98 protein-coding genes (2 of these 98 cut by a window edge) are annotated in these 115,343 nt (G+C 36.6%); 40 read left to right on the forward strand and 58 right to left on the reverse strand.

Going from position 1 to position 115,343, the window contains the following annotated elements:
- The 7 genes from ABR854_RS01100 to ABR854_RS01130 form a co-directional block, all read left to right on the forward strand.
- Positions 1-1,310 carry the end of a TonB-dependent receptor gene (locus ABR854_RS01100; RefSeq protein ID WP_350263498.1) on the forward strand. 2,029 nt of this gene lie to the left of the window's left edge, so 1,310 of the gene's 3,339 nt are visible here — the last part of the coding sequence; its start codon lies off the left edge, out of view; its stop codon occupies positions 1,308-1,310.
- Between the two features lie 21 nt (positions 1,311-1,331).
- A complete protein-coding gene (locus ABR854_RS01105) occupies positions 1,332-3,194 on the forward strand; it encodes a RagB/SusD family nutrient uptake outer membrane protein (protein WP_350263499.1) in 1,863 nt (620 codons plus the stop codon).
- Positions 3,195-3,290: 96 nt separating this feature from the next.
- A complete protein-coding gene (locus ABR854_RS01110; protein WP_350263500.1) occupies positions 3,291-4,667 on the forward strand; it encodes a 3-keto-disaccharide hydrolase in 1,377 nt (458 codons plus the stop codon).
- A gap of 32 nt (positions 4,668-4,699) precedes the next feature.
- Positions 4,700-6,409: a hypothetical protein gene (locus ABR854_RS01115; protein WP_350263501.1), complete on the forward strand. Its 1,710-nt coding sequence runs from the start codon at positions 4,700-4,702 to the stop codon at positions 6,407-6,409.
- A 13-nt stretch (positions 6,410-6,422) separates the two neighbouring features.
- The gene (locus tag ABR854_RS01120) at positions 6,423-8,426 is read left to right on the forward strand and encodes an NPCBM/NEW2 domain-containing protein (protein WP_350263502.1); all 2,004 of its coding nucleotides are present in this window, start codon (positions 6,423-6,425) and stop codon (positions 8,424-8,426) included.
- Between the two features lie 19 nt (positions 8,427-8,445).
- Positions 8,446-10,011: a DUF8769 domain-containing protein gene (locus tag ABR854_RS01125; RefSeq protein ID WP_350263503.1), complete on the forward strand. Its 1,566-nt coding sequence runs from the start codon at positions 8,446-8,448 to the stop codon at positions 10,009-10,011.
- A 21-nt stretch (positions 10,012-10,032) separates the two neighbouring features.
- Complete coding sequence (locus ABR854_RS01130) at positions 10,033-11,544, forward strand: sulfatase family protein (protein ID WP_350263504.1); 1,512 nt, start codon at positions 10,033-10,035, stop codon at positions 11,542-11,544.
- On the opposite strand, the gene ABR854_RS01135 is transcribed toward ABR854_RS01130, so the two are convergent.
- Positions 11,490-11,768 carry a hypothetical protein gene (locus ABR854_RS01135; RefSeq protein WP_350263505.1) on the reverse strand — a complete coding sequence of 93 codons (279 nt, stop codon included), beginning with the start codon at positions 11,766-11,768 and terminating at the stop codon, positions 11,490-11,492. The two genes, ABR854_RS01130 and ABR854_RS01135, sit on opposite strands and share 55 nt — an antisense overlap.
- Before the next feature lie 420 nt (positions 11,769-12,188).
- Here ABR854_RS01135 and ABR854_RS01140 point away from each other — a divergent pair, with 420 nt between their 5' ends.
- Positions 12,189-12,839 carry a Dna2/Cas4 domain-containing protein gene (locus tag ABR854_RS01140; protein WP_350263506.1) on the forward strand — a complete coding sequence of 217 codons (651 nt, stop codon included), beginning with the start codon at positions 12,189-12,191 and terminating at the stop codon, positions 12,837-12,839.
- 56 nt (positions 12,840-12,895) lie between these two features.
- On the opposite strand, the gene ABR854_RS01145 is transcribed toward ABR854_RS01140, so the two are convergent.
- The 4 genes from ABR854_RS01145 to ABR854_RS01160 all read right to left on the reverse strand — a co-directional run bounded on the left by ABR854_RS01145 (position 12,896) and on the right by ABR854_RS01160 (position 16,963).
- Entirely contained in the window at positions 12,896-14,413 is a 1,518-nt protein-coding gene (locus ABR854_RS01145) for a lytic transglycosylase domain-containing protein (protein ID WP_350263507.1), read from the reverse strand.
- Between the two features lie 160 nt (positions 14,414-14,573).
- Positions 14,574-15,992 (reverse strand): Asp-tRNA(Asn)/Glu-tRNA(Gln) amidotransferase subunit GatA, encoded by a 1,419-nt coding sequence (gene gatA / locus ABR854_RS01150; protein ID WP_350263508.1) that lies wholly within the window; start codon positions 15,990-15,992, stop codon positions 14,574-14,576.
- A 134-nt stretch (positions 15,993-16,126) separates the two neighbouring features.
- The gene (locus tag ABR854_RS01155) at positions 16,127-16,303 is read right to left on the reverse strand and encodes a Sec-independent protein translocase subunit TatA/TatB (RefSeq protein ID WP_064197905.1); all 177 of its coding nucleotides are present in this window, start codon (positions 16,301-16,303) and stop codon (positions 16,127-16,129) included.
- 231 nt (positions 16,304-16,534) lie between these two features.
- Positions 16,535-16,963: a YkvA family protein gene (locus ABR854_RS01160; protein ID WP_350263509.1), complete on the reverse strand. Its 429-nt coding sequence runs from the start codon at positions 16,961-16,963 to the stop codon at positions 16,535-16,537.
- A 375-nt stretch (positions 16,964-17,338) separates the two neighbouring features.
- Here ABR854_RS01160 and ABR854_RS01165 point away from each other — a divergent pair, with 375 nt between their 5' ends.
- Both ABR854_RS01165 and ABR854_RS01170 read left to right on the forward strand, forming a co-directional pair.
- Positions 17,339-18,277, forward strand: a complete 939-nt coding sequence (locus ABR854_RS01165) for a malate dehydrogenase (protein ID WP_350263510.1) — start codon at positions 17,339-17,341, stop codon at positions 18,275-18,277.
- A gap of 161 nt (positions 18,278-18,438) precedes the next feature.
- Positions 18,439-20,145, forward strand: coding sequence for a PHP domain-containing protein (locus ABR854_RS01170; protein ID WP_350263714.1), 1,707 nt, complete (start codon positions 18,439-18,441; stop codon positions 20,143-20,145).
- 92 nt (positions 20,146-20,237) lie between these two features.
- Here ABR854_RS01170 and ABR854_RS01175 read toward each other — a convergent pair whose 3' ends face one another.
- The 4 genes from ABR854_RS01175 to ABR854_RS01190 form a co-directional block, all read right to left on the reverse strand.
- Entirely contained in the window at positions 20,238-20,843 is a 606-nt protein-coding gene (locus tag ABR854_RS01175; protein WP_350263511.1) for a TerD family protein, read from the reverse strand.
- 10 nt (positions 20,844-20,853) lie between these two features.
- Positions 20,854-21,411: a TerD family protein gene (locus ABR854_RS01180; RefSeq protein ID WP_350263512.1), complete on the reverse strand. Its 558-nt coding sequence runs from the start codon at positions 21,409-21,411 to the stop codon at positions 20,854-20,856.
- 6 nt (positions 21,412-21,417) lie between these two features.
- Positions 21,418-22,215 (reverse strand): PspA/IM30 family protein, encoded by a 798-nt coding sequence (locus tag ABR854_RS01185; RefSeq protein WP_350263513.1) that lies wholly within the window; start codon positions 22,213-22,215, stop codon positions 21,418-21,420.
- Between the two features lie 202 nt (positions 22,216-22,417).
- Positions 22,418-22,945: a peroxiredoxin family protein gene (locus ABR854_RS01190; RefSeq protein ID WP_350263514.1), complete on the reverse strand. Its 528-nt coding sequence runs from the start codon at positions 22,943-22,945 to the stop codon at positions 22,418-22,420.
- A 140-nt stretch (positions 22,946-23,085) separates the two neighbouring features.
- Here ABR854_RS01190 and ABR854_RS01195 point away from each other — a divergent pair, with 140 nt between their 5' ends.
- On the forward strand, positions 23,086-23,304 hold the full coding sequence (locus tag ABR854_RS01195) for a DUF8507 family protein (RefSeq protein WP_350263515.1): 219 nt from the start codon (positions 23,086-23,088) through the stop codon (positions 23,302-23,304).
- Positions 23,304-23,711 carry a putative toxin-antitoxin system toxin component, PIN family gene (locus ABR854_RS01200; protein ID WP_350263516.1) on the forward strand — a complete coding sequence of 136 codons (408 nt, stop codon included), beginning with the start codon at positions 23,304-23,306 and terminating at the stop codon, positions 23,709-23,711. Before ABR854_RS01195 ends, ABR854_RS01200 begins: the two co-directional genes overlap by 1 nt.
- A 6-nt stretch (positions 23,712-23,717) precedes the next feature.
- On the opposite strand, the gene ABR854_RS01205 is transcribed toward ABR854_RS01200, so the two are convergent.
- From ABR854_RS01205 to ABR854_RS01215, 3 genes are read right to left on the reverse strand one after another with little or no spacing between them, the layout of a single operon-like run.
- Positions 23,718-25,109 (reverse strand): TlpA family protein disulfide reductase, encoded by a 1,392-nt coding sequence (locus ABR854_RS01205; protein ID WP_350263517.1) that lies wholly within the window; start codon positions 25,107-25,109, stop codon positions 23,718-23,720.
- Between the two features lie 11 nt (positions 25,110-25,120).
- A complete protein-coding gene (locus tag ABR854_RS01210) occupies positions 25,121-26,218 on the reverse strand; it encodes a hypothetical protein (RefSeq protein ID WP_350263518.1) in 1,098 nt (365 codons plus the stop codon).
- Positions 26,215-26,844 carry an ABC transporter ATP-binding protein gene (locus tag ABR854_RS01215; protein ID WP_350263519.1) on the reverse strand — a complete coding sequence of 210 codons (630 nt, stop codon included), beginning with the start codon at positions 26,842-26,844 and terminating at the stop codon, positions 26,215-26,217. The genes ABR854_RS01210 and ABR854_RS01215 overlap by 4 nt, the downstream gene beginning before the upstream one ends.
- Positions 26,845-27,383: 539 nt before the next feature.
- Here ABR854_RS01215 and ABR854_RS01220 point away from each other — a divergent pair.
- Both ABR854_RS01220 and ABR854_RS01225 read left to right on the forward strand, forming a co-directional pair.
- Positions 27,384-27,779 (forward strand): hypothetical protein, encoded by a 396-nt coding sequence (locus ABR854_RS01220; protein ID WP_350263520.1) that lies wholly within the window; start codon positions 27,384-27,386, stop codon positions 27,777-27,779.
- Between the two features lie 50 nt (positions 27,780-27,829).
- A complete protein-coding gene (locus ABR854_RS01225) occupies positions 27,830-28,237 on the forward strand; it encodes a hypothetical protein (protein WP_350263521.1) in 408 nt (135 codons plus the stop codon).
- 142 nt (positions 28,238-28,379) lie between these two features.
- On the opposite strand, the gene ABR854_RS01230 is transcribed toward ABR854_RS01225, so the two are convergent.
- The 3 genes from ABR854_RS01230 to ABR854_RS01240 form a co-directional block, all read right to left on the reverse strand.
- Positions 28,380-29,174, reverse strand: coding sequence for a thymidylate synthase (locus ABR854_RS01230; protein WP_350263522.1), 795 nt, complete (start codon positions 29,172-29,174; stop codon positions 28,380-28,382).
- Positions 29,175-29,634: 460 nt separating this feature from the next.
- Positions 29,635-32,430 carry a response regulator gene (locus ABR854_RS01235; RefSeq protein ID WP_350263523.1) on the reverse strand — a complete coding sequence of 932 codons (2,796 nt, stop codon included), beginning with the start codon at positions 32,428-32,430 and terminating at the stop codon, positions 29,635-29,637.
- A gap of 112 nt (positions 32,431-32,542) precedes the next feature.
- Positions 32,543-32,887: a LytTR family DNA-binding domain-containing protein gene (locus ABR854_RS01240; protein ID WP_350263524.1), complete on the reverse strand. Its 345-nt coding sequence runs from the start codon at positions 32,885-32,887 to the stop codon at positions 32,543-32,545.
- Between the two features lie 349 nt (positions 32,888-33,236).
- Here ABR854_RS01240 and ABR854_RS01245 point away from each other — a divergent pair, with 349 nt between their 5' ends.
- On the forward strand, positions 33,237-34,610 hold the full coding sequence (locus ABR854_RS01245) for a DUF2254 family protein (RefSeq protein WP_350263525.1): 1,374 nt from the start codon (positions 33,237-33,239) through the stop codon (positions 34,608-34,610).
- Between the two features lie 50 nt (positions 34,611-34,660).
- Here ABR854_RS01245 and ABR854_RS01250 read toward each other — a convergent pair whose 3' ends face one another.
- The 6 genes from ABR854_RS01250 to ABR854_RS01275 form a co-directional block, all read right to left on the reverse strand.
- Positions 34,661-36,187, reverse strand: coding sequence for a tail fiber domain-containing protein (locus ABR854_RS01250; protein ID WP_350263526.1), 1,527 nt, complete (start codon positions 36,185-36,187; stop codon positions 34,661-34,663).
- 284 nt (positions 36,188-36,471) lie between these two features.
- Positions 36,472-37,824 carry an FAD-binding oxidoreductase gene (locus ABR854_RS01255; protein ID WP_350263527.1) on the reverse strand — a complete coding sequence of 451 codons (1,353 nt, stop codon included), beginning with the start codon at positions 37,822-37,824 and terminating at the stop codon, positions 36,472-36,474.
- A gap of 11 nt (positions 37,825-37,835) precedes the next feature.
- The gene (locus tag ABR854_RS01260; protein WP_350263528.1) at positions 37,836-38,636 is read right to left on the reverse strand and encodes a DAPG hydrolase family protein; all 801 of its coding nucleotides are present in this window, start codon (positions 38,634-38,636) and stop codon (positions 37,836-37,838) included.
- An 85-nt stretch (positions 38,637-38,721) separates the two neighbouring features.
- A complete protein-coding gene (locus tag ABR854_RS01265; RefSeq protein ID WP_350263529.1) occupies positions 38,722-39,336 on the reverse strand; it encodes a TetR/AcrR family transcriptional regulator in 615 nt (204 codons plus the stop codon).
- A gap of 89 nt (positions 39,337-39,425) precedes the next feature.
- Positions 39,426-39,974 carry a hypothetical protein gene (locus ABR854_RS01270; protein WP_350263530.1) on the reverse strand — a complete coding sequence of 183 codons (549 nt, stop codon included), beginning with the start codon at positions 39,972-39,974 and terminating at the stop codon, positions 39,426-39,428.
- Positions 39,975-40,140: 166 nt separating this feature from the next.
- Complete coding sequence (locus tag ABR854_RS01275; protein ID WP_350263531.1) at positions 40,141-40,629, reverse strand: YMGG-like glycine zipper-containing protein; 489 nt, start codon at positions 40,627-40,629, stop codon at positions 40,141-40,143.
- A 362-nt stretch (positions 40,630-40,991) separates the two neighbouring features.
- Between ABR854_RS01275 and ABR854_RS01280 the strand changes: the two genes are divergently transcribed.
- Positions 40,992-42,887 (forward strand): YgiQ family radical SAM protein, encoded by a 1,896-nt coding sequence (locus ABR854_RS01280; protein ID WP_350263532.1) that lies wholly within the window; start codon positions 40,992-40,994, stop codon positions 42,885-42,887.
- Positions 42,888-42,940: 53 nt separating this feature from the next.
- Here ABR854_RS01280 and ABR854_RS01285 read toward each other — a convergent pair whose 3' ends face one another.
- From ABR854_RS01285 to ABR854_RS01300, 4 genes are all read right to left on the reverse strand, one after another.
- The gene (locus ABR854_RS01285) at positions 42,941-43,816 is read right to left on the reverse strand and encodes a glycoside hydrolase family 16 protein (RefSeq protein WP_350263533.1); all 876 of its coding nucleotides are present in this window, start codon (positions 43,814-43,816) and stop codon (positions 42,941-42,943) included.
- Positions 43,817-44,042: 226 nt separating this feature from the next.
- Positions 44,043-45,509: a tail fiber domain-containing protein gene (locus tag ABR854_RS01290; RefSeq protein WP_350263534.1), complete on the reverse strand. Its 1,467-nt coding sequence runs from the start codon at positions 45,507-45,509 to the stop codon at positions 44,043-44,045.
- Positions 45,510-45,578: 69 nt separating this feature from the next.
- Positions 45,579-47,015 carry a tail fiber domain-containing protein gene (locus tag ABR854_RS01295; protein WP_350263535.1) on the reverse strand — a complete coding sequence of 479 codons (1,437 nt, stop codon included), beginning with the start codon at positions 47,013-47,015 and terminating at the stop codon, positions 45,579-45,581.
- 33 nt (positions 47,016-47,048) lie between these two features.
- Positions 47,049-47,183, reverse strand: coding sequence for a hypothetical protein (locus ABR854_RS01300; RefSeq protein ID WP_350263536.1), 135 nt, complete (start codon positions 47,181-47,183; stop codon positions 47,049-47,051).
- A 132-nt stretch (positions 47,184-47,315) separates the two neighbouring features.
- Here ABR854_RS01300 and ABR854_RS01305 point away from each other — a divergent pair, with 132 nt between their 5' ends.
- Entirely contained in the window at positions 47,316-48,827 is a 1,512-nt protein-coding gene (locus ABR854_RS01305; protein WP_350263537.1) for a hypothetical protein, read from the forward strand.
- 4 nt (positions 48,828-48,831) lie between these two features.
- Here ABR854_RS01305 and ABR854_RS01310 read toward each other — a convergent pair whose 3' ends face one another.
- The 3 genes from ABR854_RS01310 to ABR854_RS01320 all read right to left on the reverse strand — a co-directional run bounded on the left by ABR854_RS01310 (position 48,832) and on the right by ABR854_RS01320 (position 51,677).
- On the reverse strand, positions 48,832-48,927 hold the full coding sequence (locus tag ABR854_RS01310) for an AraC family transcriptional regulator (RefSeq protein ID WP_350263538.1): 96 nt from the start codon (positions 48,925-48,927) through the stop codon (positions 48,832-48,834).
- Positions 48,928-49,095: 168 nt separating this feature from the next.
- The gene (locus ABR854_RS01315) at positions 49,096-50,115 is read right to left on the reverse strand and encodes a glycoside hydrolase family 43 protein (RefSeq protein WP_350263539.1); all 1,020 of its coding nucleotides are present in this window, start codon (positions 50,113-50,115) and stop codon (positions 49,096-49,098) included.
- A gap of 95 nt (positions 50,116-50,210) precedes the next feature.
- Positions 50,211-51,677 carry an MFS transporter gene (locus ABR854_RS01320; protein ID WP_350263540.1) on the reverse strand — a complete coding sequence of 489 codons (1,467 nt, stop codon included), beginning with the start codon at positions 51,675-51,677 and terminating at the stop codon, positions 50,211-50,213.
- 332 nt (positions 51,678-52,009) lie between these two features.
- On the opposite strand from ABR854_RS01320, the gene ABR854_RS01325 reads away from it, so the two are divergent.
- Positions 52,010-52,696 carry an NUDIX hydrolase gene (locus ABR854_RS01325; RefSeq protein WP_229235527.1) on the forward strand — a complete coding sequence of 229 codons (687 nt, stop codon included), beginning with the start codon at positions 52,010-52,012 and terminating at the stop codon, positions 52,694-52,696.
- Positions 52,697-52,929: 233 nt separating this feature from the next.
- Here the strand turns inward: ABR854_RS01325 and ABR854_RS01330 are convergent, their stop codons facing one another.
- Together ABR854_RS01330 and ABR854_RS01335 are read right to left on the reverse strand one after the other, a co-directional pair.
- A complete protein-coding gene (locus tag ABR854_RS01330) occupies positions 52,930-54,741 on the reverse strand; it encodes a RagB/SusD family nutrient uptake outer membrane protein (protein WP_350263541.1) in 1,812 nt (603 codons plus the stop codon).
- A gap of 15 nt (positions 54,742-54,756) precedes the next feature.
- On the reverse strand, positions 54,757-57,894 hold the full coding sequence (locus ABR854_RS01335) for a SusC/RagA family TonB-linked outer membrane protein (protein ID WP_350263542.1): 3,138 nt from the start codon (positions 57,892-57,894) through the stop codon (positions 54,757-54,759).
- 311 nt (positions 57,895-58,205) lie between these two features.
- Between ABR854_RS01335 and ABR854_RS01340 the strand changes: the two genes are divergently transcribed.
- Complete coding sequence (locus ABR854_RS01340) at positions 58,206-59,363, forward strand: substrate-binding domain-containing protein (RefSeq protein WP_350263543.1); 1,158 nt, start codon at positions 58,206-58,208, stop codon at positions 59,361-59,363.
- Here ABR854_RS01340 and ABR854_RS01345 read toward each other — a convergent pair.
- Positions 59,360-60,712: a CotH kinase family protein gene (locus ABR854_RS01345; RefSeq protein WP_350263544.1), complete on the reverse strand. Its 1,353-nt coding sequence runs from the start codon at positions 60,710-60,712 to the stop codon at positions 59,360-59,362. The genes ABR854_RS01340 and ABR854_RS01345 overlap by 4 nt on opposite strands.
- 240 nt (positions 60,713-60,952) lie before the next feature.
- The gene (locus ABR854_RS01350) at positions 60,953-62,002 is read right to left on the reverse strand and encodes a cellulase family glycosylhydrolase (protein ID WP_350263545.1); all 1,050 of its coding nucleotides are present in this window, start codon (positions 62,000-62,002) and stop codon (positions 60,953-60,955) included.
- 438 nt (positions 62,003-62,440) lie between these two features.
- Between ABR854_RS01350 and ABR854_RS01355 the strand changes: the two genes are divergently transcribed.
- The 5 genes from ABR854_RS01355 (at position 62,441) to ABR854_RS01375 (ending at position 69,008) form a co-directional block, all read left to right on the forward strand.
- On the forward strand, positions 62,441-63,604 hold the full coding sequence (locus ABR854_RS01355) for a DUF819 family protein (protein WP_350263546.1): 1,164 nt from the start codon (positions 62,441-62,443) through the stop codon (positions 63,602-63,604).
- A gap of 122 nt (positions 63,605-63,726) precedes the next feature.
- On the forward strand, positions 63,727-64,683 hold the full coding sequence (locus ABR854_RS01360) for an isopenicillin N synthase family dioxygenase (protein WP_350263547.1): 957 nt from the start codon (positions 63,727-63,729) through the stop codon (positions 64,681-64,683).
- A gap of 93 nt (positions 64,684-64,776) precedes the next feature.
- The gene (chrA, locus tag ABR854_RS01365; protein ID WP_350263548.1) at positions 64,777-65,958 is read left to right on the forward strand and encodes a chromate efflux transporter; all 1,182 of its coding nucleotides are present in this window, start codon (positions 64,777-64,779) and stop codon (positions 65,956-65,958) included.
- 169 nt (positions 65,959-66,127) lie between these two features.
- The gene (locus ABR854_RS01370) at positions 66,128-67,999 is read left to right on the forward strand and encodes a putative porin (RefSeq protein ID WP_350263549.1); all 1,872 of its coding nucleotides are present in this window, start codon (positions 66,128-66,130) and stop codon (positions 67,997-67,999) included.
- A 67-nt stretch (positions 68,000-68,066) separates the two neighbouring features.
- Positions 68,067-69,008 carry a formylglycine-generating enzyme family protein gene (locus ABR854_RS01375; protein ID WP_350263550.1) on the forward strand — a complete coding sequence of 314 codons (942 nt, stop codon included), beginning with the start codon at positions 68,067-68,069 and terminating at the stop codon, positions 69,006-69,008.
- 1 nt (position 69,009) lies between these two features.
- On the opposite strand, the gene ABR854_RS01380 is transcribed toward ABR854_RS01375, so the two are convergent.
- Positions 69,010-69,378, reverse strand: coding sequence for a VOC family protein (locus ABR854_RS01380; RefSeq protein WP_350263551.1), 369 nt, complete (start codon positions 69,376-69,378; stop codon positions 69,010-69,012).
- A 155-nt stretch (positions 69,379-69,533) separates the two neighbouring features.
- Here ABR854_RS01380 and nuoL point away from each other — a divergent pair, with 155 nt between their 5' ends.
- The 4 genes from nuoL (at position 69,534) to ABR854_RS01400 (ending at position 76,935) form a co-directional block, all read left to right on the forward strand.
- Positions 69,534-71,606: an NADH-quinone oxidoreductase subunit L gene (gene nuoL, locus ABR854_RS01385; RefSeq protein ID WP_350263552.1), complete on the forward strand. Its 2,073-nt coding sequence runs from the start codon at positions 69,534-69,536 to the stop codon at positions 71,604-71,606.
- A gap of 111 nt (positions 71,607-71,717) precedes the next feature.
- Positions 71,718-73,295: a complex I subunit 4 family protein gene (locus ABR854_RS01390; RefSeq protein WP_350263553.1), complete on the forward strand. Its 1,578-nt coding sequence runs from the start codon at positions 71,718-71,720 to the stop codon at positions 73,293-73,295.
- A gap of 114 nt (positions 73,296-73,409) precedes the next feature.
- A complete protein-coding gene (locus tag ABR854_RS01395; RefSeq protein ID WP_350263554.1) occupies positions 73,410-74,888 on the forward strand; it encodes an NADH-quinone oxidoreductase subunit N in 1,479 nt (492 codons plus the stop codon).
- 154 nt (positions 74,889-75,042) lie between these two features.
- Positions 75,043-76,935 carry an amidophosphoribosyltransferase gene (locus ABR854_RS01400; protein ID WP_064197848.1) on the forward strand — a complete coding sequence of 631 codons (1,893 nt, stop codon included), beginning with the start codon at positions 75,043-75,045 and terminating at the stop codon, positions 76,933-76,935.
- Between the two features lie 93 nt (positions 76,936-77,028).
- Here ABR854_RS01400 and ABR854_RS01405 read toward each other — a convergent pair whose 3' ends face one another.
- Entirely contained in the window at positions 77,029-77,169 is a 141-nt protein-coding gene (locus tag ABR854_RS01405; RefSeq protein ID WP_156511048.1) for a hypothetical protein, read from the reverse strand.
- A gap of 213 nt (positions 77,170-77,382) precedes the next feature.
- Between ABR854_RS01405 and ABR854_RS01410 the strand changes: the two genes are divergently transcribed.
- From ABR854_RS01410 to ABR854_RS01420, 3 genes are all read left to right on the forward strand, one after another.
- On the forward strand, positions 77,383-78,150 hold the full coding sequence (locus tag ABR854_RS01410) for a hypothetical protein (protein ID WP_350263555.1): 768 nt from the start codon (positions 77,383-77,385) through the stop codon (positions 78,148-78,150).
- Between the two features lie 132 nt (positions 78,151-78,282).
- Positions 78,283-79,317, forward strand: a complete 1,035-nt coding sequence (hemH, locus tag ABR854_RS01415; RefSeq protein WP_350263556.1) for a ferrochelatase — start codon at positions 78,283-78,285, stop codon at positions 79,315-79,317.
- Positions 79,318-79,319: 2 nt separating this feature from the next.
- A complete protein-coding gene (locus tag ABR854_RS01420; protein WP_350263557.1) occupies positions 79,320-80,345 on the forward strand; it encodes an LLM class flavin-dependent oxidoreductase in 1,026 nt (341 codons plus the stop codon).
- Between the two features lie 75 nt (positions 80,346-80,420).
- Here the strand turns inward: ABR854_RS01420 and ABR854_RS01425 are convergent, their stop codons facing one another.
- From ABR854_RS01425 to ABR854_RS01450, 6 genes are all read right to left on the reverse strand, one after another.
- Positions 80,421-81,224, reverse strand: coding sequence for a hypothetical protein (locus ABR854_RS01425; RefSeq protein WP_350263558.1), 804 nt, complete (start codon positions 81,222-81,224; stop codon positions 80,421-80,423).
- 20 nt (positions 81,225-81,244) lie between these two features.
- Complete coding sequence (locus ABR854_RS01430; protein ID WP_350263559.1) at positions 81,245-81,934, reverse strand: SRPBCC family protein; 690 nt, start codon at positions 81,932-81,934, stop codon at positions 81,245-81,247.
- Between the two features lie 106 nt (positions 81,935-82,040).
- Positions 82,041-84,587 (reverse strand): immunoglobulin domain-containing protein, encoded by a 2,547-nt coding sequence (locus tag ABR854_RS01435; RefSeq protein ID WP_350263560.1) that lies wholly within the window; start codon positions 84,585-84,587, stop codon positions 82,041-82,043.
- A gap of 29 nt (positions 84,588-84,616) precedes the next feature.
- Positions 84,617-84,949 (reverse strand): LytR/AlgR family response regulator transcription factor, encoded by a 333-nt coding sequence (locus ABR854_RS01440; protein WP_350263561.1) that lies wholly within the window; start codon positions 84,947-84,949, stop codon positions 84,617-84,619.
- Between the two features lie 134 nt (positions 84,950-85,083).
- Entirely contained in the window at positions 85,084-87,855 is a 2,772-nt protein-coding gene (locus tag ABR854_RS01445) for an FG-GAP-like repeat-containing protein (RefSeq protein WP_350263562.1), read from the reverse strand.
- A 22-nt stretch (positions 87,856-87,877) separates the two neighbouring features.
- Positions 87,878-88,153 carry a hypothetical protein gene (locus ABR854_RS01450; RefSeq protein WP_350263563.1) on the reverse strand — a complete coding sequence of 92 codons (276 nt, stop codon included), beginning with the start codon at positions 88,151-88,153 and terminating at the stop codon, positions 87,878-87,880.
- Between the two features lie 199 nt (positions 88,154-88,352).
- On the opposite strand from ABR854_RS01450, the gene ABR854_RS01455 reads away from it, so the two are divergent.
- Both ABR854_RS01455 and ABR854_RS01460 read left to right on the forward strand, forming a co-directional pair.
- Positions 88,353-88,634: a type II toxin-antitoxin system RelE/ParE family toxin gene (locus ABR854_RS01455; protein ID WP_350263564.1), complete on the forward strand. Its 282-nt coding sequence runs from the start codon at positions 88,353-88,355 to the stop codon at positions 88,632-88,634.
- A gap of 11 nt (positions 88,635-88,645) precedes the next feature.
- The gene (locus ABR854_RS01460) at positions 88,646-88,939 is read left to right on the forward strand and encodes a HigA family addiction module antitoxin (protein ID WP_350263565.1); all 294 of its coding nucleotides are present in this window, start codon (positions 88,646-88,648) and stop codon (positions 88,937-88,939) included.
- 1 nt (position 88,940) lies between these two features.
- On the opposite strand, the gene ABR854_RS01465 is transcribed toward ABR854_RS01460, so the two are convergent.
- The 6 genes from ABR854_RS01465 to ABR854_RS01490 form a co-directional block, all read right to left on the reverse strand.
- On the reverse strand, positions 88,941-89,672 hold the full coding sequence (locus ABR854_RS01465) for a LytR/AlgR family response regulator transcription factor (protein WP_350263566.1): 732 nt from the start codon (positions 89,670-89,672) through the stop codon (positions 88,941-88,943).
- A gap of 181 nt (positions 89,673-89,853) precedes the next feature.
- Positions 89,854-91,692, reverse strand: a complete 1,839-nt coding sequence (locus ABR854_RS01470) for a tetratricopeptide repeat-containing sensor histidine kinase (protein ID WP_350263567.1) — start codon at positions 91,690-91,692, stop codon at positions 89,854-89,856.
- A gap of 161 nt (positions 91,693-91,853) precedes the next feature.
- Positions 91,854-93,026, reverse strand: coding sequence for an aminotransferase class V-fold PLP-dependent enzyme (locus tag ABR854_RS01475; protein WP_350263568.1), 1,173 nt, complete (start codon positions 93,024-93,026; stop codon positions 91,854-91,856).
- A gap of 86 nt (positions 93,027-93,112) precedes the next feature.
- Complete coding sequence (locus ABR854_RS01480) at positions 93,113-94,477, reverse strand: NAD(P)/FAD-dependent oxidoreductase (protein WP_350263569.1); 1,365 nt, start codon at positions 94,475-94,477, stop codon at positions 93,113-93,115.
- A 63-nt stretch (positions 94,478-94,540) separates the two neighbouring features.
- On the reverse strand, positions 94,541-95,542 hold the full coding sequence (locus ABR854_RS01485) for a 4-hydroxyproline epimerase (protein WP_350263570.1): 1,002 nt from the start codon (positions 95,540-95,542) through the stop codon (positions 94,541-94,543).
- Positions 95,543-95,594: 52 nt separating this feature from the next.
- Positions 95,595-96,500 (reverse strand): dihydrodipicolinate synthase family protein, encoded by a 906-nt coding sequence (locus tag ABR854_RS01490; protein ID WP_350263571.1) that lies wholly within the window; start codon positions 96,498-96,500, stop codon positions 95,595-95,597.
- A gap of 229 nt (positions 96,501-96,729) precedes the next feature.
- On the opposite strand from ABR854_RS01490, the gene ABR854_RS01495 reads away from it, so the two are divergent.
- Positions 96,730-97,584, forward strand: coding sequence for an AraC family transcriptional regulator (locus ABR854_RS01495; protein ID WP_350263572.1), 855 nt, complete (start codon positions 96,730-96,732; stop codon positions 97,582-97,584).
- On the opposite strand, the gene ABR854_RS01500 is transcribed toward ABR854_RS01495, so the two are convergent.
- Together ABR854_RS01500 and ABR854_RS01505 are read right to left on the reverse strand one after the other, a co-directional pair.
- Entirely contained in the window at positions 97,585-98,349 is a 765-nt protein-coding gene (locus tag ABR854_RS01500) for an MBL fold metallo-hydrolase (RefSeq protein ID WP_350263573.1), read from the reverse strand.
- A 102-nt stretch (positions 98,350-98,451) separates the two neighbouring features.
- On the reverse strand, positions 98,452-98,820 hold the full coding sequence (locus tag ABR854_RS01505) for a response regulator (RefSeq protein ID WP_188764829.1): 369 nt from the start codon (positions 98,818-98,820) through the stop codon (positions 98,452-98,454).
- A gap of 225 nt (positions 98,821-99,045) precedes the next feature.
- Here ABR854_RS01505 and ABR854_RS01510 point away from each other — a divergent pair, with 225 nt between their 5' ends.
- A complete protein-coding gene (locus ABR854_RS01510; RefSeq protein WP_350263574.1) occupies positions 99,046-99,813 on the forward strand; it encodes a UDP-2,3-diacylglucosamine diphosphatase in 768 nt (255 codons plus the stop codon).
- A gap of 6 nt (positions 99,814-99,819) precedes the next feature.
- Here the strand turns inward: ABR854_RS01510 and ABR854_RS01515 are convergent, their stop codons facing one another.
- Both ABR854_RS01515 and rfbC read right to left on the reverse strand, forming a co-directional pair.
- Positions 99,820-100,611: a tyrosine-protein phosphatase gene (locus ABR854_RS01515; RefSeq protein ID WP_350263575.1), complete on the reverse strand. Its 792-nt coding sequence runs from the start codon at positions 100,609-100,611 to the stop codon at positions 99,820-99,822.
- A 191-nt stretch (positions 100,612-100,802) separates the two neighbouring features.
- Positions 100,803-101,342 carry a dTDP-4-dehydrorhamnose 3,5-epimerase gene (rfbC, locus tag ABR854_RS01520; RefSeq protein WP_350263576.1) on the reverse strand — a complete coding sequence of 180 codons (540 nt, stop codon included), beginning with the start codon at positions 101,340-101,342 and terminating at the stop codon, positions 100,803-100,805.
- 172 nt (positions 101,343-101,514) lie between these two features.
- Between rfbC and pyrF the strand changes: the two genes are divergently transcribed.
- Positions 101,515-102,339: an orotidine-5'-phosphate decarboxylase gene (pyrF, locus tag ABR854_RS01525; protein WP_350263577.1), complete on the forward strand. Its 825-nt coding sequence runs from the start codon at positions 101,515-101,517 to the stop codon at positions 102,337-102,339.
- Between the two features lie 58 nt (positions 102,340-102,397).
- Complete coding sequence (locus ABR854_RS01530; RefSeq protein ID WP_350263578.1) at positions 102,398-103,669, forward strand: DUF2851 family protein; 1,272 nt, start codon at positions 102,398-102,400, stop codon at positions 103,667-103,669.
- 137 nt (positions 103,670-103,806) lie between these two features.
- Here the strand turns inward: ABR854_RS01530 and ABR854_RS01535 are convergent, their stop codons facing one another.
- The 4 genes from ABR854_RS01535 to ABR854_RS01550 are packed head-to-tail and all read right to left on the reverse strand — an operon-like array spanning position 103,807 to position 106,215.
- Positions 103,807-104,013, reverse strand: a complete 207-nt coding sequence (locus ABR854_RS01535; protein WP_064197826.1) for a hypothetical protein — start codon at positions 104,011-104,013, stop codon at positions 103,807-103,809.
- A gap of 40 nt (positions 104,014-104,053) precedes the next feature.
- Positions 104,054-104,464: an HNH endonuclease gene (locus ABR854_RS01540; RefSeq protein ID WP_350263579.1), complete on the reverse strand. Its 411-nt coding sequence runs from the start codon at positions 104,462-104,464 to the stop codon at positions 104,054-104,056.
- A complete protein-coding gene (locus ABR854_RS01545) occupies positions 104,461-104,709 on the reverse strand; it encodes a hypothetical protein (RefSeq protein ID WP_350263580.1) in 249 nt (82 codons plus the stop codon). The genes ABR854_RS01540 and ABR854_RS01545 overlap by 4 nt, the downstream gene beginning before the upstream one ends.
- Before the next feature lie 33 nt (positions 104,710-104,742).
- A complete protein-coding gene (locus ABR854_RS01550; protein ID WP_350263581.1) occupies positions 104,743-106,215 on the reverse strand; it encodes a CCA tRNA nucleotidyltransferase in 1,473 nt (490 codons plus the stop codon).
- A gap of 303 nt (positions 106,216-106,518) precedes the next feature.
- Between ABR854_RS01550 and ABR854_RS01555 the strand changes: the two genes are divergently transcribed.
- The 3 genes from ABR854_RS01555 (at position 106,519) to ABR854_RS01565 (ending at position 110,731) form a co-directional block, all read left to right on the forward strand.
- Entirely contained in the window at positions 106,519-107,799 is a 1,281-nt protein-coding gene (locus ABR854_RS01555) for an NAD(P)/FAD-dependent oxidoreductase (protein WP_350263582.1), read from the forward strand.
- A 77-nt stretch (positions 107,800-107,876) separates the two neighbouring features.
- Positions 107,877-109,607 (forward strand): VRR-NUC domain-containing protein, encoded by a 1,731-nt coding sequence (locus ABR854_RS01560; RefSeq protein WP_350263583.1) that lies wholly within the window; start codon positions 107,877-107,879, stop codon positions 109,605-109,607.
- Between the two features lie 23 nt (positions 109,608-109,630).
- Entirely contained in the window at positions 109,631-110,731 is a 1,101-nt protein-coding gene (locus ABR854_RS01565) for a Gfo/Idh/MocA family protein (protein WP_350263584.1), read from the forward strand.
- A 38-nt stretch (positions 110,732-110,769) separates the two neighbouring features.
- Here ABR854_RS01565 and ABR854_RS01570 read toward each other — a convergent pair whose 3' ends face one another.
- The 4 genes from ABR854_RS01570 to ABR854_RS01585 form a co-directional block, all read right to left on the reverse strand.
- The gene (locus ABR854_RS01570) at positions 110,770-112,938 is read right to left on the reverse strand and encodes an FUSC family protein (RefSeq protein ID WP_350263585.1); all 2,169 of its coding nucleotides are present in this window, start codon (positions 112,936-112,938) and stop codon (positions 110,770-110,772) included.
- Positions 112,939-113,041: 103 nt separating this feature from the next.
- Complete coding sequence (gene trhA, locus ABR854_RS01575; protein WP_350263586.1) at positions 113,042-113,671, reverse strand: PAQR family membrane homeostasis protein TrhA; 630 nt, start codon at positions 113,669-113,671, stop codon at positions 113,042-113,044.
- A gap of 123 nt (positions 113,672-113,794) precedes the next feature.
- The gene (locus tag ABR854_RS01580) at positions 113,795-114,967 is read right to left on the reverse strand and encodes a hypothetical protein (protein ID WP_350263587.1); all 1,173 of its coding nucleotides are present in this window, start codon (positions 114,965-114,967) and stop codon (positions 113,795-113,797) included.
- Positions 114,964-115,343, reverse strand: the 3' portion of a protein-coding gene (locus ABR854_RS01585) for a DUF2157 domain-containing protein (RefSeq protein WP_350263588.1). The gene runs 589 nt beyond the window's last position; only the last 380 of its 969 coding nucleotides appear in the window; its start codon lies off the right edge, out of view; its stop codon occupies positions 114,964-114,966. Before ABR854_RS01585 ends, ABR854_RS01580 begins: the two co-directional genes overlap by 4 nt.

Consider the following 115,343-nt stretch of genomic DNA (forward strand, 5'->3'; position numbering starts at 1 on the left):
CAATTGCTTCTTATATGGGGCGAGTAAATTATTCGTTCAATGATAAATATTTACTAACCCTCACAGGTCGTTCGGATGGTGCATCGCAACTGGCGGCTGGCAATAAATGGGCATTTTTTCCATCAGTTGCTTTTGCTTGGCGATTACTTGACGAAAAATTTCTGCAAAATGTCAAAGTTCTATCTAATTTAAAATTAAGAGTAAGCTACGGAGAAGTAGGAAATTCAACTGTAAATCCATACAGCACACAAGCTGGTTTACTGAATACTGGTTATGATTTTGATGGAACTGCCGCTTATGGTTTTGCTCCATCAAACTTAGCCAATAAAGATTTGAGATGGGAACGCAGTAAAGAACTTAACTTTGGTTTAGATTTTGGTTTTTTGGGAAACAGAATCGCTGGAACTGTTGAAGTGTATGACCGAAAAACGGTTGATTTAATTCTCAATCAAAAAATTCCAACTGCTTCGGGTTTTTCGCAGGTAATTTCAAATGTGGGTAAAATTCAGAATAAAGGCGTCGAAGTATTATTAAACACCGTCAATGTGGCAAGACCAAATTTTTCATGGAATACCTCGCTTACATTCACGAAAAACAATAATAAACTACTTGAATTATACGGTAACGGACAGTTGGCCGATAAAGGAAACAAACTTTTTGTGGGTTATCCAATCAGAGCGAATTTCGATTTTGAATTCGATGGAATTTGGCAAACGGCTGATAAAGATTTAGCTACAAAATATAAGCAAGTGCCTGGTTCGGTAAGAGTGGTTGACCAAAATAATGATGGGCAAATTTCCTCAACCGAAGGAATCGACGATAGAAAGGTCCTGGGAACACAGCTACCTAACTTCTTGATGGGGCTTACGAATCGTTTCAAATATAAAAACATTGATTTATCGTTTTTTGCATACTATCGCAACGGCACGCAATATTCAAATAATACATTGGCTGGAACATTTGGCGAACTTACTGGAACAAGATATAACCGACTTGCCGAATTAGATTACTGGAGAAGCGACAATCCTTCAAACACTTATTTTGGAGTAGTGGCGGCAAATCCGTATCGTAGTGCTATCAATTATCAAGATGCCAGTTTCTTGAGAATTTCTGACATCACTTTGGGTTATACGCTCCCAAAAGGGAAAATGGATGCTTGGAAATTATCGAATGCCAGAATTTATACACAAGTGTTGAATCCTTTCATATTTACAAAATACGTAGGATTTGACCCAGAATTCAATTCAGCAATTTACCAAGACGACGTACCGTCAATGACCGTAAGTGTTGGTCTTAATGTAAGTTTCTAATACCCTAAAATTGACAAAAAAATGAAATCAATAATATTCAAACGATATAATTTTTGGCTGGTTACAAGTTTATTTCTTGTCTTAACTGGCTGTAAAGATAAGTTTTTGGACGAAATCCCAAAATCGACCCTAACAACTGACGTATATTATCAAACGGAAGCAGGTTTTGAAGATTTGGTTCGTTCGTGTTATCCTTTATTGAGAAATATTCATCAAAACAGAGTTTTGGTACTTAATGGAACCGATGTATTTTCAGCTCAGGGTGGTTGGAATCCTTCGGCGGTCAATGGCAAAGAAAATCCACCAAGTTTATATGATGTATATGACGCCCGATTTAATGCAACTTTACCCGAAATACAAAGTTTGTGGCAATTATTGTACGCCGAAATTGCACGAACAAATACCGTAGTTTCTCGTGCAGGTGATATAACAACAATGACAGCGGCACTAAAAGATACAAGGGTTTCAGAAGCAAAATTTTTGAGAGCATTATGCTTATTTTATGCGGTTCAACAATGGGGCGATATTCCGATGCCATTGGCTGAAGTAACTACACCCAAAAAAGATTTTCCTCGTGTGCCTGCGGCCGATGTTTACAAACAAATCATTGCCGATTTGCTTGATTGTGAGGCAAAATTACCTGCTGTTGCCTCAAATTATGGTCGTATTACCAAAGGTGCTGCTCAGTTTTTGTTGTCTCGTGTATATTTGACAAGAGGCTGGAATTATAACAATTCGCTTGGTGGAACAAACGCTGATTTTGATTCGGCTCTAATTTATGCCGACAAAATAATTGATACATATCCGTTGGCCGCAAATTACAGTGATTTATTTCCGAAGCGTTCAAATAATCCTTTGACGCAATATACAGGTGCTCAAAACGATAAAAATGCCGAAATCATTTTTGCCGTACAGTATAATTCTGATGTTTTAACTAATAAAACTGACCCTGCTTTCACACAAGATGTAGCAGGAGGAAATGATTTACACTCAAAATTTGGCCCAAGTGGTGAAGGTTTTGTGGGAAGCAAAGGCAGAACGAGTGATTATAATCGTTGTCTCGGTATTCATCAAATCAATACTGCGACCTATCGCTTTTTCGACCCCGATAACGATACTCGCTATGCTCATAATTTTGTACATGTGGGCTATGCACTTGCGGCTGTGAAAGATTATAAACCGCTACCATTAAGCAATGCCAATTTGAAAGTAAATTTTGCAGTTGGTGATACTGTTTTGGTTTGTCGACCTTGGAATAAACCAGCTACAACATTGGCTGAAAGAGGAATTGACTTAGGGGGAAAGAAAAACTACGCTGTCGTGAATACTGACGAGTATGGTGGTGGTTATCCGATTGATAATTCTGGATTTAATATTCAAGCTCCTTTGATGTGGAAGTTTTGGCAGCCAGGTATTCCTTATGGCGATGCTTTCGGAACTTTCAATGAGTGTGTTTTTCGTTCGGCCGAAGCCTACCTGATTGCAGCCGAAGCGATTGTCAAAGGTGCTAAAGGTGGAAAACTGGGCGGTGCTGAAGTTTACTACAACCGAATTCTTGACCGTGCTTTAGGTACAAAAAAAGGAATAGACCCAAAACGTGCGGCAGCTCCCGAAAACCAAAAATCTCTCGAAACAACTTCGTACCGAGCTACTGCATCGAATATTTCAGTTGATATGATTTTGGATGAAAGAACCCGAGAGTTTATGGGTGAGTATAGCCGTTGGTTCGATTTGAAAAGAACTGGAAAATTGGTTGAGCGAGTGAAAAAATACAACCCTTGGGTAAAAGGACAATCAATTGCCGATAAGCATTATTTACGACCAATTCCACAAAGTGAAATTGATTTATCATTCCCTGCAATGAAGCAAAATGAAGGTTATTAATTAGAGTAAGATTTGTTAATAAACATAAGGCTGAAAAGAGAGGAAGAATTTTTTTCTTCTCTTTTTTTTACTAAAACCATTATTTTAACCCTAACTATGAAAAAAAATATAATATCAATCCTAACCACTATTTTACTTCTTTGCTGTTTTTCATTTACTCAAGCCCAATGGAAAGACCTTTTCAATGGTACAGATTTTAAAGGCTGGACAAAAAAGAATGGCAATGCCGAATACAAGGTTGTCAACAAAACCATTGTTGGTCTTTCGCAACTCAATACACCCAATTCATTTTTATGTACAGATGAAACATACGGTGATTTTGTGTTAGAATTGGAAGTGAAAGTTGATATTGGCTTAAACTCAGGTATTCAAATCAGAAGCATTAGTGACCCAACTATTCAAGCGGGTAAAGTTCATGGTTATCAGGTTGAAATTGACCCTGGCGACCGAGCTTGGAGTGGTGGAATCTTCGACGAAGGACGCAACGGCTGGTTATACCCTTTATCTGTAAATCAGAAAGGCAGAAAAGCATTCCGAAACGGGCAATGGAATAAATATCATATCGAAGCCATTGGAAATAGTATCAAAACTTGGATAAATGGAGTTCCCTGTGCTAATCTTTTAGACACTCAAACCGCTCGTGGGTTCATTGCATTACAAGTACACCAAATCAAACGAGAAGAACAAGTAGGCTTTTCTGTTCAATGGAAAAATATCAGAATCGCTAGTGAAAATCTACAAGATGTTGTCTGGAAAGGCGGGGAAGAAGCTCCAGAAGTAAGCTATTTGGTGAATAAATTGTCTGAAAATGAAATCAGAAAAGGCTGGCGTTTACTTTGGGATGGAAAAACTACCGAAGGCTGGCGTTTGGCAAATTATGATAAATTTCCAACAGTCGGCTGGGCAATTCAAGATGGGGTTTTGAAGGTTTTAGGTACAAAAAAAGATACTTTAGTAAAAAGTGGCGACATTATCACCGACAAAGAGTTTTCAAATTTTGAACTCGAAATGGATTTTAAACTCACCACAGGAGCAAATAGTGGGATAAAATATTTTGTCGTAGAAGACCGTAAGAAAAAAGCAGGCACAGGATTAGGCCCCGAGTTTCAGATTTTAGATGATAAAGTACATCCTGATGCAAAAGCGGGTGTGAATGGTAACCGAACAACTGGTTCACTCTATGATTTAATCACGGCCGAAAATTTATCAGAAGGCAATTTGGATAAACGTATGAATCAGCCTGGGAAATGGAATAAATTACGCATTGTCTCAAAAGATGGACATATTGAGCATTGGTTAAATAACCTTAAAATGGTTGAATATGACCGTCATTCGCAGATTTTCCGTAATTTAATTGCCAAAAGCAAATACAGTACCTACCAAAACTTTGCTCAAGCCATTTCGGGACATATTCTTTTACAAGACCACGGCGATGAGGTGCATTTCAGAAGTATAAAAATCAGAGAGTTTTAAAAGCCATTCAACCCTAACCAATTACAACCACTATGAATAGAAGAAATTTTGTGACAATGGGAGCAAGCTCTCTTTGTGCAATTCCAATGCTTGGATTTAGTGTTTTTGAAAAAAGAAATAGTGCCGAAAAACCAGCTTGGGTAGTTGAATGGATAAAAATACACGACCAACAATTGCCCAATTTTAAGAAACTAAAAGTTACTGACCCAAAGCATAGGTATGTAGGCGGCTACACTGACGATGTTGAAATTTCGAACCCACATACAACCAGCGGCTTTATTGCAAAGGCTTGTATGCTCATCTCATGCCCAGAATCTTCGTTTTATCAATCAAGTGAAGTTTTAAAAGATGTTGAAGCCGCTGCAAAAGCTATGCTCAAATTTCAGCATAGCGATGGTACTATTGATTTATTAGCAACTAATTTTCACTCAACTCCCGATACTGCTTTCGTACTGGAAAATATTGTTCCTGCCTACAAATTTCTGAAACAATCAAACACAAAAGGCTCGGAAAGTACGCTTGAATTATTGCAGAAATTTTTGAAAAATGCAGGAGAAGGGCTCATCGTTGGTGGAATTCATACACCCAATCACCGCTGGGTTGTGTCAGCTGCGTTAACAAAATTAAATGAGCTTTTTCCTGACAAACGGTACCTCAATCGTATTGATCAGTGGCTCGCCGAACATATTGACCTCGACCCAGACGGACAATACACCGAAAAAAGTACCAATAGCTATTCACCTATTGTTAATCGCTCGTTGATAATCATGGCAAAAGGCTTAAATAAACCAGAATTACTGGAGCCTGTGTTAAAGAACCTCGAAATGACTTTGTTTTATGTTCACCCGAACGGCGAGGTTGTAACGGAAGCATCGAACCGACAAGACAAAGGCACGATTGGCAATATGTCGAAATATTATTACTGTTATCGTTTCATGGCATTGCAGAAAAACAATGGAGAAATGGCTGCAATGGCTCGGCAAATTGAGAAAACCAGCTCCAAAGAGCAATTGGCGGGCTACCTTGATTATTTTTTAGAAGACCCAACGCTTTGGAAAGATTTGCCCGCCGATAAACCCTTGCCGACCAGTTATGCAAAGGCGTTTCCCTATTCGGGCGTAGTGCGTATCCGACGTAGTAATTGGGACAGCACCCTTTTATCAAATAATACGAGTTGGCTTACTTTTCATAAAGGAAATGCAGTTTTGCAAGCAATGCGAGTAGCAAGTTCTTTTTTTGGAAAGGGACAATTTCAGTCAGAAAAAATTGAGCAGCGAGGCAATACTTGGGTTTTGACAAAATCGCTCGAAGGGCCTTATTATCAACCACTTGAAAAAGATAAAATCTCTCCAGATGGTGATTTAGACAAAATGCCAAGAACTTTAAGAAAACAAAGTGAAGTACAGAAGCTCGAAACCATTGTAAAAATCAAAGAAGCTAATAATGGTCTTGAGGTCGAAATCAACATGAGCGGCACAGAAGGTGTTCCTGTTACGCTTGAATTAATATTTAGGGCAGGAGGAGAGTTTTCGGGTGTTTCAAAACTTCCAGCAAAAGAAAATGCGTATCTTTTTTCGGGTGAAAAAGGCACTTACACTGTCAATGGCGATACGATTAATTTTAGTTCAGGGACAATCGAACATAAAAACGTACAATTAAGAGGAGCATTACCAGCAATGGATGCTCCAACGGTCTATCTGACAGGCTTTACGCCATTCAAACACACAATAAAACTCTCTTGATTTTTTGCTCAAAATGAACAAAATATATCCATTATTTCTACTATATTTTTGCTTAAACATCAGCAGTTTTGCACAAAAAAACAAGCAAATTTGGCTGGATGATTTAGGGATAAAATCATTTTCAGAAGGTATCCCTGCGGTTTTACCAAAAACTAATGCAGGCGGAGACTCGATTCGGATGAACGGAAAATATTTCAAACACGGTGTTGGCGTAAGTTCAACGAGTGTTTTATCATTTTTCTTAGATGGTCACGCCACTGAATTTTCGGCCATTGTTGGAGTCGACGACAAAGGCGTAAAAGATTTACCACTCAAATTTTATGTCATTGGCGATAGAAAGATATTATTTGAAAGTGGAGAAATGAAACTCGGCGACGAACCAATACCCGTAAAAGTTAATTTGGAGGGCATTAAACGCTTAGGGCTTTTGGTAATAATCGAAGAAAAAGGGTTTAATCGGTCATATTCTAATTGGGCAAATGCTCAGTTTGTAATGAAAGATGATTTTATTCCTCAAACTATGCCAAATTCCGATGAAAAATACATTTTAACACCTAAACCCGATAAAAAACCTAAGATTAATTCACCAAAACTTTTCGGAGCAAGACCCAACAATCCTTTTCTTTATACAATTGCCGCTACTGGTCAACGACCGATGAGTTTTTCAGCAAAAAATCTACCTAAAGGCCTATCAGTTGACACCAAAACTGGCATTGTTGCTGGAAAAGTCGTTCAAAAAGGTACTTACTTAGCAACGCTGAAAGCAAAAAATGAACTTGGAGAAACCACGAAAATCTTAAAAATTATCATTGGCGATACCATTGCTCTCACGCCACCAATCGGCTGGAATGGTTGGAATTCTTGGGCAAGAAATATTGACCAAGAAAAAGTAATCGCCTCGGCCGATGCAATGGTAAAAATGGGCTTGAACCAACATGGGTGGACATATATTAATATTGACGATGCTTGGCAGGGACAACGTGGTGGACAATTTAATGCCATTCAGCCTAACGAAAAGTTTCCAAAATTTACTGAAATGATTGATTATGTGCATAGTTTGGGCTTAAAAATAGGAGTCTATTCTACGCCAATGATTACGAGCTATGCAGGCTATATTGGTGGTTCGTCAGATTTTGAAAATGGAAAAATTACCGATTCTATCAAAAATAATAAACGTGCATTTCGCTATGTGGGCAAATATACATTTGAAGAAAACGATGCTAAACAAATGGCAGCTTGGGGCATTGATTATCTGAAATATGATTGGCGGATTGAAGTTCCTTCGGCTGAGCGAATGTCGATAGCCTTGAAAAATGCTGGACGAGACATTGTGTATAGTATTTCTAATTCTGCTCCTTTTAATAATGCCAAAGATTGGGCAAAATTAACCAATACATTTCGCACAGGCCCTGATATTCGAGATTCTTGGTTGAGTCTTTATGTATCTGCTTTTACACTTGACAAATGGAGTCCTTATGGCGGGCATGGGCATTGGCTTGACCCCGATATGATGATTTTAGGAAATGTTACCACAGGTACAAGTTTGCATCCAACTCGACTTACACCCGACGAACAATATAGCCACGTAAGCTTATTTAGCTTATTATCAGCACCTTTACTCATTGGATGCCCGATTGAGCAATTAGATGATTTTACCCTCAATTTATTGACAAACGATGAAATAATCGAAATTAATCAAGACCCACTCGGAAAATCAGCAAGGCTTTTATCGGAAGAAGATGGTGTTCAGATTTGGGCAAAACCATTAGAAGATGGCTCGTATGCCGTTGGATTATTTAATGTAGCTGATTTTGGAAAAACTCCTGAAACCTACTTTCGCTGGGGTGATGAAAAATCGAAAACTTTTACCTTCGATTTCAGTAAAATTAACTTGAAAGGAAAATATCAATTGAGAGATGTTTGGCAACAAAAAGATCTTGGTTCTTTTAACAATTCATTTAAAACAGACATTCGTCATCATGGTGTTTTGATGCTGCGGATGTACCCAAAAAAATAATTTTAAAATTTTGATAGTCATGACAAAAAAGGCAAAATTTTACTTAATAATTTGTGTTTATTTTGGCTTTTTAGGGGCTTTAAAAGCGAAATGTTCTTTTCTAAAAGATAGTATATACTACCAAACATACACCTATAAAACTTTATCCCCTTACCAAAAGCACCTTTTTGAAGAGTTTTTGGCTGATGAAATTCCTGCAGGTGTTAAAGTTGAATCCGTATTGACCGATAATACAAGTTTACGAAGTAAAACCCGTTTGGCCGAGGCACTTTTGTTTAGAAATGCCGCTGGAGATAAAGAAAATGCGGTAATTATCTTGGAATGGATTCTGAAAAACCAGTACCAAGATGCAAATACCAAGATTTATGGTATTTGGAAAACGAACATTGCCAATGATAAATTTGACCAAAATTGGCGAGAATTTATTGGCTGTGATTTGATTATCATTCGTAATAAATTCAAACATCTATTGCCCAAAAAAATTATAGCAGACATCGAAACGGGTATTATTCATGCTGCAAAGGGGGCTTTTAAAAGAAATGTTGCTCCTGATTACACTAATATTTCCATAATGAGTGCTTTTCTGATGGAATACGTCGGAACAGAATTTGGATTAGATGAAGTAAGAAATGCAGGCTTAAAAAAAGCCAAAGATATTTACAAACTTTATCAAACCAATAAAACATTCAGCGAATATAATTCACCAACTTATTACGGTGTGACCATCATCGGTCTTGCCTTATGGAGAGAATTGGCTTTTTCAAAAGAAATTCAAGAAATGGGTAAAGCCCTTGAAAAAGAATTTTGGCATGAAACTGCTACGTTCTATAATCCTCACCTAAAAAACATGCCAGGGCCATATTTTCGGGCTTATGGCATGGACATGACGAAGTATTTTGCCATCACAGGTACTTGGATTGCCCTTGCTCTCGATGATGAAAGGCTTGCTCCTTTGCCACCTCAAAAAGGTCCAAAGTATGGCGAAATGAGTAATCTTGCTCCAATTTTTAATTTAGGATTATCCATTCCTCAATCAGATTTGATTAAACTGAAAGCGTTTACTAAACCTCAATTTATTACTCGCAGCGTTCCGAATAATTATAAAGGTGATAGCATCAAAAAAGTGACCGCCATGATAGAAAAAGATTGGATGATGGGTGGTTTATGGGGGAATTTACGAGTTTGGGAGCAAATAAAAACAGGTACGATTCATTGGAAAACCGCAGATGGAGAAATTGCATGGTTGATGATTTTAGGTGATGGTAAAACCAACGTAAAAGTAAACCAAACCCAAATGAGTATCTATTCTTCTACCTCAAAACCAACAAGTTTTGAAATCTATATTTATGCAAAAAGTGCTGATATTAAGATGTTTGAAGATAATATTTGGGTTTTACCACAGATGAATCTGGCGATTGAAACTCAGTTAAAAAGAGTCCAAATTGAAAAAAATACTTCGGAAGAATTTCACAATGATTATGCCGTTTCAGACCAAATATCTCACTTATTTAAGGTGGTGTACGAAATTCCAAATAATTGGGATATTCAGAAAACGCTCATCGAAATTACTCCTAAAAAATATTGACCGTAAACTATCATAAATAAAATGAACAAAAAATATATCCTGTGTGTAATACTTGCTTTGCTTTTAGGTACAAAAGCTTTTGCACAAAAACCAAATATTGTCTATATCCTTGCCGATGATTTAGGCATTGGAGATGTATCAAGTTATAATCCGGCAGGAAAGATTCAAACACCTAATATTGACCAGTTAGCTAAAACAGGCGTGCGTTTTACTGATGCTCACACAACATCATCGGTTTGTACACCTACAAGATATAGTATAATGACAGGGCGTTATAATTGGCGAACGCCTCTTAAAAAAGGAGTTTTACATGGGTATGATACCCCTTTAATTGAGGCAAATAGAGAAACAATTGCTTCATTTTTACAAAAACAAGGATACACTACTGGCATAGTTGGCAAATGGCATTTAGGCTGGAATTGGGGAAATATTGAAGCTGGCGAAAAGAAAGTGGATTTTACATCAAAAGTGCAGAACGGACCTAATGCAAAGGGTTTTGGTTATTCATTTTGTATTCCTGCCTCTCTTGACATGCCACCTTATGCTTACGTTGAGAATGGATTCTGCACTACGATACCAAAAGATACCTGTATTGGTCGTACAGGTATTCAACTTTTCAGAGCGGGTATTTCTGCTCCCGATTTTTTACCAGAAGAAGTACTGGGAAAATTTACAGAAAAAGCCATCACATTTATCGAAAATAGCTCGAAAAAATCCCAACCATTTTTTCTTTATTTGCCCTTGGCTGCTCCTCATACACCTGTTTTGCCAATTGGCAAATTTGTTGGCAAAAGTAATGTTTCGCCGTATGGAGACTTTGTACTGATGGTCGATGATGTACTAAAACAAGTGGTCGAAACCCTCAAAAAAAATGGTGTCTATGAAAATACATTGATAGTATTTGCCTCAGACAATGGTTTTGCAAATTCTGCCGATTTGAAAGCTCAACTTACTAAAGGCCATAATCCTTCGATGACATATCGTGGCCTGAAAACTGATATTTTTGAAGGTGGACATAGAGTTCCATTTATTGTCTCTTGGGGAGGTAGATTTAACAAAGGTAAGGTTAGCCCACAGCTGGTAAGTACAACAGATTTTTTTAGAACAATTGCTGAACTCACCGCTACTCAATTAGATGATAACGTAGCCGAAGATAGTTATAGTTTTTTAAGTGAAATTACAGGCAGAAATACGACTTATGCTAAACGAGAGGCGGTGGTTCATCATTCGTCAAACGGTTTTTTTGCGATAAGAAAAGATAATTGGAAGTTAATTATGTGTTCACATTCAGGCGGAAATGGCCAGCCAAAAGAAACAAGCGAGGAAGCAAAAACATTACCAGCCATACAATTATACAATTTGCTAACTGATAGTGCAGAAACCCAAAATGTGTATGATAAACACCCAGAAATTGTAAAAGAACTCACGATTTTACTCACAAAATATATAAAAGATGGCAGAAGTACAAAAGGAGAAATTCAAACAAATGAGGGACCAAAGCATTGGCCACAATTAACCTGGTTGACCGAATGACGACTAACTATATTCGGAATTTTCTTGTCGAGTAGGAGCGGGCGGAGGGTATTAGCACGGGCATTCATTTGCTTGAGAGCCGAAGCGTCCCAAAGTTGTGGCTCGTTGGGAAGAGCGGTACTAATTTTTGCTTGAATATTAGAGTAAGATGCCACCGATTTTATAAAAATTCGATAGGTAATCTTATCGGCATCTAACCTAACTCGATAGCTAATTTGCCCCATAACAGAATGGCTAATTACATCATTAGCATCAAAAACCTTGTAGATGTTTTCCCTTTAATGTCAATACACATATATGATTTTTTTATGTTTTTTAGGCAACTATTCTGTAAGTATATGTTGGGTAAAAGTGTTTTTAAAAACATTTTATCCTTGATTTCTGGACAAAAACATATTTCTTACCTACCCTAAATACAAATCCTTATCATTCTGTATCATACATATACATAAACTTATTTAGCGGATATAATTGCTTTTCTGCAAAATGAACGAGGTTAAAGAAGTGGCCTTTTTTAATAATGCCAAGAAAGAGTGGAGGCTTACTATCAGTAATAGTATTTTTATTCAGAAAAGTTAAACATTCTTTATTTAATTTACACTCATAAATTTTTTAATATACTTTTGCGAACTAAGTAAGGAATTATGCCAAATTATCTTTTTTCAAAGACAGCTTATATCAAAGGAGTGCAATGCCTGAAACAATTGTATCTCTATAAATATCACTATAAACTCCAAGACCCACTAAGCCCCGAAACTTTGGCAAAGTTTAAAAGTGGACATGATTTTGAGGATGCCTATCGGGCTGCCAATTTTCCGTTTGCGGTTGATATTGAGAAAATCGCTAAAAATAGAAATGACTATGCAAGCCTGACTCAAAAGGCACTACAAAAACAAGTGGCTGATATTTTTGAGGCAACTTTTGTGCATCAAGAAGTTTTAGTAATGAACGATGTGTTGACTCGAAGCAGTGGAAAATGGGAGATTCAAGAAATTAAGAATAGTATCGAACTAAAATCAGCTCATATTCAAGATATAGCTTTGCAATATTTTGTAACAAAGGGAGTTTTAGGACAAGAACTTGATGCAAAATTGATTTTAAATAGTGGTGAAAATGGCTATAAAATAATTGATGTAACACCCGAAGTAAAAGCATTACAAGGTAATATTAGGGCCAATATTGAACGATTTAAAAATATTTTGGAACAAAATTCTGTTCCAAAAATTGCAATTGGTGAACACTGTGAAGATCCCTATAAATGTAGCTTTTGGGGATATTGTCATAAAACTACCTAAAACCAAAAAGCGGTACCAAGATTACTCCAGATACCGCTTTTTACATTTTTATTCAACTAAACGATTTTTAATTTTTGTCCTTTCTTTACTGAATTAGAGCGTAAACCGTTTATTTTCTTTATTTTTTCTACCGAAATGCCTCCATATCTTTGTGAAATGCTCCAAAGTGTATCTCCTCTCTGAACGACGTGGTATTTAGGTTTTGTTTTTTCAATCGTTTTCTTAGATTTTCTTTCTTCCTTAATGGTGCGTTCAACTTCAACTACCTCTTCAACATCATCTAAAATAACTAATTTTTGCCCAACCATGATTTTTGATGATTTCAAGTGATTCCACACTTTCAAATCATACATATCAACATCGTATTTTTCTGCAATTCGATTCAAAACATCACCTCTTTTAACTGTGTATGTTTTCTTTTTTACCTTACGAATTTTCTTGATTTCATCCTCAACCTTTTCTGGTTTTTCAGTTTCTTCAACTATATTCTCATCATTCGATGCTCTTGCAGAGCCACCTCCAATAATAACCACCCCATTCTCAATCACATCTTTATTAGAGGCTAACATAACTGGCATACCGTTTTGACGTTGAGCCGAGTCTAAAATCATCTGGCGATTTGCTTCAAAATAAGCATAACTTTCGGTTGGAATTTTCAACTCAAAACCTCTTGAATGTGCGGGTAATACTCCTTTCAGAATTGAAGGATTATGTTTTTGAATATCATCAATGCTAATACCACTTACGTTTGAGAAAGTTTCAAGGTCTAAGTAACCATCAATAACTACTTTTTCTACCGTTACAGGCTCCATGATTTCTTCAGGAAAGATACCGTATTCACCAGCGTGGTGCATCATATACATTATGGCTGTAAATTGAGGTACATACGCACGGGTATCTTTGTGTAAATAAGGGTGCAACTGCCAATAGTTAGTGATATTTCCTGCACGACGAATCGCACGGCGTAAGTTTCCTGGGCCAGTATTGTAAGAAGCTAATACTAACTCCCAATCACCAAAAATATTATATAACTGGCGGAAATACTTACAAGCAGCCTCGGTCGATTTTTCGATGTCCATGCGTTCATCAACATATTCATCCACACGAAGACCAAAATCTTTACCCGTAGGTTTCATAAACTGCCAAAGACCAACGGCCTTGGCGTGCGAAATTGCTTTTGGATTCAAGCCTGACTCAAGCATCGAAAGATACTTTAACTCGTCAGGCATATTATATTTTGCTAAATATTTCTCAAAAATCGGAAAGTAAAAATTCTTTTTTTCGAGCATTTTTTTAGTAAAGCTCGGTTTTTTATAGATGAAATAATCTACAAAACTATGCACGATTGAGTTATATTGTAAGGGAATCGAACGTTGGAGATTTTGAAATCCTTCTCTTACTCGATTGACGTCAGCCGTTGGAATAAAGGCTTCGACAGTAGGGAGTTCTTCAACGAGCGAGTCTTCGGCCGAGACAGTGATTGCCTCTTCAGGAATAACAGACTGTGCATTTGTTATGAATGATGCACAACCCAAAAAACTCGATAGGACAAGAATTTTTTTAGATATTTTCATTATTATAATGTATTAGCGAAGGTACTTTACGCTTGATTTATGGTGTTAGGAAAGCAAACCATTGTCAAAAATAATTCATAACTACTTTTTTGTCAAGTAAATTAGATTTTATTTTTGTATTTTCAAATATTTCTGAAAGTATAGTTTATTTGAAAATATTTTACTGCTCCAATGATTTTGCAAATGCGAGCATTTCTGCTTCATCAAAATTCTTGCCAAGAATTTGAATGCCTATGGGTAAACCTTCTGAATTTTCACCATTGGGAATCGAAATACACGGATTTCCTATCACATTTGCTTGAACTGTAAAGATGTCCATCAAAAACATTTGTAATTGATCGTCTGATTTCTCTCCAATCTTGATGGCTGGTGTTGGTGTTGTTGGTGAAATCAGAAAATCATATCTTGATAAGATCTCATCAGTCGATTCTTTTATTAAACGACGAACCCTCTGTGCTTTCGTATAATAAGCATCATAATAATCTGCACTAAGCACGAAAGTACCCAGAATAATACGACGACGTACTTCAGATCCGAACCCTTCAGCACGAGATTTTTTGTAGAGTTGATCTAAGTTTTTCACACCTGAGGCACGATGTCCGTAACGAACACCATCAAATCTCGAAAGGTTTGAACTTGCTTCGGCAGTTGTCAGGATATAATAAGTTGGTAATAAATATTTCATTAAAGGGTAGTCAACCGCCTCAACGATGTGTCCTTGAGCTTTTAACTGCTCAATTTTTTCGGCTGTATTCCTTCTTACATCTTCATCTAAACCTTCACTTTCGAGGGCTTCACGTATGTAGGCAAGGCGATACTGCTTTTTCGGAGAAAGATTTTCTGTGTAAGCTGGAACTATCAAATGAGAAACTGTGCTATCGTGTTCGTCAGCACCTGCAATAATTTCGAGTAGGAGGGCGGCATCTTCAACCGTTTTGGTAATTGGCCCGATACAATCAAAAGATGAGGCGTATGCAATCAGGCCCCAACGAGAAACTCTTGAATATGTTGGTTTTAAGCCAACTACACCACAAAATGCCGCAGGCTGACGCACCGAACCGCCAGTGTCAGAACCCAGCGAAGCCAAACACATATCGGCTTGTACAGCTACTGCTGATGCTCCCGACGAACCACCAGGAACACGAGTTGGGTCGGCAAAATTTAGGGTTGGTCCAAAAGCAGAGTTTTCATTGGATGAACCCATTGCAAACTCATCGCAGTTTTGGCGACCAATAATGATGGCATCTTCGGCCAAGATTCGCTCAACGGCAGTAGCCGTAAATTGCGATTGAAAGCCATTTAAGATTTTACTCGATGCTTGCAAACCATGATTTTCGTAAGCCAAAACATCTTTCAAGCCAATGACCATACCCGCCAATCGTCCAGCTGTTCCGTTTTTGATTTTCTGGTCAACTGTTTCTGCTTGTCTTAGAGCTTCGTCGGCATATACTTCCAGAAAAACATTGAGGTTTTTATGCGTTTCGATTTGTTCTAAATAATGTTTTACCAACGAAACACAGTTGGTTTCACCGCTGGAAATGGCTTGTTGTACTGCTTTAAATGAATTATATTTGGTCATTTCTGAATCATAATAATGTAAAAACAAAAAAACAACAGCACTCAATTTAAAACCGAGTGGCTGTTGTTAAGGTGTTGCCAAATTATCGTTGCCTGAGCGATGCCGAAGGCAAAGGTAATTTAGCAAAAAAATCCTTATTTTTCTTCTGAAGTTGCTTTTTCGATGTTTTCTTTCACTTCACGTGAAGCATCTTTAAATTCACGGATACCTTTTCCTAATCCACGAGCAAGCTCAGGAAGTTTCTTTGCACCGAAAAAGAAAAGAATAACAACCAAAATCAAAATCATTTCTGTACTACCGAGACCGAACATAATATTATTTATTTAAAGTGTTTTTTTAGTCTATAAACCACTGACGACTGTCCGCAGTATTTTTTTATTCTATTACAAATGTAAAAGTAAATTAGAAATTAAAAAATTAATTTTGTCTTAAACTTTTCAAATGTTTAGTCAGATGTTTTACATTAAAATAGTGTGTTTTAGTACTAAAAGCTTTATTATCAACTAAATTTTCGTTTATGTCGATTGAAAAGTTTGGGTTGTCTATTTCTTATTTTGCCATTGGTCAAACTTTACAAGTTCATCGTCAATGCTTTTGAAGATAAATACCAATAATGCTACGTCATCGCTCAAACCAATAAATGGCAAAAAGTCAGGTATAATATCAATCGGTGAGATAAAATAGACAAAAGCCGCAATGATTTTTACTAAATTCCCGAGTTCGATTTGACGATATTCACCTAAGGCATAAGCCTTGATGAGTGTTCCCATGATGGTAATTTTTTCTCTTATAACATCAAAAATCCCTCCTACGCCCATTTCTTTAGTTTTCGTAAGGGCAGCTTGCAATAATTGTAATAGACTTTTTGCATTTTTTGCAATTCGGGGAGCTTTCCCCAATGCACTTTTATAAATGGCAGATTCGATTATTTTTGACAGCAAACTTTGTGTTGAACTCGTTTTGGCACTCATTTTCGTAGGTTAATGTGCTTTGTGAAAATATTTTGGGTCATTATTTTCTCGAAGGTTTTAAGCAAAAAATGAGTAGATTATTGCTTCGAGATTCTTAAACTTAACATAGAAACGTAAAAACTTATAAAAATTATCCACGAAATATAAAAAATGCAAAAAAAACATTCAAATACATTGTTTTGTATTAGTTTTGTCCAATAAATTTGTTGTCAATTTATAATAAAACCATTTTGCTGATTTTTATACTAAAACTGCCTTCTGGTCTGTTATAAGTTTATCTAAATATTTCTTCAACTTTCATGTCTAATCTATAACCCCAAGACATGAATTAATTTATAAAAAGTTCCTCTCCTGGGGTAGGGGGCTTAAAAAACTATGAAAGTAACAGTAGTAGGTGCAGGTGCGGTTGGTGCAACCACTGCCGACAACATTGCTCGTAAGCAAATCGTAGATGAAGTTGTATTGCTCGATATTAAGCAAGGTGTTGCTGAAGGAAAAGCAATGGACTTGATGCAAACGGCTTCATTAGAAGGCTTTGATACAACTATCATCGGTTCGACAAATGATTATACAAAAACTGCAAAATCTGATGTAGTTGTTATTACGTCAGGTTTACCACGTAAGCCCGGTATGACTCGTGAAGAGTTAATTGGTATTAATGCAGGTATCGTAAGAGATGTAGTTACAAAAATCTTAACTCACTCACCAAAAGCTATTTTGTTGATTGTTTCTAACCCAATGGATACTATGACTTACTTGGCATATCAAGTAGCTCAAGAAATGGGTGTAAACAAAAAACGTATCATCGGTATGGGTGGTTCTTTAGACTCATCTCGTTTCCGTTATTTCTTGTCGCAAGCAACTGGTTTTGCTCAAAGCGACATTCACGGACAAGTAATCGGTGGACACGGCGATACTACAATGATTCCGTTGACTCGTTTGGCTACTGTAAACAGTATTCCTGTAAGCCGTTTCTTATCAAAAGAAGTTCTTGAGAAAGTTGCTGCTGATACAATGGTTGGTGGTGCTACGCTCACAGGTTTGTTGGGTACATCGGCTTGGTATGCTCCAGGTATCGCATCTTGTGCGGTTGTAGAAGCTATCGTTCGTGACGAGAAAAAAGTAATTCCTTCAAGCGTTTATTTGAATGGCGAATACGGCCAAAAAGATATTTGTATGGGAGTACCAGTAGTGATTGGTCGTAACGGTTGGGAGAAAATCATCAACATTCGTTTGAACCAAGAAGAGCAAGCCGCTTTTGCAAAATCGGCTGATGCTGTTAGAAATATGAATAATGTACTTGCTACATTGTAATATTCGATTTATTATTTTATGAAAACTCGTGGAGGCTTAGCTTCCACGAGTTTTTTATTTACAGTGATATTTCGTCAAAAAGAACGATGGATTTTTGTAAACTTGAATTTTATTTGACCCAAATTTGCTGTAATTTGCACAAAAATTAAGAAAAAACTATGATGTCTAACTCCGATATTGTTGATACTATCGAACTCACCGCAAAACTACTCGAACTCCACAATGAAGACGAGTTTAGAATAAAGACATATACCAATGCCGCCTATAATCTGGATAAATATGTAGGCGAATTATCACAACTTGATTTTTCGCAACTGACACAGATTCAAGGAGTAGGCAAAATGATGGCGGGTAAAATCCTGGAGATGGTTAGTACAGGTCAGCTCAAAGATTTACAGGAATTATTGGCCAAAACTCCTGAAGGTGTTATCGAAATGTTTAAGATTAAAGGGCTGGGAGCGAAGAAAATCAAAGTTTTGTGGAATGAATTGGGCATTGATAACCTCAACGAATTGCAGATTGCATGTGAAAACGGAAGTATATCGAAAGTAAAAGGTTTTGGAGGAAAAACACAAGAATCTATTCTTGAATCGTTGAAGTTTATTCAAAGCCAAGCAGGAAAATTACGAATGGATAAGGCCGCAATTTTGGCTGAAATTATATTGGAAGAACTCAAGAAAAGCTTCACGAAAGTTGAAGTTTCGGGGCAAATTCGCCGAAAATCAGAAACAGTTGACACTCTAACTTTCTTAGCTGCTTACACTGATCCGCTACCAGATTTTACAGCCGAAGGTTTTATAAAAGATGAGAAAACTTCTTCTCCATTTGTATGGCGTGGGAAGTTTTTGGAGAATAAAATTAGCATCGAGATTCGTTATATCGCTGAAAATGAATTACTTAATAAACAATTTGTTTATACCGCCAACGAAAATCATTTGAAGTACCGCAATGAAAATGGAGTTTCTCTGCTGAGTATTGGTTTGTCAACTTCTTTGGGCGAAGTCCAAACGCAAGAAGCTGCCGAAACTGCCATTTATGAAAAATTCGGAGTGCCTTATATCATTCCAGAAATGCGTGAGGGCGTAAACGAATTTGAGTGGATAAAGAAAAACAAGAACGAAGATTTAGTGACGTGGGATAGCCTAAAAGGGATTCTGCATAATCACTCAACGTATTCTGATGGCCAACATTCGCTCGAACAAATGGCCACATATTGCAAGGAATTAGGTTTTGAATATTTGGGTATTGCTGACCACTCACAATCGGCTACGTATGCCAGTGGCTTGTTGATTACGAAAGTGCAGCAACAACATGCCGAGATTGAACAATTAAACAAAAAGTTATCGGTTGACCGCCCATTCAAGATTTTAAAAGGCATTGAGTCTGATATTTTGGGCGATGGTTCACTTGACTATCCAGATGAGGTTTTGGCAAGTTTTGATTATATCGTAGCATCGGTTCACTCAAATCTTACCATGAATCAAGCACGTGCAACCGAGCGTTTGGTGCGTGCCATCGAAAACCCTTATACGACAATCTTGGGACATCCAACTGGACGTTTATTACTTTCTCGCCAAGGTTACCCAATTGATTATAAGGAAGTTATTGATTGTTGTGCTGCTAATGGAGTAGTAATAGAAATCAATGCCAGTCCATACCGACTTGACCTCGATTGGCGTTGGATTGAATATGCCCTCGACCGAAACGTGATGCTAAGTATCAACCCCGATGCACACGAAATGCAAGGCTACCACGATATGCACTATGGTGTAGCGGCAGCTCGCAAAGGTGGCTTAACCAAAAATATGACCTTCAATGCTCTTAGTTTAGTAGAAATGGAGGAATATTTAGGGAGAAGGAAAAAATAGTTTTTGGTGCGAATCGTATGACGATCGCATCCTGTTCGCCCGAAAATGGGTAGAGACGTAGCACTGCTACGTCTCTACTACAATACGAAACCTTACACATAACTGTGCTTTATCAATCTGATGGTTTCGGCAATATCTTTAGCCGAAACAGGCTCTCCCAAAGCCGTAAATTCCCAGCGTGAGCCTAAACGTTTGAGTTTCGCCATCAGCATCGAAACATAGCCTCGATAAGAATCATCCGTCGATAAATTGAAGGAAGCAAAAACTTGTTGTGGGTTGTGATGCTTGCCTTCAATGATTCTGATTTTTGCGTATGGAATTGTAGCAAAATCTTGCTGTTTGTATGAATTCAGATAAAAATAGATACTATCTACATCATTTGAAATTCGTTCGAGATTAATACTAATCACTTCGTTATCTATATTATCGGCTGAAGTATCGCCAATTCGGTCATCACCACTGTGCCTAATTGTACCATCTTTTGATTTTAGATTTCCGTAATAAACCGTTTCGATTTCAGTCATAAATTTATCGAATAGCGTCACGCTTCCATCTAAATCAACGGCTTCTTGAGTATTCAGTAAACCAAAGAAACTTTTTTGTTTGATACTTCCCCAGTCGAGGCCAACGGTTATTTCTTTTAGCTCGATTCCGTTTTTTTCGAGCGATATTCTTGCGTTTTTTGTCAGATTTATCATTGTGTGAATATTAAGCGTATATATCAACCAAACCTTGTAGTTCAGCAATCGAGCCTTGTGAGTTGGCCGTAAAATGCCATTCGTTACCCGACCTTCTGATTTGTGCAAAGACTACGGCGTTATCAAAAGCATGTGAAATATCTAAATCATATTTGGTGATTTCCTTTTTAGAATCAACATCAACGATGCGAATGTAAGCGTCTTTGAGTAAACCAAAATTATGTCCACGGTTGACGGCATCATGAATCGAAACACAAATAGCCAGCTCCTGAGCGTTTGGTGAAATAGTTTCGAGGTTTGCCAAAATGATTTCATCGTCATCTTCGGCTGCACCAGTGCGATTATCGCCCGTGTGCTGAATGGCTCCATCGGGAGATTTTAGATTATTATAAAACACAAAATAATCATCGGCAATCAGTTTTTGATTGCCACCCAAAATGAAAACCGAAGCGTCGAGGTCGATATTCATGTTTGTTTTTTCCCAACCTAACCCAATCATTACTTTGTTGAGTTTGGTCATTTCTTTGCTGAGGTTAATTGAACCTCCCTTTTTTAAGTTAATAGACATAGCTTTTTACTGTTTGAAAAATTCGTTTAATAATTTATTTAAGTCTGGTTTTTGCTCAATTTGCGGTGTTTTCGACTGCATTTCTTTAAATTTTATTTCGATAGTCTCTAAATCAAGTGGTTTTTCGGTCATTGATTTTTGCTCCAGATGTGCCTTTAATTGCTCAAAATCTGACTGAACATTCAGTTCTGTTTCGATTTCTCTGAATTCCTGATTCAGATTGTTTTTGGCCGAACTCATGGCCGAAATGCTCTCAGCTTCGGCTGCCATTTGATTGATTTTATCTTCGTATTTTTCGAGATTCGCCAATGCACTTGCATTAAGTCCACCGAGCGATTCCGCAATTTGTTTTTGTGTTTTGGCGGTTTCGGCTCGTGCGGCATAAATCTTTTGTTTGGTGGTTGTTTCTTCGAGTTTTAGCTTAAACTCATCCAATTGAGCATTGAGTTGCTCTACCATTTTTTGTGAGTTTTCGGCCAAAAGTCGGTATTCAATTTCCTTTTTTTCGGCAAGTGTTTTTTGAGTTAAAGCCTTTTTTGCCAAATCTTCATTGCCGTTTTGCATTGCTAAAGCTGCTCGTTGATACCACGAAATTGCTTCGAGCTTAAATTGTTCGTGGTCTTTTTGCAGCTTTTTCTGATTGGCCATCGCTACTGCTACTGCCTTCGATAATTTAACGATTGAGGCTTCTAACTCAGTTATTGCCAATTGCATCATCTGCACAGGGTCTTCGATAGTATCGAGTGCCGAGTGGGCCTGTGCTTTGCTAATATTTAAGATTCTTTTGAGGATAGATGTCCACATAATTTGCTGCGTTTTGTTGCATCAAATGTATGGGAGTTTTGAATGACCGACCAAGAGAGAAATTGATGATTGGACAAAAATAAGGATAACCCAAGTAAACGATAGTGAGGAACTTTTTTTAGATTTTATGAAGAATAGACTTGTAGAAACATCGGCGGAAAATATTGGTAGATAAAACAAAGTAGAGTTTCATACAAAAACTCTACTTCTTCAATAATTGCAACATTTCATATTCAATATCATCGGCTGATTGCGGAGAACCACCGAGTTTTATGTGCCTGATGATACCATTTTGGTCGATAATGAGGTTTGTTGGGAAACCCAAAGCCCCATAAGTCCCTTGTGTGACTTCTCCTGCATCGGCCATGTGAAAGAAATTAAGAGGCATTTTCTTTAAATATTCTTGTAATTGCTCTTTAGAATCGAGAGCCAACGAGAGTAGTACAATTTGGTCGGCTTTTCGCTGTTTTTCGAGTCTATTTTTAAGGTTTTGTAAACCAGGGTATTCGATTCTACAACCTGAGCAGTTAATAAACCAGCAATTCATCAAAACTACTTTTCCTTTGAGGTCAGATAAGAAAAACTCTTTCCCATTAATATCTTTATACTTAAAATCAGGTGCAGGTTTACCAATCCATTTTACTTTATATGCTTCGTAAGGGTTTTCTTCTTGGGCGATGGTTTGGAATGATAGTAGGTTAAATAGTATAATGATGATTTGTTTCTGCATCTTTTAATTAATTTTTTGCTGAAAAATTAAGCGAATATATGTAAATGAAAATATCAATAAGAGATAAAATGCCTTTATTCCTTTATTTTATACAGAAAATAATAAATTTACATATATTTGAGTCATAAAACCAGAATATTATGAGTGTTGCTGCCCAAAGTTTAAATGATGTTCAGTTGAATTTGTTGAAGTTGTTTAGTAGAAAGATGTCAGAAACTGAACAGGCTGAAATCAATGAAATACTTTTGAAGTATTACGATAATTTGCTTCAAAAAGAAGTGCAACGTGCCATTAATCAGAAAGGATACACAAATGAAGATTTTGAAAATGTGTTGAATAATAGTCAACGTACAAAATAATGCGGGTAGTTATTGATACAAATTGCTTGATTGCTTCTATTCCTGCTAATGGTGACTATTTTTGGCTTTACTTGGCGTTCAGAAATAAGGAATTTACTTGGGTTGTAAGTACCGAAATTTTACAAGAGTACGAAGAAAAACTAAGCGAATTTTATAGCCCAGAAACTGCTGATGTAGTCCTAAAAGTTTTACTTACCTCGCCAAATACTGAATTAGCCGTTCCATATTTTCGTTTAGGGTTAATTATTAATGACCCAGACGATAATAAATTTTCTGACCTTGCTATTTCTACCAATGCCCATTATTTAGTTTCAAATGATAAACATTTTGATATTTTCAAGAAAATAGAATTCCCACCATTAAATGTGGTAAAGTTGAATGAATTTAAGCAGATTCTTAATAGGTAATACCATTTATTTTCTCTGTAAAACCTCCTCAATTTGTCTGATTAATTCTTGTCCTTCGTCGTTGCTGGGGTCACTGACTTGTGAGACTGCGAAATTTCCTTTTTTATCAATCAAATAGTAGGCGGGAATGCCCGTAACGCCGTAGTTTTTAGTAATCGTACTGTTTTCATCGGCTCTGAGATTAATTCCTTTCACATCATACATTTTTATCGCTTCACGCCATTCTGCATCATTATCAAGTGAAATCTGAATAAAGACTACTTCATCTTGAAACTTTGCTTTCACGGTTTCCATAAATTTCATGTCATAAATACACGGCCCGCACCAACTTGCCCAAAAATCAAGATAGACAGTCTTTCCAAGAAAATCTTTGAGCGAAACTTCTTTACCATCAATATCTTTGAGCTTGAACGGTTTGGCGGGTGAGCCTTTAGCAAGCGTTTTAGAGAAACTTACTTTTTTAGATAGGTAATTTTTATAGTCTCGACTCGTGGCAGTTGCCAGAAAATCATCGACCATTGACTGTATTTTTGGTGTAATATTTTCGGCCTCAATCATATTTTTGAGCTTGAAGGCAGTTACTCGTTCGATGAGTTGAAACGAAAAATAAGCACGAGAATAGGAAGATTTTATGAGGTTAATTTCTTCGAGTTCAGTCAAATCTTTACGTTTTCTGACGGCCGATTTTGCTACAAACAAGTCCATGAGATTCTGAAACATATTGCCATATTCGAGCGAATGTGCTTGCACAGAGTCGGGTAGTTCTTCGATTTTTAATGAACTTTTTACTTTTTCTTCTGTCCAAGAGCCGTACTTACTTCCCGACAAAAAATTGACTTTGTAGTTTTGTATTGTACCAATAATATCGGCCTTACGAGATTGGATGAAGTTGTCAGAAAGAAAAGGTGTTTTCTCCAAAAACTCTATTTGTGCTTGTTGTTCATTGTCCAGAAAATCAAAATATTGTTCTTGTGGAGCTTTGCTGAGGGCATCAGCTTCTTTTTCAAAATCTCGTTTTTCTTCAAACTTTTCTCGTTGTTTTACATAATAATTTAATTTATCTGACCCCATTCCTGTAAATTTCAGTGACGGCCAAAAGTTTTTTGGTGTAAATTTCATCGAAATATCATCTTCTGGCTCGATAATCCAATAATGAAAACCTTGGTCGGCATAATAAAAATCAATGTAGGCAACGTGGTTGAGGCTCGTGCTAAAACTAAATTGATTTTTGTCATTAAGCTTGATTTCATATTCTTCTTCGTCGCCCACCCAATCTCTATAAAGTGTAATGAGTACTTTTCTTTCGGTCGGATTTTGTACTTCGCCTGAGAGTTTGAATACACCTTGAGCTGAACAAAAATTTGATAAAAGAGCAAGCAGAAGTAAGAAGCGAATCATAGCTATTTAATTTATGAAGACTGGCTTTCGTAATAGTTTTTGTGGAAAACGAAAATAGCCAGCGAAAAATTGACTAATGCCATCAAAATTACTGGAATTTTAAACATAATCAATAGCAAGAAAAGAATTCCTGCAAAAAACAACCGCTGTAAGTAGGCATCGTTTGATAAATTATTGATATACTGTGTATGGTGATTAAGAAATATCATCGAAAGAATAAAAATAGTGAGTTGCAGAGCAAAGAAATAACTTACACCTTCGGGTAGGTTACGGAGTAAAACTATCAATTCAGGAATGAGCAGCAAAGAGTAGGTGAGTAAGTAACCTAAAATTCGCCGATGTAAGTTTATAGGAAGATTACGGCTAAAGGATAAAAATTGATTTTCATAATAGAAAAACTGCTGACAAAAAACGGTGTGACCAGCCGCTGCAAAAAGTCCGCCGAGAGCCAAAAGGCGTTCGTCATAAGCATCGGTAGGATAGAGGCTGCAAACACCAATAAGCATAAAGCAAGAAAAAAGTTTACTCAATAATAATAATACGGGCTGTTTGGCAAATAAATATCTGATAAAAAAAAGATAAGGTGGCGTCTTGAATCGACTGAGCAGGTTTTGAATAGGTTTTGGCGAACTTCGCACAACATTTGGGTGCTTGATGCGATATTCATAAACGATGATTCCTACTATAACTAACAGGATATTGAAACCAATAATAGCCGATGTTTCTAAAAATTTACTTTGTTCGATACCAATTTTTATCATCCAAAGTGAATAGAGTACGGTGAGTTGAAGCAAAGAAAGTTGCATTAAACCCAGTGCTAAATGGCGTTTTAGTGGCGAAAATAGACGAATATGATATAGAAACTCATTATTTTTCGATTCAAACATTCGAAGTGAGAATAATATTACTTTTAGAGCGTGCAATGCCCAAGCAATAAATATAAAACCTAAAAGTGAAGGTAGAGTTAATGCACTTTTAATGATGGTTTTATGCTCTTCAGCCCGCATGAAGCCAAAAGAAAACATCATTACGGCAAATATGAATACTGCATTTTGACGATAATATTCTTTCGTAATAGTCAGACTGAGTATGCGAGAGATTGTTTTCATAATTGCGTAATGGTTTGATTTTGAACCAAATACATATTTTTAATGGCCAATTTCTCGAATCGGAAGTCTTGATGTGAAGAAAGTAGAAAACTCACACCTTGTTTTTCGGCATATGCTTTTACAAGCTCATAGACAATTTGCACCGAGCGGTCGTCAATCGTAATGAGTGGTTCGTCGAGCATGATTAAGCTGGGTTTCCCGAGAAATGCACTCAATAATGATACTTTTTTGAGCATTCCACTTGAATAAGTGCCGATAGCCGATTTCCAATAGACATCTACACCCAGAGTTTCAGCTAAATTTTTTAATTGTGAGGTTTCGGCTTTTTTAGCTTCGGCAATGAAACTTAATAAATCATAAGCCGATAAATAATCAGGATAGAGTGGGTCGGCTTCACTCATGTTTACTTGCATTCGGTAGGGAACTGTGTCTTTTCTGATGTCGAGATTATTCCAAGAAATATTACCATCAAAAGGAATAATTCCTGCTACTGAACGAAAGAAAGTTGATTTGCCCGAACCATTGATTCCCTTGAACCAATGAATTCCTTCGGGAATTTCTAAATTATCAACCGCTACGATTGTGTGGTTATTATAGCTTTTTGAAAAGTTTTTGACTTTTAGCATTTGAACGATTTACGATTTTTTCAACGACGATTTACGATTTTTTTTGCATTTCTACCAAAGCATTTACATAAACGGTATGGTAGCACCATTTTCCAAATTGTGATGTCGGGAAACAATTTGGAAAATTGTGCTACATTATTAAAATATTTTAAAAATATAGTTCTACATAATCTTTGAAAAAGAATATTTGGCAAAAATGCTTAAAATCGGTCAAAAAATCGGTTTTTGTACTATTATAAGGAAGTATTGCAAACTGACTCAAAAAAGTGATATTTTGACTGTTATTTAGTCTATTAATTTAATAGGATTATTCAAATTTTCTCTTGAAGTATTCCGAAAAACGTTGTAATATTCTAATATTCTGCTATAATTTTAAAACAACTTTCTGAAATTAACGATTTCTTAATTGACTTGTATTCAGTTACTTACATACATTTGCATCACAAAGGTTTTCGACGGAGATAAATAATTGATATGACTTTTTTTAGTTTTAACTTTTTACAAATAGTACTCCAAAGAAAACAAAAACAAAGAAAATTATGAAAAAATCAGCATTAGTATTGGCCCTTGCCGCAGCGATTGTCTCGGCAACAGCCACAGAAGGAATGGCACAAGCGAAAGCTGCTTCAGGAAAAACAACATCAACAGCTACGGTTACAAATCTGAGCGTTCAAGACATGGGAAGTCTTCGCTTTAAGTTAGCTTTTGAAAACCCTTTGCGACAAAAGACGAAAATATATTTACTTGATAAAGAAAGCAATGTGTTATTCGATGAGTACACATTCGGTAATACTCAATACGTTAGAGCTTTTAACCTTTCTAACTTAGTTGATGGCGAATATACTTTCGTAGTAGAGACAGGTAAAGAAAAATTGAAAAAAGATTTTGCTATCACTACTAAAACTCTCAGAGGCGTTTCTTTGGCGAGTAATTAATTTGACTTACACTTTTAAAATAACAAATCAACATTTAAACAATTAAGAAAATGAACAAGAACACTAAAAATATCATCAAAGCATTAGCAGTAGTTTTCACATTAGCAACTGCTACAACAGAAGGAATGGCTCAAACGAAAGCAGCGGGTAAAGTTGCATCGACTGAAAAAAGCACTTTGAGCGTTCAAGACTTAGGAAACTTACGTTTCAAATTGGCTTTTGAAAATCCTTCAAAACAAAAAACTAAAATCTCTTTGGTTGATAAAGAAAGTAATGTATTTTTCTACGATTATCCATCAAATGATGTTCAATATGTAAAAGCTTTTGATTTGTCTAACTTAGTTGATGGCGAATATACATTCGTTGTAGAATTAGGTACTGAGAAATTGAAGAAAGATTTTGTAATCACTACTCAATCTTTACGTGGAATTGCTTTGGCAGGTGACGACCGTAAATAATATGGAGTGTTGTCAGCAAAACCCAGACAAACTTCGTCAACACTAAAAACCTTTGTAAACAGAATAGCCGTTGCATTTGCAATGGCTATTCTGTTTTTTAGTTATAATAATACTGAATGACGACTTATTGAACTTGAACAACTTAGACTGCAACTGGAGCTTTTATGCCTGGATATGGGTCATATTCTGAAAGTGTAAAATCTTCAAATTTGAAATCAAAAATGCTTTTTATATCTGGATTCAATGTCATTTTAGGTAATTTTCTTGGTTCACGAGAAAGTTGTTTTTCTACTTGCTCCAAATGGTTTGAATAAATATGCGTATCTCCACCCGTCCAGATAAATTCGTGGGCTTCGAGTCCGCATTCTTGAGCAACCATCATCGTGAAAAGTGCATAAGAAGCAATATTAAACGGAACTCCCAAAAATACATCGGCACTGCGTTGGTATAATTGGCACGAAAGCTTATTATCAGCCACATAGAACTGAAAAAAAGCATGGCAAGGCATCAATGCCATTTGCGATAATTCGCCAACATTCCAAGCCGAAACAATGATTCGGCGAGAATCAGGTGATTTTTTTAATTGATTAAGTACATCTTTCAATTGATCAATCACTTGTCCGTTTGGAGCTTCCCAACTACGCCATTGTTTGCCATAAACTGGACCTAAATCTCCGTTTTCGTCAGCCCATTCGTCCCAAATCGAAACACCATTTTCTTTTAAATAAGCGGTATTCGTTTCGCCTTTAATAAACCAAAGTAGCTCATGAATGATAGATTTTGTATGTACTTTTTTGGTAGTCACGAGGGGAAAACCTTCTTGTAGATTGAAACGCATTTGATAACCAAAAACACTTATTGTGCCTGTGCCAGTGCGGTCGGTTTTTTTTGTGCCGTTTTCGAGAATATGCTTTAGTAAATCGTGATATTGCTTCATTTGGGATAAAATCTTGGAGTTTTTTTGGCAAATATAATAGATAAAGATGCTTTTTCCATGTAAAAAAGAAAACCCTTCAAATCTTTGAGGGATGAAGGCTGGTTTTAGGTTTCTTTACAAAAAAATCTGCCAAAGACTACCTTTGTATGTAAACATCAAAAGACTTGATCCTACATTTTTAATTTAACTTTTGGATATTTTTTCAGCCATTTTTTCAGTAAAACGTCCTCGTTTGGGTAATTCGTTCGACATTGAGTTTTCAGGACTCGTCAAATTGCTTCAGGAAAGTGAATAATTTACTGAAGCTTAGGCCAGATATAACCAAGAGTAGATTTGGCGGGCAGCTGTCACATCGCAATAATTGCATCGCTATAGAAATAAAAGGGATTTCTATACATGCGATAAAGCATGAGGATTAAGTAAATTGTAAAACAAAACCATCGGTGAAAATTAAAATACCCTACTTTTGAGCTTTTTCTTTGTACTCAGAAGGTAATACACCATAAGTTTCTTGAAAAACTTTTCCGAAATAACTGAGGCTATCGAAACCAACATTGAAGGCAATCTCAGATACATTTCCTGCATTTTGACTGAGCAACTGGGCTGCTTTTTCTAAGCGGTAGCTTCTGATAAACTCTACAATTGTTTGATTACACAGTGCCTTAATTTTGCGTCGAAGTTGAGTAGTACTAAGAGATAGTTTATCGGCCAATTGTTCGATACTAAACTGAGAGTCAGATAAATGAGTATCAAGAACTTCTAATACTTTTTTAATAAAATGTTCATCAACGACATTGACTTTCACATTAGGATCTAAGGGTTTTTGATTATTGTTTTTCTGATAATATTTTTTTAACTTTTCACGAATCACGAGTAGATTTTTCACTCGTGCCTGCATTTCTTGGCTATTGAATGGCTTTATCAGATAATCATCAGCACCAAGTTCAAGACCTTCAATTCGACTCTCAATATTAGCCTTCGCCGTGAGCATTACAATCGGAATATGGCTTGTTTTTTCATCAGCTTTCAGAACCTTACAAAACTCAAAACCATCCATTTCGGGCATCATCAAATCGCTGATAATAATATCTGGTACTTGTGCCATTGCTTTCTCGATACCATCTTTTCCGTTGACGGCCTCAATGATTTTGTATTCTTTCTCAAAAACACTATGTAAATACTTTCTTATGTCTTCGTTGTCATCAACAATTAAAAGAATGTTCTCATTGTCGAGTAAGATTTCTTGTTCGGTGCTTACTTTTTCTGAGGATTTTGATTCAAAATCTGGCTTTCTTGCCGTTGTTTCGCTTGTTTCAATAATAAAACCTTTCCAAGTATTCATACCAATCGGCAAACTAACTGTAAAAGTTGTTCCAACATTTTTCTGACTATGCACTGATATTTTGCCTTTAAGAACCCCCACCATTTCTTTTACTAAAGCCAACCCAATACCAGTTCCTTCATATTTCCGATTTTGTGTATCGTCAACTTGAAAGAAACGATCAAATATTTTATTTAATTTCTCGGATTCGATACCAATGCCTGTATCGCTAACTTCAATCGACATTGTCTTCTGTAACTCATTAAATCTTGTCGAAATCCTTACTAAACCATTTTTAGGTGTGAATTTGAAAGCATTCGAAAGAAGATTTGTTACTATTTTTTCAATTTTATCTCTGTCGATGAAGCCGTAAACTTCAGTTTTACCAATATTTCTTTCAAAATTTATTTCTCGACTTTCAGCCAAAGAAGCAAACGAACTTGTGAGTGTGCGTAAATATTGCGTGATATTTTGCTGACTTATTTCGGGCTTCATTTGTCCTGCTTCGAGTTTGCTAATATCAAGCAATTGATTTATGAGGGTCAGAAGCCTATCTGTATTTCGTTGAATCAGCGGAATCAGTTTGTCGGTTGGGTATCTATCGGCCAATTGTTGGAATGGTCCTGTTATAAGTGTAAGTGGTGTACGGAGTTCGTGCGAAATATTAGTAAAGAAAGTAGTTTTGAGGTTGTCAAGTTCTTTTAACTTACTATTTTGTTCGATGTTGAATTTTAATTGCTGCTCTGTCAGAATTTTGATTAACTCAGTATTTCTAAAAATTCGACCTAAGAAAAAGATAAAAAAGAAAAATTCAGCAAAAAAGAAATAATATGAAAGCGTGTAAATAGGTTGCATTTCTATCCAGCCGAGTAATCTGACATTGAGTAAAAACGTACTAAGTAGGCCAAAAATAAAGAGAATATTATAATATTTGGCAAATGTAACCTTCTTTATAATAAAATAGACATTCAGTAAGATATAATATGCCGCCGAGTAAACAAGGGTATATACTCCAGCCTTTAGCCAATACCATTGATAATCGACAAATATGATTACATTAAAAAATACATTGATAACCAAAAATAAACTGATGAGATAGATATGAACTTTAGAAAGTTTATGCACCAGAAATGCCACCAAAATAAAAATCCCAGTTCCCAAAGTTCCAGAGTTATAGCATAGATAATCTATTTTTTGAGCTAATTCGGGGGTATCTGTGAAAAGAGGCCCCGCAATATTGAGATATCCCCAATAATTGAAAGTACGTATAATGGTGTATAAAGAGAATAGCCTAAATGATAAATCGTTAACAACAAAAAAGCTCAGGACTAATACCAAAAAAAGTCTGAAAAACATCAAACCATTCAAAAAGCCTTGCCCCGAAAAGTCATCCATTCTAAACTTTGTGTATGAGTCTTTGGTGTGTAGCCTTAATTCAGCATAGTGTCCACGTTTGCTTGTGAGCTTGATATAGATTGTTTTTGTTTGATAAGGTTTTAGGTCAAAAACAAATTTTGGGTCTTGGTCAATAAATTTTTTATCTCTTTCTGCGGTAATTATTTTTTGTTGTTTGTGTAAGAAATTCTTCATTTCGGAATTATCCGCAATATAAAAATCAAGCTGTTCAACTAATGGATTTGACCAAATTAAAGTGTAGTTTTCTTGGGAAGAATCAGTGTTTTTTAAACTGAAACGAACCCAAAAAACATCATTTGAGTACGGAAACAAGAAATGGTCTTTGGTTGATTTATAAAATGGCTTTTGAGTGATTTCGACCAAAGGTATGGATGCTGTTGAATCCTTAAATATCTCGACTGAAGTTGTAATATTTAGAGGAAATTTGTCGGCGTTTTGGAGTGAAATTGCTTGTGCACTTATTTCAAAACTAAACAAGCAAAAAACAATTACTTTAAGGGCTAATTGTGTAGTTCTCATGGTTGGGGTTGTATCTCTGTACAGGCAAATATAGTGCACGAGATAACTATTCTCCAACCAAATCTTTATTAAAAAAAATAGTGTGATTCAGTAATAAATAAATTTTTTTATTTTATAGGCTTAAATTGCTTTTTTTTTGAATTACTTCAATTTTATCTAAACAATTTTTAATTCTTCTTCTCGAAGCAGTAAATTTTTCACCATTCGAGAGTTTTAGCGTAAGTTTATTTTTTTCAAGGCTATAAGTTGAAATATATTCAATATTAAGAATATGACTACGACTGATTCGGATGAAATTATCGTAGTCAATGGAAGAGTGGATTAAGTGAAGCGTCTGTGATGCTACCGTTTTTATTTTATTAGTTGTATGAATCAGCGTATAATTACTTTCACTTTGCAAATACATTATCTCATTGATTTCAATTTGATGACGACGTGTTAAGTAAAGAGTTTTCATGGCACAAAGCTGGTTGTAATTACGGCAAAATTAATGATTGAAAAATTTTTCTTGTTAGCTAAAAAATATCATTTTTGAGCTAATTTCTTACGAAATGCTTGAAAAAAACGTTTCTTAACCCTTTTTTGCCGATCATGTAGTGAATCTACAAAATTGTTTTGGGTTACTTTTTCGGTTAAATGCTGAACACAAAATTAACTGGCAAAAACAATTGGCGTATGCGTAAAAATACCTGTTTTTGGATTGTAAATGATTTTTATTAGCGGAAACCTCCAGTAGAATTTCATTAAATGAAGTATCCGAATCACAAGCTTTTATTTACTTTTACAATCAAAACTAACTTAATCAATTGAAGCGTAAACTATTTTTACTCCACGAACACATCAAACAAGATTGGCGATATTTAACAATACTTGCCTATCTTATTGTAGCTATTTTGACAACCATTCTTCATTTTTTCAGAAAAGGGCAAGAAGGGGTGTTACTTGATGGCTATCTTTCTACATTAGCCAGTATAGTGGCAACTTTGGTTGTAACAACTTTCTCGTTTGTATTTGTGGCTTTGCAGTTGGCTTCGGTGCAGTTTTCTCCCCGAATTATTCGTTCGTTTTTTGAATACGACCATTTCAGCCGTTTTTTTCTGTGGTCGTTTTTGGCTTGTGTGGGTTATTTGATGGGCTTGCAATATTTTGGACTTTCAGATGCATCACTTATTTACCCAAAATTTGGAATCGTTGGTTCGTTTTACCTCATTCTTTTGGTTTTTCCGCTATTTATTCACCACGTAGTTGATAATATAAACGCATCAAGTATTACGCAAAATATTGCTAAACGGACTATCAAAGAAATAAACGAATTATATGATGTAGCTGATTTTCAGTCGAGTAAGTCCAATAAACTCTTGATTATTAATAAAGAAAGTGGTTATCTTGATTCAATCAGATACAAAAAATTATATCAGATAATTCCCGAAAATAACCAATCTAAAATTTCGGTAAAACCCCACGTAGGAAGTTTTGTGTTGGAAGGAATGCCACTGGTCGAAATTGAATGTTCGGAATCCGAACGAGAATTTTATCAACAAAACCTATCGAGAATTGCTAATCAGTTTATTATCAGTAAGTTTCGTAGCTATGAGCAAGATATTCCCTTTGGTATTCGTCAGTTAGTAGATATTGCCATCAAAGCCATTTTACCCGCAGTCAATGACCCAACTACGGCTCTTAACTGCATTGATTATCTGGGAAACATTATCAAGAAAGCAGCCTTGAGTAACACAATTTCAAAAGAAGCTGCTTTACTCCAACAAAAAAATATTCATATTCGAGAGTTTAGTTTTGAGCAATTAGTCGATTTGGCTTTCGACCAAATCTATCATTGGGGAAAAGAAGATTATATAATTGTTCGGCACTTGATAAAAACCACAAGTTTCATTATTCCGTTTGTGAATGATGCCGAAAAACTTTATGTTTTATTGGCCGAAGTAGAAGACATGGAATTATCGTTTTTGAAAGAGAACTACGAAGAATTGGCTAAAAAAGAAGAAAATATATGCCCGTTTAAGAGAGCAGAGCATCGAAATAGCCTGCGAGATTATTTGGCCGACTTTTATGAAACAGCTATTGTTCAAATTGATAAAATTGGGATTTTCGAAGGAAAACTAAAAAGCTTAAAGAAATCTTACGAACGAAATCGTACTTTTGTATTGAAGCACAGAGAGTAGGATGAATCATATAAATAGCTTTGCTGACCCAAGCAAAGCTATTTAATTTCTTATTTTTTGTTTGACAGTAAGCGATTATTTTGATTTTCTAAATTTGATAATCGAGTTTCAAAATCATTTATTTTTTCTTCTTGTTTTTCTAAATCAGTTATTCTTCTTTCGGCCTCATTCAATCGTTTCAACAATGCTTGCGTAGCTGAAATATTGAGCGTAGAAAGGGCCTCGTAATCAACCGAACGAAAATCAGAAACTTCACGACCATATACGAAAACACTTTGATTGACGATTGGCGATTGGGGATTTACGATTTTAAAACCTTCTTCATTTACTTCTTTTACCTCTACTACGTCTTGATTTTTATCAAAAATTAACTTTACTTTTTCGCCTACTTTGAGGTTATGATTAGGTAGTGAAATAAAATTATTTTCGATTTTGGATAATTGATAAATATCTGGAATACAGTTAGTTATCTTGCTTACAGCTTGTGGATAGATGCTTTCTACTTGTTGTGCAATTACTTTTTTATACCGTCCATTTCCCTTGTCGATTTTATCTTTGAATTGATAATCAGTAATTTGGATTTTTGAAAGTGTTTCGAGGTCTTTTTCGTTATCGGAAATACCTTTGATGACTTTAATACGGGCATCAGAAAAAGCATTAAACTCCGTAGCAGCGATTCGATGCGAAGCATAAATCGAATAATTGTAGGTGTTTCCAGTGGTATTTGTACCCGTTAACGGACTGGCATTTCTGAAATAAGCAAAGTTTCCAAGCGAGCCATTTACACTTCCGTTCACCACCAATTTAGCTTGTGTCGGAGTCGTCGTACCAATTCCTATATTTCCATCATTGCCGATAGTCAATCTATTCAAATAGTTCGTATAGAAATCTAACCCATTTTTATTTCCGCCTTCGGTACGTTTAGAGGCAATCCCTTCACTACTCGAATTTCCAAATTTTAAGCCATTAGCTAATGTTCCATCATTCTCATTGTTATGGTCTATGTTCATGCCTTTTATGACTGAAAGTTGTTCTTGAGGCTCCTCTGTGCCGATGCCTACTTTACCTGTACCTCTTACACTAATAGCAGTTAAAGGGTTAGTATTTCCCTCACTTGTCGTCAAAATTCGCAAGCCCGTTGGCAAACTTGTAGCAGTGGGCGTTCCATCAACAAAAAAATGGATACCTGCCACGTCATAAAAATCATCTTGATTATAAGCTAAACCTCGAATTTGAATTAAGTCATCAGAATCCTGCACGGTAGCGGGTGTTGTTTTTGTTCCTCTTGCTTTTGCGAAATTGAGCCAAGGCGAAAAGCCAGAATCTTCAAATATCACCAAGTCAATATCCGAACTATCCGAATCATCTGAAATCGACAAAATATTGCCGTATTTTAGATATGAATTGGTTGGAAGCGGAAAGTCTGCGTTTGAATTGATGAATAAACGACCATTTAATTGAATTCTTCCTTTTACGGTTTCTTTGTTAGGCTCTATTGTTATGCTTTGAGCCAATCCAATTTGGCTAAAAAAGCTCATGAAAAGCATAAATTTTAAGTTTTTTGTATAGTTTTTCATGTTTTTATAAGAATAAATTGATTATCTAATTTGTTGCCATTCACTACCATCGCTTACAATTTCAATAGATCTTGCCGATAGCCATTGATTGTATTTGTCAAGATTATTACTGCTCTCAACATTGACTTTGCTTGCCCAAAACCCTAAGTAAAAATTGTTTTAGTTATTTAAAACAACGTTTGGCCTGCACCTTCACCAATTTTAAAGAATAAAAGAAATATAATTTTGGATAACTTGGTGATCATTAGAGGTTTATAAGTAAGTAGGTCTATGTACTCATTCTATCATTTACTTATTAAAACAGGCTTACTATGCCATTCATAAAACAATCCATCAGGGTCTCTTTTGGCTCTTATTTTCTGTACTTTTAGTAGGTTTTCATCGCTCATAAATGCTGCCGAACGGCGGTGTAAACCTTCATCAGCCAACTGAATACCAACTGATAAATGTTCCATTTTTCTCATCGTTTCCGAAGCCCAATTATCATACTTTTCGGTATCTTGGGCATCTTTCCAACAGCTGTATAAAGCCAAATAAATGTTATCTTCTTTGCTATAAGCCATGTCGGTGTTGAGATTACCTGGATGCCAATTGAGCCACAAAAAATGTGATGGAGCAGGAGGGAGGGTTTCCGAAATTTGCTTAATATGGGGCAATAAATCATCAATCGATGCGTGTGTCCACATATTATCTACGCCCCAATGGTGGTCTTCGGGGTAGTGCGACATCGTGCCTTTGTAGAGTAATTCAATACCAGGGTTGAAAGCAGGCGTAGCAATAATAGCCTTTTTCTTTATTGGACTATTGTGCATGAAAGCCTTTGCTTCTTCAAATTCGTCTTCAGTATCGGCAAAAATTGGAGCAAAAGCTTCAATGCCTGCCCCTAAAATATTGAGCATTTTTTTACTCATAATCATCTGAAATTCAATGGCTTTCGGAATCGATGAACCAGCATCATACGCCCAACGATAGACATCTTCAAGGTGTTTGATGCTAAAATCGTGAGCCATAATGGCTCTGTATTTGGGCAAAGGGTAGATTTTTAAATAAAATTTTACAACAATTCCGAAAAAACCTGGCCCCGAACCTCGAGCAGCCCAAAACAAATCAGCATTTTGGGTAGTATTTGCATGAACCAACTCACCATCGGCGGTGATGATGTCCATAGCCAAAATACTTTGACAAGCAATGCCCAATTTACGGCCATTCCAACCATAGCCACCTTGAAGCAAGTATCCACCAATACAAACGCCTTTGCAATGCCCCGCTGGAAAAAATAAATGCTCTTTGTAGAGTGCTTTCATCAAAACACTGCCGCCTACACCTGGCCCTGCTTCGGCAGTCATGGCTTCTTTATTTACGGAGTATTGATTGAAGTTTTTCATCAGCATTAAAATCGCATCTTCTCTAATGAAATTGGCACTAAAGCTATGTCCACCCGAGCTAATGGTAATTCTTTTTCCTACTGATTTTGCGTAACGAACTGTACTGATTACATCATGAATATCGTTCGGAGTTACTACCATCGAAGGGCGTTGTTTTGGGTCGATTTTGTTGAAAAGTGTTCCCATCACAATTTCATCGAAGCCTTTTTGGCCTCTCAATAACATATTTCCAGAAATTTTCAGATTTTCCATTTGTTATAGCTTTAGTTGTTTTGCTTAAATTCTGTGTATAAATCGGGGAGAATTGCGGCCAAATGATTCATTTCTTCAGAGCAATGCGTCATTAAATCTTTGGCTTGTTGTTCAGGAAGTTTAACAAGTTTTTGTAAAGCTTTTGAAGCAATTTTGGTGAAAATATTCTCCGAACGGATGGCTATATGCTTTCCTCCCATCCAAAATCTTGAACGCATTTCGGCTCCCTCTTCGGTTTTTCTGATTTGATGAACAAGCCAACCGAAATCAAGCGGAAAATTACTGTATCCAAGTCTTGCACAGATATATACTGCTTTCTTTTTATCAACGATGTGAGATTCGGAAAAGCCCAATTCGAGTGGAGATTGGAATTGAATAGCTGCTTTTTCGAGTTTTTTACCAATGTATTCTTCAATGTTTGAAGTACGATTGATGTAGGCCACATCGTCTCGTCCATCCGCCCAAACGGCCGATTGGTGGGCTTTCGGATGCCAAAGTTTATAACGACTATCTTCGCAACTATGCCAGCCAAACCACCAATCCCACATTTCAGGACTGACATTGGGCATTGGTGTTAACACCGCTACATGAAGCGACCCATCTGAGTTAACCACATAGCCATTTTCTAAGTCATGGTAGCCAGCATTATGCAGATGCCGTACATTTTCAAACCAAAGTCCTTGTTTTTCAGACTTTTTGCTGGCCTTCTTGACCAATTCAGGAATTGGTCGGATAGTTTCATTATAAAATTTGGCATGTGGCAGAGCCAAATCTTTGGTCTGATACCCGATATATTTCTTTTGATTTTTCATGCAAACAAATATGTTCGACAAAATTGTTTAATATAAATTAAAAAAATATGACCAATATGGCCATAAAATACTTTTACTCAGGTTATTACTTCATTAGACACTTGAGCATTAGATTTTTGATTTTTTGTCTGCGTTGTCGCATCAATTCCATCATTTGCTCATCAGTTCTGTTCTCTTTAGTTTTTATGTAGATATATCCCAAATAAGGAGTAGCACAGAGCGAATAAATATTCATCATCAGGTCTTCTCCAGTAAATTCTGATTCAATATTATTGCCTTTTTGCCTTTCAGCGTTTAAAAGTACGTCTAAACGATGTGGAAAATCATCATCCGAGTTTGCTGCAAGCATATTTACTACATCAGGCGATTCGTTGATGATATTCACAACAAAACTCGGTAGAGTTGGCTTTGCCTCGAACAAATCACAGAGTGTATCAATCATTAACGAAACTAACTGAACCAAATCCAGATTCTGCTCCATCAACCGAGCTAAATGAGGAAATACAACTCCCAAAGTATTATTCATTACTTCTTGAAATAACTCTTCTTTGGTGCTGTAATAATAGTGTAACATCGTACGACTAATCCCTGCTTCTTGTGCTATTTCGGTTGTGCGAGTACCTTTAAAACCATTTCTGTGAAACACTTTTTCAGCAGCAGCAAGTATCTTTTCTTTGGTGTCGTGGTCAATTTTAGGCATAAAATATTTTTGTTCGACAAAATTGTTTAAAATAAATTGTTTGTGCAAACATTTCTTAAAAAAATATTTTCTGCTTGGAAATAAATGGTTTATCTAAAAATATCACGACGCCTTTTTTTTCGTCTGAAATACTTTTTGAATCCTAAATAAAGAAAGAAAATGGCGGCAACGCCAAAAAGCAATGAAAGCGAATTGAGCGAAACCAAAGCAAGCAAAATGGCAATACCCAAAATGATAAAACCAATATAAATTGTAGAGTTAAGAGGAACTGGTTTTCTACGTTTTTTTACAGTTTTTTTATCATTTGTATGCTGATTTGGGAGTATTTTTTTAAAAAAAGTTTCTTGTTTTTTACTGATATTTTTTCGGTTTTTTCTTCTTCCATCATCTTGGATTTGTTGTTTTTGAATAGTTGCCTCATGGGTTTCTAACCCAAAAACTTTGATTGGTTCGGAATAAGAATCATGTGTAGAAGCAATCAGGGCGGAGGGGGCGGGTTGAGTAATTCTAACAGGAATTTCTATGGACTTTTTCTGGAAAGTATAATTGATGTTTGGAGACTTCTGAAAACTTGCAAATTCTTTTCGGCATGATACAAGGAGTGTAAAAGCAAGAAATAAAAACGTTAGTTTTTTCATTAATTTTATTAGAGAAAATCTATTTTTAGACTTACAAAACGTTGTTTTTACTAATTTGTTGCTAATTATTGCTCAAACAGAAAAATTTCATTGAGTCTTATTCAAAAAAATAGGGGAAGATAATTTTACTTATCTTCCCCTTCGGATTTATTTATCTAATTGAATGTTATTTAAAATAAATAACGTTTTCTTTTTGCTTCTGTTTTTTATCAATTACAGCACCAACACCAGCTCCTGCACCAGCACCAAGTACACCACCAACAATTGCTCCTTGACCTTTCTTTTTAGATACAACCGCACCCGTTACTGCACCAACACCTGCACCGATGATTGCACCTTTAGCTACATTACTCATTTTCTTTTTCTTGTTAGTACTTGCATAACTCACAGGTGTTGAAGGAGTTGTGCTTCTTGAACTTGAAGTATAGGCATTTGCAGAGGTACTATTTACTGTATTTGCTCTCGTTGGGTTTTCCTTAGATGCCATTTTCAATGAATCAATTTGTCTTTGTTGTTGGCTTATCAAATGTACTTGTTTCATTGAGTCAATGGCTGCTTGTTTTGCTTTTGCAATTTCAGCATCCGAATTAGTCGCTTTTGAATTACAACCATATATTCCTGTAAGTGTCATTAAAATCAAAATTACTTTTTTCATGGTTTTCTATATTTTAGTGTTAGATAATTGATTGAATCAATTTATGTTTATGTCTAAAACTTTTGTGCCATCATGGGAGAAGCTAAATTTTGTAATCTATTGGGGAAAATATTTCCCAATACGGGGATGTTTTATATGAGGCTCTGATTAAATAAGTTGTTGTTTTTCTTTTATATTTCAAAATATTCTCATTTAGCGTAAACCTCAAACCAAATCCAAGTAATTTTAGTTAACCTAAGTAGAATTTGCGTAATTTTGTAAAAAGTTGATACGATTGTATAGTCAATCAGACAACTAAATAGCTTTTGGGGAGCATTTGGCAATAACTGCCGACGGTGAACCAAAAATTACAGACTATTTATATGATAGAAAGACCAATAACCGACTGGTTGCCACTTACCAAAAAAGAGGTTGAGAAAAGAGGCTGGACCGATGTAGATGTAGTATTGATTTCGGGCGATGCCTACGTTGACCACCCTGCATTTGGAACGGCCGTAATTGGGCGAATCATTGAGAGCGAAGGCTTCAGAATTGCAATTGTGGCACAACCAAACTGGCAGGACGATTTGCGTGATTTTAAGAAATTTGGTAAGCCCAAATACTTCTTTGGCGTAACGGCAGGTTGTATGGATTCGATGGTGAATCATTACACAGCCAACAAGCGTTTACGCTCTAATGACTCTTACACCCCAGGTGGTGAAGCGGGTTTTAGACCCGATTATGCAACCACTGTTTATTCCAAAATTTTAAAGCAGCTTTATCCTGATGTACCAGTGCTAATTGGTGGAATAGAGGCATCGCTTCGCCGTGTTACCCACTACGATTATTGGAAAGATGAATTGATGCCAACAATTTTGGCCGATTCGGAAGCAGATATGCTGGTTTATGGCATGGGTGAGCAACCATTGCGTGAATTATTAAGCCGTTTGAAAAATGGTGAAACATTTGAGCAAGTAAGAGACATCAATCAGATTGCGTATTTGCACGAATCGCATGATGATATTCCTGAGCATAAAGGGTGGAGTTCGGTAGAAATTGCGAGCCATGAAGTGTGTTTAGTTGATAAAATCAAATATGCTTCTAATTTTAAAGTTGTAGAAGTAGAATCAAATAAATGGCAAGCGAATAGAATTTTGCAGAAAGTAGGAGAGAAGACATTGGTGATAAATCCACCTTTCAAGACAATGGAAGAAAAGGAAATCGACCAGTCTTTTGATTTGCCTTATACTCGTTTGCCACATCCGAAATACAAAAATCGTGGGCCGATTCCTGCCTATGATATGATTAAGTTTTCGATAAATATGCATCGTGGATGTTTCGGAGGTTGTAGTTTCTGCACGATTTCAGCTCATCAAGGCAAGTTTATTGCCTCTCGCTCAGAAACTTCGATTATGAAAGAGGTGGAAGAGTTGGTAAAACATCCCGAATTTAAAGGTTATATATCAGATTTGGGCGGGCCGTCGGCTAATATGTACAAGATGAAAGGCAAAGATGAGTCTATTTGTAATCGTTGCCAAGCTCCGAGTTGTATTCACCCAGTTATTTGTTCGAATCTTGATACCTCGCACAAGCCAATTACTGAAATTTACCGAAAAGTAGATGCTCATCCCGAAATCAAAAAAGCGTTCGTTGGGTCGGGTGTACGATACGATTTATTAGTCGATGATTTTAATAAAAATAACAAAGATGGCAATCACGACGAATACATGGAGCAGTTGGTTACTCGCCATGTATCGGGGCGTTTGAAAGTTGCACCAGAGCATACCTCAGATGATACTTTGCGTGTGATGCGTAAGCCTTCGTTTAAGTATTTCAGAAAATTCAAGGAAAAATACGACAAGATTCAAGATAAGCATAATCTGAAGCAGCCGTTAATTCCATATTTTATTTCTTCACACCCAGGTTGTGAGGAGGCTGATATGGCCAATTTGGCCGCCGAAACCAAAGATTTAGGTTTTCAGTTGGAGCAAGTACAAGATTTTACACCAACACCAATGACGGTGGCCGAGGTGATATATTACACGGGTGTACACCCTTACACGCTTCAACCTATCAAAACTGCCAAAACTCGTGAAGAAAAACTGGCTCAAAATCGCTTCTTTTTTTGGTATAAACCCGAATTTAGAGGTTGGATTAAAAGCCGATTACACAAACTTAATCGCCCTGATTTGGCAGATAGATTACTGGCAAGTCCGAAGAAAAAAGAGCAGCAAGCCGTGGCAGTTGGAGATAAGAAGAAAAAAAAGAAGAAATGGTAATATCTTTTTTTAACGATGGCAAGGTTCAAAACCTTGCCATCGTCAGTTTTATCTTACTGTTTCTGATAAACCCTCACATAATCAACTTCATACTTAATTTGCTTGGTTGCTGGCTTTGGTTCGCCACCATTTTGTCCACCAATTGCCAAATTTAGTAAAAGAAAATGTGGCTGTAAAAATGGATTTTTTCCGTCGGGATTAATGGTTTCGGAAAGCGAAGTAGTGTTGAGCAATTCATCGTCTAAATACAGATTGATGCTTTCGGGGGTCCAATCCATTCTCCAAATGTGAAATTGTTTTACCCAATCTTTATTTTTGTCGGTAAAATGTTTCAAGTCCGTTTTTGAATCGTCCCATTTGGCTACATATTGTTTATTTGTTCCGTGAGCTACATTGGCCAAGATTGTTGGTTCGGATTTTACTCGATAAAATTCCATCAAATCAATTTCGCCATTCGATGGCCATTCTCCCGAATTGCCTAACGTCCAGATTGCTGGCCATGAACCAAGTGTAGTGTCGATTCTGGCTCTGATAATAAAAGTACCAAATTGCCATTCTTGCAGGCTTTTAGTCTGAATACTGGCCGATGTAAAATTAATTTCTTTTCTGTTTTTTCGCCAACTTGTGTTTCCTTCCTCAAAGTTTGGATTAGGAATTTGCACTCTTTTTCCTTCAATCAACAAAACACCGTTTTTGCAATTAGCATTTTCTTCTTGATACCACTGTAATTCTTCGTTTCTGACAAAGCCTTTTTCAAACTTCCAAAACTTAGGGTTTGGTTTTCCAATTTCATTAAATTCATCTTGCCAGACGAGCTTCAATCCCTCAATGACTTTTGCTTTGCTGAAATCGGGGAGTAGTGGGTTTATTTTTTGCCCAAAGGAATTAGAAATGCTTAGAAAGAAGCAAAAAATAAATATTTTTTTCATCAAAAATTGTTTGTTTTATTCGTATAAATCTGACAAATATAATTGATTTACTGTCAATTACTACAAACACTATTCGGCTCAAGGTTAAACGCAATAAAAAGTTATATTTCTTAAACAAACTATGTCCGTTAGGGCGTAGTCTGAAGAATAAAAATACGTTTAACTTGATATGAAAATGATTTTTTAATTAATATTTATTGTATTTTAATGAGATAGATACAACGTGCTACTTTTCAGCGATAAGGTTTTTGTTTTCGGCTATTTTCAAAACTAAACTTTCAATGTGTTCTATACGGCTTTCAAATCCTTTCTTTTCGATTTTGAGAGCATCATTTTCTGATTCAAGGTTTTTGATAAGGTCTTTTAAATTTGAAATTACCATTTGCTGTTCTTGGATGGCTTTTAGTACAATGGCAGACATACTCGAATAATCCATTGTTTTGGTAGGACTTCCTTCTTTATTACTCGAAACACCCACAAATTGAGGGAACAATGGCTCAACCTCTTGAGCGATAAAACCAGTACTTATTTTTCCAAGTGGGTTATTGGAAATGTATTGATAATTGCTCGGTTTTAGTTGCATCAATTTATCCATTACATTTTCGAGCGGAATAATATTCTTTTTTAATCTCTTATCCGATGTGTTTGTATAAGCTCCAGAAAGTCTATCAAAATAACCTTTAGAGCTGCCATCTGCCCACAAAGCTAAATCGCCTCCCTCTTGTGGAGTTATTGTATTATTTTTCTCGACATAAAACTCCCATCGATGAGTGTCATTAGAATTATAGAGCCCAATGCCGTTGTCAGAGGTAGGATGAACCTCTAATTTATAAGAATGCTGCTCCACTCTACCAATGGTTACATTGCCCACATCCGATACATCAAAACCACTCCGGTTAGTGGATATTAGCATAAATGGAGTTTTTGTCGTGGTGCCAATCCAAGCACCCGTTTGTGAACTGGTGAAGGTACGAAAAGTTGCAGTGGTTGCAGTACTGAAAGTAGTTGTTATTCCATAATTTCCAGTGGCTGTTTTTACCTCCACTTTTGTAGTAGGATTGGCTGTTCCAATTCCCAACCTACCAGAACCTGTTATTCTCATCAATTCACTTGAATTAGTTGAGTTTGTGCCTACAAAGAAAGCGTGATTATAATTTGAAGAAGGAATTTGATACCTGAACATTTGGTTATTTACACCAAATCCAAGAAATTGATGGTCATTATTTCCATCTTCATAAAGTATAATTTTACGGTTATTAAAAGAGTTTTTAAAAGATAAGTTACCATTTGGGTTGTCTGTACCAATACCCAAATTGCCATTATTTGCGATTTTCATAACACTTTCGGGAGTAACTGAATTATCTGGAGTTGTGAAAAAAGTTATAGAAGAGCCTTGAGCAATTGCACTAAAATTCTGATTTGCTCTCAACTCAATGGAAGCATTGGGTCTTGAAGGAAACGCCGTGCCAGTATAGCCAAACCCATACACACCAGTAAGTAAACTATCCTTTTTAGTAGCGGTTGGTAATGATAAATTCCCATCGCTATAAAAACCCGAAAAACTTGGTCTTTGAACTCCATAAGCACGAACCGAAATTTGGTTTGAAGTATTTGGAGCAATTGAAATACTCTGCCCGTAAGCTTTTAAACAAAATATGCTTAAAAAAAAGAGTGTAATAATTATATGCTTCATATTGATTTTTATATTTGAGATGTTGATTGAAACATTCAAGAATAACTTAATTTCAATAAATAGTTAAGATTAATTCTTTGTTTCATCCTTTTTAGCTATCATCTTTTCAATTTTAGACAGTCGTCTTTCAATTGCTTTATTTTCGCTTTTCATAGTTGCATTTTCGTTTTGTAATTTCTCAAATATCCCTTGTAGTTCAAGTATCAATTCTTGTTGTTCTTGAATAGCTTTTATAGCAATCACACTCATTCCCGAATAATCCATAGTTTTGGTTTCTTCTCCTTCCTTTCCAATAGCAGTTCCAACAAATTGAGGAAACAATGGTTCTACTTCTTGAGCAATAAAACCAATACTCTCTACTCCGTTTGGATTATTAGATATGTATTGATATTTGCATGGTTTGAGTCTTATTACTTTATCCAACACATCGTCAAGTGCAGAAATATTTTTCTTTAATTTTCTGTCTGAGCCAATGGTATATATTCCACTAATTCTATCAAAAAAACCTTTCTGATTGCCATCTACCCATAATGCTAAATCTCCGCCATTGATACCCGTTGCATTCGGCTCAACATAAAACTCCCACCGATGTGTGTCGTTCGAATTATATAGACCGATACCATTTTGAGTAGTAGGATGAACCTCTAACTTGTATTGATGAGTGGCTAATCTCCCAATCGAAGTATTGCCTGATGTATTTATTTGTAAGGATGCTCCCCCAGCATTGACATAAAAACTTAATGGATGATTAGAAGTTGTACCCAGCCATGCTCCAGCTCCATTTACAAAACTGCTTAGAGTTACTGTTCCATCAGAATGAGTTATTCCGTATTCATTTGATGATGTGTTTACATGTAATTTGGAAATAGGATTATTAGTACCAATGCCAACATTTCCTGTACCTGTAATTCGCATCAACTCATTTGAGGTTGTAGTGCTTGCCCCTGCATAAAAAATATGGTTATAATTAGTCGATGGAATTTGATACCTAAGTATTTGAGAGTTTACTCCGAAACCTAAAAATTGATGGTCATTATTTGCATCCTCATAAAGCACTATTTTTCGAGAATTATTTGAATTAGAAAATGATAAATTTCCATTTGGAAGAGTCGTCCCAATTCCAATATTACCAATATCCGTAATTCTCATTCTTTCGAGTAATGTTGTGCTGCCGTCTGCTGTTGTCTGAAAAGTTATAGTTGAACCAGTCGAGGTTGGAGTATAGCTATTTGATGACCTCAACTCAATAGCGGCATTTGGCTCTGTGGTGAAAGAACTTCCAGTATAACCATACCCATATAGGCCAATAAGTAAACGTGCAGTACCTGCTGCACCCGGAGTACTAAAATTTCCTTGACTACTATATCCTGAAAAAGTAGGTCTTTGTACCCCATAACCACGCACTGACACTTGGTTTTGGGTATTTGGCATTAGCGTTACGCTCTGAGATAAAGCAGTGAAAATAGAGGAAAATAAAAGTATAATGGTAGTAAATTTTTTTTTCATGGGAGTAAACGTTTATCGAATTTTAAAATTGATTTAAAATATGTTGATGTGGTAGCCAGAAATAATACTCTTTCCGTCTTGAAGATATAAGAATGTATAATTAATTGAAGATTCGAGATAGCTAATGCATTCTTTGTCGAGGTCTTTTAAAATTTTGGGTGTTTTCATGTGCTTAATTGTAGTTTTCTAAGGGAAGATACATAGTAAGCGGTTACATTTCCTTTGCAAAATACATTTTGCAAAAGGGAAATATTTGCAAATGAATTTGCAAAACGCTATTTTTATCAAAAAACTATTGCCGTGAAACTAAAAGATAAAGTTTATTTACAAGAGCTTCGAGAACAATTCCTTCAGAAGATAATAGACGAATGGGAGGTCAAATGGCAAGCAATTTTTAATGAATTTGAAAGTTTTGAATTGATAAAAAATAAGAATTCTTTTCTTGAAGCACTCCTGGCAGATATTGAGACTTGCCTTTACCAAAAGCTCAACGGTCAAAGCAGCAAGTATCTATTCAGCAAAGATTTTCTCCGCCGATTTATCTATGAATATGGCAATAAAGATGCTCGAATTCAGAGTCATTCTCGCACTGGAATTTTGCTCTATTTAAACTACGATTCATGGGAAGACTTCGTTGCTAAAAATCCAATCGACGATTCTCAACATATAAATATCAACTACCTCAATATTGATGAATCTCTTTTGCCTGTCTTTTTAAAGAATCAAAGTTTATTGGTTGAGAATCAAGGTTTTATAGACTTTCAAGAACTAAGACCAAAGAAGAATTATAAAAAGTATTTATGGGGAACTTTAGGAATAATTTTTATTTTATCTACTCTATATTTTGTTTTCAATTGGTGGCAAAATAGACCGTTTTCAGCCGAGGATGTCAATAAAGTTAAGTTTGAAATCATTAAAACAGTTGGAAGAGTCCCACAAGCGGTAAGAATTAAATATGATATTTCGAGTTTAATCAATGTTCGAAATGTTGAGGTTGAAACTGGAGTTGGGAAAATTCTGACAGCAACGCATTTTGAAGGTTTTTCATTTGTTTCTGATAAAAAAATCGACACACTTGCCCAAACTTACTTTTACCCTGGCGTTTATCAGCTCGCACTTTTGGCTAATGATAAAGTAATCAAACACATTAATCATGTAGTTTATTCAAAACCAAATATTTGGAATGTTTGGGGGTTTGGGGTAGCTTACGAAAAAGACTGGATTACAAACATCAATCCTGCAAAAAATTACATAAAAGATGGTGTTTTTCATTTCAATCCAGACGAATTGCCCAAAGAAATAAAAGATGAGAATGATTTGAGAAATACCACACACGCACTTGTCCAAGATTTTGGTGTACGATTAGATAGTTTGGAGGTCGAAACTCGACTCAAAAATCCACAAAATGAAGGAGGTGAAAGCTGCTATGATATGCAAATCAGTCTATTTGATAAAAAATTCAATTCAATCGGGGCAAAATTCACCACTGAAGGCTGTACCGATTTTGCCACATTGAGTGCTGGAAAAACTTATTTTAGGATTCTAAATAACAAACAAAAAAACGTTGATTTAGATAATTTTGGTGTAAATCAAGACGAGTGGAATGTTTTTAAATTAATTGTGAAAGGAAATACTTTGGCAGTTTTTGTGAATGAAAAGTTGGCTTTTAAAGGCAATTTTGAAACTAATGAAACCTGTGCTGGCTTGGTAGATTTACGCATTGTTTTTAAAGGTGCTGGTTCTATAGATTGGGTAAAAATCTCCAATTCTTTCACGAATAAAGTTGTGTATCAAACAAATTTTGATGAATAAAAACTCATATCTTATCTTGTCGTCTAAATTCCTTGGGCGACATTCCAACATACTCCTTAAATAATTTTGCAAAATAATTGAGATATTCAAATTTGGGCAAAAAAACAATTGCTTAAATAGAATACAAAGCATATGATAGTTACGTATAAATTTACAAATCTGGTGTTATACGTACTGCACGGATTTTGAGTATCATTCGAGTTCATAGTCTTACAAAACACAAAGGGGTAGATATCGAATCTACCCCTCTTAACTGTGTATCTAAACCTTAATCTAAATAAGGGTCAATCGTCAAAATTTTGCCATCCGAATCATAGCTGATTTCGGTAACTTTTACACTTCTTAGATGCGTAACACCTTCCGAAAGGCTTGAATCGTGGTAGAATAAATACCATTTACCGTCAACTTCGCAGATAGAATGGTGTGAAGTCCAACCGACCACGGGATTCAAAATTTTACCTTGATAAGTAAATGGCCCGTAAGGATTATCGCCTGTGGCGTAGCAAATAAAATGTGTGTCGCCAGTTGAGTAAGAAAAATAATATTTACCATTGTAGTGGTGCATCCAAGAAGCCTCAAAGAAACGACGTTCGTTATCACCAGCCAAAAGTAATTCGCCCTTTTCATCTAAAATTTGCAATTCTCTTGGGCTTTCGGCAAATTGAAGCATGTCATCTGTCAATTTTGCTACAATAGGGCAGAGAGCCGTCTCGTTTGGAAGTGGTTCTTCGTTATTAACATCATATTGGTTATTACGATATTTTTGTAATTGTCCACCCCAAATTCCACCAAAATACATATAAAAACTACCATCAGTATCTTCAAAAACCGCGGGGTCAATACTGTAACTGCCCTCAATTGGTTGAGGTTCGGCTACGAAAGGGCCAGTTGGTGAATCTGAAACAGCTACTCCAATCTGAAAAATATCATCAGCTTTTTTGGCTGGAAAATAAAGATAGTATTTACCATTTTTTCGAGCAGCATCAGGAGCCCACATTTGGCGGGTAGCCCATGGTACATCTTTTACGTGAAGAGCTACTCCGTGGTCAACGGTTTCGCTATCAACCGAATCCATCGAAAGCACGTGATAATCTTCCATCGCAAAATGGCTTCCCAAATCATCAAAAGGAATGCCCGCATCGATATCATGTGATGGATAAATGTATATTTTACCGTCAAAAACGTGGGCCGATGGGTCGGCAGTGAAAATATGTTTTACGAGCGGTTGTGAAATGGCTTTTTGATTTAAAACTTCAAAATCAATGTGTTCGATACTTTCTTCTGGCATTTTCTTAAATTAATTTTAGTAAATCCTACTCATCAATAACATTTAGATAAGTTATTGATAAATAGTGTTTTATGTTGGTTTTATCTATTGCTGAACTACTTATTTCTTCTTTGTTTTAAGTCGGTTTCGATCTGTGTTTCCATAGATTTATTGATTTCATATTTAAAAAGCAAAATACAGCCAATCAGAAACACGAGTCCTGGGTAAATACTGACCGATAATTTTATACCCGAAACAGTATCATCGGTTTGTATGGCTTGCTCAGCAATATAGCCATAGTTTGAAAGTAAAGCAGCACCAACAGCACCACCAACACTCAATCCTATTTTTAAACCAAAAATCATGGCTGAAAAAATGATTGCAGTTGCTCGACGGTTATTTTTCCATTCTGAGTAGTCAGCAACATCGGCAATCATTGCCCAAAGTAGCGGAATCGTTACGCCGTAAGTAAATCCATGAAGGATTTGGGTAAAAAATACAATACCGATAGAGTTTTTGTCGTAGAAATTAAATGCAACTAAACACAATGCCGAAAGAGCGAGAAAAATTCCAAAAATATTACGTTTACCAAATCGGTCGGCAAGAGGCTTTGTAAACATAATACCGATAATCATAAATATGATTCCACCAGCATTAAAAAGACTATTCGCTGAGGTTGGAGCATCTTCTGGCCATTCAAATTTACCAAGACCTAAACCTGTAACAGTTGCATTTAAACCTTTTATAAAAGTATTAAAACCAATACTTTCCAGATAGTTTGCTTGAGCAGTAGGGTCTAAATAATATTTGAAATAATAGATATACATACCACCTTTAAGAGCTAAAGTGATAAAAACCAGAATCGTAACCACCAGCATAATTACCCAAGGTTTATTGCGAGATAAGTCGGTTAAGTCTTGTTTGATACTGCTTTTCTCTTCAGTAACAGGTACAATTCGCTCTTTTGTTGTCAAGAAAGTAATAACTAAGCAAATAACTCCTACGATCGCAAAAAATAACATTACTTTCTCAAAACCAACAGCTTTATTACCATGCCCTAAAGATAAGGCTAAAGGTAAAAGTAATGACTGAATGATAAACTGAGCCACCATTACTGCCACGAATCGGTACGACGAAAGGCTGTTTCGTTCTTTCATGTCGCCTGTAATTACCCCACTCAATGCTGAATAGGGTAGATTACTGGCCGAGTAAACGATGACAAGTAAAAAGTAGGTTACGAGAGCATAAATAATTTTGCCAGTTTCACCAAAATCTGGCGTTGAAAAGGCTAATAATGAGATAATTCCAAAAGGAATGGAAGTCCACAAAACCCACGGACGAAATTTTCCCCAACGAGTATTAGTTCGGTCAGCAATAATACCCATTAATATATTAAAAAACGCTCCGAGAAATCCACCAATAAAAATAATGATACTGGCAGCCCCAGCTGGTATTTTATAAACATCTGTGTAAAAATATGCCAAAAAGGTCATTAATGTCTGAAAAATAAGGTTAGCGGCCAAGTCGCCGAGACTATAACCTATTTTTTCGATAACCGATAATTTATGCGATTCTGAATTCATAATTTATTGTAGTGATTAGTTTTTGCTGAATGTAAATAAGTTTAAGCTGAACATTTGAAACACTGTATTTATAGTAAGAAAGTTAGTAAAATAACCTTATAGTTAATTTTACCACAAGTATAGAGCGTATTTTTCTTATTTACAAAATTTTATTTAATAAATTATTGAAAAAATGCAAAATGAACAAATGTTAATAAATAAAATGTTCTTTTAATGATTGAAGATTTCGGAAGTATAAAAATAAATTATGATTAAAATTTGAAAGAAAGTATGTGTAAAGGTTAGTTTTTTCTATTAAATTGCATAATTATCCTATTAAAGACCCTACAATATTGCAGTACTCAGATAATATTATTGACGCACTTTCAATTGACTGCGTTATTTTTGGTTTCAAAGATACCCAACTCTATGTTTTGCTGGTTAAGCACGGTATTGGCCCAACACTTGGCCAATGGGCATTGCCTGGAAGTTGGATTAGATACAATGAAAGTATTGATGAAGCTGCCAGTAGGATTCTCTCTTCGCAGACATCGGTTGGCAATATATATCTTGAACAATTTAAAACCTTCGGTGATTTGGAGCGTTTTCCTGCTCGGAGAGTCATAACGATAGCTTATTACGCTCTCGTAAATATCGAAAAATTTGAACTTCATGCTGGCCCGACCGAAGCTGATGTACAATGGTTTAAGGTTTGGGATGTACCTACAATGGCATTTGACCACAAAATTATTTTTGAAAGCTGTCTGAGTTTTCTGAAGCACAAAGTACAACACGAACCGATTGGTTTTAATTTGCTCCCTGCTAAATTTACGCTTCTCCAGCTCTTAGAACTTTACGAAGCGATTCTCAACCAAAAACTCGATAAATCGAATTTTCGTAAGAAGTTTTTGAAGATGAATTTATTGGTAGATACAAAAGAACGTCAACAAGATGTATCGCACAGAGCTGCGACGCTCTATAGTTTTGATGAGAATATTTATAATAAATTATTGGATAAGGGCTTTATTTTTGAGGTGTAGCGATCCTTGAGAATATAGTTCTTTATATATTTAGGATAATTCTCGTTAATGTATAGAGCAACTTGTAATGAGAAAACACCATACATGTTTTTGAGACTGACAAAGTTTTTTCAGCAATATTAATAAAAAATCTAACGTTTAAATTACATAAACGTTAGAATGTAGTCATCTTGTTTATTAATCTAATTGAGCTTGTTCTATGAGTTTTTTAGAACAAGCCCAATTGTATCTAATTAATACCCAGGGTTTTGAGTGAATGGTGGTCCTTCAACCGTACGGTCAATTTCTGACTGTGGTATTGGGCGTAGAGCATGGAAATCCTTTACATAAGGACCCGCTTCTCTGTTCCAGAGTTGAACTCTTCTAACCAATGACTTTGTACGTACTAAGTCTTGGTATCTCATCCACTCTCCAAATAATTCACGGCTTCTTTCATCCAAAATAAAATCAACCGTTACATCGGTATCTTTTATTAACATAGCCGTAGCTGCTGCTGCATTTTGTGCCGCTGTATTCGTTTTACGATAAGCTGCTCTTTGACGGATTACATTCAAAAGTTCGGCTGCTTTCGCTTTATTTCCTGATTGAAGATAAGCTTCTGCTCCTACAAGATATACTTCTGCAAAGCGTGTAATCACAACTGGACGAGTTGACGGATCATTAAAGTTGCTTCCACGGCTTGGGTCCATGTGTTTCTTTATTGCAGGATAAACGTCTGATTTCCAAAGACTTGGTGGTACAATTATGCCTTTAAATGGTTTAGTTCCATTGAATTGTGGAGCTCCCACCACTTCAAAATCAGGAAGCCAAACAGCAGTATCAACACCAATTTGTGTAGTGTATCCGATTCCTCTTCTGTTATTGGCAGCAGTTGCTGAGTTTGTAATTGATTGATTAGCGATATATACCGTATAAAAAGTATTGGCGTATCTTGAATCAATATCTCTTTTCACAAAGGCTTGGTCAAGGAAATAATTCTTTCCAGCAAGTTCGCCTGAAGTTTGTTTTACACTATTTGGACGTAAACGTTGGTAAGGACGACCATAGTATGAGTCACGAACCATCAATGATGTACCTGAGTTTACCAAAACACCACTTGCATTTACGGTTGAATTTACACCGCTATTATTTGGGTAATTCCAGTTAGTAAACCACGGTGTAAGGTTTTGAGCAGCACCACCACTTGCACCACCACCAACGGCATAATAGCCAAATTTAGGGTCGTTTGAGTGGTCGCTTACAAACATTGTTTCTTTGCCATAATCGTTGGCTGGTACAAAAGCATCTCCGAAGTCTTGCCATAAATCTAAGCCGTAAGTTGCTTTGTTGGCAATAATATCGCTTGATATTTTTGCTGCTTCGGCAAAATCTGCCTGTGAGTTAGTTAACCAACCACGTGTTAAGTATGCCTTGGCTAAGAAAAACAAAGCAACTGGTTTAGTAGCAGCTTTACCCAAGAATGGGGCAGTTGGTTTGTCTGGTAATTCGGCAGCAGCTTCAGTTAAATCTTTAATGATTAATTTATATACCTCAGATGCAGGGTCTCTTTTAGCTGCTTGAGAAGGAACAGTTATAAACTCAGTATGTAAAGGCACATCGCCCCAAGTCTGAACTAAATAGAAGTACCAAAATGCTCTTAAAAACTTCGCTTGTGCTAAATATTGTTTTTTGGTGGCCTCTGGCAAATTAATACTTTGACCAAACTTCAATACGCCATTAAGTGTATTGATACTTGTAAATGAAGTACCCCACGCTGAACCAAAGTTAGTACTATTGAGGCCATTGAAAGTGTGTACTGGCCCACCACCACTACTTGCACCTTGGATAAACTCATCAGTACCTGCTTGCATTTCTGAAGAAAAGCCTTCAGTTCCCCATTGATTACGGATTTCGTTATATACACCAGCAATACCACCAAGAACCCCAGCAGGACTGTTAAAAAAAGAAGGAACGATTTGAGACTGTGGACGCTCTTCAAGTATTTTCTCACAACCTAAACTCAAAAATAAAGTACAGGCGAGTATCGAAATTTTTATTTTTTTCATATTCTTATTCTACAATTAAAATTTAAGATTTACACCTAAAGTAAACTGACGTACAGGCGGATTATTTAGGTTTACACTTATAACACGGTTGAAATTACCTCCTTGTATTGTATTTCCATATCCATTTCCTTCTGGGTCAACAGCAAGTTTAGCTTTAACTAATGGAGAGTAAAGAATAAATGGATTTGTTGCATTTACGTAGATACGAGCTGAAGAAATACCAATTTTGCCAAGAGTTTTTGTAGGTACTGTATAACCTAAGTTCATACTTCTTACCTTGATGAATGAGCCATCTTGGTATTGTGTTGTCGAAGTAAAATCTCTTACACCACCACCAGCATTTGGTTTCGGGAAAGCATTTGTCGGATTGTCAACTGTCCAATAATCCATTACGAGTTGGTTAGAACGACCTTGGTTTAAGAAACCAAAACCTGAACCACCACCCGATGTACCAGCCAAATAAGGTACTAAAACCTTCATACCCATTCGAGCATAAGTAACGATTGATAAATCAAAGCCTTTGAAGCTAATTCTGTTGGTTATACCACCTTCCCATTTAGGTTGGAAATTTCCAATAATTTTACGGTCAGCCGCATCAATTTTTCCATTTCCATCAACATCTTCTACTCTGATTTCGCCAGGGACCTGTACAGGTGAAGTTTGCTTAGCTAAATCGCCATCGCCAGTTTGCCAGATACCGATTTTGTTATAATCATAAATTACTGTGAGTGGATGACCAACAAACCAGAAATTACCTTTATTATCTAACTCAGTAGGAGTAGTAAGTTGAGTAATTTTTTCACGATTGAAGAAATAAGTTACATCAGCACTCCAGTTAAAGCCACTTTTGTTTCTGAAAATATCAAAAGTTAAAGATGACTCAAAGCCTTTTCCTTCGGTCTTACCTAAGTTTTTCAAAGCTGAACCAGCTCCGTTACTTTGTGGTAAATTCACCGAAAGCAAAATATCTTTTGTATTTTGTTTGTAAACATCAAATGAACCTGTGATACGGTTATCAAACAAACCAATTTCTAAACCAAAATCCGACTGTGAAGTTGATTGCCAGCCTAAATCGCTTGCAGGCAAGCTTGTTACTGTATAAGCAAGTGCTTGACCAGCAGTTGTAGTACCGAAATTGTAATATCCAGACGATAATGCTCCGAGTGTGGCATAAGCTCCTACGTTTCTATTACCCGAAATACCCCAACCTCCTCTAAGTTTCAAGTTAGATAAGAAAGTAAGGTTTTTCATGAATGGTTCGTCGATAATATTCCAACTTAAACCAATTGCAGGATAATTAAAATATTGATTACCAGGCGATAACGTAGAAGAACCGTCTCTACGAAATGTCGCTGTCATGGTATATCTATCGTTGAATGTATAATTCAAACGTGCCATGTAAGATAATAAACCAGTTTGGCCGAAAGAATTACCAAAGTTAGGATTAGCTGTTACTACCCCAGATGCTAAAGCAAAGTTTGCTGTTTGGATATAATCGGCTGGTACACCTTTCACATTAAAATTGCTCCCTAAATTATGGTTTTTGGTCATTTCGTAAAGAGCCGTAACACCAACTTTGTGCTTTTTGGCAAAAGTTTTATCGTAATATAGCAGGTGCTGCAAGTTCACATCCCAATATTCTGTATTTCTAATATCTGCATTTGATACACTTTGGTCAACACCTGTATTTACGAAAGTATTAGGTGGAGCATAACCATTGAAATGTACTTGACTAAAGTTCAGACCTGCATTAAAACGATATTTAAGACCATCTAAAATATTGACTTCTGCATACAAGCTATTGAAAGTTCTGAGAGAACGCTCGTTTGAAAGAATATCATCACCACGTGAGATGAGCGTTAATGGACTCACTGCTTGAGCTTCAATTGTTCCTTTTTTAGGGTTTAAGTTTACTGTTCCATCTGCGTTGTAGGCTGGAACTAAGGGCGAAAGACGCACCAATTCAGTAGGAATGCCACCGCCCGCAGGGTCATTTCTACGGGTCAAGGTATTGATTGTATTTAAACCTACTTTTACACGCTTCCCAATTTTTTGATCAATCGTGGCACGAATGTTCATACGGTCAAAGTTTTGATTTGGCATGATACCCGTTTCGTTGAAGTAGCCAATACCCATTCCATATTGAGTATTTTCTACACCACCTTGTAAACCAAGCTGGTGGCTTGTATTAAAGCCTTGTTTGTACAATAAATCTTGCCAATCAGTCGAGATACCAGCGGCCAAATTTGCTCTTTCTTCTTCTGTTAGTGGGTAAGCAGTTGTACCTGCACCTTGCGTATTATATGCTGCTGATAGTTCCTTAAATTTAGCATATTGCTCGCCATTCATCACGTTGTATTTTCCCATGATGCTTGTTACACCATGATATCCGTCATAGCTAAGTACAGGTTTTCCAACTTTACCTCGCTTGGTTGTTACCAATATTACACCACCTGCACCTCTTGAACCAAAAATGGCAGTTGCTGAGGCATCTTTCAAGATTTCAATATTAGAAATATCATCAGGGTTAATATCATTCAAGCCACCAAAAGGAATTCCGTCAACCACAACAAGTGGACCATCAAGACCGTCTCCATTACCAGTGGTCAATGACCGGTTTCCACGAATACGAATTGACGCTTGGCTACCTGGTGTAGAACCATTACTTACAATCGAAACCCCCGCTGCTCTGCCTTTCAAGGCATTCAAAAGGTTAGGTGCTGGTACTTCTTTTAGAGTTGCTTCGGTAACAGATACAACTGAACCCGTAATATCTCTTTTCTTTTGGGTACCATAACCAACCACTACAACTTCATTCAATTCATTGGCTGAACCAACTACTAAGGCTATATCAATGTTTGTACGATTTCCGACTAAAACTTCTTGATTTTCATAGCCAATAAAACTGAAAACCAAGATGTCGTTGGCTGAAGCTTCAATTTTATAATTTCCAGAAGCATCAGCAATCGAACCCTTGGTTGTTCCTTTTATCGTAACACTTACGCTTGGAAGAAAGTCATTATTAGAGGCGTCTCTTACTTTGCCACTAATGAGTTTTGATTGAGCCAGTAGCGATAGTGGACTTAGCAGTAATAGGAAAGCTGCTATGCTCCATCGTATCGATTTTTTTTCCACTCTGTAGTTTTTTGTCATTTTACAGTAGATTTATTTATTTAAATAATACAATTTATTGTAGCTGAAATGATAGTTTTTCTTAAAATCCTTATAGCTACCTTGAATCGAATGTATAGTTGCAAATTTTGATTTTCAAACAAAAAGTGTCAAATTGACAATGGAAAAAAAACAAGAACTACCGATAACGTTTCCGAAATCGTTTTCGATAGTTCTTCTAAAAATGCTTTTGAAAGAAAAGCAAGTAGCTAAGCAAAAAAAATAGATTCATCTTATGGTAAAAAACACCAAAAGGTAGTTCTACATAATCTTAAAAAAATACAATTATTGAAATGCAGAAGTGTATAAAGTGCGGTCAAGTTGATGGGATAATAAAAGCTGGTTTTTTGCGTGGTCAGCAAAGATTTCATTGTAAATTGTGTAATCACCATTTTGTAAATGAAATCAGTGCTGCTGAAGCATCAACAAAAGAGAATAGCCAAATTACGATAATTGATGTGGCAAAACATTTAGGAGTCTCAGTGTCAACGGTATCAAGGGCTTTAAATAATAAAACAGATATAAATCCCAAAACAAAAGATGCCATTATTCAGGCTGCGTTAGATTTAGACTATAAGCCCAATTTTTTAGCACAGAGCCTGCATAAAGGAAGTACGCATACAATTGGGGTAATCGTTCCTGATGTTGAACATCCGTTTTTTGCTGCAGTTTTGGCTGGAATTCAACAAGTTGCCAATAATACTGGTTATAGAATTATTGTTTGCCACTCTAATGAGTCTCATCGAATAGAGGTGCTTAATACTGAAACTCTAATGGCATGTAGAGTAGATGGCTTGTTGATTAGCCATTCTAAAGAAACAATCTCATTTGAACATATTAGAAAATTGACCGAAAAAGGGATTCCTGTTGTTCAGTATGATAGAATTAATACTGACATCAATACACCTAATGTCATACATCAAGACTTTAAGGGTAGTTTTGATTTGGTAGAACACTTGATTGCTCAAGGTTGTAAGCGAATCGGAATGATGTCTGGCCCTAAAGATATGCTAATTTGTAAATCCCGAATCGAAGGATATAAATCAGCCCTTCAAAAGCATGGTGTCGAAATTAACGAGGACTATATCGTTCATTCCGATATTTCAAAAGGGGCAGGTTCGAAGACTTTAGAATATTTTTTGAACTTACCAAATCCTCCCGATGGAATATTTACAATACTCAATAGAAATGCTATTGAAATGATGCGAGCTGCCAAGTTAAAAGGAATAAAAATACCTGATGATATAGCTTTTGCTGGTTTTGGTGATGATATTCTTGCGGAATATTTTGAGCCATCGCTCACGGTATTTAATCACTTTCCAGCAAAAATTGGTAAAGCTGCTATCAGAATTTTAATAGAGTATATTAACAACAAAAAAAACTTTGTGCCTTATAATCAAATAATTGAAGGCGAATTGATTATCAGAGAGTCTTCATTGAGGAGAGGTTAGTCTTTCGTAAAGGCCGAAGCAGCGATGTATCGCTCATTGATATATTTCTCTAAATCAGAAACTGCTTTTTCGAAACTTTGTGGATTTTGCAAAAAGCTATATGGTGGTTTTTCTATTTCAGTTGCTGTGAAACTTGGAGCTAAAATAGTTTTATGCTTTTTGATGTATTCATTCATGGTAGTTGGTGTGAAATATTTTTCTACAAAATCTTTAACAGCTGCCTTATAAAAATTAAAATACTCTGGGTCATCAATTAAATATCTTATTAAAGGCCACTGTGAGCCTACTTCATTCATTTCCATCGTTAGAGCAGTTCGATTTAAACCACCTTTCATCTGAAACGAAAGATTCAAATCATAAGGAATCCAGCGTAAAACCCCTTCGGTATTTGCCAAAAAATAATTGTGCATGACTTGTCCATAATTATCCCAATTGCCAACAGTATTATTCACTGCCAAGTATTTCAGAAAACTTTTTACATCAAAAACTGCCTCCAACTGTTTTTTCCAAAGTGGTCGGTTGCTTACTCTTAAAGGGCTATTAAGTGCTGAAATGAAGTTTTTTACGTCGCTATAATCGGCTAATTCTTTGTTGTTTTGTTTTTCAAATTGTGCGGTTATAAAAGTTTGCATATTTGACTCTGGTTTATAAACATTGCCAACTTTGAGTCCACTTTGAATTTCCACCATGTGTTCTTCAACAGTCTCAATGGCTTGATAAATACCACAATATTTTTGTCCTTGCCCAAAGTCTATATATACTTTATAGTAAGCAACTTTACATGCCATTACGCCTGCTTTTCGGAAGAGGTCAGTTAAGAGTTTTTCTTTCATAAAAGTATTATCGCCATAGCTTGGAGCAAAAGATAATTCTTTGAAACCATAAAATCTTTGATTTTTAGTCTCAGTGAATGTATCTTCAAATTCATCAAATTGTATTTTGAAAGGAAGTTTATAAACCCCACTCCGCCATGTAGCATTCAGAGAAGCATTCCCTTTTAACCTAAAGCCAACTTTTTTCCATTGATTACTTCCTTGTAGTACATCTGCCTCGACATAAATAGGGTCGCCAGGTACGGCATCAAGGTTACCGTTTCCTGCTGGTGGTACCGCTCCAGGAATAGTGGTTGTACTACCAAACTTTCGTGCTGTTCGATATTCCATGTCTTTTTGTATTTTTTCCCAATTGGCTTGGCCTAACTGAATAACAATATTCCTCATTTCAGCCTCAGGAAATACCCAATTATAATCGGGTATCTTTCCAAATGCCTTAGAAGCTAATGGATCTGTATTTTTTTCACAAGCCAATGAAAAGAGTAGAAATAGTACTAAAACGAGCGAAATACGCATGGTATAAAGTTAGTTCAGAATAGGTTTGATCTAAATTTGAAGAAAGTTAGGTGTTTTTGGAAAAATTTAAACACTCTAAAACCCGAAAGGTTAATTAATTCAAGTTGCTACTTACTGCGATAGAACCGCTTAATGTTTGTTGTAAACATTTAAGTGTTACGCATTTTTAGGGTAGCAACTTGAATTAAAGTCCTGGACTATTGATTACAAGAGAGCCTTTTCCTTATGATTTAAGTAATTTTATTTCTTTCCTGTGTGTTTCTTGATGGCCTCAACTTCTTCAGCTTTGTAGATAGAGCCATCTTTTCTGAAAATATCATGAAACCAAAGTTGTGGTTCTCCTCCATCAGGCATTGGATTCGACCACGCATAAATCGTGTTGGTTTTTCCTGCTACTAATCCCCAGTTTATTGCACCAACATTGTATTTTTTAAATACAGGTAGGCAAGTTTGGAAGAAACTATTGTCACGGCGGGCCATGTATTCTGAGCAAATCATCGGGCGACCATATTTTTGGAGTCTCTTTATCTCATTTTCAAGATTTTGTGCATCTTTATAATTATGGAAAGTAATAATATCTGAATTTTCGAGCATGAGTTGGTTGCTAAGTTCGTGATTATTCCAGACTGCCGCTGTAATTGGTTGTGAAGGACGCACTTCTAATGCCCATTCAAAAGTCTTCTTTAAAAGTGGTAAACAAGCATCTAAATAGCCGCTATTGGAAGGTTCATTGAATAAATCCCAGCCCAAAATTCTATTATCGTTGGCAAAATGTTTGAGAGTACCTTTTACATATTCTTCCAATCTTCCCCATTTACGAGAATCAAATAACACTTTTGTCCCTGGACTTCTTACCCAACCTGAATTATGAACGCCAGTTTTAGGTTCTGGTTGTTTGCCCAGTTTTGGGTCGTCGTTCCAACAAGAATCAAAAAAAACGAAAAATATTTTGATATGGTGTTTATCTGCAATTTTCAAAAAATCGTCCATTCTTTTCAAGAATCCTTCTTTGTTCTCTTCATACACCAAATCATGTAGATATACACGCATAACATTCATGCCGAGCGATTCTGCCCAACCTAATTCACGTTCAATAGTTGTAGGGTCGAAAGTATCAGCCTGCCACATTTCTAATTGATTGATTGCATTGCTGGGAATAAAGTTTGCCCCCGTAAGCGTGCCTTGTTTGGCATACCATTCGTTGGCTTTTTGAGCTGTCCATTTTTGAGCAAAAGTATTCAGCCCCATAAAAGAAAGTAGTGCAAGTAAAATAATTTTTTGAACTTTCATTGTCGTTTTGTTTAAATAAGTATTTGGGTGTTTGGTTAAAAATAATTGATAGATAGACTAAAAAATTGGTATTTATACATCAATGTAGGAGAAGATACACAGTGTTATGAATCGATGAATAGACAAAAAAACTATGAAACTTCCCAGATTACCTGAGTAAAATATTTGTAAAAATATAAATAAGAATAAGTAGAATATCATTTTTTTTATAAAATGTTATTGTATTGTGCTTTCGAATGAATAAATAAATGAGAAAGAAGGTCAATGCAAAAATATTTATGAAGAAAATTAAAAAAGTATTGAAACCTTTTCAAGTTTTTTTTGCTGAAATCATGAAGTTGGGTGTCAAATATTTTATTTTTCCAGTAATAAACAAGAAAAAAACATTATATTTATACGCCTATAAATCTCAAAAACTCAAGCCTAAAATACCTTAATATGTTCAACGATACACTTTCAATTTTGGCCATTTTGTGCCTTAATATTGTTATTTCCGAGTGGCTTTGTCAAAAACCTTTTTTCCGACATGTCGGTACTGGCCTGACGGTGATAATCTTAACAGCTATCGTTGCTAACTTGGGAATCATTCCAGCATCTACTCCATCTACACCTTTATACGATGGTATTTTTGCCTATATTGCCCCGCTTTCTATTTTCTTGATGTTGCTCAATGTCAATTTGAGTAGTTTAAAAAAAGCAGGAAAGCCAATGCTCACGATGTTTCTGATTGGTTCATTTGCTACAATGATTGGAGCTTTGCTGGCCATGTGGCTGGTGAGTGGTAAATCTCAAATCGGCCAACTGTTTTATGCAATTGGAGGAATGTACACGGGGACATACATTGGCGGAAGTATCAATTTTAATGCTGTTGCCTTGCACTATGGAGTTTCACAGCAAGGAAGCCTTTTTTCGGCCGCAACCGTTGCCGATAATATCATCACGGCTCTTTGGGTAATCGCTACGCTGGCTTTGCCACAGATTTTAAATAAGAGGTTTCCAAGAAAAAAACTCATTGAAATTTCGGAAGAAACGCAGAATGAAACTCAACATTATTCATCTGATGTAGAAAGTGTGCGTCCGTTCGATTTAGCTTTTTTGATAGCAATCAGTTTGGCTGGAATTCGACTTTCGACTTGGTTAAGTAGCCAGATTCCACAAATTCCTACTATTTTGTGGCTCACAACCATTGCTTTGATTTTGGCACAAATTCCAGCTGTCAATCGACTAAAAGGACATAAATTGCTTGGATTATTGGGCGTTTATTTGTTTTTGGCGGTTATTGGGGCGTATTGCGATGTGCCAGCATTGCTTAAAGATGGTGCTTTGGCACTCGTGTTGCTTATTTTCGTGACAATTTTGGTTACAGTACATGGACTTATTATTTTTGGTTTAGGAGCATTATTCAAACAAGACTGGGATATCGTTTCGATTGCTTCACAAGCAAATGTAGGTGGTTCGGCGTCGGCAATGGCACTTTCACGAAGCCTTAATCGAACTGACCTTACATTACCTGGGATTTTAGTTGGAGCTTTAGGAAACGCAACAGGAACTTATTGGGGAATATTAATTGCAGAAATATTAAGAAATTCTGGTTGGTTTTGATTTAAAATGATGTTTTCTTCTTTTGAAATCTTGAATGAAGTAGCGTGCACTAAATGCTATTGTGGTACTCCGATTTCTCACAATCAATGATTTTTCTTACTTTTGCTAAAAATCTTCATCTTATGGAACAAACACTTCTTGATTCTATTCCGTCGCTTGATTTGGCGGACTTTACTTCTGGTGATGACACACTTAAAAATAAATTCGTTCAAGACCTCGGAGCTGCCTTCAATACTATCGGTTTTGTAGCTATCAAAAATCATGGTCTTTCTGATGAACTTCGTGAAAAACTTTACGCTGCGGTTCAAAAGTTTTTCTATCAACCAGATGAAAATAAAACTAAATATGAGTTCCCCGAACTATTGGGGCAACGTGGCTATGTAGGTAAAGGAAAAGAAACTGCTAAAGGTTTTACGAAGCCTGATTTGAAAGAATTTTATCACGTTGGTCAGCCAGTGGTTGAGGGCAATATGCCATCTAATATTTTTCCTGCTGAAGTACCCGAATTTGAGCAATATACGACCGAAGTTTATAAGACTTTTGAAAACACAGGGAAGACACTTTTGCGTGCAATTGCCTTATATTTAGGTCTTTCGGAAGATTTCTTCGAGGAAAAAGTACGTAATGGTGATAGTATTTTGCGTGCTTTGCACTATTTTCCCATCGAAAATCCAGACGCTTTGCCTGAAGGGGCAGTGCGTGCCGCCGCTCATGGCGATATAAACTTAATCACGCTTTTGATGGGAGCATCGGCCGATGGCTTAGAAGTATTACGTTTGGATGGAAAATGGATTGCTGTAACGGCATTACCTGAACAAATTGTTATCAACGTTGGTGATATGCTCGACCGTCTGACGAATCATAAATTAAAGTCAACAATTCACCGAGTCGTAAATCCACCACGAGAAAAAATGAAGACTTCACGCTTCTCAATTCCTTTTTTCATGCACCCTCGTGGCGATATGGATTTGACTTGCTTGGAATCTTGTATTGATGCCGAAAATCCACGCCGCTACGAAAACATGACAGCAGGCGAATTTTTGGCTGAAAGATTAAGAGAATTAGGTTTTAAGAAATAAGAATTTTAAATTATTTTACCACAAAGGAACTAAGGTAACACAAAGGTTTTGCTCAGTGAATCTTAGTTTCTTTGTGGTAAAAAATATCAAAGTATGGCAAAAACCCGTCAGATTCGTTATATCATTTTCTTGAAAGACGTACTGATACTTGCACTCACTTGTTTTGGTGGGCCGCAAGTACACCTGACGATGTTTTTGGATAGGCTCGTAAAAAAGCATAACTATATCACCGAAGCTGAAATTCTCGAACTTCAAGCTCTTTGTCAAGTACTTCCTGGTCCAACTTCTACCCAAACCATTACTGCCATAGGCTTTCGACTGGGTGGAGCAAGTTTGGCATATCTTACGCTCTTAGTATGGATTTTACCAGGAACTTTATTAATGACTTTGGCCGCTTTAGGGGTTACTTTTGTAGAAAAAGATCAACTTGCAAACTTGACTCGGTTCATCAAGCCAATGGGAGTTGCATTCATTATTTTTGCTGCTTTTTCGATTGGTATAAAAGTTATTAAAAATAAAACGAGTTTTTTGTTGATGCTTTTGGCTGCTATTGCCGCTTTCGTATTCCCCTCACCGTACATCACACCAATTTGGATTTTATTGGGAGGTTTAGCAACTTCATTTAAGTTTGACCAGCATGAAAAAATGGAAAAACAGCCGATTAAAATTGAGTGGGGTAATTTTATACTTTGGTTGGGTGTTTTTATGTTTTCGGTAGTTTTGGGTAAAATAACTAATAATTTGCCCGTACGTTTGTTTGAAAATTTTTATCGTAATGGAAGTTTAGCCTTCGGTGGAGGACATATTTTGAAGCCACTTCTCTATAATGAGTTTGTAGAATTTAAACATTATTTATCTGCCGATGAGTTTTTGTCGGGAGTTGCCATCGTTGAGGTTGCCCCTGGACCAGTTTTTTCAATTTCGGCTTTTGTTGGAGCATTATCTATGCGTGAATGGGGGACAAGCGGCGAAGTTTTGGGAAGTATTGTTTCGTCAGTTGGTATTTTTCTGCCTGGAACATTCTTAATATTTTTTGTGATACGTTTTTGGAATGAACTCAAAAAATATCGTGGAATCAGAGCCTCGCTCGAAGGCATCAATGCAGCCAGTACGGGTCTTACTGCTGCTGCGGCTTTATCGCTCTATCAGCCAATGGCCTTTGATTTAGTTTCAGATTTGACAATCATACTTACACTGATTTTACTCCAAACTCGTCTTGTGCCAACTTATATTATCATTTTTATTGGTTTGTTTTTGGGTTGGGTGATAATCTAAGGTAGTCTAAAATACTATCGTTTACCACCATTACATTATCTTTAACAACAATTAACAATCTTTTCATCGCCCACCTTTCAAAGATTTGCCGTAAATTGCGTTATTATTTGTGGTACAAGTCCTTTGATTTGTTCGTAGTACACCGCTATTTTAGCTTTTGAATATTTAGATGAACAAAAAACATATATTTATAACTTTTTTATTATCAGTAATTTATGGCTTTTCTTATGCCCAAATTCTTGATGATTCTACAAAGCAAGTTTATAGCACAAAGACCGTCAAATATATCCTCGAAGACGATATTCTGAATAATCGTAAAACATTCTATAATCCAGATACTACGCTTGCCAATTTTCATTTATTCGATTTTAATTTGCGTAGCGGACAGCTTTATCAAGATTTAGGAAATCTCGGAACTGCAATTAAACCACTATTTTTTACGCCTACGACCGATATTGCTAAAAACTTGGGTTATTCAACTTATGGAGCATATGCCTTTGATGTCCGAAAAACTACCTATTTCAATACAAAATCGCCTTATACTAATGTAAATTACGTGCAATCGGGCGGAGGTGCGGCAATTATGCACTTTACGCATTCACAGAATATAAAACCTCGACTGAATGCCACACTTGATGTGAGACGTATGTCATCATCAAAGCAATACGGAGCTCCACAAACCCGTGAAGAACGTTTAGTTGATAGTTGGGCTGCCATGCTTCACGCAAACTACGAGTCAAAAAACGAAAAATATATTGTTCTTGGAAGTTATAACCACTTCAATCATGCTCCGCTCGAACAAGGCGGTATTCAGCCATTGGGCGATAGCACTGCATTTGTGGCAGAAAGCAGTTTGGGTAATTACCGAGATTTTCTGTCAAAACTTACTGGAGCAGCTTCAAGAGATTGGCGAAATGAATTACATGTTTATCACCAGTATAAACTCACGAATGGTTTTCAGGTATATCATATTTTAGATTATCAGAAACGCCGAGATTTATACACTGATATTAGATTCGGTGCTGATTCTTCTGAAAAAGCAGGATTTTATCAAGTTATTCCGAAGAGTGTTAAAGATACCCTTTCGATGGACTTACGCTATAATCTACTTGAAAATAAGTTTGGAATTAAAGGAATTTATAAAGGATTTGCTTATCGACTATACTTGCGTCAGCGTTTTTACTCGATGAGATCTGACTCAGGGAATTATTTGCCGAATAAGATTAATACAGAAACGCTCGTCGGCGGATGGGCAAACTATTTCTTTCCTGATAGCGTCAGAAGGGTATATGCAGAAGCTGAACTTGGTGCGGTCAATACGCTGGGAAATCTGAGACTTCAAGCTGAATATTTAAGCCCCCGAATAAAGGCAGGTGTTACTATTTTGAGAGTACCACCAAATATCTTAGATGAGAAATTTACAAGTGTTGCCTACGATTGGAACAAAAAGCTTGCAAAAACCTTTACAACTAATCTTTACGCTTCTACAAGTTTGCAAAAAGGAAATTTTGTGCTTTCGCCAAGTGCTTATAACTCGCTCATTACCAACTATATTTATTACGACACAAAGGCTCAAGTAAGGCAAGATTCATCGGCTATTAATATTTTTAGAGTAGGGCTTGGTGTAGAATATCGTTGGAAGAGATTATTGATTGCCAATCAATCTTATTATACTGCCAACACAGCTGAAAATCGACTTCCAACACCAAAGTTTGCGAATAATACAACGATTTCTTACGAATTTATTTATGCAAAAGTATTGCGTATCAATGCTGGCGTTGAAATCTATTATCGCTCGGCCTATTTTGCAAATAATTTTATGCCACTAACTCGTCAATTTTTCTTGCAAGACCAACAAAAAGTTTGGGGAACTCCAGTAGCTGATGTTTTTGCCGACTTAAAAATTAATAAAGTCAGACTTTTCTTTAAATTTGCTCACGTCAATCAAGGTTTTCCAAGTAACGGATATTACGTAAGTTCAACATACCCAGGTTTGAGACGTACTTTCTTTTTGGGCGTGAATTGGCCGTTGTTTGATTAAGAATTTCTAAAAGCAAAATTAAAAAGCTACGTGTAACTTAGTGTTCCTTAGTCCCTATGTGGTAAAAATGAAAAATATACCTTTACTTATTGTTACACTTTTAGTTATTGCCTGCAATTCTGAAAAAAAAGCAGAACAAACCTCTTTTGATTTCTCTCCAACTGTAAAAATTTTAAAAGAAGCTCCCAGAAACTTTCCGAAGCAAGAAATTCCTAAAGATTTAGTCATTCCCTCAGGAATGGTTTATGTGCCAGGCGGATATACACAAATCGGAACAACTGATGGAATGGATTTTGAAAGACCTATGTTTTGGGCAGAAGTAAAACCATTTTTTATGGATATTTCGCCCGTAACGGTGGCTCAGTTTCGTGAATTTGTTAAGGCAACTAACTATAAAACCTACGCCGAAAATTTTGGAGATGGAGGTTTTTTTGATAAAGATACAAAAGGTTGGACGCTGAAAAAAGGTGCTAACTGGGAATATCCGCTCGGAAAAGACCAAGCAAAAGCACCTGATAATCATCCAGTTACGCAAGTGTCATGGTATGATGCCGCTGCTTACGCAAAATGGGCTGGCAAAAGATTACCCTCAGAGATAGAATGGGAACACGCCGCCCGAAATGCCAAAAACGACAGGAATCTTTATCCCTTTGGCAATGAAATCGTTAAAGATGGGAAACCACTTGCCAATACTTGGAATGGAGTTTTCCCTGATTTTAACAAAAATACCGATGGTTTTTTCTACACATCGCCCGTTGGATATTTTGGTAAAACGCCACTTGGCCTGACAGATATGACAGGCAATGTATGGCAATGGTGCGATAATTGGAAAATCAATTATGCCGATATTATCAATGGAATAATTCCAACCGATACGCTTGAAAAAGTGGAAAAAGGTGGCTCATTTCTATGTGAGCCAGGGTGGTGCCATGGTTATCGAGTTTCGGGACGCTCTTTTACTTCGCCTGAAACTTCGTTGATGCACGTGGGTTTTCGATGTGTGAAATAGCCTACAAACTAAAATGTGGATTGTAGATTATACCAAAAACATTATCCCAAGGATCTTTTACTGCTGCCACAATTATTCCTCCGCCAACTTCGTTTGGAGCTTCATAAGTTGTTGCTCCTGCTGCCAATAATTCATTATACTTTTCTTCAGCATTTTCAACGCCCCAATAAGTAATTACCCCGTCAGATTTTGCATCATTTTTTTCATCAGGTTGCAAGCCAAGTTCGTAGCCAGCTACATTATAACCTACATAAAATGGTTCATCGAAATAAGGCTCGAAGCCTAAAATATCGCTGTACCAAATTTTTGCTTGAGAAATATCTGAAACTTTATAAATGGTAGTGCGTAAACCTAAAAAGTGCTTTTTCATACTATTATGGTAGGTTAAATAGAGATTATGCCACAAACTTATAATTTTTTGTTAAAACATAAATCGCTTCTGTATGTTTTTCTTATATAAAATTCGGCTTCATTTTTGCATAATCGCTTATAAGGTCGGATATTTGCAAAAAAGACCATTATTGGATGTCTGCTGAATTAGTCATTTTAATTAATATATTGTTTTACCTATTCGGTTTTTCGTTTCTGTTATACAAACGAAATCAACTGAGTGAACAATCCATTGGTTTACTTTCAATACTCATTAATTTTATTGGTGTACTTTTCTCGATGGGTATTCGCTTGAGCGATATTTCGGGCGACGTGATTTCTTATAATTGGTTTTATATCAGCGACAAACTCTTTACGATTGATATTCTGCTCAATGACCTCACATATTTGATGTACTTTTTAGTGCAGTTTATAGCACTTTGGGTACAAGTATTTTCGCTCAAATACATGCAAGGCGACCCAAGTTTTGGTCGATATTACGCTTATCTCAATTTATTCATATTGGCCATGATTGGCATCATCGTTTCCGGAAATCTCTTCATGATTTTTATGTTTTGGGAATTGGTGGGCTTGTGTTCTTATTTATTAGTAGGTTTTTGGTACGAGAAAAAATCAGCAACCAATGCCGCTATGAAAGCGTTTTTGGTGAACAGAATTGGTGATATTGGCTTTTTTATTGGGATATTATTGGTTTACAGATTTTTTGGTACGCTTGATGTGTCGAAGATTGTTGAGAAAGCACAAACAATGTCGGCAGCATCATTGAACAGTCCGATAATGACAACTATTGGCTTATTGCTTTTTTGTGGTTGTGTTGCCAAATCAGCTCAGTTGCCCTTGCAAGTATGGCTACCCGATGCCATGGAAGGCCCAACACCAGTTTCAGCGTTAATTCATGCTGCTACAATGGTTGCGGCAGGTATTTTTCTGATGGCTCGTATCACGCCAATTCTTTCCCCAGATACACTTCTCGTGATGGCCGTTGTGGGTATGCTCACGATGTTTTTCGGAGCTTGTTCGGCACTTGTTCAATATGATATTAAAAAACTCTTAGCATTTTCAACCATTTCTCAATTAGGTTTGATGGTGGTCGGAATCGGAGTTGGGGCAGTTAATACCGCACTTTTTCACTTAGTTACCCACGCATTTTTTAAAGCAGGTTTGTTTTTGTCGGCAGGAGCGGTGATTCACCACATGCACCATGAGCAAGATATGCGTAAAATGGGCAATCTTCGCCGAGAAATTCCAATTATTTACTATACCTACACAATTTGTGCCGCAGCATTGGCAGGAATTCCGTTTTTCTCTGGATTTTTATCGAAAGATGCAATTGTTGTTGCGGCTTTTGAGTGGGCTTCGCATCAACCCAAACAAGCATATTTTATCATACCTGCGGTGTGTTTAGTAGTTTCGGGAATGAGTGCTTATTACATGATGCGACAAGTATTTTTGGTGTTTTTAGAACGAGAAGATAATCCACTCGAACTGATTTCTTCAAGTGCAAAAAGTTTATATAAAAATGTAGCGAAGCGTATTGAAGGAATCGTAAATGTTGAAGACGATGAAGAACGCCAACAAGCAGAAATCAGACATGCAGAAGAAGGTGATTTACTTGATTTCTTATCTGAAATTGGCCCAATGGAGCTTTCATCAATCGTTATGTCTATCGCTTCCATCGGGTTTGTGTTTGCTTTGAATCCATTTTCTGCCGAAAGCAGTTGGTTTTTCCATACTTTCCATCACGAAGCTACAAGCTATCAATGGGTAGCATATATTGCTATTTTGGTAGCACTCAATGGTGTTCTTTTGGGTTATATTTTTACAAAAGAGGAAAGTTATCGACTTGATAATGAGGAACTTGAGCCGAGGGGAACGATTGCTAAGTTTATATTTAAAAACTATTATTTGAGTGAGCTATACCAAACTGTTTTCATAAAACCATTGCTTTGGATAAGTCCAAAAATTAATCTTTTTGATAGAAAGATAATTGATGGAGCAGTAAATTCGGTTGGTAGCCTTACAATTGCTTGGGCTTCCTTGAATCATTGGTTTGAAAGAAATATCATAGATAGTTTTGTGGGTTTGGTAGCAAATACAATGGCAAAAATTGGCTCATATACTCGTCAAATTCAAAACGGAAAGGCTCAAACTTATATCATAACGATTTTTGTTTGTTTGGTTTTGATGATGATTCTTTTGCTTTTTTAGTCCATTGACAACAGTCAATAGATTATAGAAAAAGTTACTGTCATTGTCTGACAAAATTATCTTAGAAAAAAACTGTCGTCCATCGACTATGGACAGTCGTCTAATAAAAATATGAATAATTTTTTACTTTCAACACTCATTTTTCTACCCTTTGCTGGTTCGGTGATGGTGTTGTTGTTGCCAAGCACTTACCGAGATTCATTTCGATGGATTTCGCTAATCGTGAGTGTCATTAATTTGCTTAATATTTTTACGCTCTATAATAATTTTGATAGACAATTGTCTGATTATCAGTTTGTTGAGCAACACGAGTGGATTCGTATGAGCCTCGGAAATCTCGGCGTTCTTTCGATTGATTATCTACTGGGCGTTGATGGTATCAATATGCCGATGATTCTACTTTCAGGAATTGTATTGTTGATTGGGTCGATTTCATCCTTCACTATCGGCTACCGCCAGAAGGCTTATCATTCATTATACTTATTACTTTCGGGAAGTATCATCGGTTGTTTTGCTGCACTTGATTTCTTCTTATTCTTTTTGTTTTTTGAGTTCATGTTGCTTCCAATGTATTTTCTAATTGGAATTTGGGGAGGCGAACGCCGAGAATATGCAGCTATTAAATTCTTTATTTATACGCTGGTTGGCTCAATTTTCATTCTGATTGTAATGATTGGTTTGTCGATGTCGGTGCAAGATTCGTTTTTCTCGCAAGAAATGGGCGGAACGGTTCACACATTTGACTTCCGTCAATTGGTAGATTTTAAAAATTATATTCCTCATAGCATTCTGCATCCTGTCGAAAAGCAACTGATTTTTGGAATGCCTGCCAGACTTTTTGCTTTTGTATTATTGATTGTTGGCTTTGGAATAAAATTGCCTTCAGTACCTTTTCATACGTGGTTGCCCGATGCTCACGTTGAAGCCCCAACGCCAGTTTCAGTGGTTTTGGCAGGAATTTTATTGAAAGTAGGGGCTTATGGTTTCATTCGTATTGCTTATGGCTTTTTCCCTGATATTGCTTATCAGTTTACTTATATTGTGGCGGGTGCGGGTGTAATTTCAATTATTTATGGTGCTTATAATGCCCTTGCCCAAGAAGATTTGAAGAAAATGATTGCCTATTCTTCCATTTCTCACATGGGATTTGTGCTTTTAGGTTTGGCATCCATGACAGTTGAAGGTGTAAATGGAGCAATTTATCAAATGTTCGGACATGGATTAGTTTCGGCAATGTTGTTTTTGGTGGCTGGCGTTATCTACGACCGAACACACAACCGACTAATCGAAAATTTCAGAGGTTTGTCAAGTGCCATGCCATATTTCACATTGGCAGTTACGGTGGCGTTTTTTGGAGCTTTAGGTTTGCCGACATTACCAGGATTCATGGGAGAATTCTTCACAATCATGGGCGGTTTCCAGTCAGAAATTTTGCCTGATTGGGTTTCGATGCTCGCTATGCTGGGAATTGTGCTTTCGGCAGGTTATTTCCTTTGGACATTACAAAAAATGTTTTTCGGAAAATTTTGGGCAAACCGTAATCAAGAAGAAAATATGAAAGACCTTGATTTCCGTGAAATAGTCATGCTTTATTCACTTTCGGCCTTATCAATTATTTTTGGAATCTTCCCAAGCCTAATTTTTGATATTTCAGGCGAATCAGTGAAGGCATTTTTAAATGGGTTTTAAATTTTGCAATTAGCTATCAGCGTTTAGTCTTTAGCTGTTTTATTTCATTCAATTTTTAATGGTATTTCGCCAATCGCTAAAAGCTAATTGCTAAAAGCCAATAGCCAATATTCAATGCTTGAAAAATTATCACATATTCTCTTTAGTTCTCGTGTACTATTGCCCGACTTACTCTTCGGAGTAGTGTTTTTGGTGATTGTGGCTGCTATTGCGTTTTCCCAAAAATTAGATGCCGAACGCACCTATGTGCTTTTTAATGTGCTTATAATCAGTGTATTGATTAGTATTGGTTTTGTGTTTTATGCGTTCTTTGGATTTTATAAACAATATTTCGAGTCGGGAAGTGTACTTTTTGGACAACTGATATATTTAGATTCCGTCAGTTTATTCTTCAAACTCATTATTTCCATTGCATCGGTTGCGGTTTTGATTCATGTTTGGGTGGTAGGCTATAAAGTAGTAGGGGAGTTCTACGCCATTTTTATGGCTTTGGTTTGGGGATTGTTTATCATGACCATGACCACCAACTGGCTCATGCTTTATGTTTCGCTCGAAATGGTTTCTATTTGCTCATATATTTTGGTGGTTTTCAATAAAGGAAAAAACAATAGCGAAGCAGGTATCAAATACCTTTTATTCGGAGCAACGAGTTCGGCAATCATGCTTTATGGCATTTCACTGCTTTATGGAATGACAGGTACACTCAATTTTGTTGGACAAGAATTTGCAACTTTTTTAGGTCAAAACCCTACTTGGATTGCCCAAATTGCCATTTTTATGACTATCGGTGGACTACTTTTTAAACTCTCAGCTGTTCCCTTTCACAGTTGGACACCTGATGTTTATGAAGCCACTCCAACGCCTATCGTAGCATTTCTTTCAATTGCACCAAAAGCAGCCGTTGTATTGGTTTTGATTCGCCTTTTTTCTTCATTGAGTATCGATTTCCGAATGATAATGGCTATCGTAATCATGGCTTCTATCACGATTGGAAATTTATCGGCTTTGTGGCAAACCAATACCAAGCGAATGCTCGGTTATTCAACGATTGCTCATGCTGGTTTTATGTTGGTAGGTTTGCTGGCTACCAATATCATAGGCATTCAGTCAACAATTTTTTATATAGCTACTTATCTTTTTATTACGCTTGCTGCATTCTTACTGATAGATTTATTGGCTTTAAAAACTGAGAGTTACGAACTCGAAAGCCTTCGAGGTTTGGGACAGGAAAATATATTTCTGGGTTTGGCGGCAGTGATAATTATGATTGCTTTGGTAGGTTTACCTCCAACCGTAGGTTTTACTGGAAAATTACTTCTTTTTACTGCTCTGTGGGAATCTTACCAGTCATCGGGCAGTAATATGTTGCTGATTGTAATGATTTTTGGCCTTCTAAACACTGCCATTTCGATATTTTACTATATCAAGATTCCTTATTTTATGATTTTTAAGGAGCCTAAAATTGGAGTTCGCTACTATCAAATCGGTTTTATCCGCAAAGGCTTCTTGTTGATATTTCTGTTTTTCATCATCTATCTATTTATGAGTCCGAGTGGGCTACTTAATCTAATTGAGAGTTTGAAATTGGCCTAAATTAGCCTTTTTCAAAGAAAACATTTCCTTATATTTAGATAATGTAAACTTCTCCTCAATAACCTTAACATTCTCTTAAAACAAATAGAACTTTTTCTTTGCAAGGGACGTATATTCTTTAGAACTTTGCATAACCAATCTCCAAAAATTCTCAATGAGCGACGCAATTAAACACGAATGTGGCATTGCCCTTGTTCGTCTTCGCAAACCACTTCAATACTACATCGACAAATACGGTACGCCCCTTTATGGCATTCAACGATTGTATGTTTTAATGGAAAAACAATCGAATCGTGGCCAAGATGGAGCAGGAGTCGGAAATGTAAAACTTGATGTTGCCCCTGGCCATCGTTACATAAGTCGATACCGTTCCGTTGAAAATCGACCGATTGTTGATATTTTTAACAAGATTAACGAGAAATACAAAGATGTTCTTCGCAACAATCCCGACAAATTCAAAAATGCCGAATGGTTGCAAGAAAATGTAGCTTACTCAGGTGAAGTCTGGCTCGGACACCTTCGCTACGGTACACACGGCAAAAACGAAATCGAAAATTGCCATCCGATGTTGCGTCAGAGCAACTGGCGTAGCCGAAACATGTTGGTAGCAGGAAACTTCAACATGACTAATGCCGAAGAACTTTTCCATAAATTAGTAAAATTGGGTCAGCACCCGAAAGACTTGGGAGATACCGTAACCGTAATGGAGAAAATCGGACACTTCCTCGACGAAGAAAACCAAAGAGTATTCGACCGCTTCAAAGGCATCTACGAAAACCCCGCCCTCTCAGACATCATCGAAGATAACATGGATTTGCCAAGAGTACTGCACCGTGCGTGTCGTGATTTTGACGGTGGCTATGCAATGGCTGGTGTGACGGGTTTCGGTGCTTCATTTGTTGTGCGTGACCCTGCTGGAATTCGTCCAGCATATTATTGGGCAAATGATGAGGTTGTGATTGTGGCTTCTGAAAAAACGGCTATCAAAGCTGCTTTCAATGCCAATTATGATGATATTAAAGAAGTTCAGCCAGGCAATGCTTTGATTATTGACAAGCATGGCGAATACAATGAGTTTCAGATAATGAAACCATTGGAGAAAAAATCGTGTAGTTTTGAGCGTATTTATTTCTCACGTGGCTCTGACCCTCAGATTTACGAAGAGCGTAAAAAACTTGGACAATTATTGATTCCTCAGATTTTGGAAGAAATCAATTATGACCTTGAAAATACAGTTTTCTCTTACATTCCGAATACAGCCGAAAGTGCGTTTTTCGGAATGGTGGAAGGGTTAGAACAATATTTGTCCGACTGGCGTTTGAAACGCATCACCGAAGGCAATCTTTCGCCCGAAGAAATCAAGAAAGTGTTGTCTTTCCGTCCGAGAATCGAAAAATTAGTATCGAAAGATGTAAAACTTCGTACTTTTATCACTAATGATGATGAACGTGACGAAATGGTTTCGCACGTATATGAAATGACCTACGAAGTTGTGCGAAAAGGTATCGACACCGTAGTTTTGATTGATGACTCAATTGTGCGTGGAACAACCCTCGAAAAGAGTATCTTGAAAATGATTGATCGTCTTGGGCCTAAGAAAGTAATCATTGTTTCGTCGGCTCCACAGATTCGTTACCCAGATTGTTATGGTATTGATATGTCGAAGATGAAAGAATTTGTGGCTTTCAGAGCTATGCTTGATTTACTTCGCCAGAACGGTATAGAATATATGAAGCATGAGGTTTATGCACAAAGTGTAGGTGCATTGCAAACTGATAATGCTTATGAACAAAATTTCGTAAAGCAATTATACGATAAATTTACTGATGAAGAAATTTCACAGAAAGTTGCCGAAATTGTGACACCAGAAAATATGAAAGCAGAAGTTGCAATGATTTATCAGACAGTTGAAAATCTGCACAAGGCTTGTCCAAATCATATCGGAGACTGGTATTTTACAGGAAATTATCCAACTCGTGGCGGAAATAGAGTAGTGAACCGTGCGTTCGTAAACTTTATGGAAGGCAAATTGGTGAGAGCTTATTAGAATTTACGATTTATGAATGACGATTTACGAATGATTTTGTTTAACATATAATGAATAAAATCGTCATTCGTAAATCTTCATTCGTAAATCGTTTTATTTTTTCTTCTTTTTTGGTAATGTAAAAACGTTGTTTGTAACTTCTTGCATACCAATCACTCGTAACAAATCTATAATATTTACAGTTTCATTAGAGATGGGCATTGCTGGTGTCGATGAAATGGTAGAAGTATTCATTTTTATTGGAGTTTGTGTTAATGTAACAAAGTTAATGCAGAAAGCGAATATTCGCAAAATGATTTAATGTTTATTTTAGTAAATATTTATTAAACGGTATGATTCAATAAAATTAATTTGTTGATTAGTTCATGATCAAAATTAAAGCCAATAATTACTTATTTTCTTCATATTAAACTTTCAAAAAAATCAACCTTGTAAGCTAATAACACAATGAAAAAACTACTATTTACTTGTATTGTGGCTTTTTTTAGCCAATCAATTAATGCACAAGAAGCTTCGGATGCAAAGGCCATCGAAATAGCAGATAAAGTAATGACAGCGATGGGAGGTAAAAAAGCTTGGGACGAAACCCGCCATATTACTTGGAATTTTTTTGGTGCCAGAACTCTCACTTGGGACAAATGGACTGGAAATGTCAGAATTGATTTTGCAAGAGACAAATCAGTAATTTTGATGAACATCAATACCGAAACTGGAAAAGTTTTTAAGTACGGAGCCGAACAAACAGCCGCCGATTCGGTTAAGAAATATATGAAAGCAGGCAAAGGAGCTTGGATTAATGATTCATATTGGCTCACGATGCCATTTAAATTGAGAGATAATGGAGTAACGCTTAAATATTTGGGTGAAGATAAAACCGAAGCAGGTAAAGAAGCGTACTTATTACAGATGACTTTTAAAGAAGTTGGCAATACTCCAAACAATATGTATAAAGTTTGGGTTGAGAAAGAAAGTAATTTATTGACTCAGTGGGCATATTTTGCAAAGTCAACTGACGAAAAACCAGGATTTACTCGTCCGTGGACAGATTACAAGCCTTATGGTAAAATTATCTTGTCAGGCGAGCGTGGCGACCGTGACCTAACCGAAATCAAGGTTTTTGAAACTTTACCTGAATCAATTTACACAGATTTCAAAAAGCCAGATTTCAGCAAAGCAAAAGATTATAATAAGAAAAAAGATAAAATAGAGTTTTAAAATTAAAAAATTAAGAATTAAGAATTGAGAATTAAGAATGCGGAAATAAACTTAAAGAGATAATATTTTAATTTTTTTATAAGAAATCCATCATTCTTAATTCTTAGTTCTACATTCTTCATTCTTGAAGAAATGGTTGGAAAAACAGGAGTTTTGATAGTAAATTTAGGTACTCCCGATAGCCCGAGTGTGCCTGATGTAAGGAAATATTTGAGAGAGTTTTTGATGGATGGTCGAGTAATTGACTTTCCTTTTATACCTCGCTGGATGCTGGTTAATTTGATTATTGCACCATTCCGTTCGCCAAAATCTGCCAAAATCTATAAAGAATTATGGACAGAAAATGGTTCACCATTGAAAATCTACGGCGAAGCTAACGAAAAACAACTTCAAGAAGCATTAGGCGACGAATATGTGGTGAAATTGGCTATGCGTTATCAAAGCCCAAGTATTGAGTCTGGGTTGAAAGCACTGCAAGAAATGGGTGTGAGTAATATCATCGTGATTCCATTTTTTCCGCAATATGCTTCGGCTACAACTGGTTCGGTTTACGAAGAAGTAATGCGAATCGTGACGAAGTGGCAAGTAATTCCCGAAATTAAGTTCTTAAATTACTTCTACAATCACCCAAAATTCATCAATGCCTTTGCAGAAATGGGGAAAAAGCATTTGGCAGAGAATGATTATGAGCATGTGATTTTTAGTTATCACGGAATTCCTGCACGTCATATACGTAAGGGCGATTGTACTGGAAATACTTGTAAGCTCGGTTCGTGTTGTGATTCAATTACTGCTATGAATCAGCACTGCTATCGTGCTGAGTGTTTTGAAACAACTCGGCTTTTAGTTAAAGAATTGGGTTTGAAAGAAGGAACCTATACAACTTGCTTCCAATCGAGACTTGGTCGCGAAACTTGGATTCAACCTTACACCGAAGATGTTGTGAAAGATTTAGCTAAGAAAGGTATTAAAAAAGTTTTGGCGTTTTCGCCAGCTTTTGTGGCCGATTGTTTAGAAACGACACTTGAAGTAGGAGAGGAATATAAAGAATTATTTGAAGAAAACGGCGGCGAACATTGGCAGTTAGTAGAAAGTTTGAATGACTCTGATGCTTGGATTGAGTTATTGGTTGATTTAGTGAAAGAAAAACAAGGAGTGGTTGCATAAAAATGGAAATAGGAATTGATAGTTTTGCGGCGGTTTTAAAAAATAATCAAGGCGAAACGATAAGTAGCGAGCAGTCGATAAAAGAATTACTCGAAAGAATACAAAAAGCTGATGAAGTTGGACTCGATGTTTTTGGTATTGGAGAACACCATCGTAAAGAATTTCTTGATTCAGCACCGACAATGATTTTGGCTGCTGCTGCTGCTCGAACCAAACGTATAAAATTGACAAGTGCCGTTACTGTTTTGAGTGCGATTGACCCAGTAAGAGCATTTCAAAATTTTGCTACACTTGATTTAATCTCGCAAGGTCGTGCCGAAATGGTAGTTGGGCGTGGTTCGTTTACCGATGCCTTTCCACTTTTTGGTTTGAAATTAGAAGATTATGACGAACTTTTTACTGAAAAATTAGACCTTTTACTCAAAATTAGAGAAAATGAGGTTATAAATTGGAAAGGAAGATTTCGACCTGCCCTCTATAATCAAGCCATTTATCCAAGACCTTTGCAAGAGAAACTACCAATCTGGATAGGAGTAGGCGGAACTCCGCAATCGTTTGTGCGAGCAGGAATGTTGGGTTTACCATTGATGGTGGCAATTATTGGCGGAGAAACGCACCGTTTCAGACCATTGATTGACCTCTACCGAAATGCTGGTTTGAAAGCAGGTCATTCGCTTGACCAACTGCAAGTTGGTTTGCATTCATTAGGTTATGTGGCCGAAACTACCGAAGATGCTCACGAAGAATTTTACCCAGGCTATGCTGAAATGTTTACGAATATTGGGAAAGAAAGAGGCTGGCCGCCAGTTAGGCGAGAGCATTTCGATTCACAAACTACTAAACTCGGAGCATTTTTAATTGGAAATCCCGAAGAAGTAGCCGAAAAAATACTTCGTCATAGCGAAGCATTAGGTGGAATTACAAGAGTAACATTCCAAATGGACAATGCTGGACTTACACACGAAAAACTAATGAAAGCCATAGAATTGATTGGAACTAAAGTATCGCCGATTGTGAATGGGAAGTAAATAATCAAAATTTATAAAAAATGCTCTATTCTTTTCCGAATAGAGCATTTTTTGTTTTAATATAATGTTCACAACTTAATTTTTAATCACACTATTATAATAACTTTTCAGTGAACTTAATTTTGAATAACCGCCTGTCAAGACCATTTTAGCAGATTCTTTTACTTCACACCAACCCAAGTTTTTTGTAGGAGCAATACCAAAAATAGTTTGGTAAATGCAGTTTACTTGAATCGGTAAAATTCGATTGGGTAAGCTGCTACCAAATTCGCCGATGTAGCCAATGGGTGAAGAAAGTAATAATCTGAGTGTGATTTTTTTAGGGTCTAATTTCTCAAATTGGTCAGTATTATTGATTAAAAGTGGTGGTATGAGTTCTGCCGAATGGCTCAGCATTCGTATCAGTCCTCCCAGCATCAAGAATGTTTTTGAGACTAAAATTGAATCTGATAGACCAATGATTTGGATACTAAAAATAGCTGTTAAATAGGTAAGGATTCCGATGATAATAAAAAAAAGGCCAAACTTTTTATCGCCGATAAAGACAGATTGAATCAAAATGGCAATTAGTGCGATAAGTGGAACGCTCCAATGCCAACTTTCAAAAATAATAAACCATAAAACTGCTTCGATGATAATGGTAGAATGAGTAATTTTTGTTGCCCACGTGGTATGTAAAAGTACATAACCGATTGACTGATAGTCTAAATCAATATTAGTTTCAGGTTTGAAAACGTTGTGTAAAGGCAAATACTTTCCGACGATTCTATCAGGCAGTAGGTTGCACGCAACATAAAGAATTACTGTTGAGGTGAGTGTAAATACCCAAATCTGATTAATGATAGCTTGATGTTGGGATAGCCAATTAAAGAGTGTCATTTTGATTTGATTTAGGGTGTTTAGATTTTATTTATTAGGGCAGTATTTTGAGAATCTGATAGTTTTTGATGAGTTTTTGTGCCACCTTTCTCGAAAAATGTAATGATACTTTCAAATTGGTGAATGAGATATTGGGGCATTATTTTATTCATCATAAATGAAGGAAAAAATCCGCCTTGATTTTCTCTATCAATCAAAACCAATTGGCTTGTTCCATCATTATTTGCCTCGAAAAGATGCCCGCCCCACCAATCAATTCGCTCAAAACCTTTTGGTACTGGAAGTTCTTCCCAAATGATAGACCTAAAACTGGTTTGAATCGTTTTATCATCAATTTTTCTTGACCACTGAATATACAATAGGTCTCTTTTTGAAATGAATGGTTTGTTAGGGTCGAATTGCTGATAGATAATTTGTGTGTTTTCATCAATAATCTTTACTACATATCCGCCAGTATATTCGGCCGTCCAGTAATGGTGAAAATCAATCATTTGATTGGTAAAAACTTCAAAAACTTCCTCATGATTGGCTGCAACTTTGGGTAATCGCCATCTGAAAAGGTCATTTTTATCATCCTCAAAAGGCCTCTGCCAGATACTGATTCCGCCCTTTTGGGTTCTTTCTTTCCAGCCTTCTTCAGTAGTCATTAGAGTGAGGTCTTTATTGAGCCATTTTTCTTTATTTAATTGCCAATCATGTAAAGTTATCATTGCTAAAAACCTTGTTTTAAGGCTTATCTAAGTTAGTAAAAAATAATAGCAATGCCAAAATGCTTAAAGCGAAAATTGACATAGCAAAACGAATTTTAAAAGACTTCTAGTTACCACACCCACCAATCCTCGCCATGAAGTTACTGCCACTTTTTGCCTCGAATCCTGGGTTGAAAGTCAGTGAGTTTCCTGCCTTATATAATACACTTGCAGGCGAGAATATTTTATTAGTTGCGGTGATTGTCGTATTGGCTATCTGGAATGAATCGGTTGTATAATTTGAGGTTAAATTCAAAACGGTTGAAGGAGTTCCGACTACAACCATTTTGCTCGCAACTCTTGCAGGTACGTGATTGAGGCTTTCGCAACCTACATAATAGACAGTATTTGAAGTAGGATTGACTGTCACGGTTCCTCCACTTGCCACTACGATTCCACCCGTGAAAGAAGTGTACCAATTCGTTGTATAATTAAACGGACAAGTAGCTGTCAGTGTAACAGGTGAACCTGTACAAACCGCAGTATTATTGGCACTTACAGTTGATGGGGGTGGAGCAGCATAACCAACACTGGCAAAAATACTTGATTTAATAGCGGGTTCACATTCAGTATAAAGTCTAAATTCGAGATTTGGAAAATTTACGTCACTGGTAGGGTAGCGGCGTGAGACATTCACATCATAGTTTTGTACTCGGCATGAATTTGCTGGAATAGTGAATGCACCAAATTCTGAGCCAGTACTTCCTGCTGCGGTAATCAACAAATCGCTACTATTCGATTGAGCCACAAAACCTAATCTATAATCACGAGCTTCAGTCGTATTATTATTACAGACTCGCACTTGAAAAGAAGCTGGGGTTCCGAGTGTTACATTCTGAACATTTATTGCATTCTGGCTCGTTCCAACAATTTCAAGACGTGGTTGGTCTCGTTGGTAGCCTCCTTCGTAGGGGCAAGAGGTTCTTGTGAGAGCCTCATCTATTAAAAATATGGGTGTTCCGTATGATTTATCTTTTACAATTTTTATTCTAAAGCTATCACCTGCATCATTATCTTGCAAAGTATAGGCAATGGTTGTGCTACTGTTATTAGAATTAGAAACAGATGCCCCTCTGGTTTTTTTTGTTTTGAATTCATATCCGCCTGCTACTCCTGAGCCACCAACTTTTACGACGAAACTCAATCCTGCTCCCAACTCTAAAAAATGGCTTACCTCATAAGTGTCTGTGGTGGAGATAGATTGCGTCACAGAAGTTGTACGTGACTGTCCACTTCCCAATGTAAATGGAGCTTCAATAACAGGAGAAGTGGGGTCATTGATATTGGTGCTATCCTTTTTCAAGACTTGCTCCCAAATTTTTATCTGACTTTGGGCTTGATGCCTCATCTTTGGGGTATTTGACATGTTATTCATAATGGCACGGTTGAGGGAAATATCATTCAAAATGTCACTTTTTGTGTAATAAAATGGAGTTGCCGAACCTGGCACTAATCCAAAAATAACGGACGAATCTCTTACAACTGAGACTGTGGGTGTGGAATTAATTGCAATAATTGGAAACATACCATAGGCAATATCAGATGAATAGCCAATATAAATAGAGCCTTCGTTGGCTCGAGCATTGCCAGGAACGGTTGAAATGGCATTTAAAACTGAAACACAATTTTGTTTACCACTCGATTTCATAAGGGTTGAGCCTCCACCGCCACTTAGTGATGCCGTTACAGAAAATTCATAATTGACTGATACAAATAACCCTGCCGAGCCTGCAATGCCTAAAGTAACGTCCAGTTTTCCGTTGTTCGTTTCATCGGTCGTCAGAGATTCACTCATACTACGACAGGCTTCTTGGTTTGTCTGGAAAGTTACCGAACTCATATCCCCCGGAGGATTATGTAATATGAATTGTGGAATGGCGGGTTCTCTGATATACCCTTTAATAGCTACAGGATTTGCTTGTGAAGGTGTAATCATAGGACCTTCTACCACAAAAGGAATTACCACTCTGTATTTATTATATCTTGGAACATTATAAAACTCGTCACGCTGCCAAAGACCAAATGTAAATACATACCAACTTTTGAAACGACCTAAATTGAATGTGAGTGACGAAGTATAAGTAACTACCTTTGTGTTTCCACCATTTTCGTAAGTAGTATTGGAATTAGATAAAATTTGGCTGGTTTGGTTTGGATAGTTGGTTATATCCTCTTGACCAGCATATGCCTGGATACTCTGGTCATCATCTCCACTGGTAGGTGGATATTGATAACCACCATTAGTATCAATGTAAGGGCTGATATAGTTCCCTGCTTGTAGTTTAAATGCAAACGTTAGATTGAATGCTTCGCCTGATTTTGCTTTAAGGTATTTTTCTTGTGGGGTGCTATTCAAAACTTCCTGAATCATTTGTTCTTGCGTAAGATAATTATAGTTTTCATCTTGCGTTCTGCCTAATGAAATAATTTGAATCCCTGAACTGGCTACATTTCCATTGCTACCTGTTACATATATAGTATCAACAGGTAAAAACTCACCAGGTCTTACTAAGTTAGGAGGTAATTTAATGGGGATTTTTAGCTGTTGGGCAAATGAGGCTTGAAAAAACAGAATAGAAATAATTGTTAATGCTTTTGTATAATTTGCTTTCATGGCTAATGCTTTTTTAGATAATTTAATTGTTACTGAATGATTTTTAAGAAAGCCTCACTTTTTCGTCTTGAAAGAGCTATTTGTTCGTTGTTTTTGAGCAAAATCTTACCATAACTACCTGTTTGGGTCTTTCCTTCAAAATCCATCATAAAATCTAAATTGAAAATTATTGAGCGGTTGGGTCTGAAAAACTGAAAGTCTTTCAAGCGTTTTTCGATTTTGCCGAGCGAAGTTGAAGAAAGTATTTTACTACCATCTTTTAGATAGATAATAGTATAGTTGCTATCTGACTTGAGCATCAGAATACTTGACGATGGAATATTTTTTCGGCTGCCAAGATGAATAAGATTGTTAGTTTTCATGGGTATCTATAAAAAGTTCAAGCATTGTTGAAATGAAGTACGAGTAAATGTGCTTATTCAAAAAAGCATTAAGGACGAACCGCCTTCAAAACTGTCCGAAGGGAACAGTTTATTTACCAGAAGATTTTGAGCATCTAATTACACCCACCAGTGGCAGCACTGAAGACTGTACCGCCATCAGCTCTAAAACCTGCATTTAATTCTACGGATTTTGCTCGGTAATCGACTTTGGCTGTGCCAGTTACTTTGTTCGTGGCGGTTATTTTACCATTCACACTCGAAGCGGTTTTTAATGTAGTTCCAGTTGAGTAGTCGTCGGTAGGGCTTGTTAGATTTACCAAAGCGGCATTTGAGCCAGCGTTTATGGTAATACTTGCTGGATTGGTGCAACCATATACATTTCCAAGAGTAACTGTATAAGTTCCAGGGCTTGTAACAACGATAGTTGGTGATAATGCTCCAGTTGACCAAAGCACCTCATTTACAGGAGATGTAGCAGGTACTTGCCAAGTCGGACTGTTTACTAATGTCCCATTGTTACCGTTGCCCGTTGCATCGGTGGTTGTTGTACCTGTCCCTTCGTCAAATTTGTAATAGGCAACCAAACCGAAACTATTGGTAGGCACCGACTGATTTAACCAATAGAGAATTTCGCCTTCGGCTCTTGCATAGTTCCATATCCTTAGCTCGTCCATTTTGCCATTAAAATGATTACAAACACAAAAAGTAGGTTGCTGCCTGCCGATATTCAAAGGCTGATTATCTTGTGCAATAGTTACACCCGAATAAACTCCTGAAGCCACTCCATTGATGTAAAATGTAAGGGTGCCATTATCGAAACTAATCGCCACGTGTGTCCATGTATTTTCGGGGACACTATTCGTAGAATATATCCAAGTTCCAGTACTAAGACTGTAAAATCCCATTTTATTGGCATTTCCATTGGCGTTTAATGACCATAAATGGTCGTAATTTCCCTTATCCAAAATGGTTGAGTTCACTCCCGAATAATTTACCCAAACCTCCATCATAAAAGCAGTTCCGAAATTAAAGCTGGCACTGTGCGGAACGGTAACGTATTGACTATTAGCTCTGACAAAATTCAAAGCATTGTTATTGCCAATATTAGAATTGAGCATAACTGAACCACCGCTACAAATCGTAGTAGCTCCATTTGCTGTAAGATTCAACGCCGGTGGTACAGGGTTTACATTGACACCCACATTCACAAAGCTACTTACAGACCCTGCTTGCTCACATCGAACCTTGTAAAATGTTGGTATAGGTACAGTAAGTATTTGGGTGGTATAGGGCGAGCCTGCAAATAGAAAAGCATTGGAATTGAAATCGTACCAATTTGGTGTTCCTACATTACAAGTAGCTGATAATGAAGCAGTTTGATTTGCACAAATTGTTGGGGTAGAAGTGCCTGTTGGGGCAGTAACCGGGGTGAATACATAGCGTAAAACTGAAATGTTATTCGAAGTTTGATTGGTAACGGCTAAATCTGGTCGGGTATCGCCGTCTAAATCTCCGATACATACATAACGTGGTCCTGTGGCAGTCGTAAAATCAACTTTGGCTGCAAATGAGCCGGCATCAATGATACCACTTGTGGCGGTATTTCGATAAATAGACACCGTGTTGGTTCCTAAATTGACAGCCAATAAATCTAATTTTCCATCTCCATCAATATCAGCCAAGTTGGTTGCCGAGCAAGAAGTTCCGGTAGTGATGTCAAATTTAGCAGCGAAAGAATTGGCATCGATGGTGCCGCTTGTAGCCTTATTTCTAAGAATAGACATCGAATTACCAGTAAAATTAGCGACTGCAAGGTCGGCTTTATTATCACCGTCAATATCACCAATACTAAAACCAAATGGAAGTGCACCCGTATTAAAATCCACTTTGGCAGCAAATGAACTGGCATCAATGGTGCCGCTTGTGGCAGTATTCCGCAAAATCGAAACGGTGCTTAATCCGTTGTTATTGACAGCAATATCTAATTTTCCATCACCATCAAAATCTGCACTACCTATATAGGTCGAGTTATTGCCCGCCGTCAAAACGAAATCTACCTTTGCATTGAAAGAAATACTCCCGCTTGTCGAAGTATTTTTTAAAACCGACATATTAATGTTGGAATGAGCGATGGCCAAATCAGGTTTTCCATCACTATCAAAATCAGCGATGCAAACCGAGCGAGGCCCTGTATTGGTCGCAAAATCAACTTTAGTCGCAAAATTGATAAATCCGATGGAAGAGGTATTGCGAAGGATAGAAATAGTATTACTGTTAAAATTGGTAACCACCAAATCGAGTTTCCCATCACCATCTACATCGCCTACAGCTATACCACGAGGGTTTGTACCAGTCGAAATATCTATTTTTGTTGCAAAAGAGCTATTATCGATACTACCAGCGGTAGAGGTATTTCTGAGTATCGAAATATTACCTGCACTAAAATTTACCGTTACCATATCGGTTTTTCCATCTCCGTCCAAATCGCCCGTTGCCATATTCAATGATTCGGTATTTGCCCCAAAATCAACTTTGGTTTCAAAAGTACTGCTCGCAACGCTTCCACCTGTGAAGGTTACGTGGAATGGCTTTACTGTGTAGCCAAACAATCCGTTTGAGGCGTTAAGTACTGAAATCGGCTGATTAGTAGCTCCAACTGGTACAGTTACAGTCAAGCTTGTACTCGATGCTGCCGACACCGTGGCTTTGGTTGCTCCAAAATAGACTACGTTTTGGATGGCAGTCGAATTGAAGTTGGTGCCTGTGATTGTAACAGAAGTTCCAATTGGTCCGCTCGCAGGTGAGAAGTTTGTAATGATTGGCTTTTGAGCTTGGATTTGTAGAGATAAAAGTATGACTAAGAAAAGGTAAATGCTTATTTTCATGGCTTTTGAGTTGAGAATGTTTTTAAGAGAGTTCCCGATATATTTTATTTACTTCAGCTTTTGGAATAAAGCCGTTTTCCAATGCTAAAGGCATTAAAATATCGACGTATTTGCTAAAAACTTCGGTAGATTTCCAAACATCAGCTATTAAGATTTCACTTTCATTGACAGAAGCAAAATGATGTAATCTTTCATGAAGTAAGTGTTTTCCGGCATGGCTAAGGTCTTGTGCAAAAGCATCGTAGTGCAATGTTGAAGAACCTTTGAGGTGTACGATTACCAAGATTTTTTGCATCATCAGGTTTTGTTTTAGATAATCATGTAGCTGAAAATCTTGATGCAAAAGAGGGCAGGAAGTTGGTCTTGAAAAACAGATCAAGGATGAAGACTACTGAAAAGTGTCCGAAGGGGGTAGATTTTTTACCGAATAAGTTTAATAGTTTTGAAAATAAAATTTTATACTTACTTTTGCCGTTAGTAACTTAGGACGATATTAAATGATTTGTTCATTCAGAAACTCAGATACAGAAAAAATTTGGGATGGTATAAGGGTCAAAAAGCTACCTTTAGAGATTCAAGAAATTGGAAGAAGAAAACTTAGAATGTTGAACAACTCTACAAATATCAACGATTTAAGGATTCCGCCTGCTAATAGACTTGAAAAGCTAAGTGGAAAAGCATCCGATTTTTATAGTATCCGAATAAATGACCAATGGAGAATTGTTTTTAAATGGATAAATGGAAACGCCTTTGAGGTTGAGATAGTCGATTATCATTAAATCAAAATAGTATGGAAAAATTAAGAAATATTCATCCTGGCGAAATCCTTCAAGAAGAGTTTTTGATACCACTTTCAGTTTCTACATATCGATTATCGAAAGAAATTGATGTTCCGCAGACAAGGCTTTCTGAAATTATTAAAGGAAAAAGGAGAATCACAGCCGATACAGCCATTAGGTTAAGTAAATATTTTGGGAATTCCGCAAAATTTTGGCTTGGACTACAAGATGACTATGATTTAGAAGAAGCGATGATATCGAATATTGAGGGTTTTTCAAATATACAAACCTTAGCAATTGCGTAACTCAAATCATATTCAGTCTATTTAATAGATCTTTTCTCAATTCTTTACTGAGGGGTAGAATCGTTTTATCAACCGTGATATGATTTTGAGCTACTTCGTTGATGTGCTTGATATTGACGATGTAAGACCGATGAATACGTTGGAATTGCTGAGGAGGCAATTTGTCTTCCATATTTTTGAGGGTATTTACCAATAAATAAGTATTTCCTTTGGTATAAACCTGACAATAATTGCGGTCGGCTTCAAGGTAATAAATGTCTTCAATAATGATTTTGACCATTACTTCGTTGTGGCGAACAAAAATTCGGTCGTCTAATACAAATTTTTCTACGTTTGATTGAGGCTCACTTTTTTCTGCGAGAATTTTCTCCCCTGCCAGTTCGATGGCGTGTTTTAGGTCTAACTTTTTGAAGGGTTTCGATAAAAACGCATAAGGATTAGTCGCCTTGGCTCGTGTAAAATGAGCTACGTCGGTGTTAGCAGTCAGATAAATTATCGGAATTGAGCCATATAGTTGCATTTGAGTTGCGGTTTCGATACCGTCCAGCTCGCCTTTCAAGTTAATATCCATCAGTACCAAATCCGGTTTATCGGTCTTGATGGCATTGATGGCATCTTCACCGCGTGGGATAATTCCCAGAATTTCGTAACCAATTTTCTCTAATTGCATCGCCAAATTGGCTGCAATAATCATTTCATCTTCAACAATCAGTATTTTTAATGGAATTTGCATGTTTTTTTGTTACTGGAAAACTTGTTATTGGTTATTGGAAAACTTGTTATTGGTTACTGGGCAACTGGTTATTGGTTACTGGGCAACTGGTTATTGGTTATTGGTTACTGGGCAACTGGTTTAGTTTGGAATTGGTTGATTTATGACCAGTAACCAATTTTCTAATAACCAATAACTAATTTCAGGCTGCCATCTGTCTTTTAAAATTTATCGAAATGATTGTACCTTCTTGCACTTCTTGGGTTAGTTTTCCACCGATTTGTCGAGTGAGCAAATCTACTAATTGAGTGCCAAATCCAGTACCTTTTGCTTTTGTGTCGAGACTTTTTCCGATGCCATTATCGCTTATTTTCAGTGTCAGATTATCTTTATCAATATTTTCGAGACTTAATTTAATTGTGCCTTTTTTACCATTCGGGAAGGCATATTTTAATGAGTTTGTCAAAAGTTCATTCACAATTAAACCCACAGGCACGGCGGTATCTACATCTAATTCTATTTCGTTCATGTCAATATCAACCTCAATTCGCTCAGTTTCGTTATAAGAATCGAGGATATTCTCACAAAGATTCTGAAAATAATTCTTCATCTCGATAAACGCCAAATGCTCGCTTTGATAGAGTTTTTGGTGCAAAATGCCCATGCTTTGCACTCGGTTTTGGCTTGCCAGCATGGCATCTTGTATTTCGGGGTCTTCGATTTTGGCTGATTGCAATGCCAAAAGGCTCGAAACTACTTCTAAATTATTTTTTACCCGATGGTGGATTTCTTTGAGAAGCAATTCGTTTTCTGCATTTTTGGCGGTGAGTTGGTTAAGTGTAGTTTCGAGCGTGATATTCTGTGAATTTATTTTTTCTTTTTGTTCTTGCAAAATGGTGTTCGCTTTTTGTTTTTGGCGGTTATTGCGGTAAAGTATAAAAGCAGTCAGAAGGGCTGTGAATAGCAGACCAATGACTGTGTTGAATCGCAATTCGTTTTTGGCATAAACAGCCGCTAAATTTAGGTCTTCGATGCGTTGTTTTTCTTTGATTTCTAATATTTTGACCTGTTTATTTTTCTCAATGTTTGTTACTGTATCTTTGGCTGCCATCGAGAGTTTGAGGTAATCAAAAGCTTTTATTGGATTGTTTTTTTCAAAAATCTGTGAAAGCAAACCTGCCGAATTCATTACTACCAAATAGTTTCGTAGTTGTTTTGCTCCATCAAGAGCTTTTTCGGCATAAATTTTAGCTGAATCTGGCTTTGATTGTGCAAAATAGATTTGTGCGAGTTCGTTTTGAACTTCATTCGTAAAAAAGTCTAATCGGTCTTCTTCTGATTTTTCGATAATCTGTTTGCAATAGCTGATAGCTTCGTTGAAGTTTTTGAGTTTGCTACTGATACGAGCGAGAACTAACTTCGGATAACCTTCTTGCATTGGAAAAAACTTTTTGGAGTAATTGAGCGTTTCTGTGGCGAGAGTCTCAGCAGAATCTAATTTATTTTCTCTTTCATATTCTTGTGAAAGCAAAAACATCGCACTCCATTGCGTAAAAGGGTCGGTTACTCGCATTTTTGGGTGAAAATATGATTTCCTTGCCCACTTCAATGCTGCTTTATCATCACCCAGTTTTTGATAAAGTAAGCCCATCATATTGATACCAAAAACCTCTCGAATAGGAGCGTGGGTTCTACTCAGTTCCATCTGTTGGTAAGCAGATTTAAAACCAATATCGAATGATGAAGTAATGGCATAAGAAAAACAAAGTGCCTCTAAACATTCAATTTCTCCGATTGGAAACTGGGCTTTTTGGGCTAATGCTAAGCCTTTACTAGCAAAACTGATAGATTCTGAGGTGTTGCTGAGTGTAGTTGCTCTACTAATCCAATAAAATGCGTGTACTTTGGCTGTATCATTTGCACTACTATTGATTACATTTTTAAGGCTATCAAATGTCGATTTATTCAGTGGGGCTGGCTGAGCAAAAACAGAAATAACCGAAGACAAAGCTATAATAAAAAAGGGTATAAGTTTTTTCATAGGGAGCAGTTGTTGGTAAAGAGTTTTAGATATCTGATTACTATTTTTAGTTTTTAGGTCTGTTCTTATGCAAATTAGGGAAAAACTTTATTAATAAAATAAAAAGCCCCTTTTAATCATAAAGACCAAAAGGGGACAGAATGTTTTGAAGGTATTTTTTATTAAAGGTTTTTCTTTAAAACATCTACTAATGCCCACAAGTCAGCTTCGGAGTTATAGACATTTTGTGAAACACGAATGGCAACACCACGATTGGAAACAAAAATTTTATTGGCTGAGAGTTGTTCTGTAAAGGCTTGATTATTAATTGATTCTGGTAAAGCAATACCCAATAAATGATTGGCTCGGTTAGCTAAATTTTCTACCCAACAACCTAATTCTTGAAGAGCTTTTAGTGGTTTTTCTATGATTTCGGCACAATAGTTTTGCATATTATTTACGCCCCAATTTAAAATCTGTGTCAGTGAATCTTCAATCATTGGTACTTGAATAAATTGCGTATGTTCGCCCATATTGTAGCGTTGGGCTTTTGGTCTGTATGCTCGCTCGTAGCGTATGAGTTGGGCAAAATTATCGCTTTCGGCTCGGTGCATCCAAGATTCTTCGACGGGTACGCCTCCATCAAAAAACTCTCCGAAATAGGCCATACCGATGCTGTAAGGTCCTAAAAGCCACTTATAACCTGCACAAATGAGGGCATCTGGCTGAATTTTCTGAATATCAAAATCTAATATTCCGACCGATTGAGTACCATCAATGACAAATAAAGCACCCACTTCTTTACAGCGTTTTGAAATAGCTTCCAAATTGAATTTTACGCCGTAAATCCAATGTATATGGGGCATAACAACCATCGCAGTTTCGGTATTGATACCTTCTAAAATTGCTTGATTCCACATTCCACCACGATTTTCGAGAGTATCGGGTTTGGCGATAGTTTTAAATGCTAAATTATGTTTCTGACAAACACGGTCGAAGGCATAAACATTATTCGGAAATTCATCTTGAATCTGAATTATGTGTTTTTTAGCTGAAAGATTGGGCAAATGATGCACATTATTAGCAACAACGGCCATTCCGTAAGAAACCGAAGATATTACTGCAATTCGCTCATAATCAGGCTCATTGATGAGTTGAGCGAATAGTCTTTGTACTTTCTGAGGTAAAGCAAAATGGTCGCTACCTTTGATGAGATGCGTATGCGATGCTTTTAATTGAATGCCTTCAATTCCTCTTTCGACCGAACTTTTAAGGGTAGGAGAGTAGGCCGCACCGTTGAGATAAGTTACGCCTTCTTCAATAGAAAATAGATGTTTTTGGTTTGACAGAGCCATAGTATTTATTTGCTGATGGTTAGTATAAACAACTGTGGCACACTTCAAAGTGTGCCACAGTTTATCTTGCAACAAAAATAACCAAATTAATCATATCTTTCTGGTTTGTAAAGGGCAATGTCAATACTATTTTTCTGATTGTCGATTATTTCTTGAACTAATTTGCCCGTAGCAGGAGCGAGACTAAGCCCCATCATGGCGTGACCCGATGCTACCACGAGGTTTTTATACTTATTTGTTCGTCCAATGTAAGGCAACCCATCGGGAGAACATGGACGCAAACCATACCAAACTTGTTCTTTTTGCGGTATATCTATCTGATAATCAGGGAAATAATTTGGCACGGCCTTGATGATTCCCCGCACACGATTCATATTTATTTCATCGTTCAAACCACCAATTTCCATCGTTCCACCAAAGCGAATCAAATTGTCAGACATAGGCGTTATGGCAACTCTCGCTTCCAGTAAAATAGATGGAATATTGAGTTTTTTGCCTTGATTTTGCTCGTAAGTTACGCTATACCCCTTACCCGCTTGCATTGGAAGCCCAATATTAAGCATATCTGCCAAAAGCGGCGACCATGAGCCAGTAGCGATGATTAAATGATTAATGCTTAATGATGAATGATTAATGGCTTCGACTACCGATTGTTTTATTTTAATGCTTTTTATCTCATTTTTTTCAAACTCAAAGCCTGTTACTTCCGTGTTATAGAGGAATTTTACGCCTTTGTTTTCGAGGTGTTTTTTTAGGTTTTTAACTAATTGGTTTGGGTATAAATGAGCATCGCCTTCGTAGAAAATTGCTCCTGCTACATCGGGTTTTACTTCTGGCTCGTATTCGTGTAATTCTTTGGTAGAAAGTACCTTGGTTTTCAAGCCAAGTTCGTTTGCTTGGTGGGCTACCTCAACTTCTTCTTCAAAACTATGTTCGGTTTTGCAAAGCATCATCAAACCTTTTTCTTCAAAAGAGAAATTAAAATCGGGCGTTTGAGCTAACTCTTGATATAGGGCTTTGCTTAGCAAACTAATATCTCGAAGAGCAGGCATTGCTCTCTCGACTTGCTTTTTGTTGGCTGCTTGATAAAATTTCAATCCCCAAGAAAGTAAATCAAGATTAAGGCGAGGCTTCACATAAAATGGACTTTCAGAATTGAACATCCACTTGATGCCTTTTTCAATCATTCCAGGTACTGCCAACGGTATAAAATGGCTTGGTACAATCATACCAGCATTACCCATTGAGCAACTATCATCGCCATTTGAACGTTCGATAATCGTAACTTTGTATCCTTGTTTGTTGAGGTAATATGCTGAAAATAAGCCAATTACCCCGCTGCCGATGATGGTAATGCCCCCAGTACCCCCAACCGACCTATCGGACTTCCCTAAAGGGGAGTTAACATTTTCTACGCCAATTCTATTGTTACTGTTATTTGTTAAGTTCATAACTATTTAAAGAATTTGTTTATTGAGAGACTGAAAGTCCCCCTTTAGGGGTTAGGGGGTGTATTAAATCACCTGAAACCCAAACGCATAAGGGTCATCTTGGTCGTCAATCGTGATGGTATTATTTCCATAAATCCTTGCCCAACCTTCAATGCTCGGGTAAATTGCGTCTTTTTCTCCGACTTTGGTTGTGCCTTCTATTCTTCCGATAAACTTACTACCGATGATACTTTCATGAATAAACTCATCACCTTGTTTCAGTAAGCCTTTGGCAGCCCATTGGGCCATGCGTGCCGATGTACCTGTACCACATGGCGAGCGGTCGATGGCTTTATCTCCGTAAAAAACAGCATTTCTGGCAGTTGAGGTTGGGTCAATTACTTTACCAGTCCATTCAATATGGCTTAGCCCATTGATAGTAGGGTTATCAGGGTGAACAAAAGTATGTTTCTCGTTGATTCGCTCACGTAAAACCCTTGCCCAAGCAATGAGTTGGTCGGCTTTGAAATGTTCTAAGCCAGGAAAGTTTTCTTGTACATCAACAATTGCATAGAAATTTCCGCCATAAGCTACATCAACTTTTAGCATTCCCAAATCTGGACATTCAACTTCGATATTTTCGGTTGCTAAAAATGAAGCAACATTGGTCAACTTAACCGATTTTACTTTATTTCCTTCTTGTTTATATTCAATCAAAACTAAGCCCGCAGGTGCTTCCATACGCACAAAACCTGGCTTTTTAGGCTGAATAAGTCCATGTTCGATGGCAATTGTAATTGTCCCGATTGTTCCATGTCCACACATAGGAAGGCAACCTGATGTTTCGATAAATAGCACCGCAACATCATTTTCAGGGTCGTGGGGTGGGTACAAAATACTACCTGACATCATATCGTGGCCACGAGGTTCAAACATCAAACCTTTACGAATCCAGTCATATTCACGCAGAAAATGCTGGCGTTTTTCCGACATATTTTTACCCTCTAAATTTGGCCCACCACCAGCTACCAAACGAACTGGATTCCCACAAGTATGAGCATCAATGCAAAAGAATGATTTGTTCATAGGTATTAATTTATGCTCCCCCTCTCCAATTGGAGAGGGGCTGGGGGTGAGGTTATAGTGTTGGTAAAACTGGTCTTGTTGCCAACGAATCGTTGATAACTTTCAAGATTTTTTCTCTTTCTTCGCCTGCCAATGGTAAACGTGGTTCACGTACCCACTCAGTACCAAGTCCAGTTGCCACTTGAGCAAGTTTGATATTTTGAATAAATTTAGTCGAAACATCTAAGTGCATCAACGGGAAGTGCCAACGATAAATCGCACGGGCTTCTTCGTAGCGACCTTGTTTTACTAATTCATAAATCACAACTGTTTCTCTTGGGAAGGCATCAACTAAGCCCGCAACCCAACCATCAGCACCCATTACAAGGCTTTCATAGGCCAAATCATCAACACCAGACATGATTTTGAATCGTCCACCAAACTCATTGATAATGTCGGTCATATATCGTACATCTCCAGTTGATTCTTTCATTGCCTCAAAATGTGGGTTTGCTGCCAAATCATGGAACATCGGAATCGAAATAAAGTTTTTATATGCCAATGGATTATTATAAGCCAAAACAGGCAAATCAGTAGAGTCAGCAACACGGTGTAAATAATGAAGAATCTCACGTTCATCAGCCGAATAACGCATTGGTGGCAATAGCATAAACCCGTCAGCACCAGCTTGCTCGTAAGTTTTTGCGAGAGCTACGGCCTCACGAGTGATACATTCAGCAATACAAATTACCAACGGCACACGCCCTGCAATGGTTTTCTTTGCTGAATCAAGCAAAGTTAATTTTTCATCATTAGTAAGCGTTCCGTTTTCGCCCAACGAACCACAAATAATAATACCATGCACTCCAGCTTCGATTTGTTTTTCGATGTTGAAGTTAAACATATCTAAATCAAGGCTTTCGTCTTGGAAAAAAGGAGTTGTTACGGCAGGATATACGCCAGTCCACGATGGTTTCATATATTAATTATGAATGAGTGATTGATAGAATGAGTGAATGTATAATTTCTTTTGCAAAAGTAATAGTGCTAATTGTAGAAAACTTATCTTAACTTCGCAGATAGTTGTACTATATTGCTCAATAAATAAAAATATATTGTAGTATTGAGGTAAATTAGTATTTAATTTAGAGTTTGTATTCTATCATTCACCGAGCGTCGGTCGCTCATGCTATCATTCAAAATTAGCTTTGAAACCTTTATTATTCCGAATACCAAAAACCGAAACTGAGTCTTTTAGAGTGCAGGTCGATGATTTGCCGTATTTTTACGATACGCTACATTTTCATCCAGAATGGCAAATAACACTTATTCTTGAAAGTACAGGAACGCAATTTGTGGGCGATAATGTAGAGCGTTTTCAGCCTTTCGATATTTATTTTTTGGGAAGTAATTTACCCCATGTTTTCCGAAATGATGCAGAATATTATGCCGAAAACCAGCGTGCGTACTCAGTTTCAGTCTATTTTCGAGGAGATTTATTGGGAGAGAATTTCTTTGATATTCCAGAAACTCAACATTTGAAGGCATTATTGACAGAAGCGTCGAGAGGAATCCGAATTAGAAATAATGAAGCAAATGCTCTCACAGATTTGATAAAGTCAATTGCCAATAAACAAGGTTTTGATAAATTACTTACTTTTTTACAGATTTTAAATGAAATTGATATTTCGCTCAATAAAGAATTTTTATCAAGTATTACTTATCAATCTCCACAGAAAGAAGTTGATAATCAGCGGATTAATGCGACGTTTGAGTTTTTGATGAAAAACTTCGAGCGAGAAATTTCATTGGAAGAAGTGGCCGAAATAGCCAACATGACACCCAACGCTTTTTGTAGATTTTTTAAGGTGCGTACACGAAAAACTTTCTCCGATTTCTTGAATGATGTACGTATTGGTCACGCTTGTCGAATGCTACAAAACAATGAAAAAAGTGTTTTGGAAATCTGTTTTTCGAGCGGTTTTAATAACGTCTCTAACTTCAATCGACAATTTAAGCGTCGCATGAAAATGTCGCCGAGTGCTTATTTGAGGCAATTTTGATTATAATCTTATCTTCAAACCATCATAAGCCAGTCGAATATTAGGCGGAAGTTCTTTTTCTACTTCGCTATGAAGTCCCATTTTATGGCTAATATGCGTGAAATATGTTATTTCAGCGTTTACTTTCTTGGCAACTTCTATTGCTTCATCAAGTGTGAAATGTGAAATATGTTTTTGGCGTTGCAAAGCTCCCAAAACTAAAACTTTTGAGCCATAAGCTTTTGCCAGTTCTTGTTCAGAAATATAGTTTACATCAGTAATGTAGGTAAAATCTTTGATTCGGAAACCAAAAACTGGTAAACGATGATGCAAAACATCTATTGGTATAAATGCAGTGTCTTTTATTGTAAACGCTTGATTACCAATTTCATGTACATTTATCAAAGGTACACCTGGGTATTTCTGTTCATCAAATGCATACGCAAATTCACGTTTGAGTTGAGCCAGTACTCTCGGATGCCCATAAAGGTCTAAATGCTGAATTCCATGCAGATAATTATAAGGACGGATATCATCCAGACCAGCTGTATGGTCTTTGTGTTCGTGGGTGTAGATGATTCCATCAATTCGAGGAATACGTTCACGAAGTGCTTGATGACGGAAGTCTGGACCCGTATCAATCACAAAACTTTTGTTTTCTACTTCAATCCAAACCGATACTCTGAGTCGTTTGTCACGGTAATCCAGTGATTTACAAACCTCACACCCACACGTCAGTACGGGAATCCCGCCCGAAGTACCTGTTCCGAGAAAAGTTACATTCATATTTAATGATAGAATTAATGAATGATAGAATGATAGAATAAAGGACAATCTTTTTCAATAAACTATTCTATCATTCTATCATTCACTCAATCTTCATTAGATTTATTCCGTTAGTCCTTTTACAACTTCGACTAATTTATCAAAATTCAGAGGTTTCATCAATGCATCATTAAAGCCCGCTTCTTTGAAATCAGTTTCTGAATAATTTTTTGCATTGCCTGTGATAGCCACAACAGGAAGTTTTGCCTTTGTTTTATCGCTCAATTCACGAATCGCTTTCACACACTCCATACCATCCATAATCGGCATATTGATGTCGAGTAACAAGATGTCAAAATCTTCTTTGTCGAGCAATTGCATCACTTGTTCGCCATTCTTAACGGCAGTAATTTCAAAATTCTGGAATTCCAAAATCTTTTTGGCTAAGTTCTGAATCACTGAGCTGTCTTCGGCAATTAATACTCGTTTCATTGGATAATTATATTGTTTTATAAAATGGTCTTATAAGAATTCGGTTGTAAATATAAGGAAAGATGATTTTCTATAAAATCAAATTTTGCTTTATTTCAAAACTACGCATAATTAGCATCAAAAACGATAAGTTTTTAACAAATTTTCTGTTTTCATTTAAAATATTCATAAAATTTTGTGTGCTTTGTGCAAAGTTTTAATTTTTATAGAATTGTATTAATGTTAATGAATCGTACAATACCCACAGGAAAAAAAATATACTTTGCGTCTGATTTTCATTTAGGTGCACCCACGCACGCTGAGAGCCTTATCCGTGAACGCCGAATCATTGAGTGGCTTGAAGATATCCGCCATGATGCCGAAGTAATTTTTTTAGTAGGTGATTTGTTTGATTTTTGGTACGAATACAAGCATGTTGTACCGAAAGGTTTCGTGCGTTTTTTTGGGAAATTAGCCGAATTATCAGATGCTGGAATCGAAATAATAGTCTTTTTAGGCAATCGTGATATGTGGATGACTGATTATTTTGAAACGGAGCTGAATATTCGCACAATCCGCCGACCACAAGTTTTTTCATTCAATCAAAAAACGTTTTATGTAGGTCACGGAGATGGACTGGGTGCTGATGATTTTGGTTATAAAATTTTGAAAGTGATTTTTGAAGGGAAAATTCCAAGGTTTCTGTTCGGAAGAGTGATGCATCCAAATCTTGGAATGTTGTTGGGACAAATCTGGACTAAAAATAGCTGGAAGAAAAAACGTGAACCGGAAAAGTTTTTGGGTGAAGAACGTGAGCACTTAGTGCAATATTCAAAGCAGATTGAAGCTAAAACCCACCATGATTTTTATGTTTTTGGCCATCGACACACAATGGCCGAAATGAATATTTCTCCAACGGCTCGTTATGTAAATCTCGGCGATTGGATTTGGTATAATAGTTACGCAGTTTTTGATGGAGAAACCATGCAACTACTTACCTATAAACCTAAATAAACATGTTTAGGCAAATACAGTTATTTTTTTCTCCATCAATGTATTATTCAAGATATTGAGCTGAGTTGCTTCTTTGAAAGTTTTGAGCTTAAAAGCATGCTTGATACTTTCGAGTTGAGCGATGCTGTGGCAGTCTGAACCTAAGAAAGCTACCAGTTTTTTGCTAATCAGTAATTCTGCTAACTCTTGTGCTTGCTTTGAATAATAACCTGTCAATGAACCAATATTTACTTGAAAAAGTGCACCATTGAAAGATAAACGATTGATTACTTCCAAATCATTGAGGCTGACATAGCGTTCGGGATGAGCCAGAACAGGAGTATAACCAGCCTGTTTGATTTTAATAACTGCTTCAAGAATATAAGAGGCCTTTGTAACAAATGAAGCCTCAAAAAGTAGATATTTTTTACTTCCACCAAAAGTTAAAACTTTATGGCATTCGACCAATCTGAATAATTCATCTTCCAAATAATATTCGGCTGCTGCTTCCAATTCCATTGTAATATTTCTACGTTTCAGAACAGTTTTAAGAATATGTAATGATTGTAGAATATCTTCAGGAGCATTATTATAATAGCCAGCCATTACGTGCGGTGTCGCAATAATTTTGCGATACCCCATTGCATACATCTCTTTAATTATTTCGATACTCTGCTCTATATCTACTGGGCCATCATCAAGTTGCGGTAATACATGAGCATGAACATCAACTGTCAATTCTGGTTTCGGAGTATTACCGCTCAAAACATCTCTCTTGAAAATTGACTCAAACATTAAGGATAGTTTATTCTTTGGCATATTAGGATTCAATCAAGGCAGTCTAAGCACCTTAGTCTGCGATATACCCATGAAGTTCCAAGACCATGCCAAATGTATCCGCTTGTTATATAAAAATAGCAAACGGTATCAATCGCTTGCTATTCAATATATTAAAAAAAAAAAAAGCAACTAATTGCAAAATTGGTACAATTTATGATGCGAAAATTTCCTTAAATTTTGCTAAATAAATCTTTAAAAGTTGTAAGCTCTAAATCTTTTTCTGAAACATTTGGATTTGTGATTCCCCAGTCAATATTTAAATCTGGGTCATTCCAAATGATACCACCTTCAGAAGCTTTATTATAGTTATTGGTGCATTTATATGAAAAGATAGAGTCTTCAAGTGCAGCAAATCCATGTGCGAATCCTTCTGGAATATAAACCATATTTTGAAGCGAAGCATCCAACGTAAACTTTTGATATTTGCCAAAAGTTGGTGAGTTTGGACGAATATCTACCGCCACATCAATGACTTTTCCCGTAACTACTCGTACAAGTTTACCTTGAGAAAAAGGAGTATTCTGGAAATGAAGTCCACGTAAAACCCCAGCTGTTGAAAATGATTGATTGTCTTGTACAAACTGAAAAGGAATCCCATTTTGTGCAAAAATATCTTGACGATATGACTCAAAAAAGTGACCACGGGCATCTCCAAAAATTCTTGGATAAATCTCAATTAGGCCTTCAATACTTGTTTTTCTAAACTCCATTATTGGGTGATAATTTTAAAATCGGCAAGTTAACTTCTTCATCAATTAAACTAATAATTGATTTATTCTAAGGTTAAAGAATATACAAAAGTAGTATTTACAAAATAAAATCGTGTTATTTTTCTAATTAAATCGTATTATTTATAGAAATTTGCCTAAAAAACATCAAAGAATGACAAAAAAGCAGCTTTTTGAGCAAATAACAAAAAAAAACTCATATTTGTGTGTTGGTCTTGATACCGACATTAAAAAAATCCCGTCGCATTTACTCAAAGAAAAAGATCCAATTTTTGAATTTAATCGTCAGATTATAGACGCAACCGCTGAGTATGCCGTTGCATATAAGCCAAACATAGCTTTCTATGAGGCATTTGGGGCGAAAGGATGGGAGAGTTTACAACGCACTATAGAATATATACCGCAAGAGTGTTTTACAATTGCAGATGCCAAACGTGGCGATATTGGCAATACTTCGGGGCTTTATGCTCGTACATTTTTCGATCAATCATCTTCAGGACTGGATTTCGATTCAGTAACGGTTGCCCCATATATGGGAAGTGATTCGGTGATGCCTTTTCTTGAATTTGAAGGAAAATGGGTGATTCTTTTGGCTCTAACTTCTAATGCTGGTGGCGATGATTTTCAGCAGTTATCAACAGGAGATAAACAATTATTTGAACAAGTAATTCTAACTTCCCAACAATGGGCTGACTCAGAGCGTATGATGTATGTTGTGGGTGCTACAAAAGCAGATAAATTATTGAAAATCAGAGAAATTGCTCCCGAACATTTCTTACTCGTACCAGGCGTTGGAGCTCAAGGTGGTAGTTTAGAAGAAGTTTCAAAATATGGAATGAACAAACAATGTGGTTTGTTAGTAAACTCTTCAAGAGCCATTATTTATGCCTCTTCTGGCGAAGCTTTTGCTCAAGTAGCCGCCAAAGAAGCTCAAGCCGTGCAACAAGAAATGAAGAAATATTTACAGATGTATTTGTAAAACCGTTACACCGTAGAGACGTTGCAGTGCAACGTCTCTACACTAAATAATCCTATTTATGAACGAAGCATTTCTACACTATCTTTGGCAATTTCAGCAGTTTGATAAATCAAATTTGCAAACGATTTCGGGTGAAAAGATTTCGGTATTAAAAACAGGTATTTTAAATACCGATGCTGGCCCCGATTTTACAAACGCTCGGCTTCAAATCAATGAAATTGAATGGGTTGGAAATGTAGAAATTCATATAAAATCTTCTGATTGGCAACTTCACAGACATCAGAATAACGAAGCCTATAATAATGTAATTCTGCATGTGGTTTGGGAAAACGACCACGCCATCGCTCGACAAGATGGTAGTCTGATACCGACACTTGAATTGAAATCAATTACTGATATTCAAATTATTGGAAAATATCAGCATTTGATTGATAATCAATCTATTATACCTTGCAAGGAACAATTCTCGGAAGTCTCTGATTTATCTAAATTTGCTATTTTGGATAAGGTTTTGGCGAAGCGTTTGCAACAAAAAGCTCAAATTGTAGAACAACTCTTTGAACAAAATAATGGAGATTGGGAAGAAACAGCTTATCAACTTCTGGCCCGAAATTTTGGGTTTAAGCTTAATTCTGAAACATTTCTAAGGCTTGCTCAAAACCTACCTTTGAAGGTTTTGCAAAAACATCGAGATAATCTGATTCAAATCGAAGCCATACTATTTGGGCAAGCGGGTCTGATTGAGAATGTTGATGAATATTCAGAAAAACTCAGCCGTGAATACGATTTCTTTTCAGCAAAATTTTCGTTGAGACCTACTCAATTAGCCTCGCATGAATGGAAGTTTCTTCGCACTCGTCCTGCAAATTTTCCGACCGTTCGTATTGCTCAACTGGCCAAGTTGATTACACAACAACAGAGTTTTTTCTCGCTATTTACTCAGACCAATTCGATTGAAGATTTACGAAGTACACTAAAATTTGAACAATCTATTTATTGGCAAGAACATTACAACTTTGGAAAAGTCGTTAGTAAGAAATTAGTAGGTTTAGGCAAAGATTCTATCAATAATATTTTGATAAATACAGTTATTCCTCTCTTGGCGTGTTATTCTGAGAAAATTGATAATCAAGAGTTTATGACAAGATGTGTGAGCTTTTTGGAGGCTTTACCAGCCGAAGAAAATCATATAACCGAAATGTGGGAAGGCTTGGGAATGAAAATAAAAACAGCCTTCGATTCGCAAGCGAGTATTGAACTTTATAATAATTTTTGTACCCAAAAACGCTGTTTACAGTGCAATGTTGGGATTGAGATTTTGAAGAAATAAGTTTTGATAATGTAAAGTTTAGAATGTAGAGTGTCGGAATAAAAATTGCATAGCAACTTAATAATCATTCTTAATTCTACATTCTTAATTCTACATTCTTAATTCTACATTCTTAATTCTACATTTATGCTTTAGCACTATGTACGATTTACCATCGAAATGCCCGATACCAACAAAATTAGGCCTAAAACTGCTGGAGCTATTTTTCTTGCACCTTTTACGGTCAAGCCCATCACGGTATCATCGGCCGACATGAAGGCTATACAAGCAAATAATAATAATAGTAGGCCCATTCCAGCTAAAATTCCGCCGAGCATTCTTTTAAATTTAGTTCCGTCATTCATTCCTTATCTTCGAGTTTAGGTGTTTTTAAAAGTTTATTTATTAAGAGAAAAACCCAGCTAATAGCATCTCAAATCTTTCTTCAATTTTCATTGGTAAATTTAATTCTAATAGTTTTATGGTTGCTTTTCCAGTATCTGAAAGTGGAATAAACTCTCCTTTATTCATTTCAAAATGCTCAAACCAATTTTGAGTTCGTGGATTAAAAAGTGGGACTAATTCTCCACCAAACTCCAGAATAGTAGCAATATTTGAACCCTTTTTCCAATTGCAAGGTGAACAGCAATATGCGAGGTTATTGAGTGTATTTGGTCCACCATGCTGCAAAGCTATGATGTGTTCGATATGATACTCGTAAGAAGAAAGGAATTCAGGAACATGGCAATATTCACAACGATGATTAGCACGTTCGATGATTAATTTCTTTTTGGAACGAGAAATATAAACACTCATATCGACATATTGAGTTTTTGCATTGCTTTTGCTTTTGCTAAACGTACAATATGCTCTACTGTCATATATCGCTCCATTTCAGCATTTTCATCAGCAGTCAAACCTATGCTTGAATTTTTTTCTAATAGAATGTTCACTCGTTCTTGTGATTTGGCCGAAACTTTATATGCCAAAACTTTGCGAGGTGAAAGATTAGCTAAAAAAAAAGCTAATTCATCATAGACCGAATTATATTCTAATACCATTGTCTTATTGTTTAGATTGTAATCTGAAAAATATTATTCTTCAATACTCAATAATGGTCTTATTTCTTCTATACTTTTTACGGGTTTCAAGTTCAGCTTTTCGCCCTCTTTCAACACATAATCAAAAGATGGTTCAAACTCATTAGGGATAATTCCTTCTAAAACGGCTTCTCGTAGAGCCAGTTTTATTGTTCCAACTTCTTTTGATGGCTTCAAATCAAAAACTTCCATGATTATCTCACCTGTAATTACGGGCTGAAAATTACGAAGTTTATCTTTTTCTTCCAACTCAACGAGCATTTCTTCTACTTTATCGAAATTGGCGAGGTATTTTCTGACTTTATTTGGGTCTTTGGAAGTAATATCGGCTCGGCACAGAATCATTAAATACTCTAAATCTTCACCCGCTTCAAATAGCAATCTACGCAATGCTGAGTCGGTGATACTTTCTTTGGCCAAAGCGATTGGACGAAGGTGTAAACGCACTAATTTTTGCACCATTCGCATTTTTCCATCAAGTGGTAACTTTAATTTTCGGAAAATAGTAGGAGTCATTTTACCACCCAACTCCTCGTGTCCGTGAAACGACCAACCTATTTTTGGATGAAATCTTTTGGTAGCAGGCTTGGCTATGTCGTGCAAGATTGCCGCCCAACGCAACCACAAGTCATTTGATTTAACGGCCACATTATCAAGTACTTGTAGTGTGTGATAAAAATTATCTTTATGCCCTTTACCATCTTGCGTTTCAACTCCTTGTAGTTCACAAAATTCTGGAAAAATTATTTGGAGCAAGCCCGTATAAAACAGTAATTTGAACCCATAAGAAGGCGTTTTCGACAATACAATTTTATTCAACTCATCAGTAATGCGTTCTTGCGAGACAATGCTGATGCGGTCTTTCATGGCTGCAATAGCATCGAATGTTTTTCCGTCAATATCAAAACCAAGTTGAGATGCAAACCTCACGGCACGCATCATGCGAAGCGGGTCATCGGAAAATGTAATTTCGGGTTCGAGAGGTGTGCGAATCAACTTTCTTTTAATATCTTCTACGCCACCAAATGGGTCGATTAATTCACCGTAGTTTTTTACATTTAGTGAGATTCCGAGAGCATTTATAGTAAAATCTCGGCGATTTTGGTCGTCTTCGAGTGTTCCGTCTTCTACTAATGGTTTGCGAGATTCAGAGCGATAAGATTCTCTTCTTGCTCCAACAAACTCTATCTCAATGTCGCCTGATTTGATTTGTGCTGTACCGAAATTCTTGAAAAAACTTATGTAAACGTTTGAGTTTCCTTCAATTTTTTCAAGATTTTTGGCTACTTTTTCGGCTAATTCGATGCCACTTCCCAAACAGACAACATCAATATCTTTGTTTGGGCGATTTAATATAAGGTCACGAACGTATCCGCCAATCACATAAGCATCGACATTTATTTCGGCTGCCGAGCGTGCAATTAACTCAAAAATAGGTTCGTTCTGTAAGTTTTCTTTGAAATTCATTTACTCAATGGTCAATAGACAACGGTCGATAGTTTCTATCAACTGTTCTATAAAAGCACAAAGGTACGAAGGATTGAAGACCTAAACAATTTCGGTAAGAATATTACAGAAAAACTACGAAAACCAAAGCAAAAAATGTAATTTTGAAACTGATGATAAGTCAGTGAATAAATTCAGTGGCTATTGAAACAAAGGGAAAATGCAAAAAAACAAAACGATTTAAATCGTTTTATTTAATAAGGCCTTTGTTCAATTAGACTGTGATTTTAATCACAGTTTTAATCCAAAACATAAACTCAAAACATGACTCCAAATATTCCAGAAACTAACCAAACTCGTATCGTGATTGTCGGTGCTGGTTTTGGTGGTTTAGCTCTCGCTCAAAAACTCGCTAAGCACGATGTGCAGATTGTATTGATTGATAAAAACAATTATCACCAATTTCAGCCACTTTTTTATCAAGTTGCCATGGCTGGACTTGAACCAAGTTCGATTTCGTTTCCGCTTCGTAAGATTTTTCAACATAAAAAAAATGTTCATATTCGTATCACTAAGGTGCTAAAGGTAAATACCGAACAGCAAACCTTAGAAACCGAACTGGGTGAACTAAGCTACGATTATTTGGTAATGGCGATGGGGGCCGATACCAATTTTTTTGGTATGCAGAACATCATCGAAAATGCCATGCCAATGAAGTCGGTTTCGGAGGCTATTTATCTGAGAAACAAGGTTTTACAAAACTTAGAAGATGCTCTCACGGCTACTGATGCCGATACTCGCGAAGGTTTGATGAATATGGTTGTGGTTGGAACTGGCCCAACGGGCGTTGAGGTTTCGGGAACCTTGGCTGAAATGAAACGTCTGATTTTGCCGAAAGATTATCCCGAATTAGATTTTAATCAAATGAAAATCTATTTGTTTGGCTCATCGCCTGAAGTGCTGGAAGTGATGTCTGATGAAGCTTCGATGAAAAGCAAAGAATACCTCGAACGTTTGGGCGTAATTGTGCGAAATGGCGTAAGAATCACAGATTTTGATGGGAAATATGCTTATACGCAGGAGGGTGAAAAAATCAGAACAAATAATGTAGTTTGGGCGGCAGGAATCAAAGGAAATTCGATTGAAGGTTTCCCGAAAGAAGTTTATGGAGGTGGTAATCGTCTGAAAGTCAATGCTTTTAATCAAGTAGATGGTTTACCAAATGTTTTTGCAGTTGGTGATATTGCTTTGATGAATGGCGACCCAAAATTCCCTAATGGACACCCACAAGTGGCTCAACCTGCGATTCAACAAGGTGAATTATTGGCCAAAAATCTTTTAAAAATCATGCGGAAAGAAGAGCCAGTTGGTTTTGAATACAAAGATTTAGGTTCGATGGCAACCGTTGGAAGGCACTTGGCGGTGGTTGATTTACCTTTCTGGAAATTTCAAGGAGCTTTTGCGTGGTATGTCTGGATGTTTGTGCATTTAATGGCGATTTTGGGCGTAAAAAACAAAGTTATGGTTTTTATTAACTGGCTTTGGAATTATGTTACGTATGACCAATCGTTGAGATTGATTATCAAACCGAAAGTGAAGCAGTGATTATAGGGCAAGTTTCTAACTTGCCTATTTTGTTAGTGTATTTATAGTGTGTTTTTCTATGAACAAAGTTCTTAACTATGGCAATTGAACAAACGCCCAAAAACGAACTTCCTCCAAAATATTACCTCGAATACTTTAATTATGTCCTGGATTTTGTGCAGGAAAAATATCGTCATATCCTGAATGAAGTTGAATGGCGTTTCTTGCGAAAATACTATTGTTTGAGCGAAGATGCTCAATGTTTATTTATTCGTTTCTCTAATCGCAGAGGTTTGTTTTTTCGAGTTAATAAGTTGTCTTACAGCGAATTAACGAATATTCCTGCATTGCTCAATGAATTGCTCGAACGAGAGTTTATCGAAACTCTCAACCCCGAAAAACACCAAACATTTAGCAAAGAAATGCTCAATGTTTGGACCACAAAAGAGCTTGTTGAGCAATTTTCTAAATTGTTCACTGAGAAAAAAACAACGTATAAAAAACTAAAAAAAGAGGAACTCGTAGAGGCTATTTTACAAGATTTTGAACTCAGTAAAATTGTAGAAACCCTCAATAACTTCGAGCCAATCATAAAAGTTTGCTTTGAATATGAAGTCACTTTTATGAAGTTTTTGTTTTTCGGAAATCGCTACCTCGACATGACCGAGTTTGTGATGCGAGATATGGGTTTAGTACAATTTGAAAATCATGACGATGACAAACTTGTAGCCCGATTTACTACTCGAAAAGATGCTGAAGACAAATGGCTCATTACCGACCAAAATGATTTATTTTCTCAATTAAAAGATATAGCTCCTGCACTTGATGTGTATGATTGGTTCATGAATTTTGCTGATTCTGTGCATGAGTTGAGCGAAGTAGCTAAACCTTCTTACGAACGTTTGATTATAAAAGTGGCCACTTTCTTAGAAAAAAGCAAACTTTTAGACGAAGCTTTGTTGGTTTATCGACTTACCGAGCAAGTGCCATCGAGAGAGCGACAAGTGCGGACACTTCAAAAACTTAACCACATTGATGAAGCATTTTCTTTGTGTCAGCAAATGATTGAGTACCCTAAAAATGCTGATGAAAAATTTTATGCCATTGATTTTCTTAATAAACTCAATACCAAAAAGCGAGCTAAGAAAAGTACAACTTCTTGGCTGCATCAAGCTGAGTCAATTACAGTTTCTATTGACTTTAGGCATCAAGTTGAGATGGGTGTCGTAGATTATTATCACCAAGAAGGAAAACTGGCAGTTTTCTCCGAGAACCATCTTTGGCGAGCCATTTTTGGCTTGGTTTTCTGGGATATTGTCTTTGACCCAAGTTTGGTGGCTTTTCATCATCCATTCCAGCGTCGTCCTTCTGATTTGTATTTGCCCGATTTTTACGAAAAACGTAAAGATTTAATCATTAGTCATTTAGATGGCTTTGCCGACGTGCAGGATTTACTGATTTACATGGGCGAGCGTTACGAATCGAAGTTTGGTATTGCCAATCCGTTTGTGGTTTGGTTGGAAGAGATTTGGCTGATTGTTAGAAAAGCGGTTGAGCTGATAGAATTTGAAGCAATGAAAAAAATTCTGCACGAAATGTCGAAAAACTTGGTCGAGCATTTGCGTGGTTTTCCTGACCTTTTTATGTGGGATGATATTGCAGGAGAATATTGTTTTGTAGAAGTAAAATCGCCGACCGATAATTTATCCAATCAACAGCTTTCTTGGTTACAATATTTTCAAGAAATTGGTGTTAATGCCAAGGTTTTGCGGGTATATTGGAGAGAAAATGATACTTTAGAAGAAGAATTGGTTGAGAATAGAGAGTAAAATAATGAAAAAGCTATACTAAAATGATAAACAGAAGAGATTTCATACAAAAAGTTGCTCTTGCATCAGGTGCGATGATGCTTTCAGACAAAACTTTGGCTTTTGTTGAAGAAGGTAAAAAACTTGGTATCGCTTTGGTCGGTTTGGGAAATTATGCAACCAACCAACTTGCTCCAGCTTTGCTACAAACTAATTTTTGTAAGCTAACTGGAATCGTTACGGGAAGCCCAGAAAAAGCTGAAAGTTGGTCAAAACAATATAATATTCCGCAGAAAAATATCTATAATTATCAAAATTTCGATGAAATCAGGAATAATCCTGACATTGATATTGTGTACGTGGTGTTGCCCAATTCGATGCACGCCGAATTTACAATTCGAGCAGCAAAAGCTGGTAAACACGTAATTTGTGAGAAACCAATGGCTATGAATGTGCAGGAATGTAAAGATATGATTGCTGCCTGTAATGCAGCAAAAGTACAACTTTCGGTAGGATATAGGCTCTATTTTGAGCCACATCACCTCGAAATGAAGCGTTTGGGTACGGAGAAAGTCTATGGAGATGTGAAAATGATAGAAAGTAGCTTAGGCTTTTCGATGGCAAATCCGAAAGTTTGGCGGTTGAACAAAGCACTTGGTGGAGGTGGAGCTATCATGGATTTGGGCGTTTATTGTATTCAAGGTGCAAGACGCACGTTGGGCGAATTACCAACGGCAGTTTCGGCACAGGGATTTATTATCGATAAAACAATTTTCAAGGATATTTACGAAGGAATGACTTTTCAGATGGATTTTCCGAGTGGAGCAATTTCAAATTCGACTACAACTTATTCATCTTATGTGGATAGGCTTCATGCCACCACAGGCTGGCGATGGTTTTCGTTGAGCCCGTCATACAATGCAATCGGTACGGCTGGACAGTTTTTTGATGGGGAACGCAAAGAAATGAATTTCAAAATACTTGATTATCAGCAGATTAAGCAGATGGATGCTTTTGCTGAAAGTATTATCAATAAACAAAAACCTGAAGCTTCAGGCGAGGAAGGGATGATTGATCTAAAGATTATTGAAGCTATTAAGCAATCGGCTGATAATGGGAGGAAAGTAAAGATTGATTGGATATAAAATAGTTCTACTTGTTTAGTCGCCTTCTGTAAAGGTTATCAAAGGTCAATTCGTTCCGAAATTTTACAAATATCGTAAGCCACTTTCTGGATATTCATAAATTGCTCAGTAATCAAAATCGTACTTTCATCAGTTTCTTCGGCTTGATGATTTTTTACTTTCAAAAGCTGAATATTTTCTTTTACAACAAAATCACTTTTTTCGATGATTTTGATAGCTTCTTTCAATAAATTCTCAGTGTTGGCCGTAATTTCTTTCAATCTATCGAAGTTAGGTAATGTATCAAAATGTTCTCTCGAATACAAAGCGAGTGTAGCTACATACGAAGAAAGTAAATGGTTTAATACAGAAAATTTATGAACTTCTTTGATACTTAATTGTTTGTTTTTTGGTTCGGAAAACATCCGCTGAAGCCCAGAAGCCAAGTTGGCACTTCGTACAAAAACTTCTTTCCGCACAATTTTATAAGGTACTCGTTGGTATTCCTCCCCAAAATACATCTGAGAAACCTGATGATAATAAGCCAAATTGGCCTCCAGCATTTCAATTAAAGTATTTTTTAACTTTTTGTGTTCCCAATGTGGCAATAAAACGTAACTTCCGATGAATGCAAGTCCACCACCGATTGCTGTGTCATAAACCCGCTCAATTAGCAATGCACGGCTACCCATTCCCAAAAACTCAAATAAAATCAAGATAAAAGGAGTCATAAAAACGACACTCACGAGGTAGGTTTTACGTTGAAAACTGTAAGTTCCAAGCATACAAATCAACAAAATTCCGAAAAGCCAGTATCTGTCAGTAATATAATTTAAGATGAACATTCCAATCAATGCACCACCGATTGTACCAAAAAGCCTATCAAGATTTCTTTCTTTGGTAAGGCTATAAGCTGGTTTCATAATCACCATGATGGTCAGGAGAATCCAATTACTGTGCAAAAGTTGGGTCGATTGTGCAATGATAAAGCCCACGAGCATCATTCCTGAAACTCTTAGAGCGTGTCTAAAATTCTCAGATTTTAGATTAAGATTATCCAAAAAAGTATCGACATCATAGACTTGACTTGTAGTAAAAGCCGTAGTCTGAACATCATTTCTCGAAAGTTTTTTCTGTTCTTTTGCTCTAAAATAGCCGTTTATTTTTTTGATGCGGTTAAAAATATTCTCAATATTGACTTCAATATTTTTCAAGGATTGCAGCCCAATCACCGAAATTGTTTCATCTTCAGTAAATGTGTCAATTTTTATCTTTAATGCATTTAGCTTTCGAGGTAAAAGTAGATTTACTTCGGGCTTGCTTCCATCTTTCAACGATTCGCTTATTTCATCTATTTGTTCGGATAAAAGATTGAGAATATGTTCAAAATCGACTAAAATTCCTGTGTGGTCAAATTGTTTGTGGAGTTTTTGGTAATTATAAAACGTTGACATGATTTGCTCGTATAAATCAACCATATCCACAAAAATCACCAGTAAAAGCCTTCCTTCTTGCGAGTTTTCTTGTACAATCTTCGGGTTTTTAAAGAGTTGTTCTCTTACAGCATCCAGTTTTTCATTGACTGTTATTTGAGCTTCTATGAGTTTTTTATAGTTTTCATCATAGTCCATTCCTTCTTTGTAGAAACCTGATTTGATTCGCATAAAATTGGCAACTTCAGAGATAGATTCGGCCAACGAAAGTCTCGCCAAACGATAAGGCATAATTTGATAAATGGACAAACTTAACAAAGCATACCAAATACCACCCAAGAAAATATAGAGTGAATAAAACAAGATTTCGTTGATTGGGCGAACATCATCAATACCAATAATCATCACCAACAATGCCGCCACACCCATTGAAGCCGCTCGTGGGCCATACACATAAAGCATTGAGCATAAGAAACTTAATGCAACTACGAAAGCTCCCAAAGTATAAACCGAAAGTCCGACCAAGCTTGTGAGAAGCGAAGTAATTGTTACTAAGCCGATTGTTAGAAACATCCCATTTCGGCGGTGTGTAATTGGTCCAGGGGAATCGGCAATGCTTGCACAAACTGCTCCCAGTGAAAACGAAATTCCGATTTTTAATAAATCAAATTGAGCAAGAATCAAACTCGGAAGCACAACTCCAAAGGTTATCCGAAGGCCATCACCGAAGTATTGACTAAGAACGAAGCCTTTGACTTCGTTTGGGATTTTTTTTGGTGAAATAGTAATTTCCATGCTAAAAATTGAGTGTTAATTTCGGTGGTTAAGCGAATCGGACGGCAGCGGCCGACCGTTGCCGAAGCAGCCGAAACCAGCGAATTTTAGACCAAGAAACCCGCTAAACCGCCAACAAAACTGCTAAATAATGACAGAATGCTGCAAAAAGTACAAATAAATGCCAAATAAAATGGTTATACGGAATCTTCTGATTTTGGTAGAAAACCGTACCGATTAGATATAGAATTCCGCCCACTGCTAATAAATAAATTGATTTATCAGGCATTAAGTTCCAAAAACTTGCACCTAAGAAAAATACTAAACAACCAATGAAAATATAAATTAATGTAGAAAGTAAGCGATATTGACCAGTGAAAAAGATTTTTTTTACAACACCAAAACCAATCAATGTCCATTGAATAATCAGAAACCAAAAGGCAGTCTGAGCAGGAGTAAATAACACCACAAACGGGATGTAAGTACCGCCAATCAGAAAGAAAATGCTAATATGGTCGAAGATTCGGAGTGTTTTTTTGACAAGAGGATTAGAAAAAGCATGGTATAGTGTCGAAAACGTAAACATCAGCAAAATTGTGAAGCAATAAAATGCTACTGCAAATGTAAGCGTCGGATTATTTGTTTGAACTACTCTCGCAATCAAAACAGGAGAAGCTACCACCGTCAGCAAGATTCCCAAGCCGTGAGAAAGGGCATTGGCCATTTCGGTTTTTATTTCTGATGGAGTGTTCATTAATTTACGATTGACGAGTTACGAATTACGACGGGGTCGCCCGTGCGATTGTGATTTTAGCATTTTTTAAATACATCAATAATCTAAAATCGTTAATTATTAATCTTTAATCTATAATGAATTTTAGTAGCCACTTCCTGCACCTCCACCACCAAAATCGCCTTTGCCAAAATCGGTTTTATTTGGTTGATGCGGCTGTTGCATGGCTTGATTGACAATAAATGCTTCTAAATTTTTGTATTCATTCGTGCCAGTTGCTTCTGAAGTAAGGCCGAGTGCGGAACGCCGCCCGTTCGGTGTTTTCAGTGTACGAATCGCCCAAATGCAGAGTCCGACCAAAAATAAGCCTGCAATTGTCAAAGCCCATTCGAGTGGTAAAACTGAAAAATAATGTCGATAAGTGAATATGGAAAATGCTGTTGCACCAATGCCAACGAGTAAGAATTTTCGGTCGTGCTTTTTCAATCCATAAACTACATAGAAAAGTGGAATGATGGTGCTGAATAGATAGAAAAGTGGTGCAAAATCAATTTGTACAGAGCTTGTTAAATCATTCAATAAAGCATTTCCTTCTCTGACTATCAAATAATTACCTCCGAAATAGAAAGTAGTCAAAGCTAAAATTTCGATGAGATTTTGCGGTTCGGAGTAGTAATGGCTTGCTTCTTTTTTCTTCCAGAAACCGATAAAAAAATAAGTAATGGCAGAAATAAGCATGATAACAAAAGGAATAATGACTTTACCGATTGGATATTTGGTCACGAGAAAAAAACAAAGAGTAATCCAAGTAAGATAAGCCACAAAAGCTACGATTGGATCTGCATAACGAAGTAATGCGGGTAAAAGAATGATTAACGCAATTATACAATAAATCCAATTAGGTAAATCGAAATCAGTAAATCCGACTACTGCACTAAAAGCCGCACTTAGTGAGGCGTAGAGCAGAGCATTATCTACGCCTGAACGATAAAAATTATTTTTTTTGATGAAATATTCAAGAAAATATAAGAAAACAAAGGAATAAATTAGGCTGATGACAGAAAAACCAAAGCGAGATTCTGAGAAAATCTCAAATAGGAAGAGCGATACAAAGCCCAAACCTGCCGAAGCCACGATGCAGGTAAATAAGAATAATCCTGTTTTTACGAAGGCATTTGATTGATGAAAACCCACAGGAAATGCTTGAAATGCTTCTTTGCGTTGTTCGTCAGTAATTAACTTTCTGAAATACCAATCGTCAATAATTTCTTGATTATTGATATTCTCGACCCAAGTTTCGTTATATGCTTTGTTCATTTTTTTAGTCCTACAATTTCTTTGATTTTAATTAAAAACAGTACAACACCCGCCGCCGAAATCATAAAATAAAGCATATACAAAAACGGGTCGAGGTCGTTGGGAAGAATTTTGAATATCACATACGTAAACGCAATATAGCCATAAATCACACCCATCAGCAGAAACAAAAAGGAGTGTTTGGTGCGTGCATAAGTGATGCTCAAATAAGATAAAACGGCTATGATGATTCCATAAATAAATTTTAAGTCAAAGGCAAAAAGTCCCGAAAGTGCAGCTATGAAAGTTAAATTTCCTCCAAAAATAAAGTATGTAAAACTAAAATGTTTTTTAAATTCTTTTTGAATCGAAACCCAGCCAATGATTATTAGAAAAA

The organism is Emticicia sp. W12TSBA100-4, assembly GCF_040253585.1.
Lineage (GTDB): Bacteria > Bacteroidota > Bacteroidia > Cytophagales > Spirosomataceae > Emticicia.

What these genes read in the sequence shown, in the direction of transcription:
- ABR854_RS01105 (WP_350263499.1), top strand. Translation starts at nt 1,332, where the DNA reads ATGAAATCAATAATATTCAAACGATATAATTTTTGGCTGGTTACAAGT.
- ABR854_RS01110 (WP_350263500.1), top strand. Translation starts at nt 3,291, where the DNA reads ATGAAAAAAAATATAATATCAATCCTAACCACTATTTTACTTCTTTGC.
- ABR854_RS01115 (WP_350263501.1), top strand. Translation starts at nt 4,700, where the DNA reads ATGAATAGAAGAAATTTTGTGACAATGGGAGCAAGCTCTCTTTGTGCA.
- ABR854_RS01120 (WP_350263502.1), top strand. Translation starts at nt 6,423, where the DNA reads ATGAACAAAATATATCCATTATTTCTACTATATTTTTGCTTAAACATC.
- ABR854_RS01125 (WP_350263503.1), top strand. Translation starts at nt 8,446, where the DNA reads ATGACAAAAAAGGCAAAATTTTACTTAATAATTTGTGTTTATTTTGGC.
- ABR854_RS01130 (WP_350263504.1), top strand. Translation starts at nt 10,033, where the DNA reads ATGAACAAAAAATATATCCTGTGTGTAATACTTGCTTTGCTTTTAGGT.
- ABR854_RS01135 (WP_350263505.1), bottom strand. Translation starts at nt 11,768, where the DNA reads ATGGGGCAAATTAGCTATCGAGTTAGGTTAGATGCCGATAAGATTACC.
- ABR854_RS01140 (WP_350263506.1), top strand. Translation starts at nt 12,189, where the DNA reads ATGCCAAATTATCTTTTTTCAAAGACAGCTTATATCAAAGGAGTGCAA.
- ABR854_RS01145 (WP_350263507.1), bottom strand. Translation starts at nt 14,413, where the DNA reads ATGAAAATATCTAAAAAAATTCTTGTCCTATCGAGTTTTTTGGGTTGT.
- gatA (WP_350263508.1), bottom strand. Translation starts at nt 15,992, where the DNA reads ATGACCAAATATAATTCATTTAAAGCAGTACAACAAGCCATTTCCAGC.
- ABR854_RS01155 (WP_064197905.1), bottom strand. Translation starts at nt 16,303, where the DNA reads ATGTTCGGTCTCGGTAGTACAGAAATGATTTTGATTTTGGTTGTTATT.
- ABR854_RS01160 (WP_350263509.1), bottom strand. Translation starts at nt 16,963, where the DNA reads ATGAGTGCCAAAACGAGTTCAACACAAAGTTTGCTGTCAAAAATAATC.
- ABR854_RS01165 (WP_350263510.1), top strand. Translation starts at nt 17,339, where the DNA reads ATGAAAGTAACAGTAGTAGGTGCAGGTGCGGTTGGTGCAACCACTGCC.
- ABR854_RS01170 (WP_350263714.1), top strand. Translation starts at nt 18,439, where the DNA reads ATGTCTAACTCCGATATTGTTGATACTATCGAACTCACCGCAAAACTA.
- ABR854_RS01175 (WP_350263511.1), bottom strand. Translation starts at nt 20,843, where the DNA reads ATGATAAATCTGACAAAAAACGCAAGAATATCGCTCGAAAAAAACGGA.
- ABR854_RS01180 (WP_350263512.1), bottom strand. Translation starts at nt 21,411, where the DNA reads ATGTCTATTAACTTAAAAAAGGGAGGTTCAATTAACCTCAGCAAAGAA.
- ABR854_RS01185 (WP_350263513.1), bottom strand. Translation starts at nt 22,215, where the DNA reads ATGTGGACATCTATCCTCAAAAGAATCTTAAATATTAGCAAAGCACAG.
- ABR854_RS01190 (WP_350263514.1), bottom strand. Translation starts at nt 22,945, where the DNA reads ATGCAGAAACAAATCATCATTATACTATTTAACCTACTATCATTCCAA.
- ABR854_RS01195 (WP_350263515.1), top strand. Translation starts at nt 23,086, where the DNA reads ATGAGTGTTGCTGCCCAAAGTTTAAATGATGTTCAGTTGAATTTGTTG.
- ABR854_RS01200 (WP_350263516.1), top strand. Translation starts at nt 23,304, where the DNA reads ATGCGGGTAGTTATTGATACAAATTGCTTGATTGCTTCTATTCCTGCT.
- ABR854_RS01205 (WP_350263517.1), bottom strand. Translation starts at nt 25,109, where the DNA reads ATGATTCGCTTCTTACTTCTGCTTGCTCTTTTATCAAATTTTTGTTCA.
- ABR854_RS01210 (WP_350263518.1), bottom strand. Translation starts at nt 26,218, where the DNA reads ATGAAAACAATCTCTCGCATACTCAGTCTGACTATTACGAAAGAATAT.
- ABR854_RS01215 (WP_350263519.1), bottom strand. Translation starts at nt 26,844, where the DNA reads ATGCTAAAAGTCAAAAACTTTTCAAAAAGCTATAATAACCACACAATC.
- ABR854_RS01220 (WP_350263520.1), top strand. Translation starts at nt 27,384, where the DNA reads ATGAAAAAATCAGCATTAGTATTGGCCCTTGCCGCAGCGATTGTCTCG.
- ABR854_RS01225 (WP_350263521.1), top strand. Translation starts at nt 27,830, where the DNA reads ATGAACAAGAACACTAAAAATATCATCAAAGCATTAGCAGTAGTTTTC.
- ABR854_RS01230 (WP_350263522.1), bottom strand. Translation starts at nt 29,174, where the DNA reads ATGAAGCAATATCACGATTTACTAAAGCATATTCTCGAAAACGGCACA.
- ABR854_RS01235 (WP_350263523.1), bottom strand. Translation starts at nt 32,430, where the DNA reads ATGAGAACTACACAATTAGCCCTTAAAGTAATTGTTTTTTGCTTGTTT.
- ABR854_RS01240 (WP_350263524.1), bottom strand. Translation starts at nt 32,887, where the DNA reads ATGAAAACTCTTTACTTAACACGTCGTCATCAAATTGAAATCAATGAG.
- ABR854_RS01250 (WP_350263526.1), bottom strand. Translation starts at nt 36,187, where the DNA reads ATGAAAAACTATACAAAAAACTTAAAATTTATGCTTTTCATGAGCTTT.
- ABR854_RS01255 (WP_350263527.1), bottom strand. Translation starts at nt 37,824, where the DNA reads ATGGAAAATCTGAAAATTTCTGGAAATATGTTATTGAGAGGCCAAAAA.
- ABR854_RS01260 (WP_350263528.1), bottom strand. Translation starts at nt 38,636, where the DNA reads ATGAAAAATCAAAAGAAATATATCGGGTATCAGACCAAAGATTTGGCT.
- ABR854_RS01265 (WP_350263529.1), bottom strand. Translation starts at nt 39,336, where the DNA reads ATGCCTAAAATTGACCACGACACCAAAGAAAAGATACTTGCTGCTGCT.
- ABR854_RS01270 (WP_350263530.1), bottom strand. Translation starts at nt 39,974, where the DNA reads ATGAAAAAACTAACGTTTTTATTTCTTGCTTTTACACTCCTTGTATCA.
- ABR854_RS01275 (WP_350263531.1), bottom strand. Translation starts at nt 40,629, where the DNA reads ATGAAAAAAGTAATTTTGATTTTAATGACACTTACAGGAATATATGGT.
- ABR854_RS01280 (WP_350263532.1), top strand. Translation starts at nt 40,992, where the DNA reads ATGATAGAAAGACCAATAACCGACTGGTTGCCACTTACCAAAAAAGAG.
- ABR854_RS01285 (WP_350263533.1), bottom strand. Translation starts at nt 43,816, where the DNA reads ATGAAAAAAATATTTATTTTTTGCTTCTTTCTAAGCATTTCTAATTCC.
- ABR854_RS01290 (WP_350263534.1), bottom strand. Translation starts at nt 45,509, where the DNA reads ATGAAGCATATAATTATTACACTCTTTTTTTTAAGCATATTTTGTTTA.
- ABR854_RS01295 (WP_350263535.1), bottom strand. Translation starts at nt 47,015, where the DNA reads ATGAAAAAAAAATTTACTACCATTATACTTTTATTTTCCTCTATTTTC.
- ABR854_RS01300 (WP_350263536.1), bottom strand. Translation starts at nt 47,183, where the DNA reads ATGAAAACACCCAAAATTTTAAAAGACCTCGACAAAGAATGCATTAGC.
- ABR854_RS01315 (WP_350263539.1), bottom strand. Translation starts at nt 50,115, where the DNA reads ATGCCAGAAGAAAGTATCGAACACATTGATTTTGAAGTTTTAAATCAA.
- ABR854_RS01320 (WP_350263540.1), bottom strand. Translation starts at nt 51,677, where the DNA reads ATGAATTCAGAATCGCATAAATTATCGGTTATCGAAAAAATAGGTTAT.
- ABR854_RS01330 (WP_350263541.1), bottom strand. Translation starts at nt 54,741, where the DNA reads ATGAAAAAAATAAAAATTTCGATACTCGCCTGTACTTTATTTTTGAGT.
- ABR854_RS01335 (WP_350263542.1), bottom strand. Translation starts at nt 57,894, where the DNA reads ATGACAAAAAACTACAGAGTGGAAAAAAAATCGATACGATGGAGCATA.
- ABR854_RS01340 (WP_350263543.1), top strand. Translation starts at nt 58,206, where the DNA reads ATGCAGAAGTGTATAAAGTGCGGTCAAGTTGATGGGATAATAAAAGCT.
- ABR854_RS01345 (WP_350263544.1), bottom strand. Translation starts at nt 60,712, where the DNA reads ATGCGTATTTCGCTCGTTTTAGTACTATTTCTACTCTTTTCATTGGCT.
- ABR854_RS01350 (WP_350263545.1), bottom strand. Translation starts at nt 62,002, where the DNA reads ATGAAAGTTCAAAAAATTATTTTACTTGCACTACTTTCTTTTATGGGG.
- ABR854_RS01355 (WP_350263546.1), top strand. Translation starts at nt 62,441, where the DNA reads ATGTTCAACGATACACTTTCAATTTTGGCCATTTTGTGCCTTAATATT.
- ABR854_RS01360 (WP_350263547.1), top strand. Translation starts at nt 63,727, where the DNA reads ATGGAACAAACACTTCTTGATTCTATTCCGTCGCTTGATTTGGCGGAC.
- chrA (WP_350263548.1), top strand. Translation starts at nt 64,777, where the DNA reads ATGGCAAAAACCCGTCAGATTCGTTATATCATTTTCTTGAAAGACGTA.
- ABR854_RS01370 (WP_350263549.1), top strand. Translation starts at nt 66,128, where the DNA reads ATGAACAAAAAACATATATTTATAACTTTTTTATTATCAGTAATTTAT.
- ABR854_RS01375 (WP_350263550.1), top strand. Translation starts at nt 68,067, where the DNA reads ATGAAAAATATACCTTTACTTATTGTTACACTTTTAGTTATTGCCTGC.
- ABR854_RS01380 (WP_350263551.1), bottom strand. Translation starts at nt 69,378, where the DNA reads ATGAAAAAGCACTTTTTAGGTTTACGCACTACCATTTATAAAGTTTCA.
- nuoL (WP_350263552.1), top strand. Translation starts at nt 69,534, where the DNA reads ATGTCTGCTGAATTAGTCATTTTAATTAATATATTGTTTTACCTATTC.
- ABR854_RS01390 (WP_350263553.1), top strand. Translation starts at nt 71,718, where the DNA reads ATGAATAATTTTTTACTTTCAACACTCATTTTTCTACCCTTTGCTGGT.
- ABR854_RS01395 (WP_350263554.1), top strand. Translation starts at nt 73,410, where the DNA reads ATGCTTGAAAAATTATCACATATTCTCTTTAGTTCTCGTGTACTATTG.
- ABR854_RS01400 (WP_064197848.1), top strand. Translation starts at nt 75,043, where the DNA reads ATGAGCGACGCAATTAAACACGAATGTGGCATTGCCCTTGTTCGTCTT.
- ABR854_RS01405 (WP_156511048.1), bottom strand. Translation starts at nt 77,169, where the DNA reads ATGAATACTTCTACCATTTCATCGACACCAGCAATGCCCATCTCTAAT.
- ABR854_RS01410 (WP_350263555.1), top strand. Translation starts at nt 77,383, where the DNA reads ATGAAAAAACTACTATTTACTTGTATTGTGGCTTTTTTTAGCCAATCA.
- hemH (WP_350263556.1), top strand. Translation starts at nt 78,283, where the DNA reads ATGGTTGGAAAAACAGGAGTTTTGATAGTAAATTTAGGTACTCCCGAT.
- ABR854_RS01420 (WP_350263557.1), top strand. Translation starts at nt 79,320, where the DNA reads ATGGAAATAGGAATTGATAGTTTTGCGGCGGTTTTAAAAAATAATCAA.
- ABR854_RS01425 (WP_350263558.1), bottom strand. Translation starts at nt 81,224, where the DNA reads ATGACACTCTTTAATTGGCTATCCCAACATCAAGCTATCATTAATCAG.
- ABR854_RS01430 (WP_350263559.1), bottom strand. Translation starts at nt 81,934, where the DNA reads ATGATAACTTTACATGATTGGCAATTAAATAAAGAAAAATGGCTCAAT.
- ABR854_RS01435 (WP_350263560.1), bottom strand. Translation starts at nt 84,587, where the DNA reads ATGAAAGCAAATTATACAAAAGCATTAACAATTATTTCTATTCTGTTT.
- ABR854_RS01440 (WP_350263561.1), bottom strand. Translation starts at nt 84,949, where the DNA reads ATGAAAACTAACAATCTTATTCATCTTGGCAGCCGAAAAAATATTCCA.
- ABR854_RS01445 (WP_350263562.1), bottom strand. Translation starts at nt 87,855, where the DNA reads ATGAAAATAAGCATTTACCTTTTCTTAGTCATACTTTTATCTCTACAA.
- ABR854_RS01450 (WP_350263563.1), bottom strand. Translation starts at nt 88,153, where the DNA reads ATGATGCAAAAAATCTTGGTAATCGTACACCTCAAAGGTTCTTCAACA.
- ABR854_RS01455 (WP_350263564.1), top strand. Translation starts at nt 88,353, where the DNA reads ATGATTTGTTCATTCAGAAACTCAGATACAGAAAAAATTTGGGATGGT.
- ABR854_RS01460 (WP_350263565.1), top strand. Translation starts at nt 88,646, where the DNA reads ATGGAAAAATTAAGAAATATTCATCCTGGCGAAATCCTTCAAGAAGAG.
- ABR854_RS01465 (WP_350263566.1), bottom strand. Translation starts at nt 89,672, where the DNA reads ATGCAAATTCCATTAAAAATACTGATTGTTGAAGATGAAATGATTATT.
- ABR854_RS01470 (WP_350263567.1), bottom strand. Translation starts at nt 91,692, where the DNA reads ATGAAAAAACTTATACCCTTTTTTATTATAGCTTTGTCTTCGGTTATT.
- ABR854_RS01475 (WP_350263568.1), bottom strand. Translation starts at nt 93,026, where the DNA reads ATGGCTCTGTCAAACCAAAAACATCTATTTTCTATTGAAGAAGGCGTA.
- ABR854_RS01480 (WP_350263569.1), bottom strand. Translation starts at nt 94,477, where the DNA reads ATGAACTTAACAAATAACAGTAACAATAGAATTGGCGTAGAAAATGTT.
- ABR854_RS01485 (WP_350263570.1), bottom strand. Translation starts at nt 95,542, where the DNA reads ATGAACAAATCATTCTTTTGCATTGATGCTCATACTTGTGGGAATCCA.
- ABR854_RS01490 (WP_350263571.1), bottom strand. Translation starts at nt 96,500, where the DNA reads ATGAAACCATCGTGGACTGGCGTATATCCTGCCGTAACAACTCCTTTT.
- ABR854_RS01500 (WP_350263573.1), bottom strand. Translation starts at nt 98,349, where the DNA reads ATGAATGTAACTTTTCTCGGAACAGGTACTTCGGGCGGGATTCCCGTA.
- ABR854_RS01505 (WP_188764829.1), bottom strand. Translation starts at nt 98,820, where the DNA reads ATGAAACGAGTATTAATTGCCGAAGACAGCTCAGTGATTCAGAACTTA.
- ABR854_RS01510 (WP_350263574.1), top strand. Translation starts at nt 99,046, where the DNA reads ATGAATCGTACAATACCCACAGGAAAAAAAATATACTTTGCGTCTGAT.
- ABR854_RS01515 (WP_350263575.1), bottom strand. Translation starts at nt 100,611, where the DNA reads ATGCCAAAGAATAAACTATCCTTAATGTTTGAGTCAATTTTCAAGAGA.
- rfbC (WP_350263576.1), bottom strand. Translation starts at nt 101,342, where the DNA reads ATGGAGTTTAGAAAAACAAGTATTGAAGGCCTAATTGAGATTTATCCA.
- pyrF (WP_350263577.1), top strand. Translation starts at nt 101,515, where the DNA reads ATGACAAAAAAGCAGCTTTTTGAGCAAATAACAAAAAAAAACTCATAT.
- ABR854_RS01530 (WP_350263578.1), top strand. Translation starts at nt 102,398, where the DNA reads ATGAACGAAGCATTTCTACACTATCTTTGGCAATTTCAGCAGTTTGAT.
- ABR854_RS01535 (WP_064197826.1), bottom strand. Translation starts at nt 104,013, where the DNA reads ATGAATGACGGAACTAAATTTAAAAGAATGCTCGGCGGAATTTTAGCT.
- ABR854_RS01540 (WP_350263579.1), bottom strand. Translation starts at nt 104,464, where the DNA reads ATGAGTGTTTATATTTCTCGTTCCAAAAAGAAATTAATCATCGAACGT.
- ABR854_RS01545 (WP_350263580.1), bottom strand. Translation starts at nt 104,709, where the DNA reads ATGGTATTAGAATATAATTCGGTCTATGATGAATTAGCTTTTTTTTTA.
- ABR854_RS01550 (WP_350263581.1), bottom strand. Translation starts at nt 106,215, where the DNA reads ATGAATTTCAAAGAAAACTTACAGAACGAACCTATTTTTGAGTTAATT.
- ABR854_RS01555 (WP_350263582.1), top strand. Translation starts at nt 106,519, where the DNA reads ATGACTCCAAATATTCCAGAAACTAACCAAACTCGTATCGTGATTGTC.
- ABR854_RS01560 (WP_350263583.1), top strand. Translation starts at nt 107,877, where the DNA reads ATGGCAATTGAACAAACGCCCAAAAACGAACTTCCTCCAAAATATTAC.
- ABR854_RS01565 (WP_350263584.1), top strand. Translation starts at nt 109,631, where the DNA reads ATGATAAACAGAAGAGATTTCATACAAAAAGTTGCTCTTGCATCAGGT.
- ABR854_RS01570 (WP_350263585.1), bottom strand. Translation starts at nt 112,938, where the DNA reads ATGGAAATTACTATTTCACCAAAAAAAATCCCAAACGAAGTCAAAGGC.
- trhA (WP_350263586.1), bottom strand. Translation starts at nt 113,671, where the DNA reads ATGAACACTCCATCAGAAATAAAAACCGAAATGGCCAATGCCCTTTCT.
- ABR854_RS01580 (WP_350263587.1), bottom strand. Translation starts at nt 114,967, where the DNA reads ATGAACAAAGCATATAACGAAACTTGGGTCGAGAATATCAATAATCAA.